This window comes from Ruegeria sp. CG11, from assembly GCF_056537245.1.
In genome coordinates, this window is record NZ_JBQFRE010000001.1 from 1,126,566 (window position 1) to 1,218,567 (window position 92,002).

Below are 92,002 nucleotides of genomic sequence, written 5' to 3' on the forward strand. Positions count from 1 at the left end.
TGAAAGTCGTGACCGAGGATATGGCGTCATATGACAAGGTCTATCAACGCCTGATCGAAAAGGTCGAACTGGACAGCGTGACCTCGTATTTCGCGATGGAAGCGATCGCCGAAGGGCGACCGCTACCGATCTGAGTATCAGGCAAGCCCAAGCATCGTTTTCATGCCGCCGATGAAGGTGACGTCATCCAGGGCCTTGCGGTTGTCAAGAAACTCCACCGCATCGGCCCCGGCCCGATAGCGCAGCGTGTCCGTCCCGTCCGTAACCGCGCTCCAGATTACATTGGCCACAACGCTGGGCGGCGAGGTGCGTTCGGCCATTTCCTCGGACCCCCAGGTGCCGAACAGGGCCTGCACCACGGGCTGGTATTCGGTCATGCTTTCATCATTGACGAAATCGAAGGACCGCCCGCCGAAATCCGTGGCGATCAGGCCGGGCTCAACGATCTTGACCTTGATACCTGCGGCGGCGAGTTCGTAATGCAGCGACTCCGATATCCCTTCGACTGCGAATTTCGTGCCGTGATACAGCGCCCCGAGCGGGAATGTGATCTGTCCGCCGATGGACGAGATATTCACGATGCAGCCCGAGCCATTGGCACGCATATGCGGCAGAACGGCTTTGGTCACGGCCAGCAGACCGATCACGTTGGTGTCGAATTGCCGCCGGATACGGTCCATCGGGAAAGCCTCGAGCGGACCGTAAGCGCCGTAACCTGCGTTGTTCAGCAAAACATCAATCTGCCCGAACCGCGCGATCCCCTCGGCCACGGCTGCCGTGATCGAGGCCTCGTCAGTGACATCCAACCGCGCAACCAAGACATTCTCCAGCTGCGTCAGTTCAGTTTCTTTTTCGGGGCTACGCATGGTGGCAATGACGTTCCAGCCTTGCTTCTGAAACAGTTCCGCCGTGACTTTGCCGATGCCCGACGACGCGCCAGTGATGAGGATTGTCTGTACCATAGTCCATCTCCGCTATGAAAAGCCTGATAGTCAGATAGCCCCACGCGTTGCGGTTTGCCTGCCGGATTCTCCGCAAGTCCTGCCTAATTCTCTGAACCCTGGGATTTTCACTGGCACGGATACATCCCGTTCAATATGCTCAACGGGACCGTGAGGCCCGATATGATACACTTCGACCTGATTGCTGAAATCTGCGAAACGGTGCGTGGCGAACCAGAGGATGCAGCCTATTACCCGACTGCCTTAGAAAGTTTCGGCCTGCTGCACGACATAAAAACCAAATCCATCGAGGCGCAGGTCTATGAACCCATTGCCTGCCTAGTTCTACAAGGAAAGAAAGAAACGCGTATCGGCGACCGGCTGGTTCACTTCGGGGCGGGCGATTGTTTGATCGTTAGCCATTCGATCCCGGTTCTGGCCGCAGTTACCGAAGCCAGCCGCCAGAAGCCTTATGTCGGCCTCGTCTTCTCGCTCGATTTGTCCATCCTGAGGGGCCTTTATGACGAGGCAGGATCTGCCACACCAAGCATAGAGGCGGCCCATAGCTTGACAGCATCCAAAGCCTCACCCGATCTGGTCGACGCCATGACACGTCTGTTTCGCGCCAGCCAGACCCCGACAGACGCGCAGGTTCTGGCACCGATGATCAGCCGCGAGATCCACTATCGGCTGCTGCAGGCCGATCACGGTGGAATGCTACGCCAGATGTTATGGCGCGATAGCACCGCCAGCCGGATCGCGCGGGTGATTGATGTCATCCGGGCGGATTTCCGAACCCCTTTGCCCGTGTCCGACCTTGCGCGGACCGCTGGCATGAGCGTTTCGGCCTTTCACGCACATTTCAAATCAGTGACCGCCAAGTCGCCGCTGCAATACCAGAAAGACCTCAGATTGCTGGAAGCACGCCGGCTTTTGTCCCATGGCACGCTCAGCGTGTCGCAGGCGGCCTTTGACGTGGGATATGAAAGCCCGACCCAGTTCAGCCGGGAGTATTCGCGCAAATTCGGGGTGTCCCCGCGGCAGGATATTGGGACGCAAAGCGCAGCCTGAACAAAAAAAGGCCGCGCAAATTGCGCGGCCTCGGAAAACTGTGTGTCGGCGAAGATTAGTTCTTCGCGTAGAATTCGACGACCAGGTTCGGTTCCATCATGACCGGGTAAGGCACATCGCTTAGGCCCGGTGCGCGCACGAAGGTCGCGGTCATTTTCGAGTGGTCGGCGTCGATGTAGTCAGGAACATCACGCTCGGCCAGAGCAACAGCTTCCAGAACAACAGCCAGTTGCTTGGACTTGTCACGTACTTCGATCACGTCGCCTTCTTTGACGCGGTAGGACGGGATGTTGACCCGCTTGCCATTCACTTTGACGTGGCCGTGGTTCACGAACTGACGTGCAGCAAACACGGTCGGTACGAACTTGGCGCGGTAAACAACGGCGTCCAGGCGGCGCTCCAGCAGACCGATCAGGTTTTCACCGGTGTCGCCTTTGACACGCTCGGCTTCGGCGTAGATGCGGCGGAACTGCTTCTCGGTCAGGTCGCCGTAGTAGCCTTTCAGCTTCTGCTTGGCGCGCAGCTGCAGACCGAAGTCCGACAGTTTGCCCTTGCGGCGCTGACCGTGCTGGCCGGGGCCATATTCACGACGGTTGATCGGGGATTTCGGACGACCCCAGATGTTTTCGCCCATCCGGCGGTCGATTTTGTACTTGGCAGACGTGCGTTTGGTCACGGCTGATCTCCTTCGTTTAGGTCGAGGCCCTGCGGGCCACTATGAAGGGCGTTGTCCTCTTGAGGTTTCCCCCATGACAGGCATCCCCTTGCGGGGGCCACCAACACCAATGAAGCCGCGCTTATATCCGCGAAAACGGCAGAGTCAACACGCCCCACCATGCGGAAACAGGTTTTCCGCTAAAAATACTGAGAATTACTCGGCCCTACGCCCAGCAGCAGCCGCAACCCGGAGGTCGGACCCGCTCATATCCTGCTTTGGTCGAGCCGGGAACGCCACAACCGTGCTTGCCATTCCTGACGTGCGGCTTTGGAGCCCGCCTTCTGTGATCTCGCTGATCCAGAATTCCTGATCCCGCTCGGGGCAGTCGCCTTCGAAAACCAGCATCGGAACCGACTCCCCGGCTACGGGGAACAAGGTTGCTGTGAAGGTTTGCGCGCCGTTGGTCAAAACAAGCAGTCCACTTGCTTCTTCCGACAGGTCCTCGACTAGAGCGCAGTGATCAAGAGTTGCAGCCGCGCTGCCCAAGGCATGTCCGGTCCACTCAACCGCGTGGGCGGCTGTTTCAACCAGGTATCGCGCCTGTCCGCGCCATGACCATGCTGCTCCGACAGATAGAAAGGACAAAGGCGCCGCCTCAAGTCCATCGATTTCTGTCTGACTCCAAAATACTGCCGTTCGACCGTTTTTTCCGGCTCTCATTGTACCCGCCTGCACCTTCAACATTTCACTACCGACTAGGCACCTCTTATCAACGCAAAATAAGGCGGAAAAGAGACGTTAACGCAACATTAACGAAATTTTTACCAAGGCGAATCGGTCGTTGACCGTGGCACCAAAGACACGTGCCAAACCGGATTGATCGAGTGTGATTGCGACTGGTAGCCGCAACAGCACTAACCTCAAGACGCTTCGCTGTTAGACGGCATTATCGCATTGCTTCTCAAGCTATCCTCAAACAAATCGCCAGCTCATCTAAATAGGCCAGTTGGCCTGTAGCAAAGAATGATTGAGGGGATCACAATTGGAAAGCGCCCGATCCGTAAACCGGGCGCCTGCAAGCCGTTGAAAAAGCAAGGGGTCACGAGCTTTGGACGTTACAGCCCCATTAGATGGAGGCCGCGCTCAGCCGAGCAACTTCGCGTCACCTTGCACTTCATTGGAAGTTTACGCCCCCGGGGTCAGCCACATTTGGAATGCCCGCAACTACGGCAAGTCATGCAGCCTTCGATCATTACCATGTCGAACTGTCCGCAGGACGGGCACGCCTTGCCGCGGGGGGCATCCATGTTGACCACCTGCGCCTGCGGGTCAGATTTCAGCCCCATCCCTTCCCCTTCAAGGAAACCGATATTGATCAAGTGTTGCTCGATCACCCCACCGATCGCGGCCAGGATCGAGGGGATGTACTTGCCCTGCACCCAGGCACCACCCCGCGGATCGAATACGGCCTTCAGCTCTTCGACCACGAACGACACGTCGCCACCCCGGCGGAACACGGCCGAGATCATCCGGGTCAGGGCCAGCGTCCAGGCGTAGTGTTCCATGTTCTTCGAGTTGATGAACACCTCGAACGGACGGCGGCGCCCACCGATCACGATATCGTTGATGGTCAGGTAAATCGCGTGCTCGCTGTCGGGCCATTTTAGCTTGTAGGTCGAGCCTTCCAGCGATTGCGGCCGGTCCAGAGGTTCGGACATATAGACGACCTCGCCCCCATCCACCTCATGCGGCGCAGCCGCGCTTTCACCCGGGGCGGTGTCTGCGCTCTCGGATACAGTCAGAACCGATCCCGTCACGTCGTTGGGGCGATAGGTCGTGCAGCCTTTGCAGCCCTGATCCCAGGCCTGCATGTAGACATCCTTGAACGCGTCAAAGCTGATATCTTCAGGGCAGTTGATCGTCTTGGAAATCGAACTGTCGATCCACTTCTGCGCCGCCGCCTGCATCTTGACATGATCGGACGGGCTCAGCGTCTGCGCATTCACGAAATAGTCCGGCAATTCCTTATCACCGAACTTGTCGCGCCACATCTGCACGGCGTAGTCGACGACCTCTTCCTCGGTGCGCGAGCCATCCTTTTGCAGCACTTTCCGCGTATAGGCATACGCAAAGACCGGCTCGATCCCCGACGACACGTTGCCCGCGTACAAGGAAATCGTCCCGGTCGGCGCGATCGAGGTCAGCAACGCGTTGCGGATGCCATGTTCGCGGATCGCGTCGCGCACGTCCTCGTCCATCTGCAGCATCGTGCCGCTGGCCAGATATTTCTCGGCGTCGAACAGGGGGAACGCCCCTTTCTCCTTCGCCAAGTCCACCGACGCCAGATACGCGGCGCGGGCGATCGCGTGCAACCAGCGCTCGGTCTGACGCGCCGCCTTGTCGGACCCATAGCGCAGACCCAGCATCAGCAGCGCATCGGCCAGTCCGGTCACACCCAGCCCGATGCGGCGCTTGGCCTGTGCCTCGGCCGCTTGTTCCGGCAGCGGGAATTTCGACGCGTCGACCACGTTGTCCATCATCCGAACGGCGGTGGCGACCAGTTCCTGCAGCGCGGCCTCGTCCAGATGCGCTGCGTCCTCGAACGGCTCGGCCACGAGGCGAGCCAAGTTGATCGAGCCCAACAGACAGGCGCCATAAGGCGGCAGGGGTTGCTCACCGCAGGGGTTCGTTGCCGCGATGGTCTCGACATAGCTCAGGTTGTTGGCCTGATTGATCCGGTCAATGAAGATCACGCCCGGCTCGGCATAGTCAAAGGTGGCCTGCATGATCTTGTTCCACAGATCACGCGCCTGAACGGTGTGATAAACCTTGTCGCCGAACACCAGCTCCCATGGACCGTCGGCTTTAACGGCCTCCATGAACGGATCCGTCACCAGCACCGACATGTTGAACATGCGCAGGCGGGCCGGATCGGACTTAGCGGTGATGAACTGTTCGATATCCGGATGGTCACAGCGCATGGTCGCCATCATCGCCCCACGGCGCGAACCTGCGGACATGATCGTCCGGCACATCGCGTCCCACACATCCATGAACGACAGCGGCCCCGAAGCGTCTGCAGCCACCCCATGCACATCAGCACCACGCGGACGGATGGTCGAGAAATCGTAACCGATCCCCCCACCCTGCTGCATGGTCAAAGCGGCTTCTTTCAGCATATCGAAGATACCGCCCATACTGTCGGGCACGGTGCCCATGACGAAACAGTTGAACAGGGTCACCTGGCGTGCGGTGCCTGCGCCTGCGGTGATACGGCCAGCGGGCAGGTATTTGAAATCTTCCAGCGCCTCAAAGAACTTTTCTTCCCAATGGGCCGGGTCTTTCTCCACCCGCGCCAGATCGCGGGCGATGCGTCGCCAGCTGTCCTCGACCGTTTGGTCGATCGGCGTGCCATCCGCCTGTTTGAAACGGTATTTCATGTCCCAGATCTGCTCGGCGATGGGGGCGGCAAAGCGGCTCATTGGTGATTCCCTGTGTTGAAAGAGGTATCCAGACTACCCCAACTCACGCCTCAACCACAACACCTTGATAGCAGCGAAGACCAAGCTACAATATAAAGACGGACCTCGGGACGACTCTGTGGGAAAGCTGTGGATAAGTACGTAAACCTCATAAAACTCTCGGTCGGATCAGAGAGCGTCGACTCGCTGATCGCGTGGCAGGACAGCCGTAGGCCGCTGTATGAGGACGGCTGCCCGCGCCACGTCACCCGCATGTGGCCCAAACGCGAGGCCGAGATTCTGAACGGCGGATCAATTTATTGGGTCATCAAGGGCGTGATCCAGTGCCGCCAACACATCCTGCGGCTAGATGAGGTGCGCGGAGAAGACGGCATCCGCCGCTGCGCCATCGTGCTGGACCCCGAGGTGCACCGCACCCAGAACGCCCTAAAACGTCCCTTCCAGGGCTGGCGTTATCTGAAACCCGAGGACACGCCTGCCGACCTGCCCAAAGGGCGCGAACAGGACGACGCCCTGCCCGACGACCTCAACCGCGCGCTGGCGGAAATCGGGGTGCTTTAACTCAGGCGATCCAGTAAATCAGACAAAATCGTTTTGTCTGCTGCGTCGTACTTCGCCACACGGCTCCGCCATAGTGTCGCCTGCGATTGCAGGATCAACCCGTCTGGCAGAATTTTCAGGTGGTTTGCCCTCAGGGTTTCTCCGGTCGACGTGATATCGGCAATCACCTCAGCCGTTTCATTCATCACCGTGCCCTCTGTCGCGCCCTGACTGTCGACCAGAGCGTAGTCGGCCACGCCCGCGTCGGTCAGGAACTCACGCACGAGGCGGTGATATTTGGTGGCAATCCGCAACCGATGTCCGTGGGTCTTACGGAAAGCAGCCGCCGCCGCATCCAGATCGTCCAGCGTATCCACGTCGACCCAGCAAGCCGGGGTGGCGATAATCAGGTCTGCCTTACCGAAACCAAGCTGCGAGACCTCTTCCACCTGCTGTTCCCAGCGTGGCAGTTTCTCCTGCACGAGGTCGATCCCGGTGACACCCAAATGGATACGCCCGGCGGCCAGTTCGCGCGGGATTTCACCGGCAGACAGCAGGATCAGCGATACGCCGTCAATACCTTCGACCTTACCCGCGTATTCCCGGTCCGATCCACTGCGCGACAGGGTGATGCCGCGCTTTTCGAACCACCCGAAGGTCTTTTCCATCAACCGGCCCTTCGAGGGCACGCCCAGTTTCAGGCTCATTGCGCGTCCTCCTCAACCATCAACATCAGGTCCGGCCGCAGTACCCCGCCCACGGCGGGGATTTCCGCACCATTGCCCAATTGCCGGGTCAGCGCGTCATAGCGGCCACCCGTCGCAATCGGAGGCAGATCGGGCCGTCCCTCAGCGTAGAAACCGAACACGAACCCGTCGTAATATTCCATCGAAGTGCGGCCATAGGCAGCCTCGAAATCCAACCGCTCAACATCAACACCACGCGCCTGCAGGGAGGCCACCCGTGCTTCGAGGCGATCCAGAGCCGGGGCTATCTGCGGCAGGTCGACGGCCACATCCCGTAACTGTTCCAGCGCGAAGGGCATGGTTTCGCGGACATTCAGCAGCGTTTCCAGCCCGACCAGTTCACTGTCCGAAATCGGCGGTGTGTCGCGATCTTCGCGCAGAGCCTCGATCCGGGCCTCGATCTCGGAGGCACGTCGCTTGCCGATCATGGGGGCATCCACGTTAAGCGGGTTTTTGGCATTCAGCAGTTCGTCACGCCCCTCGGGGCCCGGTTTACGCCCAGCAAAACGCTCCAGCAAAACTCGGAACCGGCGCGGACGCCACAGATGGCGCATCAGCGCCGCCTTGCGGCGGTCCGTCGTCCGCAGCCCCTTTACAGCAGCTATGAGGATACCGATATCCCCAGTCGCTGCACGCAACGGCAAGCCGCGCAGTTGCAAGGCGAACAGAGAAAAAACCTCCGCATCGGCTCCGGAGGGATCTTCGCGGTCAAAGACCTCATAGCCGACCTGGATATATTCATTGAGCCGGTCCGGGTCTTGTTCCTGACGCCGAAAGACCTCGCCCGAATAGGTGTAGCGCGCGGGCTCAGCACCGTCGCTCATGTGCATCTGTACAACGGGCAGAGTGAAATCCGGGCGCAGCATCTGCTCGCCTCGCAACGCGTCCGAGGTCACGTAGGCACGGGCGCGAATATCCTCGCCATAAAGGTCCAGCAACATATCCGCTGGCTGCAGCAGCGGGGTATCCACCACCTGAGCACCTGCGGCCTCGAACCGGACGCGCATCATCGCGGCGCGGGCCTGTATCTGGGAACGGTTGGGCATGGCTTAGTCCTGACTGTCCAGAATTTCGCGTACCTTGGCGACCAGATCGCCGCGCGGCACTTCGAACTGGCTGGGGCGTTCTTTCCATTCCTCCAAGGTCGCGCTTTCGGCAATCTTGGCGCCAAGGATCAGATCCTTGATCTGGACGATCCCATTCGCCTTTTCATCACCGCCTTCGATGACTGCAATCGGAGAGTTCCGCTTGTCCGCGTATTTCAATTGATTGCCAAAGTTCTTGGGATTACCTAGATAAACCTCGGCCCGGATACCGGCATTGCGCAGTTCGGCTACCATCGCCTGATAATCAGCCATGCGGTCGCGATCCATGACGGTGACAACCACGGGACCCGTGGCCTGCGCAGCGATCCGGCCCTTTTCGCGCAGGGCCGCCAGCAGACGGTCAACACCGATAGAGACGCCGGTCGCAGGTACTTCCTGCCCGGTGAAGCGTTTGACCAGATCGTCGTAACGACCACCGCCCGAAACCGAGCCAAACTGCCGCTTGCGGCCCTTCTCGTCAAAAATCTCGAAGGTCAGTTCGGCCTCATACACCGGTCCGGTGTAGTAGCCCAGGCCGCGCACGACCGAGGGGTCAATCTCGATCCGGTCCGCGCCGTACCCGCCTGCATCCAGCAGTGCGCCGATCTGTTCCAACTCGGCGATACCGTCCGCACCGATCTTGCTATCGCCGACAGCAGCGCGCAGGTTCGCCAGCGTCCCGGCCGTATCCGCAGCCTTGGAGGTCAGGAAGGCAATCACCGGCTCTGCCTGATCGTCGCTGAGACCAACGCCATCGATGAACGCGCCGGACGCATCCAGACGGCCCTTGGTCAGCAGCTCGCGCACACCGGCCTCACCCACCTTGTCGAACTTGTCTATGGTGCGCAGGACGTTGTCGCGGGCGGCGGCGTCTTCGCCAAGGCCCATCGCCTCAAGCACGCCATTCAGAACCTTGCGGTTATTGACCCGCACCAGATAGTCGCCGCGCGGAATGCCGACGGTCTCCAGCGTATCAGACAGCATGGCGCAAATCTCGGCGTCCGCGGCCATCGAGGCCGTGCCAACCGTATCCGCATCGCACTGATAGAATTGACGATAGCGCCCCGGCCCCGGCTTTTCGTTGCGCCAGACCGGACCCATCGCATAACGGCGATAAGGCGTCGGCAGATCGTTGCGGTGCTGCGCGTAGACACGCGCCAAAGGCGCGGTCAGGTCATAGCGCAGGGCCATCCAGTCGCCCTTGTCGTTTTCGTCGACTTCCTGCCAAGCAAACACGCCCTCGTTCGGACGGTCCACATCAGGCAGGAACTTACCCAGCGCCTCGACGGTTTCGACCGCACTGCTCTCTAACGCATCAAACCCGTAGCGATGATAGACGTCCGCAATAGTCCGCAGCATCTCGGTGCGCTGCGAGACTTCCTGGCCGAAATAGTCGCGGAACCCTTTGGGCGTAATTGCCTTGGGGCGGGGCTGTTTCTTGGGCTTGGCCATGTGAGGCGTCCTTGGGATTTTCATGTTCCGCGCGCGGTCTATCCCATGGCCCGCATCGGGGCAAGGCGGGGTTTCTCTGGCCACGGCGTCACAGGGTCGCTATGACCATCGCAGGAACAGGAGCCACCCATGCAGCATCTGGAAGAACAGATCGCCCATCTGACCCGCACCGTCGAAGAGCTGAACGCGGTCGTCACCCGCCAGCAAGACGAAATCGACCGCCTGACACGCCGCGTCGAGATGCTGTTGCAGCGCGAGGCTGAACGGGCGCAGGAAGGATCAGGCGGGGTCGTCTTCGGAGACGAGCGCCCGCCGCATTATTGAGGTTTGGCCGATGGCGAACGACGCGAGCGTTGAGCCCTGTGTGTGGATTTCAACGACGGTCAACAATATCAACGATGTGCAAGCTGCAAGTCGCAGAGAGTTTGGTGACGCGTGGCGGGCGCTACACTCACCAGAGGAAGTTGAGTGGTCGAAGAGAATGGTTGATGAATCTTCTCTTGGCTGGAAGCGTGGGGAGATCCTGACCAAAGAGCAGGTCGGCGACCTTTGGCATTTCAACACACATCCCGAATATACTCCCCCTCCGTTTATCAGTGGAGGTGGCTACCCCTTGGTTTCGATAACTGCGAAAGCTGTTCTTGAACGGTTCGAACTGGGAGAAACTGAGTTTCACCCGCTCACACTGATGGACTCAGAAGAAACGCGGTTAACGACACCCGAGCCGTACTACCTTCTGAATGTCGGCAACAAACGGTCGATGGGTAACTACGAGACGCTTGGGCCGGAGGGTGGGCCAGCGAGTGCGCCTCTGAACTGCCGAGGCGGCGGCATTCGATATCTTCCGAGAAGTGGCAAGGAAGACCGCCTCTTAATAATCCCCGAAGCCCTCAACGGCCCGGATATTTGGCTGGACCCGAAAGTCCCCTCGCTGCTGTTCCTGTCCGACCGTCTCGTCACCGGCCTCAAAGCCGCCGGGATGGACAAAGGCTGGGGGCTAGTCCGCTGCGCGGTGGGCACGCTGTAGCGTCCCCAAGCAGCAAACCGATCAGAACCCGAGCGTCGTTTTCACCGCGTTGTCGACCACGCCACCCAATAGAGCATCCTTGTCTGCGGCGCAGCCTTCGGACAGCGCGGCTATGAAGGTTTCACGCAGTTGGGCCTTTTCCTCATCAGTGGTCGCGTGATCCTCGATATTGATCTGACGATTGTAGAGCGACAGGGCCGTCATCTTTTCAACAACGGCAACGACAAAGGCTTCGTCGCCATCCGCCTCTTCAGCAATCGAGGCGCAGGTGTAGTGCATCACCGGCAAGGCGTCCTGAACCATCTGTTCAGCCGCTTCATCAGCCATCGCAACGCAGGGGGCCGCCAGGACCGCGGCGCAAACGGACAATCTGAGTTTAAAATACCGCATCGCCATCACTTCCAGTTATGTCCAATAATGGCGCCAGCCACGCCCCCGATCGCAGCACCCTTACCGTCACCGATCAGCGCACCGACACCGGCCCCGATCAAAGCGCCCTCGATCGTTTGCTTTTTCTTCTTGTCATCCTTGTCATCCGCCAAACCGGCCGATGCCGAGACCATAGCCAGCGACGCCGCAGCCGCAAAGGTCAGAGTTCTTAATCCAATAGTAGAAATTGCCATACCGGTGCCCTCCCGTGACACGCCCCAAATGAGGCAATGATCCCAGCCTAGCCGCGCAAAAACGTTGTGGCAACAAATGGCTGGCTCAGATTTCCTCGACGTCGGTGACGCCGTCCAGCGACTTGATCGCGCCCTTAATCTGCGGATTGATCGGGAAGTCCTGCCCCAAATCCATCTCGACATCGCCGGGCAGGCCCGGGTCCATCAGAAAGATATGGATCGGTCCTTTTGATGCCCGCTTGGCTGCACTGGCCGCATCCTCAAGCACTTTGGCGACGGTCGCCAGTACCGCTGGCTGGTCCACGAAAATCCGCAGCCCGGTCGCGCCAGCCTCGGCCACAACGGTATCCACCGGCCCGACCGAGCGGCCCAGCAGTTTCAGTTGATCCGATTCCATGGTTGCCTCGGCGGTTAGCACCACCTGCGCACCGGTTTCCAGAAACTCGCGCGATTTCTCCAACGTTTCCGAGAACAGAGTGACCTCGTAGGCCCCTGTCGGGTCCGAAAGCTGGGCAAAGGCGAACCGGTTGCCGCGTGCGGATTTCCGTTCCTGCCGCCCGGCTACGACGCCCGCCATCTTGGCGATGAACGGACCCGAACGCGCCTTTTCGGTCACTTCGTCCAGTGTCAGCACCTGCTTGCGTTTCAGCGCGGGCATATAGTCGTCCAGCGGGTGGCCGGACAAGTAAAAGCCGATGGCCTTGAACTCTTCACTCAGACGTTCGGCAGGCAGCCAGTCCGGCGTGGGCGACAGGCGCGGTTCGGGCAGGTCGTCCCCCGCCTCACCAAACAGCGATACCTGGTTCGAGTTCTTCTGATCGTGGATCGCTGCCGAATACTGCACCAACGGATCGAGGCTTTCGAAGACGCGGCGGCGGTTCTTGTCGAGTTGATCGAACGCCCCAGCCCGGGCCAGCATTTCCATCGGGCGCTTGCCGACCTTCTTCAGGTCGACCCGGCGGGCAAAGTCGAACAGGTTGACGAACGGTTTGTCGCCGCGCCCCTCGACCACAAGGTTCATCGCCTCGACACCGACGTTTTTCAATGCGCCCAGCGCATAGACCAGATGGCCTTCGACCACGTCAAACGTCGCCAGAGAGCGGTTCACGCAGGGCGGCACATAGGGCAACTCCAGCCCCTTGCGGACCTCTTCAAAATAAACGGCCAGCTTGTCGGTCAAATGGATATCGCAGTTCATGACCCCCGCCATGAACTCGACCGGGTGGTTCGCCTTCAGCCAGCCGGTCTGATAGCTGACCACTGCATAGGCAGCCGCGTGGGATTTGTTGAAGCCGTAGTTGGCGAACTTCTCCAGCAGGTCGAAAACCTCGCTGGCCTTCTTGGCATCCACGCCATTCTCACCCGCGCCCTTTTCGAATTTCGGACGCTCGGCATCCATCGCCTCTTTGATCTTCTTACCCATCGCGCGGCGCAACAGGTCAGCGCCGCCGAGGCTGTATCCAGCCATGACCTGTGCGATCTGCATCACCTGTTCCTGGTAAACGATGATACCCTGCGTTTCCTCGAGGATATGATCGATCAGCGGGTGAACCGAGGTGATCTCGCGCTGGCCGTTCTTGACCTCACAATAGGTCGGGATATTTTCCATCGGCCCCGGACGGTACAGTGCCACAAGGGCCACGATATCCTCGATACAAGTCGGCTTCATGCGCTTGAGCGCATCCATCATGCCCGAGGATTCCACCTGGAACACCGCAACCGTTTTGGCCGCAGAATAGAGCTTGTATGTCGCCTCATCATCCAGCGGGATGGCGTTGATCTGGTTCTCGGCCCCCTCAGCAGGTTCATAAAGTTCGGTACCATCGGCTGCCACATGCAGAGGCCGACCGGACTTGAAGATGATGTCCATCGCGTTCTGGATCACGGTCAGGGTTTTCAGACCCAGAAAGTCGAACTTCACCAGCCCGGCCTGTTCCACCCATTTCATATTGAACTGGGTTGCAGGCATATCCGATCGCGGATCCTGATAGAGCGGCACCAGCGCGTCCAAAGGACGATCCCCGATCACCACCCCCGCCGCGTGGGTCGAGGCGTTTCGCAGCAGCCCTTCGACCTGTTGGCCGTAGGTGAGAAGACGGTCGACGACCTCTTCATTGCGCGCCTCTTCGCGCAGGCGCGGTTCGTCTTTCAACGCCTTTTCGATCGAAACCGGTTTGACCCCTTCGACCGGGATCATCTTGGACAGGCGATCCACCTGCCCGTAGGGCATTTGCAGCACCCGCCCGATATCGCGCACGGCGGCCTTTGACAGCAAAGCACCGAAGGTGATGATCTGCCCCACCTTGTCGCGTCCGTATTTCTGCTGCACGTAGCGGATCACCTCTTCACGGCGATCCATGCAGAAGTCGATGTCGAAGTCGGGCATCGAAACCCGTTCCGGGTTCAGGAACCGTTCGAACAGCAAGGAATAGCGCAGCGGATCAAGGTCGGTGATCGTCAGCGCATAGGCCACCAGAGATCCCGCACCCGAGCCCCGGCCCGGCCCAACCGGTATATCGTGATCCTTGGCCCATTGGATAAAGTCAGCAACGATCAGGAAGTAGCCGGGAAAACCCATCCCCTCGATAATCCCCAACTCGAATTCCAGCCGCTCCTGATATTCCTCGGGCGTCACCGCATGGGGGATCACGGCCAGACGTTTCTGCAAACCTTCGTTCGCGATACGACGCAGTTCGGCGACCTCGTCATCCGCAAATTTCGGCAGGATCGGATCGCGGCGATAGGCCATGAAGGCGCAGCGTTTGGCGATCTCGACGGTATTCTCTATCGCCTCAGGCAGATCGGCGAACAGGGTCACCATTTCCTGCTGCGATTTAAAATAGTGCTGCGCGGTCAGGCGACGGCGGCCCTCCTGCTGGTCAACATAAGCACCCTCAGCGATACAGATCAGCGCGTCATGCGCCTCGTACATGTCCGTCGTCGGGAAATAGACGTCGTTCGTAGCAACCAATGGTAGGTTTTTGGCATAGGCCATCTCGACATGACCACGCTCGGTCAGACGTTCGGCCTCGGGTTGACCGTCTTCACCCGGATGGCGCTGAAGTTCGATGTAAAGGCGATCCGGGAACATCCCCGCCAGCCGATCCACCAGCGCCTCAGCCGCCGGGCGCTGCCCTTGCTGCAGCAGCATTCCAACCGGCCCATCCGGCCCGCCCGTCAAACAGATCAAACCGTCCGAACGATCCGCAAGTTCCTCCACCGTGACCTGCGGCAGTTGCCCGCCCTTGTCCACATAGAGGCACGAGCTCAGCTTCATCAGGTTCTCATAGCCCACCTCGGACTGCGCAAGCAGCACCAGCGGTGCGGGCGCTTTGGGTTTCTCGCCGGGTTGTGCCTGCAGATAGGTCAGGTCCACCTGACAGCCCATGATCGGCTGTACTCCGGCCCCGCTGGCGGTGACAGAGAATTCCAAAGCCGAGAACATCGAATTGGTGTCTGTCACCGCAACCGCGGGCATCTCCATCTTCTCGCAGAGAGCGGGCAGCTTTTTCAGCCGCACGGCGCCTTCCAGCAGGGAATATTCGGTGTGAACGCGGAGGTGAATGAATCGAGGAGTACTGCTCATACCGCCTACGCTATCCCAGCCAGAGGCCCGGCAAAAGCGGGAACCGACGCTTTGGAATGCCTAAAAAATCAGCTGGGATTATTCGGCTTTTTCAGAAGGTGCTTCGGGATTGACCGGACGCCGTCTGCAAAAAGCGCTTTATTTACAAGCGACTGCCTTTTACACAAACGCGACATTCACACGCTGTGCCGGTCTAATGGTGCATAATATAGGCAGTTTTTCTTGCCAGAGAACCTGCCCTGTTTCTAACATCTAATGGCAAGCTATCCGCCCGCCACTCTTTCTACGTCGCATCGAAGGAGGGCACCAAAGGGCGCAACCGGGTAAGGCGACGGGTTTCTCGAATGAATATCACGTTTCTTCTGAACGGAGAGACCGTGGAGCTGGCAGATGTCGATCCGACAGCGACCCTGCTGGATTGGCTGCGCGAGGATCGCGGCCTGACAGGCACCAAGGAAGGCTGCAACGAAGGCGATTGCGGGGCCTGCACCGTCATGGTGACGGATGAGGGCGGCGCCAAAGCGCTGAACTCGTGCATCCTGTTTCTGCCGCAACTGCATGGCAAGGCTGTCCGAACTGTCGAAGGGGCCAGCGGCCCGAATGGCGAGGCCCATCCGGTGCAGCAGGCCATGGTCGATCTGCATGGGTCGCAATGCGGCTTCTGCACGCCCGGTTTTGTGATGTCGATGGTCGCCAGCCATGCGAACGGCGCGACGGACCACGACAACCAGCTTGCCGGCAACCTGTGCCGCTGCACCGGATACGCGCCGATCATTCGCGCCGCGAAAGCTGCGGAAGAACACCCGGTGCCAGTTTGGGTCAAAGACAAGCCGGTCGCTGTGAAGGCATCGCCGATGGTGCCCGGCTCGTCCGACGAGTTGGCGGCCGTGTACGTCGATAACCCAAATGCCACGCTGGTCGCCGGCGCAACCGATGTGGGTCTTTGGGTCACTAAGCAGCTGCGCGATCTGGACCCGGTGATCTTCCTCAACCGCTGCGAGGATCTGAAACAGATCACCATAACCAAGGACGAAGTCCGTTTCAGTGCCATGGTCGATATGAACCGCATGGGCGAGGCGCTGGCCGATCTGCACCCTTCCTACGCCGAGATGATCCGCCGTTATGCCAGTGTTCAGGTCCGCCACGCGGCCACCGTGGGCGGCAACATCGCCAATGGCTCCCCTATCGGAGATAACCCGCCCGCCCTGATCGCGTTGGACGCCACCCTGCATCTGCGCAAGGGTGACGCACGCCGGTCTCTGCCTTTGGAGGAGTTCTTCCTGGACTATGGCAAGCAAGACCGCGCACCGGGTGAGTTCGTCGAAGCCGTCAGTTTCCCCCGTCAAGCGGATCGCTTGAAAGCCTACAAACTCAGCAAACGGTTCGATCAGGATATCTCGGCCGTGTGCGGATGTTTCAATATTACCGTTTCGGACGGCACCGTCTCACGGGCGCGCATCGCGTTCGGCGGCATGGCCGGCATCCCGAAACGGGCAACCCATGTCGAGGCCGCACTGATCGGCAAACCTTGGACGCGCGCAACCATTGACGCCGCGCTGCCCGCCTTTGCCGACGACTATTCACCACTCACGGACATGCGCGCCTCGGCCACCTATCGTCTGGAAACCGCCAAGGCGATGCTTGAGCGGTATTACCTTGAGGATCAGGGCGAAGTGACCAATGTGCTGGAGGTGTCGGCATGAGCGTGACCAAGCCCCTGCCCCACGACGCAGCGCCTCTGCATGTGTCCGGTTCGGCGCGATATGTGGATGATATCCCGACGCCCAAGGGCTCTTTGCAATTGGCCTTTGGCCTCAGCCCGATTGCCAAAGGCAAGATCACCGCGATGGACCTGTCGGCCGTGAAGGCCGCTGAGGGCGTAGTGATGGTGATGACGGCGGACGACCTGCCTTTCGCTAATGACGTCTCGCCCTCGATCCATGATGAGCCACTGCTGTCGGACGGCACCGTTCATTATATCGGTCAGCCAGTGTTTCTGGTCGTCGCCACCAGCCATCTGGCCGCCCGCAAGGCCGCCCGTCTGGGCAAAATCGACTATGCCGAAGAAACACCCATTCTGACCGTTGAAGAGGCGCTGGCTGCCGATAGCCGGTTCGAGGACGGCCCCCGCATCTATGCCAAGGGTGACGCGGACGCGGCTATCGCCAGCGCGACCCATGTGATCGAAGGGTCCTTCGAACTTGGTGGGCAGGAACACTTCTATCTGGAAGGTCAGGCCGCCCTCGCCGTGCCGAATGAAGGCGCGGACATGCTGGTGCACAGCTCGACCCAGCACCCGACCGAGATTCAGCACAAGGTGGCCGACGCTTTGGGCGTTCCGATGCACGCGGTCCGGGTTGAGACCCGCCGTATGGGTGGCGGCTTTGGCGGCAAGGAAAGTCAGGGGAACGCTCTGGCCGTGGCATGTGCAGTGGCCGCGCGGGCAACCGGCAAAGCCTGCAAGATGCGCTATGACCGGGACGATGACATGATCATCACCGGCAAGCGCCACGCGTTCCGCATCTCGTACAAGGCCGGGTTTGATGAGCATGGCCATATTCAGGGCGTCTCGTTCCTGCACCACGCCATCTGCGGTTGGGCGCAGGACCTGTCCCTACCCGTAGCCGACCGCGCAATGCTGCATTCGGACAACGCCTATCTGCTGCCCAATGCGCGGATCGAAAGTCACCGGCTGAAGACAAACACCCAATCCGCCACCGCCTATCGTGGGTTCGGAGGCCCGCAGGGTATGGTCGGGATCGAACGGGTGATGGATCACGCCGCGCATGAGCTGGGGCTGGACCCGGTCGAACTGCGCCGACGCAACTACTATGAGCCCGCGCATAAAGTGGCCGATCAGCCGCTGCACGAGATACCGCTGGGCCATCCCGACCCGCACGAAGACCTCACCAGCCGGGGTGCGGTGGAAACCGGGGGCGCCCCGGTTCGACCTCTGCCCGCAGGCGGCAACACCACGCCCTACGGCATGGAGGTCAGCGATTTCGAGCTGCACGGCATGACCGAAGCGCTGCTGAAATCCAGCGACTATGCTGCACGCAAGGCTGCCATTGAGAAATGGAACTCCGAAAACAGCGTGATCAAGAAGGGCATCGCCTTTTCTCCGGTCAAGTTCGGGATTTCCTTCACGCTGACCCACCTCAACCAGGCGGGTGCGCTGGTGCATGTGTATCAGGACGGATCGGTCCACTTGAACCACGGTGGCACCGAGATGGGGCAAGGCCTGTTCCAGAAGGTTGCGCAAGTCGCAGCGTCGCGCTTTGGCATTCCGTTGGAGATGGTGAAGATCACCGCAACGGATACAGCGAAGGTGCCGAATACTTCGGCCACAGCGGCATCCTCTGGCAGTGACCTGAACGGAATGGCCGTGAAAGCGGCCTGCGACACGATCCGCGACCGGATGGCCGAGTATCTGGCCGAGCGGCATCAGGCCGATCCATCGACAGTCACTTTCTCTGACGGCCAGGTTTCGGTTGGCGAGGAACGCTACACCTTCGCCGAAGCCGCCGCGCTGGCCTATCAGGGACGCATAAGCCTGTCGGCAACCGGCTTCTATAAAACGCCAAAAATTGAATGGGACCGGATCGCAGGACGTGGACGTCCGTTCTTCTACTTCGCCTACGGTGCTTCGATCACCGAGGTTGCCGTGGACACTCTGACCGGCGAAAACCGCATCCTGCGTACCGATATCCTGCATGACGCAGGCGCCTCACTGAACCCGGCGCTGGACATCGGACAAGTCGAAGGCGGTTACGTGCAAGGCGCTGGCTGGCTGACGACCGAGGAACTGGTCTGGGACGGCAAGGGCAACCTGCGCACCCACGCGCCTTCGACGTATAAAATCCCGGCCTGTTCGGACCGGCCCGACATCTTCAACGTCGCGCTGTGGGATGGCGAAAACCGCGAGGACACGATCTATCGCTCGAAGGCTGTGGGTGAGCCGCCATTCATGCTGGGTATCTCAGCCTGGTTGGCGCTGTCGAATGCGGTGGCCGCCTGTGGCGACAGCTATCCGGCACTGGATGCACCCGCCACAGCCGAGGAAATCTGGCACGGCGTCCAAAGGGTAAAAGGAGGAACCTGATGGGATTTGATCGAGAGGCTTTGAGGGAGGCGGTCAAAACCCACGGGAAAGTCATCCGGGTGGTCATCGCTGCGATCAAGGGGTCATCCCCGCGCGAGGTCGGTGCTGCAATGCTGGTTTGGGAGGACGGGCAAAGCGGTACAATCGGGGGCGGCACGCTGGAGTTTCTGGCGGCTGAGGCCGCGCGGACGCAGACGATGCCTGCCCGCCTGACACATCACGCGCTTGGCCCGGATATGGGCCAGTGCTGCGGCGGCGCGGTATCATTGCTGAGTGAGGTCTATGACCGAGCGTCCGAAGACGCGCTGGACGATATCGTGATCGCACGGTCTCCGTCGGGCGGCGACATGCCCCTGTCGGTCAAACGTCTGCTGGCGGCCGCGCGCGGACAGGGCGTCGCGCCCGAACCGCAACTGATCGACGGCTGGATGGTTGAGCCGGTACACAAACCCACCCGCAATTTGTGGATCTGGGGCGCAGGTCATGTGGGCCGCGCGTTGGTAGACGTTCTGTCCCCCCTGCCCGACATCGCGATCACCTGGGTCGACACCGGGCCCGAGCGCTTTCCGGCCTCGGTTCCATCAGGTGTCACCGCAGTTCCAGCCGCAAAACCGGCCGAACTGGTGCGCCATGCACCACCCAACGCCGAGCATCTTGTGCTAACTTATTCACACAATCTGGATTTAGAGCTGTGCAACCGGCTGCTTTCGCACGATTTCCGCTTTGCTGGCCTGATCGGCTCGGCTACGAAATGGGCGCGATTCCGGTCTCGGCTGGCGGCCCTTGGGCATTCGCCCGAACGGATCAGCCGGATCTCCTGTCCAATCGGTGACCCCGGCTTGGGCAAACACCCGCAAATGATCGCCGTTGGCGTCGCCGCGCAGCTCTTGCGCCCGGCCCGACAGAACGAGTTGAAGAAGGACCTGAGCGCGTGACCACTCCACTTTTAAGCTTGCAAGGGCTGACCAAAGCCTATCCCGGCGTAGTGGCCAATGATCAGGTGTCTTTCGACATCGGAGAAGGCGAAGTTCACGCCCTGCTGGGCGAAAACGGCGCGGGGAAATCCACGCTGGTCAAGATGATCTACGGTCTGGTGAAGCCCGACAGCGGCACCATGCTGCTGCGCGGCCAACCCTTTGCACCGCCCGAACCTCGCGCTGCGCGGGCCGACGGGATTGCGATGGTGTTTCAGCATTTCTCGCTGTTCGACGCGCTGAACGTGGCCGAGAACATCGCACTGGGGATGGAGAACCCACCTCCAATGGGCGATCTGGCCTCGCGTATCCGCGAAGTGTCCGAGACCTACGGCCTGCCGCTGGACCCCTTCCGCACCGTCGGCGACTTGTCCGCAGGTGAGCGTCAACGGGTCGAGATCATTCGCTGTCTGCTGCAGGACCCCAAGCTTTTGATCATGGATGAGCCGACCTCGGTTCTGACCCCGCAAGAGGTCGAAATCCTATTCGAAACGCTGAACAAATTGCGCTCCGAGGGCACCTCGATCCTCTATATCTCGCACAAGCTGGAGGAAATCCGGACCCTGTGCGACCACGCCACGATCCTGCGCCTGGGCAAAAATGTGGGTGAATGTGTTCCGTCCGAAACCTCGGCTCGCGACATGGCCGAGATGATGGTGGGCTCGACGCTACAAACACCAGAGCGTTCGGGTCGTGACTTCGGTGAGGTCGCGCTCGATGTCAGTGGGTTGTCGGTGCCGTCGCCGTCGGAATTCGGCACGGCATTGCGCAACGTCCACATGACGGTCCGCAAGGGCGAGGTTCTGGGCATCGGTGGCGTCGCCGGGAACGGGCAAGACGAATTGTTGGGCGTGCTGTCAGGCGAAATCCTGACAACTGCCGATGCGATCAAATTCAACGGTCAGAAGATCGGCAAACTTGGCCCAACCGCTCGGCGGAAGCTGGGCGTGCTGACTGCGCCCGAGGAACGGCTGGGTCATGCGGCGGCCCCGGATATGAGCCTGACCGAAAACGCCCTGCTGACCGGATCGGTTCGTGAAGGTCTGGAAAGCAACGGTTTCCTCAAATGGGCCGAGACCAAAAGCTTTGCCGAAAAGATCATCAGCGCCTTCGACGTACGCACGCCGGGGCCGGAGAACGCAGCGCGCTCGCTGTCGGGCGGCAACCTGCAGAAATTCGTGATCGGTCGCGAAGTCCTGCAGAACCCGGACATTCTGGTGGTGAACCAACCGACATGGGGTGTGGATGCGGCGGCGGCAGCCTCGATCCGGCAGGCCATTTTGGATCTGGCGGCCAAAGGTACGGCGGTCATCTGCATCAGCCAGGACTTGGACGAATTGATGGAAATCTCGGACAGCTTCGCGGCCCTGAACGAAGGCCGCCTGAGCGCCCCGCGCCCGACCACAGGCCTGACGGTCGATGAAATCGGTCTGATGATGGGTGGCGCGCATGGCATGGAGGTGGCCCATGTCTGACACAACACAAGAAATGAAAACGGGGGTGTGAGCAGATGATAGTGTTGGAGAAACGGCCACAGCCGTCCAAGGCGTGGTCTTATGCCACCCCTCTGGTCGCGGTGCTGGCGACGATGGTGTTCGGCGGCATTCTGTTCGCCATTCTTGGCAAAAACCCGGTCGAGGCCATTGGAACCATTTTCTGGGAACCTCTGTTCGGAGAGTTCGCGTTTTATTACCGCCCGCAATTGCTGGTTAAAGGCGCGCCATTGGTGTTGATCGCCATCGGCCTGTCGTTAGGCTTTCGGGCTGGTATCTGGAATATCGGGGCTGAGGGTCAGTACATCATGGGCGCCATTTTCGGCGCGGGGGCAGGTCTCGCCTTCTATCCGCTGGACGCGTTCTACATCTTTCCAATCATGGTGATCGCAGGGGCGTTCGGCGGCTGGCTATGGGCGATGATCCCGGCGTTCCTCAAGGTTCGCTTTGGCACCAACGAGATCCTCGTCTCGCTGATGCTGGTCTATGTGGCCGAGCAGATGCTGGCCTCGGTCTCGCTGGGTCTGCTGAAGAACCCTGAGGGGTTCGGCTTTCCCGGCTCACGAAATCTGCAATCCTATGACAGCGCGCATAATGCCGAACTGATTGCCGGATCCGGTATGCACTGGGGCGTGGTGACAGCGCTGATCGCGGTGATCTTTGCCTATGTCCTGCTGAACAGACACATGCTGGGCTTCCACATCCGCCTGACCGGTGAAGCGCCTCGGGCGGCCAAGTTCGCAGGTGTGAACCCTGCGCGTCTGATCCTGTTCTGTCTGGGTCTGTCCGGCGCTCTTGCGGGCCTCGCAGGGATGTTCGAAGTCTCCGGCCCTTCGGGCGTGGTCAGCATCGACTTTAACGTCGGCTACGGCTTTACCGCGATCATCGTGGCCTTTCTGGGCCGCCTGCATCCGGTGGGTATCCTGCTGGCCGGTGGCCTGATGGCGCTGACCTATATCGGCGGTGAAATCGCGCAGTCCCAGCTGGGTCTGCCCGCCGCGGCCATTCAGGTGTTCCAGGGAATGCTGCTGTTTTTCCTGCTGGCATTCGACCTTCTGACAAACTATCGCATCCGTGCGGCCCGTAGCGAGGTGGCGTAACCATGGACCTTGGTGAAATTAATCCCGTACTTCTGGTCGCCTCGCTTATGGTGGCCGCAACCCCCCTGCTGTTGGCCGCGATCGGAGAGTTGGTCGTCGAAAAGGCAGGCGTTCTGAACCTCGGCGTTGAGGGTATGATGATCGTCGGCGCAATCAGCGGATTTGCGATCTCGGTTGAGACCGGCTCGCCCTGGCTGGGCTTTGTCGCGGCGGCCATTGGTGGCGCGGTGCTATCCCTGCTGTTCGTGCTGCTGACGCAGTTTGCACTGGCCAATCAGGTCGCCAGCGGCCTTGCCCTGACCCTGTTCGGGCTCGGTTTCAGCGCACTGATGGGGCAAAGCTATGTGGGCGTTAAACCACCTGACATGGGCGAAATACACATCCCCGTAATCAGCGATATTCCCGTGATCGGCCCAATCCTGTTCCAGCATGACCCAATCCTTTATGTCGGTATTGCTCTGACCGCCGCTGTTTGGGCAACACTGAAATACACCCGCGTCGGTCTGATCCTGCGCGCAGTGGGTGAAAACCACGATGCCGCGCACGCGCTTGGTTACAAGGTCATCAAGATCCGCATCATGGCGATCCTGTTCGGTGGAGCCTGCGCGGGCCTTGGTGGCGCTTACATCAGCCTGATCCGTGTCCCACAGTGGACCGAAGGCATGACCGCCGGTGTCGGATGGATTGCCCTGGCCTTGGTGGTGTTCGCCAGCTGGAAGCCATGGCGGGCCTTGCTGGGCGCCTATTTGTTCGGCGGAATCACCGTGTTGCAGCTTAATTTGCAGGCAGCGGGCGTTGCCATTCCTGTCGAGTATCTGGCAATGTCGCCCTATATCATCACGATCCTTGTGCTTGTGATCCTTTCGGCCGACAAGAGCAGCGCACCTGCCGCACTGGGCCGGACCTTCCATGCCTCGCACTAGGGGCCAACTGAACCAACTTGGGGAGTAACACATGAAAATCACTACACTTCTGACAAGCGCCGCCATGGCGCTTGGTCTGGCCACAAGCGCCATGGCCGAAGACAAAACCAAGGTCGGCTTCGTCTATGTCGGCCCGGTGGGTGACGGCGGCTGGACCTATGAACACAACAAGGGCCGTCTGGCCGTTGAAGAGCACTTTGGCGACAACGTCGAAACCGTATTCGTCGAATCCGTTCCGGAAGGCCCGGACGCAGAACGCGTGATGACCCAGATGGCGCTGGAAGGCGCAGACCTGATCTTCACCACCTCGTTCGGCTACATGGACCCGACCATCAACGTCGCCAAGAAATTCCCGAACGTGAAATTCGAGCACGCGACCGGCTATAAAACCGCCGACAACGTCTCGGTCTATTCGGCCCGCTTCTACGAAGGCCGTGCCGTTCAGGGTCACATCGCGGGCAAGATGACCAAATCGAACACCATCGGTTATATCGGCTCCTACCCGATCCCCGAAGTGATCCGCGGCATCAACTCGGCCTATATCCATGCCAAGAAGGTGAACCCGGATGTCGAGTTCAAGATCGTCTGGGCCTACACCTGGTTCGATCCGGCGAAAGAAGCGGACGCCGCCACCGTTCTGATCGAACAGGGCGCAGACGTGATCCTGCAGCACACCGACTCGACCGCGCCGCAGGCGGCCGCACAAGAGGCGGGCAACGTCGTTACCTTCGGTCAGGCTTCGGACATGAGCGAATACGCTCCGTTCCCGCGCGTGTCGTCGATCATCGACAACTGGGCGCCCTACTACATCGCGCGCACCCAGGCCGTCATGGATGGTTCGTGGGCAACCGTGAACACCTGGGACGGCATCAAGGAAGGCATGGTAGAGATCGGCGAGATTTCCGACGCGGTTCCGGCTGACGTCAAGGAAGAGGCACTGGCACTCAAAGCTGCTATGGCTGCCGGTGAATACCACCCCTTCACCGGCCCGCTGAAAAAGCAGGACGGCAGCGACTGGCTGGCCGAGGGCGAAACCGCCGATGACGGTACGCTGGCTGGCATGAACTTCTATGTCGAAGGGCTGGAAGGCGAAATTCCGCAGTAAGACCTGCTCCGGAAATCATCAGAGAGGCCCGCATGTCTTTGCGGGCCTTTTTTGTTCTCGTTTGAACGTTGAATCTTGAGCCCTCGCTGCCATGAGAACAGGATGCTGCGTGTGCATTCGCGCAGTTCTGAGCCCTGAGCGGACATGAAAGCCGTTATGTGATAGGCTCTGTGCACGCACTGATAAAACGCGTCAGGTCACGATACGAAGGTCCCCATGTTCAAGCTTGCCAATCGGTCAGAAGAAGACGAGGTGCTCAGTGGGCTAACGTTGGGCTTCGCAGCTGATCCCTTCATGCGTTGGCTCTACCCAGAACCCGATGCCTTCCTGAAGCATTTTCCGCAGGTAATGAATTATTTCGGCGGCCGCGCTCTCGACCGTGGAGCCGCATATCGCAACGACGATTTCACTGCGGGTGCCTTATGGCTGCCGCCTGCTGTGCATCCAGACGAAGATAAGCTTCTGGCATGCTTTAAGGATACGGTCCCCTCGGAAAAACACGCTGCACTGTTTGCGACATTCGAACAGATGGACAGTTTTCATCCCTCAGAACCATGCTGGCATCTGGCATTCATCGCTGTCGACCCTTCCTGCCAGGGCAAAGGCTTGGGGACAGCTCTACTGAAGGCATCGCTCCAACAATGCGACGCCAACCGGAAGCCCGCATATCTGGAATCTACGAACCCGGCGAACCTATCGCTTTATCGGCGTTTCGGTTTCGAGCAGATTGGAGTAATTGAAACCGGTGAAGCACCGCCCTTGTTTCCAATGCTCCGGGCACCGGCTTGAACTGAATTGTGACGTCCGCAAAGTCCGCATAGCTGCCGTCAACGATAACCAGTGCTGCAACCGCGACGAACATCCACTGTGTTGTCAACCTTTCCAGCGACCCGACCGCATCGGCCAGCAAACAACCAAAACTACGGGCGTTTCGATACCCAGTTGCCGGCGGGTCAATTCATCAGCCGATTGACCCGCCGTAGTAACCAAGGCTTTGGGACGTTGAATTCAGTGCCCCGTCAAAACCAGCGTATTCACCGGCATCAGGATCAGGCGCAAGCGCAGGCCCGCCGCATGAACCACACCGATCGTGTCGATCACATGCAGGGCAGCGGATTGCCAAAAGCCCAGATCCTCGTGCTCCAGCCGTTCGTGATTGTCGGTGTACACATTGGCCAGACAATTGCTGCCCGGCGGGATGTCATCGGACATACCCTTATAGAGCGGCTCCATATACACCAGGATTGACCCCGGATTGGTATTGACCTGCACATCCCGCAGCTCATCCGTTGGGCGGATTTGCCCGGAGGGGATCACATCCTGAACCTCGACCACGACCATCGGGATTACGGTGAAGGGCTTGGTCATGCAACCCAACTCGCCGATCATGCCAGGCTTGATCACCTGCGCCGACATTTGGTTGAACGCGGCCTGAAACCGGTTATGGCCCGAACTTGACGGAACCAGTATGCCGGCCGGACGCAATAGCGGGCTGACATAGTCGCCTACCTGAAGGCCGAATTGTTCAACCCGGCCCGTTACGCCAGCGCTAATCACAGTCTTGTCCAGCTCGGTCAATGCCGCATCCAGCTGCGCATTGGCGCTGACCAGTTGCGCGGGGATCAACTCCTCGATCTGTTGAACGACAGCGGCACGCTGCGCCTCTGCAGCCCTCAGTTGCGCCTCTCGTTCTGCCACCAGGTTTTCCAGCCGATCAATCTCGGCCAGTCTTACAGCGCTGGACCCTTCGTCGCGCAGTGTGGTGTTGCGCTCCAAATCCTCAAGCGACTGATCCAGCGAGGCGCGAGCCCCAGCAATACCGGCTTCGGCTTCGGCCAGATCGGTTTCCGCCACTTTCAACGAGGCCTGAACCTGCGCGATCTGAGCATGGGCGGCCTCGACCATGGCGGTCTGGGTGAAATCCTCGATCCGAAAGATCGGCTGGCCTGCCACGACCTGCTGGTTGTTGGAGACATACACCTCGGACACGCGACCACCCAGCTGCGGCAGGATCGTCACCGTACGGAAATACGATGCGGCCGTCTTGCTGGCCGGGTGGAAATAAAACAGCGTGGTGATTACCGTCAGCGCCAGAATGGCACAGGTGGTCAGGCCCCAGCGCAGTTCGTACCACATGGTGAACAGGGTGATCTCGTGGCCGATCCGCTTACCCTGAACAAACCGGCGGAAAAGATAGTCGGGCAGCACCGTTATCAGCGCGCACATCAATGTCTCAAGCATATCTTACTGCTCCTGCTGCGCGGCGGGTTCGATCGGCTGGGCCGGGGCGGACTCGGGCGGTTCCTGTTTGCCCAAAGATCGGATCGCGTCGGCAATGGCCCTCAGCGGGGCAGCGACATCGGGGAACTGGAACCCGGCCACCAAAATGGCGGCAACCCAGAAAAGACCGTTATGGGTAAACAGCGCCAACAGGGCCAGAATGCCGACCAACTGAAACTGCGGGTGATTGGATTCATGCGCGATCTTTTCGGGGATCGAATGCAGGGTGAAATATCCCACGCCGATCAGAATGATGACGACAACGGTAAAAACGAACATGAACGTTAAAAGAAAATCACTGCCGTCCGCCTGGGTCACGTAGGATGGAATATGTCCCGTGGCCATCGGGTGTAAATCTGCGGTACTCACCCTGCCCTCCTGTTTCTGTTTGATCCTTGTTTGGATGGGTTGATGCATAAATTCAAGCCTGCTTAATGTTTGCAGGCGTTTACGTCCCTAGCACACAGTAGGTGACCGGAAGGGTGAAAATGATTGATTTTCTGATTGTCGGCGGCGGTATCGCGGGGCTCAGCACTGGGGCGCGGCTGTCGCAGCACGGGAAGGTCACCGTGCTCGAAGCCGAGGATGCGATAGGCTATCACGCCTCGGGCCGCTCGGCCGCGTTGTTCGAAGAAAGCTATGGCCCGCCGTCAGTTGTGGCGCTAAACAAGGCCAGCGCCGAATTCATGCACACCGAAAACGGTGGGTATCTGACGCCACGTGGATTGATGCTGGTGGGGCGCAAGGGTCAGGGTGGCGCGTTCGAACGGGACGTGGCAGATCTGAACCTGCAGATCATCTCCACGGACGACGCGCAGGCCCGCGTGCCGATCCTGAACCCCGAGACGCTGGGTTTTGCCGCGATCAGCAATGCAGCGTTTGACATCGACACGGACAGGTTGCTGCAGGATTTTGCCCGTGTCATCCGCGGCAATGGTGGCGAGGTTCTGACCAAGGCCAAGGTTACCGCCATCCGCAAGAACCCTCATTGGATTGTCGAGGCCGGAGGCCTCTACAAAGCCCGCACTCTGATCAATGCAGCAGGCGCCTGGGTGGACGAGGTCGCCGCAATGGCCGGGATGGCCCCGATTGGGATTGTTCCGAAACGCAGGTCGATGGCGCGCCTGCCTGCGCCGGGCGGGCATGACGTTCGGGGATGGCCCATGATGCTGGGCGTGGGTGAGACGTGGTATGCCAAGCCTGATGCGGGCAAGCTGCTGGTCTCTCCGTCCGAGGCCGAGCCGGTGTCACCGCATGATGCTTATGCTGACGATATGGTACTGGCCGAAGGTCTGGCCCGGTACGAAGAGATGGTCACCGAACCGGTCACGCGGGTGGAAACAAACTGGGCGGGGTTGCGCAGTTTTGCGCCCGATGGAACCCTTGTACTGGGGCCGGACCCGGCTGATCCGACATTCATCTGGGCCGCAGGTCAGGGCGGGTATGGGTTCCAGTCCTCTCCCGCCGCGTCGCAACTGGTGGCAGACCTCGTGATCGGTGCGACGCCGGAACTGGACGCAGAAACGATTGCGGCCCTCAGCCCGGAAAGGTTGCGCTGATGACCAAACGATCCCTGCCTTCCAATGCCAGCGTCGCCACCGAAGGACAGGACGGACGACTGGTTGCACCCGCGGCGACCCGCAACGCCGAGGCGCTGTGTGAACTGCTGTTGCAATGGGCCCCAACGACCGGTCAGGCGCTTGAGATTGCAAGCGGTACCGGCCAACATGTCCGCGCCTTTGCGCAATGCTTTCCCGACCTGCATTGGCAACCGACTGAGGTGGAACCCGACCGGCGCGCCAGCATCGACGCTTATGCCGCCGACCTGCACAACGTCGCCGACGCCGTCGCGCTGGACGCGACGGCGCAAGGCTGGCATAAGGCATTCACCGGCCAGAACCTGATCATCCTGATCAATCTGGTGCATCTGATCAGCTGGGCGGAAACACAGGTGCTGATTGCCGAAGCCGCGCAGGCGCTGGCCCCTGGGGGAAGGTTCATCCTCTACGGGCCATTCAAGCGCTCGGGCCAGCTGACGAGCGACGGCGACAAAAGGTTCCATGACGCGCTGGTCCAGCAGGATGCCGAAATCGGCTACGAGAACGACGAAGATATCGCCGCCTGGATGGCCGTCCAGAACCTGACCGTCCTTAAGATTGTCGAGATGCCCGCCAACAATCTGGCATTCGTCGTGGAAAATTCCGGCACCTGATCAAAATCAAGGCTAGGCTGAGCGCTCTACAACATATTCCATTTATCTAATGTTAGATGGAATAATGACATGAGCTGGCAGAACAAGATCAAAGACACGCGCAATGGTCTGCGCAACCTCAACGGTGCGATACCCGACGCCGCCCGCGCATTCGGAGCGCTGAGCGCTGCGGTCAAACAGGGTGGAACGCTGGACTACAAGACCAAGGAGTTCATCGCCTTGGGCATGTCCATCGCGATCCGGTGCGAACCCTGCATCACGCTTCATACCGAAGCGCTGGTCAAGGCGGGCGCAACGCGAGAGGAGTTTTCCGATGTGCTGGCAATGGCCGTACAGATGGGCGGCGGCCCGTCGATGATGTATGCCGCCAAGGCGTTGGAATGCTACGATGAACTGAGTGCCTGATCCCGAAAGCAAAAGACCCCGGGCTTATCCGGGGCCTTTGTTTGTTTAGCCGTCCTTTCGGATGGTCTCGTTCTTCGGATCGTAGGGGCTGTCGCAGGTGACGACCGCATCCCACAACTTGTCCTGAATTTTGACCTGCAGCTTGGTGCCTTCGAGCGCCAGCTCGGGCTTCACGTAGCCCATGCCGATGGATTTCTCGAACGCCACCGAGTAGCCGCCCGAGGTCAGACGACCCACGCGCTCACCTTCCGGTGTATACAGCGCCTCGCGGCCCCACGGGTCGGCATCGTCCGGTCCGTCGATCAGCAGAGTGCAGCATTTGACGCGCACGCCGGTCTCTTCCAGCTTGGCCTTACCGTAGAAGTCTTTCGACAGGTCGACAAAACGCGGCAGGTCGGCTTCCAGCGGGGTCGCGTCGCGGCCCAGTTCGGTGCCGAACGCGCGATAGGATTTCTCCTGACGCAGCCAGTTCTGGGCACGTGCTCCGACAAGCTTCATACCGTGCTTCTCACCGGCTTTTTCCAGCAGGTCGAACAGGTAGTTCTGCATCTCGATCGGGTGGTGCAGTTCCCAGCCCAGCTCACCGGTATAGGCCACGCGGATCGCGTTGACCGGGCACATACCCAGTTCGATCTGACGGGCCGACAGCCACGGGAAGCGCTTGTTGGACAGCGCGGTTTCCGGATCGGCGTCGTTGATGACCTCTTTCAGAACGTCACGCGACTTGGGTCCGGCGATGGCAAAGACGCCCCACTGGGTGGTCACGTCCTGGATCTCGATGTAGCCGAACTCCTCCATCTTGTCCTCGGCCGCCTTACGCAGGTAGTCGGCGTCGTACTCGGTCCAGGCACCAGCAGAGACGATGTAGTAGTTGTTCTCGCCATTGCGGACGATGGTGTATTCGGTGCGAGTGGTGCCATTCGATGTCAGCGCGTAGGTCAGGTTGATACGACCGACCTTGGGCAGCTTGTTGCAGGTGAACCAATCCAGGAACTGGGTTGCACCGGGGCCTTTGACGACATGCTTGGTGAAGGCCGAGGCGTCGATCAGGCCAACGCCTTCGCGGATCGCTTTGGCTTCTTCGACGGCGTACTGCCACCAGTTACCACGGCGGAAGGAACGGCTTTCCTCGTCGAAGTTCTCAGGCGCATCGGTCGGGCCAAAGTAGTTGGGGCGTTCCCAACCGTTAACCCAACCAAACTGTGCGCCGCGCGCTTTCTGACGGTCATAAGCCGGAACGGTCCGCAGCGGACGACAAGCTGCGCGCTCTTCATCCGGGTGGTGCAGGATGTAGACGTGCTCATAGCACTCTTCGTTCTTGCGCGCCGCGAACTCGGTGGTCATCCAGTTGCTGCTGTAGCGTTTGGGGTCCAGCGAGGCCATGTCGATCTCGGCTTCGCCATCGACCATCATCTGGGCCAGATAGTAACCGGTGCCGCCAGCAGCAGTGATACCGAAGCTGAAACCTTCGGCCAGCCACATGTTGCGCAGGCCCGGAGCCGGACCAACCAGCGGGTTGCCGTCGGGGGTATAGCAGATCGGGCCGTTGAAATCGTCTTTCAGGCCGGATTCGGCGCAGGACGGCACACGCTCTGCCATCGCCATGTATTGATCGGCAATCCGGTCCAGATCCAGCGGGAACAGGTCCGCGCGGAAGCTGTCCGGCACGCCGTGTTCGAACTGCGCGGGCGCGCCGTGTTCGTAAATACCCAAAATCCAGCCGCCACGCTCTTCACGTGCATAAGATTCGTTGTCAGCGTCACGCACAACGGGGTGCTCGGGGTTGCCCGCTTCACGCCATTTGACCAGCTCGGGGTCTTTGTCCATGACGATAAAGGTGTGCTCAACCGGGATCGCGGGCATTTTGATGCCCAGCATCTTGGCGGTGCGCTGCGCATGGTTGCCCGATGCGGTCACGACATGCTCGGCGGTGATAACCACCTGCTCATCTGACGGAACGAGGTTGCCGCCTTTTTCGACCATCTTGGTGCAGGTGACTTCCCAGTGTGTGCCGTTCCAGTGGAAGGCATCGGCCTGCATCTTGCGGACGATGTCTACGCCACGCTGGCGGGCACCCTTGGCCATCGCCTGGGTCACGTCGGCAGGGTTAATGTAGCCGTCCTCGGTGTGGTAGATCGCACCCTTCAGGTCCGAAGTTTCGATCAGCGGCCAGCGTTCCTTGATCTGCTCAGGCGTCAGCCATTCATAGGCCACGTCACAGGTCTCGGCTGTGGACGCATACAGCATGTATTCGTCCATACGCTCTTGCGTCTGCGCCATGCGCAGGTTGCCGACCACGGCGAAACCCGCGTTCAGGCCGGTCTCTTCCTCAAGCGTCTTGTAGAAGTCGACCGAGTATTTGTGGATGTGGGTTGTCGCATAGGACATGTTGAACAGCGGCAACAGGCCCGCTGCGTGCCAGGTGGACCCGGACGTCAGCTCGTCCCGTTCGATCAACATCACATCGTCCCAGCCCGCTTTGGCCAGGTGATAGGCAATCGAGGTCCCGACGGCGCCGCCGCCAACGACCAGTGCTTTGACTTGGGTTTTCATAACCGGACGTCTCTCCTTGGAATCTGTTGGAACCATATGGCGCAATAGATACCATCGGCGCGACATTCATCCGACCAGTGAGAGAAGGAAAACGACCCCGCTGCCGCTGATGACCACCGGATTCGTCGTTTTTTGCCCCTATTGCCCGGCGACCGAACACCGCTTGATGCTGCCGACCTTGGCACAACCGCTACCCACCCCGCCTTTGTGCACGCGCACCGGCTGATTGTTTGTTGCAGGTTTTGCAGCGGCTGGCTTGGGTTCCGACGCATCAAAAGCCGGCAGCTTGTCTTTCAGCCGATCAAAAAAGCCCGGCGCGTCTTGTTCGGGGGCGCTATCATTTGCTGCGGCATCCAGTTCGATCGCATCATTCACGAGCGCGGTGTCCGTTTCAGCCCCGTACTCCAACGCCGCACGACGTATATCCGAGTCCAGCAGCAACTTCTGCGCCCGGCCATACCCGATTTGCAGGACGTCCTGATTTTCGAAGACCTCTCCGCCGGTGATGTCCATCAGGCCTTCGCTGTTGAACCCCGACGCTGTCATCGTGTTCACCATTACTGCGGCGAAATCCAGATTCTTCAGCTTTTCGTTGGTTGTCTTTTCCTGAACCATCTTCATTTTGGAATACAGACGGTCCATTTTCTCGGCGACCTCCGGCTGTCTGGCCAGTGTCACCGATATCCCCTGCCCGACAACAGGAGAAGGATAAGTCAGCAAAGCGTTGAGGGCCGCATAGTCTACCGCGCCCAAAAGCTCCCGGATCGAGGCGTCGCTGGCATTGGTGTGCAATCGGAGCACAACCTCTTCATCGATCCCGATCCGCCCAGTGATCTTACGGTATGCGAGCGCCTCGGTCGGAGATGTCGTGTCCTGGGTAACCTCAATGAAAGCGACACCATCGATAACGGCGAACCCTTTCTTGATCACGGCATGATCCATGAAATTCTGCTGACGGGACAGAGCAATTCCGGCCAGCGTATTGCGCGCCGATTCCGGTTTCAGGCTGATATCAAGCCAGGCGATTTCCTCACCTTGTCCATAGACTGCACCCGTCTTGCTGAGCTTGCGCAGAATGCCGTCTTTGCCACTGTTGCGCAGGCTCATCAGTTCCGCCGTGTTCGAAATGGAACTGACCAGAGGCGTCATGTCATATTTTGAGATCGCAGTCGCAACAGCTTCGTTATCAGCATCCGTCAATTCGAACCGAGACCATCTTTTGGTGGAAGCGGGAAGATAGGGTTTTGCGCCCGCTTTCCACAGCTTCTCGCGTTCCCGCTCGGCGGCTTTGGCGTCACGCTCGACCTGCTGCTTCGCAAAGCGATGCTTGATCGTGTCCACATAGCCATTGGCGGATAAGGTGCCTTCGTGTTTTTTGTCCTGTTGATAATAGTCCAGACCGATGATGACCAAGACTATGATCATCACGAACCCCAAAACCCGCAAACCGTCCATCTGAATATCCGAAATCAATCACTGCTCGTTTTCGCGAAAGATAGAACCAAAATAGGGCGGTCTTATGGCTGAGGCGCCGGAAATTCGGCGTGAACCACAGCTATGCGAGCGGCAGAATTTTACCCGGATTCATGATGTTATCCGGGTCCAACGCCATCTTTATCGCACTCATATAGCTGACTGCTGGCCCCAGTTCCTTGACCAGATAGGGCCGCTTGCCCTGTCCGATTCCATGTTCACCGGTACAGGTCCCCTCCATCGAGATCGCCAGATCGTTCAGCCAGCCGACAAAGCCATCGGCCTTGGCGACCTCATCCGCGTTTTCCATATCGATCAGCAGCAGAGTGTGAAAGTTCCCGTCTCCCACATGCCCGACAATCGGAGCCAACAGGCCAAGATTCTGCGCCTTTTGTTGCGCGGCCGCAACGCACTCCGCCAAACGCGAGATGGGAACACAGACATCGGTGGAAATGCCACGCGCACCGGGACGCAGTTGCAGGCTGGCCCAGTACATGTCGTGCCGCGCCTGCCACAGCTTGTTACGCTCTTCCGTGGTCGAAGTGGCGGCGAAATCCGCGCCACCGAACTCTTCGGCGATCTGACCGAATGTCTCGGCCTGCTCGACCGCACCGGCCTCAGATCCGTGAAATTCCAGCAGCAACAGCGGCGTTTCTGGCAGGTCCAGACCGGAATAGGCGTTAGCGGCTTTGACCGACAGTTCATCCAACAGTTCGATCCGCGCCATGGGAACGCCATACTGGATCGTCATCATCACCGCCTGACAGGCGGCATCGACCGTTGGAAAGGAACAGCGGGCTGAAGTGATCGCCTCGGGGATGCCCTGCAGGCGCAGGGTGAGTTCTGTAATGATACCCAGCGTGCCCTCGGCACCGATCAGCAGGCGGGTCAGGTCGTACCCGGCCGAGGATTTCTTGGCCCGGTGCCCGGTGCGGATGATCTGCCCGTCCGGCATCACCGCTTCCAGACTGAGGATATTGTCCTTCATCGTGCCATAGCGCACTGCATTGGTGCCCGAGGCCCGCGTCGCCGCCATTCCACCCAGCGAGGCATTGGCACCGGGGTCGATGGGAAAGAACAGGCCTTGATCGCGCAGATGGGTGTTCAGGTCCTCGCGCGTGACACCGGGCTGAACGACGCAATCCAGATCACCCGCATGAACCGCCAGCACTTTGTTCATCTGGGTCAGGTCCACCGAGATACCACCGGCCGGAGCGTTCACATGCCCCTCCAGCGAGGTGCCGGTTCCGAAAGGGATCACCGGCACCTTGTGCAGGGCGCAGGTCTTGACGATCTCGGACACCTCTGCGGTCGAATGCGGAAAAACCACCGCGTCCGGAGACTGGTTTTCGATCCATGTGGTCGTGTGGCCGTGCTGTTCGCGGATCGCCTGACCGGTCTGCAGACGATCGCCGAACTTCTGCTTCAGAATGCCGACAGCTGTCTCAATCCCGGCGTCGTTTCGGGGCAACGTTACTGCCTGCACCATGAAGAACCTCTCTTATTCGCCCAGCGCGATGCCTTCGCGGCGCGGGTCTGCGCCACCGACCAGAACATCGCCAATCTCAATCGCGTGCAGGCCCGATGTCAGGTCACGCGGGTTGACCTCGAACCCCAGCTCGATCAGCGCATCAGCATAACCTTCAGCGGCTGTGCCCTGTTCCACATCATAGGTGCCAAAGCGGTTGACCAGATGCGGCAGCGTCAGCGCCTGCTGCACATCCATATCCCAATCGGCCCAGGCAATAATCGACTTGGCCACGTAGCCGATGATTCGGCTACCACCGGGCGAGCCAATCGCGAGCACCGGCGCACCATCCTGCATCACAATCGTGGGGCTCATGGACGAGCGCGGGCGCTTGCCCGGCTCCAACCGGTTGGCAATCGGCACTCCGTCGCTGTGGGTCTTGAACGAGAAATCGGTCAGTTCGTTGTTCAGCAAGAAGCCGTTGGTCATCAGCCGCGAACCGAACCCGTTCTCGATAGTGGTGGTCATCGACAGCACGTTGCCATACTGATCGACAATCGAGATATGCGAGGTTGAGGGCAATTCCAGCGAGACATCATCCGCCCAGTTCGACGCGTGGTCGAATTCGGGGTTGCCGGGCGCGACTTCGGTCAACGCCCCCTCGCCGCCCAGCAGTTGCCCGCGCTCGGACAGGTAGTCAGGATGAACCAGGCCCTGTGTGGGCATCGGGACAAAATCGTGATCGGCCATGTAGCGGCCGCGATCCGCAAAGGCCAACCGCGCGGCATCGCCGATCAGACGCCATGTATGCACGTCCTCAGGCCCCATCGTCGCCAGATCATACCCTTCGAGCATTCCCAGTATCTGACCAACCGTCAGCGCCCCGGACGAGGGCGGACCCATGCCGCAAACCTCATAGGCGCGATAGGTGGCACAGACCGGCTCGCGTTCGATCACCTGATACAGCGCCAGATCGACGCCGGACAGAACACCGGGATTACCGGGAGCGTTACGGACGGTGCTGATGATACCGGCCGCAATCTCACCACCATAGAACCCGGCAGAGCCTTCTTTGGCCAGAACCCGCAGCGTTTCCGCGTAATCCGGGTTCATCAGCCGCTGACCCTGCTGCAATGGCTCTCCGCCCGGCAGGAAATACTCAGCGGTCACGGGGAACCGCGACAGACGTTCCGCATCAGCTTCGACCAATGTGGACAAGCGTGGCGAAACAAGGAAGCCCTCATCGGCCAATGTGATGCCATCCTCAAACAGGCTGGGCCACGGGCTGCGGCCCCAGCGCCGGTGCGCCTCAGCCAGCAAAGCAGGTGTGCCGGGTGTGCCGACGGACAAACCGCCGACCACAGCATCGTAGAATTGCAGCGGCTCGCCATTTTCATCGTGGAATAGGCGGTGGTTCGCCTCAAGCGGGGCCGTCTCGCGCCCGTCCAGCGTGGTCAGCTTACCGGTTGCAGCATCGTACCAGACCAGAAATGCGCCGCCGCCAAGGCCCGAGGATTGCGGCTCAACCAGCCCCAACACAACCTGCACGGCGACCATTGCATCAGCCGCGGACCCTCCGGCCCGCAGCACCTTGGCCCCAGCCTCGACCGCCAAAGGATTCGCGGCGGCAACCATCCAGTTCTGCGAAGTTACCGGCTGGCCGGCCATCTTGGCCTCAAGCGCGGCGATGACCTCTTCAGTCAGCCCCTGCACCTGCCCGTCCGAGGCCCCCTCGGGTGCTACCGCATCCGCAGTCTCCTGCGCGAACGCTGCGCCACCCAGCATCAACGCCGTCAAAAACAATCCCGAAATCAGATTTCGTTTCATTGTGTCCTCCTGAAAATTCGTTTGTCGTCCCTGCGGCGCAAACGGGTCACAACATGGATGGCACCACCTGATCCGGCGGGCGGTGTCCGTCTTCGAAGGTCTTGATATTGATGATGACCTTCTCGCCCATCTCGATCCGCCCTTCCAATGTGGCCGACCCCATATGAGGCAACAGGACGACGTTCGGCAATTGCCGCAGGCGAGGGTTCACATGCGTACCATGCTCGTACACATCCAGCCCCGCCCCGGCGATCTCACCTCCGCGAATCTGACGGGTAAGCGCGTTTTCATCGATCACCTCGCCCCGCGACGTGTTCACGATCACGGCCGAAGGCTTCAACAGCTTCAGCCGCCGCGCATTCATCAGGTGAAAGGTCGACGGCGTAGACGGGCAGTGAATCGAGATTACGTCCATCCGCGCCACCATCTGGTCGAGGCTTTCCCAATAGGTCGCCTCAAGCTCCTGTTCGATCTCGGGGCGCAACCGGCGACGGTTGTGATAATGCACCTGCATCCCGAAAGCCGAGGCGCGGCGGGCCACGGCCTGGCCGATCCGCCCCATACCCAGAATGCCAAGGCGGCGTCCGCCGATCCGGCCACCCAGCAACGCGGTCGGGGCCCAGCCCTCCCAGTCGCCTTTTTGCATGACCGATAGCCCCTCGGGGATTCGGCGGGTGACCGAGAGGATCAGCGCCATGGTCATGTCCGCGGTATCATCGGTCAGCACGCCCGGCGTGTTCGAAACAAGAATGCCCCGCTGCCGGGCCGTGGCCACATCGATATTGTCGACCCCGGCCCCGTAATTGGCAATCAGGCGCAGCTTGTCACCCGCCTGCCCCAGCAACCCGCCATCAATGGCATCCGTCACCGTGGGCACAAGGACATCCGCGCTTTGCACCGCTGCGACCAATTCTTCACGCGTCATGGGCGTGTCATCGTCGCGCAACTGCACATCGAACAACTCGCTCAGCCTGGTTTCCACCGCCTCGGGCAACCGTCGCGTAACGACAACACTCAGACGTTCTCTTGGCACCTTCGCCCTCCCATCGCTTTGCAATCACTCGCGCGCCATGGCATCGTGGCGCAGGATAAGGCGGGGCACAAGAACCCCAACGCATTGAGACGACCTTTTTTCGAAACCCGATCAACAGGTACAAGAGCAGACAGTCAGTGAGTGGTTTTCTACCAGTAAAACGCCGCCTTCTGGTGGTCACTTCCGCATTTCTGGTCACGCTGGGGACTCTGACCGCCAGCGCAGAGGACAAGCGTGGCCCCGTCACCAACCTGCCCCTGCCGCGATATGTTTCGATGAAAGCCGCCGAGGGCAACGTACGCCGCGGTCCGTCGCTGACCCATCGAATCGACTGGGTGTTCAAACGGCGCGGAATGCCGCTGCAAATCACGGCTGAATACGGCAACTGGCGCCGGGTTCAGGACCGCGACGGAGCCGGTGGTTGGGTCCACTATGCCCTGCTGTCCGGTGCGCGCACGGTGCTGATCGAATCTGAACTGCTGTCCGTCTATACCAGCCCCGACCCCAATTCTCAGGTCAGTGCAAAATTCGAATCTGGCGTGGTAGCCCGCCTGGGCAGTTGCAGCCTGGACTGGTGCCACATCTCGGCCGGTGGTTACCGTGGATGGGCGCAGAAATCGAACCTCTGGGGTGTTGATCCCGCCGAGGTTCGCGAATAGCAGGACGTTCCTGCCGCCCCGCCTGAACAATATGATTGTTACGCACTCTCGGCAGTGCGCGTGCCCATTTCCTTGTCCAGCAACAGCAGGTTCCAGCGATCGCCGTTGGCCGCTTTGGTCTGGTCGAGGATTTTGCTAAACAGGTCTTCTTCCTCGTTCTGTTCGGCAAGAAACCAGTTCAGCATGTTCTGAGTGCTGTATTCCTTGACCTCATGGGCCAGCTCGAACAGCGCATTGATCTGACCGGTCACCGTTACTTCGTTCGCCAGCGCGTATTCCAAAGCCTCAACCGGTGAGGCATAGTCCGTCTTGGGTTTGGAAATCCCGTCAATTTCGATTCTCCCACCACGCTGGGCCACAAAGTCGAAAATGCGCATGGCGTGCGTGCCCTCTTCGGCCGAGTGACCACGAAACCACTGCGCGAATCCGGGCAGGTCCTCGGATTCGAAATACGCGGCCATGGCAAGGTATGTATAGGATGCGTGAAGTTCATTGTTGATCTGACGATTCAACGCTTCTGCGACATTCGGGTTCAACTTCATCTTCATCTCCTGTTTCAAGGGCAGTGCCGGGGTCAATAATACAGCTAAGTTTCCCTGATATCTGACGCAACCGCTGGCCTTGAATTTTTCGAATATTTTTCAGCACATTAACCGGATATCCTGCAAGTGAAAGTCACTTTCAATACCGGATGGTTTGCGCGCGCCCACGCAATCCGCCACCAGATCCTTGGTAGCCGCAAAGAACAAGCGGTTGACGCTTCGACTTACCCTGCCAAGACCTTACCCAGTTGTGGTCATTCGCGCCAACGATACGTTAAATCGTACAGTTGACCGGCGGGCGTAAATTCGGAGCTTCGAGCCACCAGGAACTCGGTCCAAATTATTTTTACTCCAAGCTGAAGTTTTTCGCTCAAAGCCTCTTGAACCCTCCGAACAACAATCGTAGATAGCCGCTCACCGTTGGGGTGTAGCCAAGTGGTAAGGCAGCGGTTTTTGGTACCGTGTATCGTAGGTTCGAATCCTACCACCCCAGCCATGAATTTCCCAAAATCCAATGAAATCAAAGGGCGGAACCTGCCCCTGACACGCCGTGTGTCACAGTCCTCAGAAACTGTGACACAGAGTGTAACACATGCCATGCGAGCTATGGGCGCCTGATCGGCCCAACCAAGGGCGGTAAGAACACAAAGCTGCATGCCATCTGTGATAGCCATGGCCGACCGCTGAACTTGTTTGTGACCGCCGGGCAGGTCAGTGATTACATCGGCGCGCGCGCCACTGAGCAGCTTGCCAAGAATCGACTGGTTGCTTGGGGATCGTGGCTACGACGCCGACTGGTTCCGAGATGCGTTAAAAGACAAAAGTATGCGCGCCTGCATCCCAGGTCGAAAGCAACAAAAGACAACCGTGAAGTACGACACACGCCGAAACAAACGGCGTAACCGGATTGAGATCATGTTCGGCAGGCTCAGCGGCGTGTCGCAACCCGATATGACCGATGCCCCAAGGTCTTCCCGTCCGCAATCGCACCCGCTTCTCTCATCATCTATTGGCTATGAGTCCTGAGCCTAAGCACCTCGGCATTGCGGATTGGAGCGAAGACTTTTACGCGTTGAGAAAGAAAATGAGCAGCGCGCTCGAGGGCGCCGGTATACCTGAAAACCGTCGCCAAGCAATTGCTGGCCATGCAGGGGGCGCCACAATCGACCGCTCTTACACTCGGCGAAATGTGTCGACGCTGAAGTCCGAGCTGGACAAGTTTGATCTCAAGGCTACGGTCGATTTTTCGGAGCCCCTTGCCCGACCAGCAGGCGTGCATCGTTTCGCGGATAGTCCTCAAGAAACATTGCGCACGTCTGGTCGTGGTTGCCGCGCAAAAACGTCCAGTTTTTGCCGTCGGACTGCCCCTTCACAGAAGGTCCAGAACCTCGCGACTATGGGCGCCACGATCGGTGTAGTCACCGGTAAAGACGATTTGGGCATCGGACCCGCCATCGTTTTCAATGCGTGCCAGCGCGTCTTCCAACGTGTGCAACTGACCGCGGATACCGCCGGTGGCATAGATAGGTTCTGGCATTTTTCAGGCGCTCTTACTCGGACCAATCGATGCGAAACTCTTCGCGAAAGGCAAAGCGCACCAGATGGGCTTCGATCACGTCTTTCCAGCGCGCCAAATCCCCGCGCGGACCGGTCGAGGCGGTAATTGTCAGGCTGCCGTCATTCGCTTCAAGGGTCACACTGTCGCCATCCGGGAAGGCCACACTGCCTTTCGTTTCGTCAAAGAAAACCTCGGCCTTGTGCGACCAGTGTTTGCAAAGTTGCTGCAAGTATTTACTGGCCGCAGCGGTTTCCGCAACGCCCGAGGCGGTCTGATCCGGCAGCAAACTTAGCCCGGCTTTGGCAGCGTTACGCATCGCTGTTGCAAACAATGTGACGTCGATATTGGTGGCCACAAAGCTGGCCCCGATATCCAGGCATTTGCGCTGCATCTCTGGATCAAGGGTCAGGATACCCGCCGCCTTGCCCGCCGCCACGATGCGGGTCAGCGCGTCCAGCACGGCCGCGACCACGTCGGGGTGACCGGCATTGCCGATGTGGCCCATATCGGCAGCCAGATCGGATGGGCCGATAAACACCCCATCCACATCGGTCGCCAGAATATCGTCCAGCGCCGCCAAACCCTTTTGATTTTCCACCTGCACCAGCAGACAAATCTGTTCATCCGCCGTTTTCAGATAATCCGGAATCGCCGCAAAACGCGAAGCCCGGGCCAGCGCCGAGCCCACGCCCCGCACGCCATGAGGTGGGTATTGCACCGCCCGCATCAGTTCACGCGCCTGATCGCCGCTTTCAACCATGGGCACCAGAAGGTTCTGCACCCCTGCGTCCAGATACTGCTTGATCATCCAGGTCTCGCCAATCGGCAGGCGCGCAACCGGAGTGCTGCCCGACCCTTCGATCACCTGCACCTGTTCAAGGATCGAGCGCAGATCGTTCGGCGCGTGCTCACCGTCGACCAGCAGCCAGTCGAACTGCGCAGTTGCTGCGATCTCAGCCGTATAGGCGTTGGCCATCCCTATCCAGCACCCGATCTGCGGTTGTCCGGCCTTGAGAGCGGCTTTGAACGTATTCTTCGGTGCAGGCATGTGCGGCGCTCCTTTCAGGCGAAATTGATATCGACCGAGCCGAACGACCCGAAATCGGCATGGATCTCTGTTCCCGATGGGCACTCGACCGGGCGGATAAAGCTGCCGGACAGGATGATCTGACCGGGTTCAATGCTTTGGCCGTATTGCGCCATTCGACGGGCCAGCCAGACAACGCTTTCGACCGGATCGTTCAGCACACCCGCACCCAGACCGGTTTCCTCGATCTCGCCATTGCGGAAGGTCAAAGCACCGACCCAGCGCAGGTCAAAGGTGTCGACCGCGTGCCGGTCTGCCCCTAGCACGATGCCCGCATTAGCCGCATTGTCGCTGATCGTGTCGAACACCGTGCGCGCTTTTCCGGACACGGGGTCAACCCGCTGAATACGGGTGTCGAGGACTTCGATTGAGGGCGTGACGTAGTCCGTGGCGGCAATGATATCGTCGCGGGTGACGTTTTCGCCGCCAACCGCAGATTTCATCACAAAGGCAATCTCGGCTTCGATCCGCGGCTGGATAAAGCGGCCCGCCGGAACCGTTCCACCATTTTCAAAGGCCATGTCATCAAACAGGATGCCGCTGTCTGGGATGTCGATGTTCAGCGCGTATTGCATGGCTTTCGAGGTCAGTCCGATCTTCCAGCCGATCACCTTGCGCCCCTCGGCCAGTTTCTGGCGATAGATGGCGTTTTGCACCTCATAGGCGTCGTCCATCCCCATCTCGGGATGGCGCAGCGTCAGCAGACCAATCTGCTCACGCGTACGTTCTGCCTGCAGCAGATCAGCGGCGGCGCGTGTATGATCCTCGGGGGTCATGGCTGTTCGTCCTCAACCGTGTTGCGTAACGTGCCGATGCCTTCGACCGAGACCTCAACCACGTCACCGGGCGCCAGATATTTCGGGGGATCAAACCGCGCCCCTGCCCCGGTCGGCGTTCCGGTGACGATGATATCGCCCGGCTGCAGGGTCATGAAGGTCGAGATATACTCGATCTCGCGCCGGATCGGGAACATCATGCGGTTAAGAGTATCGTCCTGACGCAGCTCGCCATTCACATGGGTCTGAATGCGGGCGTCATCCAGTTGCGCCGCGTCCGTAAAGGGCACAAGCCACGGACCGATGGCACCCGAGTTGTCCCAGTTCTTGCCCTGGGTGACGTTGAACTTGGCGTGGCGCACCCAGTCGCGGATCGTGCCTTCGTTGCACAGGGTCAGGGCCGCGATGTGGTCATAGGCGTTCTCTTGCGATATCCGGCGCCCAGCCTTGCCGATGACAATGGCCACTTCACCTTCGTAATCCAGCGTATGGTTTTCCGGTGGGCGGATCAGCGGGCGGTCATGACCGGTGAAACCGCTGGCAAAACGCGGGAACAGCGACATGTATTTCGGCTGCGCGCTGCCATCCTTGTATTCCGCGTTGCGGTCAGGAAAGTTCACCCCGACACACAGGATGCGACGCGCATCCGGCATCACCATCTCGTAGGTAAAGTCGGTATGGGTCACCGCTTTGCCCTCTGCGGCTTTGACCAGATCGTCAAACGCCCCGGCGGCAATCACCTCGAAAAGGGTGCCGTAGTAGGGAAATTCGCTATTCAGCGCGATGGCGCCGGCATCCGTGATTGCGCCAAAAAAGGTTTCTCCGTTGGCAGAGTAAGTCGCAAAGCGCATCAGGCCTCCTCGGCGGCGTCGATGCCACCCATGCAGATGTATTTGAGTTCCATGAAATCATCGAGCCCATGACGGGACCCTTCGCGCCCCAGACCCGACATCTTAACGCCACCAAATGGAGCTTCGGCGGTCGAGATCAGGCCGGTGTTGACGCCAACCATGCCATATTCAAGCCCCTCGGACACACGCCAGACGCGGGCCATATCCCGGGAATAGAAATACGAGGCAAGCCCGAACTCGGTATCATTGGCAGCAGCTACGACTTCGCGTTCGGTATCGAACTTGAACAAGGGCGCAACAGGGCCAAAGGTCTCCTCGGTCGCCACCGCCATGTCCGAGGTCACGCCGGTCAGGATGGTGGGTTCAAAGAAAGTGCCACCAAGCTCGTGGAGCTTGCCGCCCAGCGCCACCTTGGCCCCTTTCGAGGTCGCATCTTCAACATGTTCGGCCACCTTGTCGACGGCGGCCTGATCGATCAGCGGGCCAAAGATGATGCCTTCGTCAAACCCGTTGCCGGTCGGCAGGGTCGCGACCTTGGCCGCCAGTTTCTCCGCGAAGGCATCATAGACTCCCGCCTGTACATAGATTCGGTTTGCGCAAACGCAGGTCTGGCCATTGTTGCGGAACTTGGCGATCACGGCCCCTTCGACGGCGGCATCCAGGTCGGCATCGTCGAACACGATGAACGGCGCGTTGCCGCCCAGCTCCAGCCCCAGTTTCTTGATCGTCGGGGCACATTGCGCATAAAGCATCGCGCCGATCTCGGTCGACCCGGTGAAAGTCAGTTTCTGCACGATCGGGCTCGACGTCATCTCGCCGCCAATAGCGCGCGCCGAACCGGTGAGGACCGAAAACAGACCTGCAGGCAGCCCCGCACGTTCAGCCAGAACCGCCAGCGCAATGGCCGAGAATGGAGTTTGGCTTGCGGGTTTCAGCACCATCGAACAGCCCGCAGCAAAGGCCGGACCGGCCTTGCGGGTGATCATGGCATTGGGAAAATTCCAAGGCGTAATCGCGGCCACAACACCGATGGGCTGTTTGACCGTGATGATCCGCTTGTCCGGCGCATGACCGGGCGTGACATCACCGTAAGCACGGCGCGCCTCTTCGGCGAACCACTCTATGAAACTGGCGCCATAAGCGATCTCACCTTTGGCCTCGGCCAGTGGCTTTCCCTGTTCGGCGGTCAGGATTGCACCCAGATCATCCTGATTTTCCATCATCAGATCATACCAGCGACGCAGAATCTGGCTGCGCTCTTTCGCGGTGCGTTTGGCCCAATCTTTCTGGGCACGCTGCGCATCTGCAATCGCCTCCGCCGTTTCCGCAGCACCCAGATTGGGCACTCGGCCGATCAGTTCACCCGTGGCCGGGTTGGTTACGTCAATCGCGCTTTCAGCCTCGGTGGCATCCACCCATCTGGACCCGACCCGAGCCATTTCGGCAAGCAGGCTGGGATCTTTGAGACGCAGTTCAGTCATTCGAATTTTCCTGTGTTTCCGGCCTTAGACCGAGAAGCTGATATTGACCTGACCCGTTCCGGAGCTTCCAAAATACGGGGTGTAGATATCGATCTTGCCCTTGTAGCTGCCCCATCCAAGGGCGCCGAACAGCAAGGCGGTATCGTTCATGGCACATTCGCCGGCGCATTTCTTGGCGTAGTCGGGCAGAAGTTCGAGGAACTCTTCAAAACGGCCCTGCTCCCACAGATCCAGCACGCGCATGTCCATCTGTCGGTTGAACTCTCCGTTCACCGAGTCCAGACCATCGACCGAGCGTTCATTGGGCGTGAAGTCATGGCTCAGCGACCCCGAGGCCAGAATCGAGACGTTCCGTTCCGAGCGCGTGACGGCTTCGGCAATCGCCTCACCCCAAACCCGGTTTTCGGCAATCGACGAGAACTGATTGACTGCCACGGGCAGAACCCGCGCATTCACGCCGTCATTGATAAAGTGCATCGGCAGCAAGGTGCCGTATTCCATGCCCATATCGGGGTGCGAATGCCCCAAGGCCCGCTCACCACGCTCGCGCAGAACATCAAGGATGGTTTCCCCCAGTTCATGATCGCCGCGATAGTCGAACTCCATATCCGCCAGCATGTGCGGCAGTTCGTGGCTGATGAAACGGCCCTTGTGGTGCTCTTTCGTGTTCAGGTGAAAACCCTGATTGGTGATCCAATGCGTGTCGAAGATGACGAAGGTGTCGACCTTGCGGTCGATCGCATCCTGACGCAGGCGCGCATAGCCATCGATGGCAGGTTGACGGATGCCTTTGTATTTCGGCATCGTGTGGGACATCCAGATACTTGGCACATGCGTGATCTTCGCGGCCTGTACAATCTTTCCCATGATCGTCTCCTCTCCATAAATGCGATGCGCGCCTGTCAGCCTGTTCAGGTGACCGGGAAGATCACATTGGTTTGCCCGGTTCCGGAGGACGGGAAATACTCGGTGACAACCTCGCATTTTGCATCATACGTGTCCCATCCCAGCGCACCGTAAAGCATGGCAGTATCGTGCATCGACCCTTCGCCGCAGCAGAAATGGGCATATTCACCCAGCATTTTCAGGAATGTGGCGTGATCTCCGGCCTGCCACATATCCAGAACATGCAGATCCACCTGGCGGTTGAATTCCGAACTGATGGTGAATGTACCATTGTTTGCGGCATAATCCTTGTTCGGCCAGATCTTGTGGCTCAGCGATCCGGACGCGACCAGCAGAACCTTGCTGTCGCTGGCCTCGACCGCCTCGCGGATGGCCTCGCCAACAAGGCGGCTTTCATCGTGGCTGTGAACGGTGCACCAGGCGGCAATCGAGACCACCTTGAAATCCGCCTCGCGGCTCATGAAACGCATCGGAACAAGAGTGCCGTATTCCAGCTCTAGGCTGTCCACCTGGTGGCTGAGCGTGTGCACGCCCTTTTTCGTAGCGATATCGGCAATGGCATCCCCAAGCGCCGGATCACCGTCATATGCGTAAGGCAGGTCCTTGATGAATTGCGGGAACTCGTTGGAGGTGAACAGGCCCTCGAAATGCTTGTTCGCGTTGATGTGGAAACCCGCGTTCACAACCCAATGCGTATCGCAGATCACCACGGTATCGGCACCCAGCTCCTTTGCGCGCCGCGCAATCTCCCGGTGGCCATCAATCGCGGCTTGACGCGCGCCTTTGACCGGACCTTCCTGCTCGGACATCAGCATGGTCGGCACATGGGTCATTTTAGCTGCGAGAACGATTTCTCCCATTTTCTCCTCCTGAATGTTGAAGTGCGCGCGTTTCCAGGTTCTGTCTGGGCAGGCCGTTATAGCTTGCCCAGTTGCATGATCTTGTGCTGACCGGTGGCAAAGCCGATATGCTTTTGCTCCATGTAGAACTCGAACGACCAGTCGCCGCCGTCGCGCCCGATGCCGGATGCCTTGACGCCGCCAAAGGGCGTAGGCAGGTGGCGGACGTTTTCCGAGTTTACCCAGATCATTCCGGCCTCAAGCTTGTCGGTAAAGCGCAGTGCCCGCGTCAGGTCGTTGGTCCAGACATAGCCGGTCAGACCGTAGGGCGTATCATTGGCCATCTGCAGCGCCTCCTCCTCGGTCGAGAATGGGATCGAGGTCAGGACTGGGCCAAAAATCTCCTCGCGCGCGATGCGCATCTGGTTGGTGGCGTTGGTGAACAGCGTCGGACGGATAAAGTACCCTTCGTCGCCCAACTTCACCCCGCCGGCAGCGACGGTCGCGCCGTCCTCTTTGGCGATGCCGAAATAGCTGGTGACCTTGTTGTAGTGCTCCTCCGTCACCAGCGGGCCGATTTCGGTTGCCGGATCCAGAGGGTGGCCAACCTTGATGTTGTTCACACGTTCAATCAGCTTGGCTTCGAACGCGTCCTTGATGCTGTCCTGCACCAGCAGGCGCGAGGAAGACGTGCAACGCTCGCCATTGATCGAGTAGATCATGAAGATCACGGCATCCAATGCGCGGTCCAGATCGGCATCGTCGAACACGATAACCGGGTTCTTGCCGCCGAGCTCCAGATGCATCCGCTTCAAAGTGTCCGCACCCTGTTTGGTGATGATACTGCCTGTGCGGCTTTCACCAACAAAGGCGATGGCCTTGATTAGAGGGTGCTCGGTCAACGCCTTACCCGCGTCGGGGCCAAAGCCGTTCACGGTGTTCAGCACACCCTTTGGCAGACCGGCATCTTCGGCGATTTCGACCAGCAAGCGGGCTGACAGTGGCGAATCCTCTGCGGGTTTGTGAACCACGGTGCAGCCTGCAGCCAGAGCGGGCGCAATTTTCCAGGTCGACAGCATGAAGGGCGTGTTCCACGGGGTGATCACGCCCACGGGACCAATCGGCACGCGGGTGGTGACATTCATCAGGGTCGGCGATTTCAGATGCTGACCGTCCCGCGCCTGCACCACCTGATCTGCGAAGTAACGAAAATTCTCTGCGCCACGCAGGGCCGCCTTGGACATGAAGCGCAGGGTCTGGCCGGTGTCCCAGCATTCGCACAGCGCGATTTCCTCGGCGCGCGCCTCGATGGCGTCTGCCACGTTCAGCAGAATGCGGCGGCGCTCGGTGGCGGGCATGTCGCGCCATTCGGCGAAGGCCGCATGGGCCGCTTTCGCGGCGGTATCGATGTCATCCGCCGTGCCGTGGGCAACATCGCAGATCACGGACTTGTCGACCGGCGAGGTGGATTGAAACACCCCTGCGGCCCCGGCAACGTCTTCACCCGCAATGCGGTTCTTGATGCCTGTTTCTTTGAACCGCGCCAAAAAGCCCGCGAGTTTTTCGATGTTTGTGTCCAATGCGCTCATGGTTCAGGTCTCCTGCGTGGTCGCGCCAAGGTGATCGCGGATTGTGCCGGTCTTGGGCGAAAGCTTGGGGTCGATGTCGCGCATCTCAAGCGAGAGTGCGATGGAATGGTGTAGGAAGGCGGGGGCCAGATACGTTCTGACCGCTTCGAAAATGCGCTGCGTGGCGTCTTGCTTAACGTCGTCGGACCGACCGGCGCGCAGACGGATCGAGATATCGATGAAGCCATGCGCCGGATTGCCGTCTGCAATGGCATAGTGATTTACCCGAACGGCACGGACGCGAATGCCCGGCATCGGGAAGGTATCGATCTCGGCAGCCGTGGCCCGAATGCACTCGCACAGGCCACCCATGTCGACCTTGTCCTCCAGGTTCCCGGAATATTCGACGTGAAAATGTGGCATGTGCCCTCCCTTATTGCTTAACATGTTTACTATTTTGCAATCACACTGTCAAGAACTTGCCTTGTTAATCTTTGCAATTTCGGAAATGGCGCTTTAGAAGGCCGCATGACAACCCAAAGCCACACAAAAAGAACTTCCCGATCTCTTCCGATTGCACTGTTGCGCGCACGGGAAACCGTCATGGCACCAATCCGGGATATGCTGCATGACATTCAGCTAACTGAACAAAAGTGGCGCATCCTGAGGGTTCTGGACGAGTTGGGCGAGATTGAACAAAGCGCCATCGCCCACGAGGCCTGCCTGCTGCTGCCCAGCCTCACCCGCATTCTGCGCACGATGGAGGCCGAGGGCCAGATCACCCGTCGCCAGGACAACGAAGACAAGCGCCGCACTATGGTTCGCATCACCGATGCGGGCCGCGCGGTTCTGGAAGACAACCTTGCCACGTCTTTGGCGATTTCCAGCAATATCGAGGCACAGATGGGCCGCGAGAAGCTGGACCAACTGCTGGACTTGCTTGAAGAGCTGCAGGCCGTCAAAGTCTGACCCCACCCGTGGCGGGCGAGGTCAGGTGAGTGGTGGTTAAAGAGTCGCCAGACCGGTATTCAGCGCCGACAGGATCTTGGCCACATCCTCGGAGGTGATGATCAGCGGCGGTGACAGGATGATGTTGTTGCCGGACACGCGCACCATCACACCGTCTTCATAGGCAGCTTTCTGAACCTGAAGCGGCAGGTGTTTGGCGACAGGCGCCTTGGTCGCTCGATCCGAGACCAGTTCCAGCGCGCACATCAGCCCCTCGCCACCGCGCACATCCCCGATGACATCGTATTTCTCGGCCAGCTTTTGCAATCCGGCAAACAGTTCCTCCCCGCGCGCGGCGGCGTTTTCCCAAACACGCAGGCGCTTGATCTCGGACAGCGCGGCCAGGGCTGCTGCGGCACCAACCGGGTGGCCGGAATAGGTATAGCCTTGATCGACCGACGCCTTACCTGTTGTGTCACTTTCGAACACCTCTGCAACGCCGCCCGAGATCATCGCCGCGCCAAACGGGAAATAGCCGTTGGTGATGGCCTTGGCCGTGGTCATGATGTCGGGCTGCACGCCCCAATGCCGCGCGCCGCTTTCGCTGCCGGTACGACCAAAGGCGGTGATGATCTCATCCGAGATCAGAAGAATACCGTGTTTCGAGCACACGTCGCGCACCATCGGCATGAAGCTTTTGTGCGGTGGGATCACGCCACCCGCCCCAAGAACCGGCTCCATGATAAAGGCAGCAACTGTGTTCGCCCCCTGAAACGCAATCTCGGCCTCAAGCGCTTTGACGCAGAGTTGCGCCAGGCGTTCCGGATCGGTTTCGTCAAACGGGTTGCGATAAGTCCACGGGGCGGGCACATGGAAACAGCCCGGCATCATCGGCTCGTAGGCCGCGCGGAACTTCTGGTTGCCGTTGACCGAGGCGGCCGCGAAATGGGTGCCATGATAGCCCTGCTTTAGGCTGATGAACTTGGTACGCCCGGCCTCGCCGCGCACCTTGTGGTATTGCCGCGCCAGTTTCAGCGCGATCTCGACTGAATCCGAGCCACCCGAGGTAAAGAACGCACGGGTCAGGCCGTCAGGCTCAAAGAACTGAGCCAGCTCATACGACAGCTCGATCACCTTGTCGTTGCTGGTGCCACGGAAGGTCGAATAATAGGGCAGCGCGTTCAGCTGATCGGCAATGGCCTGCTTTACCGGCTCGCAGGAATAACCCAGATTGACGTTCCAAAGCCCCCCGACGGCATCCAGCGCTTTGTGACCATCGACATCGATAATACTGACACCCTCACCGCCATTCAGAATGGTCGGCGGGTTCTTCTGACTATCGGCGGGGTGCGCCATCGGGTGCCAGAAGTAACGAGCGTTGTTTTCTTTCAGAAAGTTCGAGTCTTTCATGTCTCGGGTCTCCGGGGTTTGTGTCCACCCGTTCAAGGGTGGAATTCGGTTGGAAATGTATCGGGTAGCTGACCGCCAAAACTTGCGGTCAGGTCAGTCGAAAGAGCGTGCAGGGCGGTTAGGATTTCGGGTAGCCGTTCGTCGTCGGCACGGCCTTCGGGAACGGCAATCGCAATGGTTCCCAGCGCCACCTGATCAATGCCGAATATGGGGGCCGCATAGCCAAAAACGCCATTTTCATAGCTTCCACTGCTGTTCGCCCAACCGGCTCGGCTGATCGTCGCGACCCGCTCTTTGATTTTGGCCGGATCGGTCAGCGTGGCGTCCGTGTATCGCACTTGCTCTTCCTGCCCGAGACGCTCCAGCAAGAAGGATGGTCCAAAGCTAAGCATACAAAGACCTGATGCGGTCGCATTGATCGGAAGAATCTCGCTAGGGTCGAGGCTGACCCGCACGCTGTGGCGGTTCGTTTCGACCACCAGCGCGGTTTGAAGCGAATCCTTTTCAAGCAGCGAAAGATGCAGGCTTTCGCCAACGTCCTGCATCGCGACCTGCATTCTCTGGCGGGCACTCTCGATGCCGGGACGGGCGATCTGGCGCAACGCCGCCAGACGCAGCGCGGCGGGCCCAACCGCGTAGGACTTGGTCATGGGGTTCTGTTCGATCAGCCCGTATTCTTCAAGCGCCCGAAGGTGGCGCAGCGCGGTGGCTTTGTTCAATCCGGACAACCGCGCAAACTGACTCAGCCCAATCTCCGGCCGAGCGTTCGAAAAGTAGTTTAGCATTTTCAAGGCGTTCAGGGCGGTACCCATATGATTCACATCCTCCCATTAAGGTAATACTTGACAGAACAAGCTTAACAAAGCAACATTATTCTTGTTAACGCGGATCAAATATTGAACCACTAACGGGAGGTGTCAATGAAGAAAGTTCTAACAGCCGCAGCGTTTGTTGCTTCCGCAACCGCCGCACTGGCCGAGTATCCAGAGAAGCCGGTTTCCTTTGTCGTTCCGTGGCCTCCGGGCGATCTGGAAGACGTTCTGACACGGATCATCGCGGACGAGTTTCAAGAGATGTACGGCGTTCCTGCCGCGGTCGTGAACAAGCCCGGCGGTGGCGGCGGCCCGTTCCCCGGCGCTGTCGAAGTGGCAACCGCCCCAGCGGATGGGTATACCATCGGGTCCTTCGTGACGGACGTTCCCATCGGCGGTCCCCAGATCGGCATTCCCGAACTGTCCCCCAACCCGTTCGAGCCGATCGGCATTTTCATGACCTATCCGTTCGTGATTGCATCAGGCAAAGACGCGGCATTCACCAACTGGGAAGAACTGGTCGCCTATGGCAAGGAAAACGACGTGGCGCTGGGTCACTTCGGCTCGTTCCTGCCGCCCACTCAGGTAACATTTGCCGCCGCCATCAGCTCGGGCTTTGATTTTGCCAGCGAGGCTGCATTTGATGCGCTGGACTGCAACACGCTGGCCTCCGGCGATGTCGATGTGATCAACACCACGTTGCAACTGATCCTGCCCTGCCTGGACGACGTCAACGTTCTGGCAAGCATCGGCAACGAGCGCATTAGCCTGACGCCAGACACTCCAACGGTCAGCGAACTGCACCCCGATCTGAATGTGGCGCTTTGGAACGGTCTGTTCGTCCACAAGGACACCCCGGCAGAAGTACGCGAAAAAATCGCCGCCGCAGCACAAAAGGCGCTGCAGACCGAGAAGGCTCAGAACCTGATCGGTGAGACAGGCGTTCTGATCTACTGGCTGGATGCCGACGCATCAAACGCCCAGATCGCAAGCGACAGCGAAACGATTGGCGCCATCCAGGCCCTCGTGGGCGAATAAACCAACCACAAGGTCGCGCGGGCGTTTTCCGCGCGACTTTTTCAGCGGTCAGGGAGGGGACCATGATAGCCAAAACGCTGCAAGACATGTTCAAACGATACCGCCGCCCCGGCGATGTTGTTTTTGCTTTTGCCTTTCTGGCTTTTGCTGTTTTCCTACTGACCCAACTGGGTGAGCAGACCCAGGTCGTCAAACGAACCAAGTGGTTTGCGCAACCCGGCTTCTGGCCGATGGTCTCGCTTTGGGCCATGGCCATCTTTGCCTTTCTGCACTGGCTCAGCTCGGCCATTTCAGACCGTATTCCGGGGCGCTGGCCCGAGGTGGCGTTTTGGCTGCGGTCCTTTGAATACGTCGCCTATTTTCTGGTCTATGTCGCGATTGTCCCCCTTTTGGGATACCTGCCATCCACCGTTCTGTTCGCGGTTTTTCTTGCAATCCGCACCGGGTTCCGGAGTGCCGGGGCCATTGGCCTTGCGGCAGCGTTCGGTGTTGCGGTGACGGTCATCTTCCGCGCCTTTCTGCAGGTCAAAATCCCCGCAGGTGCCATCTATGAATACCTGCCGGAAACCGTACGCGCCTTTGCGCTGACTTATCTCTGAGGGTCGCTATGGAAACGTTTCTGTCCGGACTTTCTATTCTGACGCAATGGCAGGTGATCGTCGCCCTTCTGATCGGCTCGATCGGTGGGGTCATCATCGGCGCACTGCCCGGCGTCGGCGCGGCGGTGGCGATTGCCATCCTTTTGCCCGCTACATTCGCATTTGAGCCCATTGTCGGCCTGACACTGCTGCTGGGCATCTATGGCTCGTCCATGTATGGCGGCGCCATTCCCGCCATTCTGATCAACACGCCGGGCACCGCGGTGAACGCGCTAACCACCTATGACGGCTATCCGATGACCAAACGCGGACAGGGGCATCGCGCGTTGTCACTGGCTTATTCCGCGTCGTTCTTTGGTGGTGTCTTTGCCATCATCTGCCTAATGATCCTGTCTCCGGTTCTGGCGCTAATCGCACCACATTTCGGCAGCCGAGAGATTTTCCTGGCCGCCCTTCTGGGGATCATTCTGGTAATCCTCGCCCACCGCGGACAGATTTTTGCCGCCGGTATGCTGGCTGCCTTCGGGATTTTCCTGAACACCGTCGGGCTTGAGCCTGTCAAATACACCCGTCGCTTTACCTTTGACCAAAGCTGGCTGGCTTCGGGGGTCGACCTGATCGTGGTCGTGCTGGGCCTGTTTGCCATCAGCCAGGCGCTGCTGTTGTTGCTGGAACAGAACCACGCTCCGGGCGAGGCGCATGTCAGCGGCAATATCTTTGCCGGCCTCAAAGAGCTTCTGGGTATCAAACGGGTCGCCACCGTGTCCTCCAGCATCGGCGTGTTCATGGGTATGGTGCCGGGCACGGGTGAGTTCACCTCGCAATTCCTGTCCTACACCTATGCGCAGAAAACCTCGAAAAAACCCGACAAATTCGGAGATGGCTCACCCGAGGGGCTGGTGGCGTCTGAGGCCGCCAACAACGCCGTTCCCGGCGCTGCCATGATCCCGCTGCTGGCGCTGGGTATTCCGGGCGAGGCGCTGACCGCAATGATGCTGTCGGTGTTCTATGTGCACAACGTCATCCCCGGTCCGCAGCTGTTCGAAAACCAGATGGACTTTGTGATGGCGCTTTATATGGCGCTGGTCCTGCTGAACGTCATTGTTCTGGTGTTCCTGCTGTTCTCGACCAACCTGCTGCTCAAGATCATCCAGATCCCGACCCGGTTTTTGGGCATCATGATCCTGATCCTGGCTTTTGTTGGCGTCTATAGCTTGCGCAACTCGATCACCGACTGCGCCATTGCAGCCGGGTTTGGTGTGTTCGGCCTGATCCTCAAACGGCTGGACCTGCCGATTGTGCCAATCATCCTGGGCATGGTTCTGGGCGGCATCATGGAGGTCAAGCTCCGCAGCGCCATGGCGCGGGTCAAATCCCCGCTCGATTTCGTCGACCGCCCGATTGCGGCGATCCTGACGGCGCTGATCGTGCTGATCCTGCTGCTGCATTTTCGCACGCTGTACTACGAGTTCCGCAACAAGCTGAAACCCGAGCCGACCGCGCAACCGGTCGATTCCGATCACCCCAATCAGCAAGGGTAACCCTGCCATGAACCAATCCGATATTGACGCCCTGCGATCTCAGGTTCTGTCCACTCGTTCGCACTTCATCGGGGGACGCTGGGTCGCTGCCTCGGAAGGCGGTCACAGGGATGTGCTGTCGCCGGTTGATGGCGCAGTTCTGACCCAGATTGCCGAAGGTACCCCGGCGGATATGGAGGCAGCGATTGTCGCCGCAAGAGCAGCGTTCGAAGATGGCCGCTGGTCGCGCCGCTCCCCGGCCGAGCGCAAGAAAGTGCTGATGAAACTGTCCGACCTGATCGAAAAGCACGCTCTGGAACTGGCGGTTCTGGGTGTGCGTGACAATGGCACCGAGATTACCATGGCCATGAAGGCCGAACCGATGTCGGCGGCTGGCACGTTCCGCTATTACGCCGAGGCGATCGACAAGGTCTATGGCCAGATCGCCCCCACGGCGGAAAGCGTTTTGGGCCTGATCCACCACGCACCGGTCGGCGTGGTCGGAGCGATTGTGCCATGGAACATGCCGCTGATGATCGGCAGCTGGAAACTGGCCCCGGCGCTGGCCACCGGCAATTCGGTGGTGTTGAAACCTGCCGAAAGCGCCTCCCTTTCACTGCTGAAATTGGCCGAACTGGCAGCCGAGGCTGGATTGCCCGACGGGGCGCTGAACGTCGTCACCGGCTCGGGCCGGGTGGTAGGCGAAACGCTGGCGCTGTCGATGGATGTGGACATCATGGTGTTCACCGGCTCGGGCGCGACAGGTCGGCGGCTGCTGGAGTATTCGGCACGCTCAAACATGAAACGTTGCTATCTGGAACTGGGCGGCAAATCTCCCAACATCGTCTTCAACGACGCCCCGGACCTGAGCGAGGCCGCCAAAGTGTCTGCAGGCGGCATCTTCCGCAACGCGGGCCAGATTTGCATCGCCGGGTCGCGCCTGCTTGTGCAAGAGGACATCCACGACGATTTCGTCGCCGAACTGGTCAAACATGCCGAGGCGATGCGGGTCGGCAACCCGCTGGATCTGGACACGCAAATCGGCGCTGTTCATTCGCTGCCCGAACTGGACTCCAATCTAGAATTCGTCGCCAAGGCCGAGGCAGAGGGCGCCGAGCGCCGTACCGGTGGCGGGCGCATCCTTGAGGAAACCGGCGGCTATTATATGGCGCCGACGGTGATGACCGGAGTGAAACCCACCGACAACCTATTCCAGAATGAGGTGTTTGGCCCGGTCCTCGCCGTGACGCCCTTCAAGGACGAGGACGAGGCGATCCGGCTGGCCAATGACTCGGTTTACGGCCTGTCCTCGGGCGTGTGGACTTCGAACCTGAGCCGCGCGCACCGCATGATCGCAGGTATCCGCGCAGGCGTCGTGCACGTGAATACCTATGGCGGGTCTGACATGACCGTACCGCTGGGTGGGATGCGCCAGTCGGGCAACGGGCATGATAAGTCTCTGCACGCGCTCGAGAAATATCTCGACCTGAAAACCGCCTGGATAAAACTCTGACCAAAGGCCACCCGAATGACGCTTTCCGCGAAATCCGCCGAACTTGTTGAACGCCGGGCCAAATTGCTGGGCCCGAATGTCTCGACCTTTTATGATGAGCCGCTTCATCTAGTGAAGGGCGAAGGTGTCTGGCTGTGGGATGCGGACGGGCGCAAGTATCTGGATTGCTACAACAACGTCCCGCATGTCGGTCACTGCAACCCGCGCGTGGTCGACGCGATCTGCCGTCAGGCGTCGACGCTCAACACCCATACCCGCTATCTGCATAACGGCATTCTGGACTATGTCGAAAAGCTGACCGGCACGATGGATGCCTCGCTGGACACCGCCATCCTGACCTGCACCGGGTCCGAGGCCAATGACATCGCCCTGCGCATGGCCGAGGGCATGACCGGCAAACGCGGTATCATCGCCACGGATGCGACCTATCACGGCAACACCTCACTGGTCAGCCAGCTGAGCAAATCGAACGTGCCGACGGTTGGCTTTGGTCTGGGTCAGTATTTTCGGTTTGTCGAGGCGCCCGACAGCTATCGCAATCCGGATCCTGACGGCCGCAAGTTCGCCGATGCCGTGGCCGAACAGATTGCCGAGCATGAAAAGTCCGGCATCGGCTTTGCCGCTTTGGTGGTCTGCCCCTATTTCCTCAACGAAGGCTTCCCCGACCATCCCGACGGTTGGCTGAAACCCGTGGCCGAGGTGGTACGTAGGGCCGGTGGCCTGCTGATCTGTGATGAGGTGCAATCCAGCTTTGGCCGGACCGGCACCCATATGTGGGCGCATCAGAAAATGGGTGTGGTGCCGGACGTCATGACCATGGGCAAACCGATGGCCAATGGCCATCCGGTGGGCGGTGTGGTGACGCGCAGCGAGGTTCTGGCCACTTTCCGCAAGGGCTATCGGTACTTCAACACATTTGGCGGCAACCCGGTCTCTTGTGCCGCAGCTATGGCGGTGCTGGAAGAGATCGAGGACAAAAACCTTGTTGCCAACGCCAAAACGGTCGGCGATCACGCCCGCGCACGTATGGTGGCGTTGCAGCAGAAATACGAGTTCATCGGCGACGTGCGCGGCTCGGGCCTGATCTTCGGGGCCGAGATGGTGCTGGATCGTCAAACGAAGGAACCGGCCAGCGCATTCACCGATCGGGTGATCAACGCGATGCGGCACAAGGGGATCATCCATTCGAAACTTGGCCGTCACAAGAATACGCTGAAAATCCGACCGCCCATGCCGTTCTCGAAAGAGAATGCCGATCTGCTGTTTGACACGCTGGACGAGGTTTTGGCCGAAACCCCGCTGACCCTATGACCCCGATTGTTAAGCACGCCCTGACTCTTTGGGGCATGGACGGCGCCGAATGGTCGCTGATCGCGGCCCGCGAAAACCATGTCTACCGGGTTCAGACCGGCACGAAGAGATTTGCCCTGCGCCTGCACCGTCAGAGTTTGCATTCGGATGCCGCCCTGCGGTCCGAGTTGCAATGGATTGCCGAGCTTGGTAACAAGGGCGTCGGCGTCCCTACCCCCGTACCGGCCACGGATGGCGGCTATCTGCATCTGCTGGACGGCGTTCAGGTCGATATGCTGGACTGGCTGCCCGGTCGCCTTCTGGGCTCGACCGGAACCGGGATAGACCATGACGACCGCACCGGGATATTCCGTGCCCTCGGGCGTGAGATGGCAAAGCTGCACGAGACCAGCGATGCATGGGTCCGGCCTGATGATTTTACGCGCTGGTCCTGGGACCGCGCCGGGCTTCTGGGCAACGCGCCTCTGTGGGATCGGTTTTGGGAAAACCCCACCCTTTCGGATGAGGATCGCACCCTGTTAACCGCATTCCGCGAGACAGCGAACACACATTTGCGACGGATTGAAGATCAGTTGGACTACGGCCTGATCCACGCCGATCTGGTGCGCGAAAACGTGATGGTCCGGGGCGACAAACTCTGGCTGATTGATTTCGACGATGCCGGGTTCGGGTTCCGCCTGTTCGACATCGCCACAACGCTGCTGAAAAACCTGCACGAGCCAGACTATGGCGCTCTGCGAGAAGCCCTGCTGGCGGGATACCGCACAGAACGGACGCTCAACACCGAAAATCTCGATCTGTTCATGGCTCTGCGCGCGGTGACGTATGTGGGCTGGATTTCGTCCCGGATGGGCGAAGATGGATCAGAGGCACGCAATATGCGGTTCAAAGACACCGCCCGAGAGCTGCTGACACGCTACCTCGGATAAATCGCACGGACAGGAGGAAACCATGACCAACAAAACGATCCTGCTGATTGGGACATACGACACCAAAGACCCCGAGATGCGGTTCATCGAGGATGTCGTGCGGGCACAGGGCGCGGATGTACTGACAATGGACGTATCCGTTCTGGGCGATCCGGAGACGCCGACCGATATCTCGAAACACGTCGTCGCCGCCGCCGAAGGCATGACCATCGACGAGGTGATCGCGCTGGGGGATGAGAACAAGGCGTTCCGTGTCATGTCCGCCGGGGCCGCTAAGACAGTGGCAAAGGCCTATGCCGACCGCCGGTTCGATGGGATGCTGGCCACGGGCGGCACCATGGGCACCGACCTTGCGCTGGATTGCGCACAGGCACTGCCAATGGGCGTGCCAAAATACATCGTCTCAACCGTCAGCTTTTCACCGTTGATTCCGCCACATCGGTTGGCCCCGGACATCCAGATGATCCTGTGGGCCGGGGGGCTGTATGGTATGAACTCAATCTGCCGGTCTTCGTTGGCGCAAGCCGCGGGGGCCGTGGTCGGCGCTGCCAAAGCCGCCATCGCGCCGGATCGTAGCAAACCGCTGATTGGCATGACCAGCCTTGGCTCGTCCTGCCTGCGCTACATGAAAACCCTCAAACCTGCACTGGAAGAGCGCGGCTTTGAGGTCGCGGTGTTTCACTCGACAGGAATGGGGGGCATGGCGTTCGAGAAACTGGCCGCCGAGGGCGCCTTTGCCTGCGTGATGGATTTCTGCATGCAGGAATTCGGAAACATGCTGGCAGGCTCCGTTGTCTCCAGCGGAGAGGATCGTGTGACCAACGCTGGGCGCGCTGGCACGCCGCAAATGGTTGCACCGGGCGCGCTTGACCTATTGGACTTTGCGGGCTGGCAAGAGATACCCGACCAATATGCAGACCGCCCCTTTCACGAGCATAACCGCCTGATCAAAAGCTCGGTCTTCAACGGCGAGGAACGCCGGGCCTGGATGCGAGAACTGGCAAACCGGCTGGAAGCAGCAACCGGGCCGGTCCATTTCTTCCTGCCGATGCAAGGCGTGGAAGCATGGGACAAAGAAGGCGGAGAAGCCCATGACCCCAAAGCGCTTGCTGACATGGTTGACGAGGCCCGCAAGGTCCTACCGGGTCGAGTGCCGATGACCGAACTGGACGCCCACATCAACGACGCCGCATTTTGCGACACCGTTTTGGCCCAGTTTGACGAGTGGGTCGAGAACGGAGTTATCAGCAGAACCTAACGGACGTTCATGCAGGTGTTAGTCGGGGTCCAGCGCTCCTTCTCCTGACCCGATAGGGGTTGCGGAGCACCGAAAGGCGCCCCGCCCTTCGCGGTGACGACAAATACGATTTCCTGCATCTGACCTATTCCATCAGGTGCCTCGGAACGTCACATCTGGATGCGTCAGCAAATTCAGTCCCGTTCATAGTTCAAGGGACGCGAATCGACCGGCCAGGCATTATTCCGACCCGCACCAGAAATCCGAGCGAAACATGCAGCAGGGCTTGCCGTCAATTTCCGCTCAATCTTCGCCACAAAGACTTTTGCACCCTAAGCCTGCCCATTGGAGGGACTTGGAAGCCATTGTTAACAAAGGGATGTACGCCCCCCGGTTCATCGGGGTTCGGATTTTCGTTGACTTTTGTTTCAAATGAAACGACTTTGTTGCAAACGCAACAATATGCTTAAATTCGGTGAAATTGACCGAACCCAGGCAGCATCGCACCTTTGGAGGATACACATGGCCAAGGCATTCGCGTCCCAGGGGGACATGTCGGAAAAGAAGATCTCGTTCACCGAGGTCGGCGAGGGCCTGTATGCCTTCACCGCCGAAGGCGATCCGAATTCAGGCGTGATCATCGGCGATGATAGCGTGATGATCGTCGAGGCGCAGGCCACACCGCGCTTGGCCAACAAGGTGATCGAGTGTGTGCGTTCGGTCACGGACAAACCCATCACCCATGTGGCGCTGACCCACTATCACGCCGTCCGCGTGCTGGGGGCCAGTGCTTTCGGCGCGCAGCAGATCCTCATGTCCGACATGGCGCGTTCGATGGTCGTGGAACGCGGCAAGGAAGATTGGGACAGCGAATTTCAACGCTTCCCCCGCCTGTTCGAAGGGCATGAGAGCATTCCCGGCCTGACCTGGCCCACCACCACCTTCAGCGACACGATGACCGTTTACCTTGGCAATCGCCGGGTCGATCTGATGCATCTGGGCCGGGCCCATACTGCGGGCGATATCGTCATCCACGTGCCGGATCAGAACGTCATGTTCACCGGCGACATCGTCGAATACCACTCGGCCTGCTATTGCGGAGATGGGCATTTCAACGATTGGGGCGATACGCTGGACCAAATCAAGTGGTTCGACGTCGACGCGATTGCGCCGGGTCGTGGCGACGCGTTGGTCGGCAAGGACATGGTCAATGCCGCCATCGAAAACACCCGTGATTTCGTCGAAAGCACCTACCGACCGGCGGCGAAGGTCGCGGCCCGTGGAGGGTCGTTGAAAGAGGCCTGGGACGCCGTTCGTGCCGAATGCGATCCGAAATTCGCTGAATACGCGATCTACGAACACTGCCTGCCATTCAACGTCGCCCGCGCCTATGACGAGGCCCGCGGCATCGACACGCCCCGCATCTGGACCGCCCAACGCGATCTGGAAATGTGGGAGGCCCTGCAGGGCTAAGGCAACCAGCCCGGCCGTTTTGGCCGGGCGTCCAAGCGAAACGAAACGCGCGCAGCCAGAGGACCAAACCGATGTTCGATGACAGATACACGCTTGCCTACAAGCGTTACCCCTACAAGAAGTCGACCGATCAAGACGCCGCAGCACCGGTCCGCCATCCCGTCGTGGTAATGGGCGGAGGGCCGATCGGCGTGGCGACCGCACTTGATCTTGGGCGTCAAGGCATTCCAACACTTGTGCTGGATGACCACGAAGGCGTCGGCATGGGGTCCCGCGCGATCTGTTTCGCCAAACGCTGCCTTGAGGTTGCGGGCCGCTATGGCTGCGGCAAACCGATGGTCGACAAAGGGGTAGTCTGGAACCTCGGAAAGGTCTTTCACAAGGACGACCAGGTTTTCGAATTCAACCTGCTGCCCGAAGAAGGCCACGAATACCCCGCCTTCATCAACATGCAGCAGCCCTATTACGAAAGCTACCAGCTCGACCGTTTTGAGGAACTGCAGGCGCAGGGCGCACCGATTGAAATCCGCGGCAAGAACCGCGTGGACGCGGTCGAAGTCCACAACGATCACGTCACCCTATCGATCATGACGCCGGATGGCCCCTATACGCTTGAGGCGGATTGGCTGATCGGGTGCGACGGGGCCTCGTCACCTCTGCGCACGATGCTGGATCTGGATTTCACCGGCAAAGTGTTTCAGGACAGTTTCCTAATTGCCGACATCAAGATGAAGAACGACAGCTTTCCGACCGAACGCTGGTTCTGGTTCGAACCGACCCACGGATCGGGCGCGTCCACCCTGCTGCACAAGCAGCCCGACGATGTCTGGCGCGTGGATTTCCAGATCGGCTGGGACGTCGACCGCACCGAAGAGATGAAAGAGGAAAATATCCGCCGCCGTCTCGACGCGTTCCTGGGCGACGGTGTCGAATATGATATGGTCTGGTCCTCGATCTATACCTTCCAGTGCAAGCGCATGGACAGCTTCCGCCAGGGTCGCGTGTTCTTTGCCGGGGACGCGGCGCATCAGGTGTCACCCTTTGGCGCGCGCGGCGCCAACTCGGGTATGCAGGATGTCGACAACCTCGGCTGGAAACTGGGCATGGTGATGCGCGGTGAAGCCCCTGAAACCCTGCTTGATACATATGACATCGAGCGAATCCACGGCGCGGATGAGAACATTCTGAACTCAACCCGCTCGACCGATTTCATCACCCCGAAATCTGAGACCAGCCGCCTTCTGCGCGACGCCGTACTGTCCCTTTCCGAAAAGTACGAATTTGCGCGCCCCATGGTGAACTCCGGTCGCCTGTCGGTGCCCTGCACCTATGACGGCTCGCCGCTCAACTCGGCAGATGCTCTGGATGGCCCCGAACGGTCACGCCCCGGCTCGGTATGCCCGGACGCACCGCTGGGCGACGATTTCCTGCTGTCAAAACTGGGCGACAAATTCATCCTGCTGACCATCGATGCCGATGCCCCCGACATGATCGAGGAAGACGGCGTTCAGGTCACGCGCTTGGCCCTTTCGGTCAAGGATGACAAAACCGGCGCTCTGAAAAAGCGGTATCTCGGCGATGCCGACAGCGCGGTATACCTAATCCGCCCGGATCAGCACGTAGCCGCCCGCCGCCCCGGCTTTGACGAAAATGCAATCCGCGCCTCGATCCGGCGCGCAGTCGGCAAGGAGTAAGCCCCATGACTGACTTGATCTTGACCCCCAACATCGATGGCGTCGATGATTTCTATGCTGAACTTCTGGCCGCCCATGACGGGCTGGAAAAAGACCAAAGCGACGCACTAAGTGCCCGGCTGATCCTGATCCTGGCCAATCACATCGGCGATCGCTCGGTTCTGACCGAGGCGATCAAAGCCGCCGAAATCTAACACTTCATAGGGAGGAGACTATGAAAATGAGCCTGATAACCCGTACCCTCGCCTGCGTTGGCGCAACAACCATCGCCCTGTCGCTTGCAACGAGCGCAATGGCCGAAACCACCCTGGCCCTGTCCAGCTGGCTGCCACCGCGCCACCCGATCGTGGCCGGCGCGATCAAGCCCTGGGCCAAACAGGTTGAAGAGGTCACGGATGGTCGCGTGACCGTTCGTGTTCTGGCCAAACCGCTGGGACCGCCGCCGGCGCATTATGACATGGCCGCTGACGGTATTGCCGACATTACCTATGGCCTGCATTCCTTTACCACGGATGACCGTTTCACACGGTCACGCATCGGCCAGTTCTCTTTCATCGGCGATGACGCCGTTGCTGGTTCCAAGGCGTTCTGGAATGTTTACGCCGGTCCGCTGGAAGCGCAGAAAGAACATCAGGGCACCAAGCTTCTGGGACTGTTCGTGCATGGCCCGGGCATGTTGCACAACAACGTCCGCAAGATCGAAACAACAGATGACTTTGCTGGCCTGAAGATCCGCGTTCCCGGTGGTTACATCTCCGATCTGATGTCGGGCATGGGCTCCACAACGCTCTTCATGTCCTCGGGTGAGGTCTATGAGAAACTGTCGCGCGGCGTGATTGACGGGGTGACCTTCCCCTATGACGCCCTTGCCGCCTTCAAACTGACCGAAGACGTCAAATACACGATGAAAGTGCCCGGCGGTCTCTATAACACCACTTGGTTCATGGTCATGAACGAGGACAAGTGGAACGAGATTTCCCCTGAGGACCAAGCCGCGATCGAAGCGATCTCGGGCGAGGCTTTTGCCGCGCTGGTGGGTGAAGCCTGGGTCGGTGCCGACGAAAAAGGCAGCGCAGCGGCTGAAAAGGCCGGGATCGAAGTCTATGACGCGCCAGCCGCTGTGGTTGATGCGATCAAGTCTCAGGCCGCAAACGCCGAAACATCGTGGTCCGAAGCGATCTCGGCGGATGGCTATGACGGGGCAGCAGCCCTGCAAGAACTGCGCAAGCAGTCTGGCGTGGACTTCTGATCCATGGAGCGGCTTCGCCATCGTTTCCCCGACCAGCCCCCGGAAGAGGGGCTGGATATCGGGCTGCTGCTTGACAGGTCGCTTGGTGTCGGCGCCGCTCTGATCCTGTTCTGCCTTATCCTCATTACGTGTGTGGATGTGATCGGGCGTTACTTTTTGAATGCGCCGCTGGCCGGCGCGTTCGAGCTTACTGAAATTCTGCTTGCAGCACTGGTTTTCCTGGCCCTGCCTCTGACGACAGAGCGGCGCGAACATATCGAAGTCGACTTGCTCAACATGGCCCTCGGCAAATATGCCCAGCGCTTTCTTACGGCCTTTGCCGGGCTGTTTTCGGCGGCCCTTTTGGCCACTTTCGCCTGGCGGCTGTTTACCCATGCGGCCAAGGCAGCCCATGACGGCGCGGTCAGTAACGCACTGGAAATTCCGTTGGCCCCTTTTGGCTATCTGGCGGGTGTATCCTGCATGGTCTCGGCCTTCATCGCCTTTCTGCGCGGCCTGCAACCGCCGAAAGTGCGTGACACCAATCAAACCCCTCCGGAGGCTCTGCCATGATTGAATCGTTGATCGGTTTTGCCGTCCTTCTGGGGCTGATCCTGTTGCGGGTGCCGATCGCCTTTGCCATGGCGGCAGTTGGCGGGTTCGGCTTTGCCTATATGCGTGGCTGGGAGCCGGCCTGGGCGATGACCGGCCAGGTGGCGTTCGACACTGCGCTGTCCTACAGCCTGTCGGTTATTCCTCTCTTTATTTTCATGGGCAACGTGCTTGCCGGGTCCGGAGTGGCGCATGGCCTGTTTGCAGGCGCTGATCGGCTGTTCGGCAAGCTTCGCGGCGGCCTCGCCATGGCATCGGTCTTTTCTTGTGGGGGGTTCTCCGCCGTTTGCGGGTCCTCGCTGGCGACGGCGGCAACTATGTCCAAGGTCGCGATGCCCTCGATGCGCAAGTTTGGCTATGACGACAGGCTGGCCACCGGGTCGATCGCGGCGGGCGGCACGCTGGGTATCCTGATCCCGCCTTCGGTGATCCTGATCATCTATGGGCTTCTTACTGAAACCAACATTGCCAAGCTGTTCATCGCCGGGATCATCCCGGGCATCATCGGTGTGGTGCTTTATCTGGGCGCGGTCATGGTCGCGGTGCGTGTGAACCCCGCGCTGGCGCCCGAGGAAGAAAACACCGAACCGATGAGCCGCACCGATCTGGTTGGCGTCTTCTGTGTACTGGGCCTGTTCCTGTTCATCATGACCGGAATCTATGGCGGGTTCTTCACGCCCACCGAAGCCGCAGGCATGGGCGCAGGTGCATCGGTGCTGATCGCTGTGGCCTTGCGGTCCATGACCTGGAGCGGGTTTTTCGCCGCGACTATGGACTCCATCCGCGCCACGGCAATGATCTTCGCCGTCATCATCGGGGCCGAGCTGTTCACCAACTTCATCAACTTCGCCGGCTTGCCCGATGCGCTGTCCAGCTTTGTGATCGACAACGAAATGCCGGTCTGGGCCGTGATCGTGTTCATCATTCTGGTCTACATGGTGCTTGGCTGCGTGCTGGAAAGCCTGTCGATGATCCTGCTGACGGTGCCGGTTTTCTATCCGCTGATGTTCGAGCTGGAGTTTGCCAACGAACTGCTGCTTGATCCCGAAAATGCGCTGATCTGGTTCGCCATCGTCGTTGTTGTCGCAACCGAGATCAGCCTGATCACCCCCCCGGTCGGCATGAATGTCTTCGTACTGAAAGGCGTTCTTCAGGACGTGTCGCTGGCGACCATCTTCAAGGGCGTACTGCCCTTCTGGATCGCTGACATCCTGCGGCTGGCCCTGCTCATCCTCATTCCCTCACTGTCACTCTGGCTTGTGGGGCTGATGTGAACCACCCAGACCTAACCCTTTCGGAAAGGAAGACACGATGAAAATCGAGAAAATTCACCACGTCGCCTATCGCTGCAAAGATGCCAAGGAGACCGTCGAGTGGTACGGCAAGATGCTGAACATGGATTTCATTCTGGCCATTGCCGAGGACCACGTGCCGTCAACCCACGAGCCTGATCCCTACATGCATCTGTTTTTGGATGCGGGTGACGGCAACGTTCTGGCGTTCTTCGAACTGCCCACCAAGCCCGAGATGGGCCGCGACCCGAATACGCCGATCTGGGTGCAGCACATCGCCTTCAAGGTCAAAGACCGTGCAACCCTGATCGAGTTCAAGGAGCATCTGGAAGCCAACGGCGTCGAGGTCCTTGGGGTCACCGACCATTCGATCTTCCACTCGATCTATTTCTTCGATCCCTCGGGCCACCGGATTGAACTGGCCTGCCCCGATCCAGAGGAAGAAGCGATGCTGGCGCGGATGGACGAGGTGAAATGGCTGATGCTCGAAGATTGGTCAAAAACCAAGAAAGCGCCAAAACACGCGGATTGGCTGCACGCCAAAGAGCTTAACAAAACCACCTGATGCACGGCCCCGCGCCGGGTGTCTGATCCGGCGCGGGACCTGATTGCTGACGGGTTTTGGCAACACGCTAAGAAATGCTGGAAGAGGTCATGAAACTCTATTCCTATTGGCGTTCGACGACCTCTTACCGGGTCCGAATTGCCCTGAATCTCAAAGGTCTCAGCTATGAAACCTCTCCGGTCAATCTGGTTGCCGGAGAGCAGCGTGCCCCCGATTACGCCGCCCTCAACCCCGGCAAGGGGGTTCCGACCCTTGTCCTTGGGGACGGCACCGTTCTGACCCAGTCGCTTGCGATCATCGAATATTTGGACGCCACCGTGCCGGAGCCGCCGCTGCTGCCGACAGACCCACTGATGCGTGCCCGCGTTCAGGCCGCCGTACAGACCATTGCGATGGACATCCACCCGGTGAACAACCTCAAGGTCATGACCTACCTCAAGGCCCATATGGGGCTTACTGCCGACGGCCAGCTTGACTGGTTCCGCCATTGGATGACCGAAGGGTTTGCCGCCTATCAGGCCATGCTGCCAAAGGGCACAGCGTTCAGCTTCGGGGAAACCCCCGACCTCGCCGATATCTGCCTTGTTGCCCAACTATACAATGCGCATCGCTGGGGCGTTGATATGTCCCCCTTCCCCCGCCTTCTCGAGATTGAGGAACGCGCCCTGTCCCTTGCCGCGTTCAATGACGCGCGCCCCGAAAACCAGCCCGACGCGGCTTAAAGGTGAAATCATGACGAAACTGCTTCCCTCGTGGGTCGAAAGCGCAAACTCTGCCGCGACCGACTTCCCGCTCAACAACCTGCCCTACGGCGTTTTCAGAACCGAAGCGGGCACGCTGCACTGTGGCGTTGCCATTGGGGACATGATCCTCGATCTCACGCGGATGGAAGCGGACGGCAAAGTTGATCTGCCTGAGACGGCCGTGTTTGCGAACGGATCGTGGAATGGCTTCATGGCGCTTGGCGCCGGGGTTTGGGAAAAGTTCCGCGCCATGCTGACCGAGGCACTGGCCGCTGGCTCGGCCCGTCAGGACGAACTGACCCCCTATTTGGTGCCGATGGCCTCGGTCACGATGGCAATGCCGTTCGACGTCTCCGAGTACACAGATTTCTACGCGGGCCGCAATCATGCGTTCAATGTCGGCACCATGTTCCGTGGCCCTGAAAATGCCCTGCCCCCGAATTGGCTGCATATCCCGATTGGCTATAACGGTCGGGCGTCCTCGGTCGTGGTCAGCGGCACCGATGTGCGCCGCCCGTGGGGACAGCTGAAGGGCCCCGATATGGAGGCGCCGATCTTTGCGCCGTCCCGGCGGTTTGATCTGGAACTTGAGATGGGCGCGATTGTCGGTCAGCCCTCGAACGACCCCGTATCGGTTCAGCAGGCCGATGACATGATCTTTGGCTATGTCCTGTTGAACGATTGGTCCGCGCGCGACATTCAGGCGTGGGAATACCAGCCGCTCGGCCCGTTTCAGGCCAAGGCCACAGCAACCTCGATCAGCCCATGGATCGTAACAAAAGCGGCACTGGAGCCCTTCCGCATCTCGACTCCCGAGCGTGAGAAGGAGTTGCTACCTTATCTACAAGAGCCCGGCCCGATGCTTTATGATATCGCGCTTGAGGTCGGTCTGGCTCCGAATGGTGCAGCAGAGACGGTTATCGCGCGCACCAACTACAACGAGATGTATTATTCGGCGGCCCAGCAACTGGCACATCACACGACCAGCGGCTGCCCAATGCGCGTGGGTGATCTGCTTGGATCGGGTACGATTTCCGGCCCGGAAAAGGAAAACCGCGGAAGCCTGTTGGAGCTTAGCTGGGGCGGCAAAGAACCTCTGACGCTGGACAGCGGCGAGGCGCGCAGCTTTCTTGAAGACGGTGATACGCTGACCCTGCGTGGCGCGGCCCATGGCGACGGGTACCGTATCGGGTTTGGCCCCTGCACGGGCACGCTGCTTGCGGCCAACGATCGTTAGTGACTGGAACGGGCAGAGGTCACTTCGGTCTCTGCCCTCTTTGTCAGTCGGTTTTGGCGACCTTCATCAGCGCCGTTATGCCCCGCTCCAGCGCCTCGCGATCCTCGGGGGTCAGCGCGTCAAGCATACGATTTGCCCGTTCCCGCACCTTCGGCTCTAAAACTTGGAACTCACGCAGTCCTTCGGGCGTGCAGCGATACACACGAATTCGACGATCCGTGTCTGAGATCTCGCGCACGATCAGCCCCTTTTCATCAAGCCGCTTTGCGGCCCGGCTGACCTGCACTTTGTCCAGCGTTGTGCGGCGCGCAAGGTCGAGGGAGGTGACACTTTCCGCGTTCGCCAGCAGAAACAATAAACGCCATTCCTCTCGCGAAAGGCCAAGTTCACGCTCGTAGACGTCCGTCAGATTTCGTGAGAAAGCTTCGGACGCCACGGCCAATCGATAGGGAAAAAAAGAATCGAGTTGCATATTAGGTGTAGAGTAAATCAACATCGTTGCATCTGCAACGATGTTGATTATTCACAGTTCGCACTCAATATGAAGCTCGGATCCCTTCGCTATGTGAAGCCGACGCTGTTGTTATGTCACGTATTTTTGGAACGATCAGAGCTGGCGGCGCACCGGGCGCATTTAATCCGTTATCTCTGTAAAAACCCCAATGTCGTGGGCCTTCCAGCGCTGGTGTGCTTTTGATCGGGGAGGAGAGGTGTCGAAATCGACACCCCCTATTTCGCTCCTCCGTCGCTTATCGGATCTGCACCGTGGCGGAGAAAAGATACTCGGCCAGCGCATTCTCTACCACCGAAACGGCAGAGCGGGTCTGTTCCGGCAGAGTCACGGACACGCGCCTTCCTCGGGCACCGCCGTCGGTGGCGGTGATTTCTGCACCCGGAATTATGTGCACCAGAAAGATCAGCTCGGTAACGGCAGGCTTGGCAGCCTCGACGCGAAGCTTCGGTTTGTAGATCTTGCCCACGGTGGTCAGCGGAGCTTTGTCCACTATAACTACCTGTCTGGGCCAAGCAGTACACCCGCGTAGGCGTCGGATTTGCCGACAGCCGCCGCAACGGCGAAGGCGGGGTGATCAGTCATCAAGTTCTCGATCATGGCGGGGTCGATATTGTGGCCACTGCGGATGATCAGATCCTTGAACCGACCGGCAATAAAGATCCGGCCATCGGCATCCTGTTTCCCCAGATCGCCCGAGCGCGCCTTGCTAAAGATCAGAAGGTCCATCGGCTGTTTTTGGATCGCCTCGGCAAAGTCCACGACCCCTTTCAACCGGCGGTGGTCCCGGAGGCGCGATGCGCAAAAGGATCAGACCGAGGACCTGATCACGGATTCCAGCGCCCATTCCCGGATATCCAGCTGTGGATGCGGCCCGAGGGTCACCAGGACGTTGACCTCGGATGCCTACAGCAGAATGTTGATCGGCACCGCATAACCCGCCGTCACGGCCACCCAGTGGATCACGTAAGTTTCGATCAGCAAGAGCAGCGTATTGGCCACACCCGGTGCAAGCCAGCCTGCCGTTTCCACCAGAGTCGTCTCCTGCAGTTTTCTTGCCAGCCCTTAAGACCGCCATTTCACATCGGCAACGAACCTGCGCCGTCTGTCCGGCGTACGCTACGCCATTGGGTTTTTAACCAATACCCAAGCTGTTACGGCAACCGGCACGGTTGAGATCAAGTTGGCCGAACGTATTCACAACCTCAAACTAGATCGGCGCCGTATCAGGGGTCGCTTGGTCCACGTGAACTGTGCCGACTTATTCAGCGGCAATATCTTGCGGGCCGCCTGTAAGCTCTGACACCTGCGCAGCAATGTTCGGATCGGAACTGTTGGCCAATAGCCAGCCTTGAATTTGGGCCGGGCTGAGCTTCCGGGCTCCCAACTGCCGCTCGAAAATTGTGCCTAGGTCACTTTCACGCGGAAAGAAGCGATCGAACAGGCGACGCGCCGTTGCCGCGCTTACCAGTCCGAGTTCGGTATGAACATCGGCACGGCCGGGCCGGATCAGAGCCGGGTCCAGCTTTTCCTTGTGATTTGTCGTCATGATCAGCGCCCGTCCCTCCTGGGCTGCGACACCGTCGATGGCGTTGAGCAGGCCCGAGAAGCTGACGCCTGATCGTTTTTCCCCACCCTCGCGTTGCGTAAACACGGCATCCACATCTTCGATAGCGATCAGGGACCCTGCCGGCGCACATGTCATCGCTTCGCGCAGATCATCGTCGGTCAGGGTGGCACGACCAATATCCAGCGTTGCGATATCCAGCGACAGCTCTGACGCCAGCGCGCGAATAAGGCTGGACTTGCCCGTGCCCGGCGGACCATGGAACAGATAGCCCCTCCGCCACGGAACACCGCGCGCTGCGTACCAGTCGCTCGCACCATAGAACCATCGCATGTCGTCCAGCACTGACTGGATGCGGTTGTCGTCCACCAGCACGGTATCGATGGATCGTCGCGGGACATCGCCGACATGATCCCAGTAGTCTCCTTTCAAAATGTGCAGGCCGGGGCCGATCCGGTCCTTGCTCAGAGCGATCCGCCGCCCCTCTAATATCCAATCGAGCATGGTCCGCACCGACCCGAACAGGACGGTGACGTTCAGCACCTCCATTGGCCGTTGGTTGTGCGACGCGCCCACTTTTGCCTTTTCGTTGATGCCACGTTCCAACCGGCAGAGATGCCCGCGCCAGAAAAACCAATGACGCCCCGGCGCAGGCGCATAGCCCTTGGTGCCGCTGGCCCATCTGCTGTCCGTCATACGCACATGCCGGGAATGGGCCAATATGTTGTTGTGCTCCATCCATAGGCAGAAATGGCGATAGGCCGCGCTCCGGTTGTCCAAAGTCAGGCTGACCCAGATGCGCCTGACCACCACTTGATAGAGCGCGATAAGAGCGACACGCAGAAAAGCCACCACCACGCCGAACGCCCCAAGCGCCAAACCACCCGCGAAGAAATCGCTGGCCAGCGCGTTGGTCAGGAATTGATCGACCATTTCCATCTAGCCCCCCTGTTCTTCGCAAAAGTTCTGCCCCCTGAAGCACCGCACCGGATTGCCACGCTCCAAGGCGTGGTGCAGTTGGTTCCGGGCGGCCCGCTGCGCAACTTCATCCGCTGCAATCCGGGCGGCCAGCAACTGCCGCAGGCGCGCCAAAGCCAGGGACTTGTTGCGATGCTGCGAGCGTTCCTCGCGCGCAACTGCCGCAAGCCCGGTCGGCCCGTGCACCGCACGTACTGCGCTGTCCGTCGTGTTCTGGTGCTGCCCGCCGGGCCCACCTGCCCGGAAGGTCTCAAACGTAACGTCCCGCTCATGAAACCGATCCGGTGCCAGCGCGGGCGCGGTAAGGTCAAACACTCCGACAAACCAGTTGGCGCGTTTGTGCTGCGGGCGCAGATTGCTTTTCACCCGCCACCGGATTGTGCCGCGCCACCGGCTGGCGAAGGTCGCGGCATCCGCACCGCCAAGCAACACAACAGCCGATTTGAACCCGTGTTTCGTGGGCGATCCGCTTGCATCGAAATCCACGGCGAGAAGCTCGGCCTCGTGGCGCATCGTATTCAGCACGCCCGCAACGGCCTGTTGGCACTCAGCCGGGCCGCTGCCACTGGTGATCAAGAGGGTAAGGTGTCCAGCCGCAGTCATGACCACCTCCGCTCGCGTGTTTTCTTGAACGTCAAAAGCGGATGGAACTCTGCCACACAATGCGCAGCGCCCGTGCGTTCCAGATCCTCGGCGACGGCCTTGGCCGATTTATAGGCCAAAGGTGCCTCCTCGATCAGAAGATCGCGGTCCTCACACAGGATGCGCCCCCCATAGGGCGTGCGCTGCATGGCTTCGATATCGGACCGTTTTGCACGCACACGACCATGCATCGAGGACCGGTCATACCGCCGCCCTGCACCGTGGGCGAGGCTGTTCAGCGCATCACCATGATCCACAGAAGACATCAGATAGCTGGGGCTTGCCCGCGACCCGGCCAGAGGCACAAACCCTGCCCCTGCGACAGCGGCGCCCTTGCGGTGCAACCAGCCGTCCTTGCGCTGTTCGAGCAGGTTATGCGGCGCATCCACCAGCACGGTCAGATCGGCCCGCAGCGCCTCGGACGCGCGCTCAGCAATAATCCGGCGATTGAGGCTGGCCCAGCGGACCGCCCTGTCGTGATCCCGCACATACGCCCGCGCCTCTGCGCTATCAGGGGTCATGCCTGAGAAGGCATCCTGCGGCAAAGCGTTGAGAACGGCAGAGCCGAACCCGCGCGACCCGGAATGCACCAGCAGAAAATGCCGTGACTTATCGAGGTCGGCACTTCCGTCGGTGTCAGCCAAGGTCTGCACTTCGCAAAAGTGATTACCGCCACCCACCGTGCCCAGAGAAGCGGCAAACTGATCCGGGGACAGGTCGATTTCCTCAAGACGCCCGCGATGGTCCCGGGAAGCAGGCTCTCCCAGAACCCGCATCCGCCGCAGCACCTTTTCCAGCTTCAGCTTGCGCAGAGGCAAATCCAGCTGAAACAGCGACATGCCGCAGCCGATATCGTTACCGATCAGTTGAGGGAAAATCCGATCCGCCAGAACGGCACACCCGACCGGCCCGTGCTTACCGGGGTGCAGGTCGGGAAACGCCGCGATTTTCCGCACCCCTGCCCGGCCGGCGATCTCTTCAAGTTGTTGCTCGGCCCGTCCGTCGATCCAGGCCGCAGATGTATAGAATTTCGTGATGATGCCACCGCCGGACACAGCAGGTGCGCAACCATCCAAGACAGAATTGCCCATGAGATAGTACCCAAAATACGTATAAAGACACGTCGGCCAAGCGCCGACGAACTTGATCAAAACTGATCTGATTTCAGCTTAGGTATTGATCGGCCCCGAAAGGGCAAAATGACGAATAAGCATGTGTGTCCCTTTCCTGGTTGGCGTTACGATCTGGGTCCAATGGACCGGATGGAGGTTGTCGTTTACTGAACCGCGCCGATTCCATCAAAGTGTTTTGAAGACAGTCAGCAGTCCCTGTTACCGAATCGCAACAGCATTGTGCCCGAACGGCCACTCAAACCACTATCGTAACGCGGTGCGCTTACCGCGCCTCAATCGGTTCCAGTTTTTCGCTAAATGGTCGATGACTTCATCCGGTCTGTTTCGGTTCTGCTGAAAAAGCTGTTCTGGGCCGACCTCGAGATAGGCGTTCTCAATCCATGTGTTGTAGCCCCGGAAGAGCCGCAAGTCCGTCATCGGTTCCGCCGTGTAGCATTTACGACGCCCCAGACGAAATCCCAGCCCGTCCCCAGATCGATAACCGACCTGACCCATCCCGATTAGCAACAGCCACACTGGCCAACATCCATGATCGAAATGTTCATGCCCTCGCGATGTTCGATGAAAGTCTGACACAAGCGCACACGCTCACCCCGAAAAACGATCCGGGCTGAAGGCCTGTATGTCGGTCTGGGACTGTCGGTTTGCAATCTCATCCGCCACCAACCGGGCCGTTGTCGCGCCCAGCGTCAAACCCAATTGCCCGTGGCCCGTTGCGAAAGTGACATTCGCCAGCCGTCCGCTGCGACCAATGATCGGCCGGGTATCAGGTGTCAGTGGCCGTCGTCCGAACCGGCGTTCGGCGTTGCCCGTCTGCAACCCTGGCAGAACCCGCCGTGCCTTTTCCACCAATATGTCTGCGCGGTTCCAGTTAGGACGCGCGTTGACACCCGCGAATTCAATTGTCCCGGCGACGGCTAGCGCACCATCATAAGGCGTGATGCCGAACCCGCCCTTCGCATAGAACACGGTATGGGACAGATCGACTCCGCAGTCCTTCAAGGCGGTGGAATAGCCGATGACACCTTCGATCCGCAGTGGAACACCCAATTCCGCAGCCAACTCGCGGGACCGTGTACCTGCGGCCAAGACAAATTCGTCAGCAGCAATAGTACGACCATCTTGCAGCTTTACGGCCGTTACCTGACGGCCGTTCCGGTCAAAGCCGATTGCGCTGCCGGAGATGACCGTTCCCCCACGATACAAGTAGGCTTCGTGCAGCGCCTCAACCAGTCGCTTCGGTTCGGTCACGAAACTCCAGTCGCGCAGCAGGGCAGCGTATTTGAAATCCGGCGCGATGGCCGGGTCGATGTCATGTGCGTCGCCGCCGCTGACCTCTTCGATCGAGCACCCCAGCTCGCGCGCCAGATCAAAGGCCGCGGCCATGTTGGCGCGATCGTCATCCCCGTCAAACAGCTTGATGACAGGGCGTTCTACCAACAGTTCCGGGCGCCCGATATCAGCCAATTGCGCCTTGAAATCCGCAGTTGCCAGAAAGGTCAGCCGCGCCAAATCGGCCGCAATGGCCCGCATTTTCGAGGGGCGCGCATTGGCGACAAATCGGGCGAACCACGGCGTCAATCGCAGGGCCGAGCTTGGGCGCAATGTCAAAGGCGCTTTGGGATGCATCAACAGGCCGGGCACTTTCATCAGCATTCCGGGCTGAGACAGCGGAACGATTTCGCCCACGGCGATGCATCCGCACGAGGCCCAACTGGCCCCCTCACCCACCGGACCCGGTTCAATGACGGTGACATCGAACCCCTCGGCCTGCAAAGCCAACGCGCAGGAAATACCTACGACGCCACCGCCGATCACCACCAATTCAGGCATGTCCTGCGACCTTTCCTACAGCGACTGCAACTGTGCCAGCAGGTCCGGCGCAACTGAAACTCCGTTCGCTTCGGTCACTGCGCGGTTTTTCAGCCGCCCATCACCGGGCACGCGCGCGGCTCCGTTGCCCTCGATCTCGGCGCAGATGCGGGTGATGTAATCGTTGAACGCCGGGTTGCCGAACCGGCTTGGGTCAATAGCGATAAGGGTTGCCCCGCCTTTGATGTTGAGGGCCTCAAAGGACTCGCGTTCCTGATTGTCGACCGACAAGGTGCCGCCTGCCAGCGCCGCACCCAGCACCTCGATCAGGAAGGCAATGGCAGCGCCCTTGTGTTCGCCAAAGGGCAACAGGCTGCGGGTTTCCAGAATGGCGTTCGGATCGGTGCTGGGCTGGCCATCGGTATCCAGCCCCCCGGCGCGCGGTAGGTCATGGCCCTCGGCCGCGGCCATCTTGATATCCATCAGAGCCACCATCGAGGATGCCTGATCCCAGACAATCGGCTCGCCCCCCGGACGCGGGCACGCAAAGGACATCGGGTTTGTGCCAAAGACCGGGCGCACCCCACCCTGTGGCACGACCATGGACAAAGAGTTCACGACCCCCAACGCCACAAGCCCCGCCTCAGCCAGCGGCCCGGTGTCAAAGCGCAGCGCGCCCAGATGGTGGCAATTGGCGCATGTAAAGGCCGCAATCCCGTTCTCGCGCGCCATCTCAATCAGCTCTGCCCGTGCCGCCAATGCGGCTACCTGATAGAACCCGTTGTCGCCATCGCCACGTAACACACCGGGCGCTATTCGCCGGATTGACGGCGCAGCCTTCGGGTTAGCGTAACCCGATGACAGATATTGCGCATATACCGGCAGCAAGCGCAGCCCATGGCTGCGGGGGCCATCGCGTTCGGACATCCGTACAAGATCTGCTATGACTTCACTGCTATGTGCATCAAGGCCTGCGGACACAAGGACAGATTTGGCCAATGCCTTCACCTCTTCGAGTGAGAGCGTTTTCGTCGGGGCGTCAGTCATATTCCTCATCCTGTCCTTGTGTCTGGCTGGCGGGCGCTTGCACGCCCGTGTTTTCAGTTACGAGTTCTGATATTCCAGCTTCTTCTTGGCAACAAATTCGTCAAGTGCCCCGCGCTGATCATCCGGCATCGGCGGCTTGACGTAATTGTCCAACATGCGTTGCGCCTCTTCGTTGCCGACGGTTTCGGCGGTCTTCGACCCCTCTGCTTCCCACTGTTCGAAACTGTCATTGTTCTGCAGCGGGTTCATGTGCAGCGGGTTTTCCCGGGTATGGTCTGTTCCAAGGAAGTGTCCGCCGGGGCCGATCTCGGCAATGTCATCCAGAATTGCGTCCAGGTTTTCCTCCTCAAGACCGCTGAAGAACCGGTGGAAGTTCTCAAGCTGCCGTGTGTCCTGCACCCATTTCGAGTAGCTGACCCCAAGTGCGCCTTCCAGAAAACCGGCCGAATGCACGATGTAGTTGGCCCCACCCAGCAGCACCGGCCACATGGTGTTGGCCGTATCAAACGCCGCCTGCATGTCCGGGGACTTCGCGCCGGTCCACATCGTGCAGGTCCGCCACGGGACGCCATAGAACCGCGCCATCTGGCCCACCAACAGGTTCATCAGCCCCGGCTCGGGTGAGCCCATCATCGGCGCACCGGTCTTCATCGACACACCCATGATCGCCACGCCCAGAACCATCGGCGCGCCACGCCGGATGATCTGGCTATAGGCCATGCCCGCAAGCGATTCGGCGATCAGCAGCGCCACACCGCCCTGCGGGCTGGCCGGCGTTGAGGCCCCCGCCAGAACGAATGGCGACAGCAGGCAAGGCTGGTTGGCGCTGGCATATACCCGCAGGCTTTCCAGCATGGTTTCGTCCCACACCAGCGGCGTGTTGCAGTTCAGCAGCGCGGCCATCACCACGTTGTTGTCCACAAACTCTTCACCGAACACGATGCGGGTCATCTCAACCGAGTCGCGTGCAGCCTGTTCCGACAGCACCGACCCCTTGATCGGCTTGTCCGTCAGCGTCAACGCCGCGTGGACAAGCTCAAGATGGCGCTGTGGCACGGGCACGTCTTGCGGTTCGACCGGCAGGACGCCCGGAACCATCATCGACTGGCTCATCTGGCTGAGCTTGAAGAAGTTGTGCGCATCTTCCAGCATCGACGGACGGCGCACGCCATCAAGCCCATAGACAAACGGGGCGCCGTAAGCGTTCGCGAAAACGGAGTTCCGGTTACCTACACGTAATGAACGGTCCGGATTGCGTGCCGCATAGCCCCATTCCGACGGAACTGCCGAGATCAGGTCCATCAGCATGTCCCGGCCAATACGGACCCGCTCTCCCTGAACATCGGCGCCGTATTTCTTCCAGTCAGCCAGGGCCACAGGGTCACGGAATTCGATACCGGTGGTTTCCAGGATCGTCATGGCCGCGTTGTGGATCTTCTCGACCCCTTCGGGGCCAAGCAGATCAATCGGTCCGATTTTGCGGTTCAGGGTCGGCAGGTACACCGGTGGCGGATTGGTGCGGGCCTGCACCCGCGCTGCGCGGCCACCCCGGCCAGAACGTGCTCTTGCTTGTGTCATTGCATCCCCTCCGGATCAGGCGCGGGCGCGGGCGCTGGTTGGGTCAACGGCGCAGACATCGATCACCTCGGCGTCACGCATTTCATTGTGCACCAGAACCTGCATTTTTGTGCCAGGTGCGGTCATGTCCTGCGGCACCAACGCCATCGCGATGTCGTGGTTGCAGTAATACGAGAACCCGCCCGAAGTGACGCGACCGATCAGATTGCCATCGGTATAAACGCCCTCGTCGAACATCACCGAGGTATCGCAGAACGGCAGTTTCAGCGTGACCAGAACATTATACCCGCCCGCCTCTTTCTGAGCCAGAAGCGCCCCCTTGCCGATGAAGTCGCGTTCGCAAACCTGACCGCCGACTTTTTCGGTCATGGCCACAAAGCGGCCCAGATCGGCCTCGTACGGGGTCATGTCCTTGCATATTTCGCGATTGATGGCGCGATAGGATTTTTCAAGCCGCATGGATTCGAGCGCCTCAAGCCCGAACGGCTTCACGCCCGCTTTCAGCAACTGATCCACGATGTGGCGGTTATAGCCAACCGGGTGGTGCAGTTCCCAGCCCAGCTCACCGGTATAGGATACGCGCAGAAGGTGCACACCTTTTGCATAGCCCACTTCACCCATCTGGGCAGAAAGCCACGGGAAGGCCTCGTTCGACAGATCGTTGTCCGTCAGCTTCGACAGGATTTCGCGAGAGTTCGGACCGGCCAGCGCGATCACGCCCAGCTGTTCCGAGATATCCTCCATGATGACAGAGCCGTCCTTGGGCAGCAGGCGCTGCAACTGATCCCAGTTATAAGCGCGCCAGTTCGGGGTCGAGATCAGATAGAAGTCATCTTCGGCATAGCGCACGATGGTGTATTCCGCGTCCATGCCACCCTTGTCGTTCAACATCAGCGACAGGGTCATACGGCCCACCTTGGGCAATTTGTTCGCCATCAGATCGTCCAGCCATTTGGCAGCGCCCGGTCCGCGCACCGTGAACTTGGTCATCGGCGACATTTCAATGAAGCCAGCCTCTTCCCGGGTGCGGCGCACTTCTTCCTGCACCAGCTCCATGTGGTCGGTGCGGCGGAAGCTGTGCTCGGGAATGGCCTCTTCCGGAGACTTGGCGAACCAGCGGGGGAATTCGTAGCCGTTGAAACTGGTCCAGACCGCGCCTTGTGCGGTCAGCAGGTCATAAGATCCCATGGTTTTCATCGGGCGTGCATTCGGGAAATCCTCGCCGGGGACATGCGCGTCCATATGGGTACCCCAGGTTTCGCGCACCTTGTCCATGGTCCAGCGCTTGGAGGCGTAGTCCGAGAAGCGGCGTGGATCAAGTTCCGACATGTCCATGCCCGGATCGCCATTGACGATCCACTTGGCCAGACGGTTGCCCACGGTGCCGCCCCACAGGATGCCGCCCGGCATACCTTCGGCCAACCACAGGTTCTCATGCCCCGGTGCGGGACCGGCCAGCGGCAGCTCGTCCGGGGTCATCTGGAACGGGCCGCGGGTGTTTGCCTTGATGCCGACTTCACCCAGTGTCGGGACGCGTTCGATGGCGCGCTCCCACTGGGTTTCCACTGCGTCGAAATCTTCGGGCAGCAGGTCGGCGCCAAATTCCGGCGGCACGCGGTCTTCGGCAAACAGTTTGAGGTCTTTAGTAAACTCGTAGGGGCCGAACTGGATGCCGCCCACGTCTTCACGCAGATAGGCACCGTAATCCTCGTCGCGCAGGATCGGGAATTCTTTCAGGCCCTGCGCGCGACGCTCTTTCAGCAGCGGCACGGTTTCGGTGGTCCAGTATTGGTGCACGATCGGGATACAGGGCAGGTCCAGCCCCACCCGGCGTGCGTTCTCGCGGGCATAGTTGCCGGTGGCAAAGATCAGGTGTTCACAGGTGATCTCGCCCTGATTGGTGGTCACCTTCCAGTGGCCATTGTCCAGCTTTTCGTAAGATTGCGCTTCGGTATTCTGATAGACCTTCGCGCCCGCATCCCGCGCCAGCTTGGCCAGCGCCATGGTGATGTCGGCCGGGTTCACATAGCCGTCTTCGGTGTGCAGGATACCGCCACGAATATCGGGGCTTTGATTCAGCAACGGATGAATTTCGGCGATCTCTTCCGGCGTTACCAGCTTGCAGGGCACGCCTGCGGCTTCGGCGATCGAAATGTAGGACTGAAACTCATCCCAGCGCTTCTCGGTATTGGCGACGCGCAACTGGCCCACTTTACGCAGCCCAACCGAGGCACCCATCTTTTCCTCAACCTCGGAATAGATGCGGATGGTTTCCATTGTCATCTTCGACACATTGTGCGACCGCACAAAGGTCACCAGCAGACCCGCTGCGTGCCAGGTCGATCCCGAGGTCAGCGTCGTACGCTCCAGCATGACCGCGTCCGAACACCCATGTTCGGTCAGGCCATAAAGGATCGATGCCCCAACGCACCCGCCACCGACAACCACAACTTTTGCATGCGACTTCATTCAATCGACTCCCTAACTTGCGCCGAAAACCGGCAGAAACCCGGACCTTCTGACACGTCGTTGAAGCCGGGTTCGTCCGGGAATGCAGGCAAGCACGTCACCATGTACGCCCCTGCTGCCTGAGACAGGCACCTCCCCGAATGCTGAGGGCTAGCATTGCGGTCGGTTGACCAATAAGCAATTGCAAAAAAATTCACTTTGAATTACTTCAGCTAAACCAAGAACGACATGTTCATGGATAAAACAACGGAAATCAGCCACTACAGGTCAGAGAACCTTGCCCAAAGGCCCATATGAACTTCCCCCATTTGGTTCATTGATCAGCTTCGAGGCTGCGGCGCGCCATGTTAGCTTCAAAACGGCTGCAGCAGAACTGAACGTGACCCCTGCGGCAATCAGCCACCAGGTCAAATCGCTGGAGCAAGAGCTGAACTGCTCGTTGTTTCGTCGTCACCATCGCGGGGTTGAGTTGACCGAAAGCGGGGCCTACCTGTTGGTCGCTCTGCAGCGCGGGTTAGAAGGTATCAGTGAGGCCTTGCAGCAGCTGCGGTCACAATATGACAGATCCGGCGTGACGATTCGGTCCAGCACGGCCGTCAGCTCGCTTTGGCTGACGCCCCGACTGGCGCAATTCTGGAAAAGCTACGGGCATATATCGGTGACGCAAGTGGTCACGGATCTGGGGTTCGACACATCGAAATGCGATCTCAGCATCTTCTATGGCGACGCCTCGCAAGAGAAGGCGAACCACCATGTCCTGTTTCGTGACCGCATCATGGCCCTCGGCAGCCCACGGTTTCTTGAACAAAACGGCATCACTGGAATTCAGGACCTTGCGCGTGTTCCTTTGATTCATCTTGATGCGCCGGGAACGGGGTGGACGGATTGGCGCGAGTGGACCAACCAGCTGGGATATGACGGGCCTTTGAATTCAGCGCATCGTGTCAACAATTACACCATTGCCCTTCAGGCCGCACAAGACGACATGGGGGCCGTGCTGGGATGGGAGGGGCTGACATCCGATCTTGTCGCATCCGGGAAGCTGGTCAGCCTGCTGCCGCAGGCAATCTCCTCACCGCTGGACTTTTACGTCGCGCTTCACAACACTGCATCTGATCGCGCCAATCTTGTGTATCAATGGCTGGCGGAAACCACCTGAATTTTCTTGCTTTATTGGTGGCTTAAAGCATTTTTAACAGACCCTTCTGCGACTTCTGCAGTATTTCAGTGCTCAATTGATTCCAGACGATTACTTTGATTGCCAGCCTGGCATCACGTCGCCACCGCCATGAAACACGTCGGTTTTGGTGAAGCCCGAGGTAGAGCGATCACTCTACCACTTTTTCATGATCGACATGAAAAACCAAATTGCCGCCCGTCTGCATGGTCAGTTCGAGGAAATGGGGTTTGCCGGACCCGGTGTCGAGGCTCTGCGCGCGGGCGCGGATGTTTCGCTGAGAACCCTTTACAAGTATTTTCCCAGCCGCGAGGCGATGGTGGTCGGCGCGCTGCAGCACCGAGACCGCGCCTATGCAGACTGGATCGGCGAAGGTCCCGAGGACGGCGCGGCGCGTGTTGTCCATGTTCTTCAACGGCTGTCCGACTGGCTGTTCGGGATATCGAATTGCGGTTGCCTGTTTCGCAATGCCTTGTCCGCTTACCCCGACAGTGCCCCGATACGCGCAGCGGTCGAAGCACATAAGTCCGAAGTGCGGGCACAGTTTCGCCGTCGGCTTCTTGATGTCGCTCCGGAATGCGATGCGGACACGTTGGTCGACCAGATGTTTGTTCTGCACGAAGGCCTGACCGAAGCCGCCCGCCTGATCGGTCCGGAACGGGCCAGCCGCCAGACACTCGAGACCGCAGCCCTGATCCTGGCTGCGGCAGGCATTGAATAACCCCTTCAAACCAACAGAAAGCCCCGACATGAAACTGAAGGAAATCCACATCTACTCCCATGACCTGCCGGTCAAAAATGGCCCTTATACGATGGCCAGCGGCGCGGTTTGGGCACTGGGCACCACCCTTGTCAAACTGGTGTCGGACACCGGTCATGTCGGCTGGGGCGAGACCTGCCCGGTCGGCCCAACCTATGCCGAGGCCCATGCGAATGGCGCGCGTGCTGCGCTGCAGGTGATGGCCGAAGGGCTGATCGGCGCCGAGGCAACACCGGGCACATTGCGCCGCAAGATGGACACTCTGCTGACCGGTCACAACTATGCCAAGGCCGCGCTGGATATCGCTGCCTATGACCTTTTCGGCAAGTCTCTGGGCGTCAATGTCGCAGACCTGTTGGGGGGCGCAGTGACCAACCGAGTGCCGTCGTACTACGCCACCGGCGTCGGCACGCCGGATGACATTGCAAAACTGGCCAAAGAGAAGCTGGACGAAGGCTATCCGCGCTTGCAAGTCAAGGTCGGCGGTCGCCCTGTCGAGATCGATATCGAGGTGATCACCAAGGTCTGGGAGGTCGTCAAAGGCTCTGGTATGCGTCTGGCGGTGGATGGCAACCGCGGCTGGACAACCCGCGACGCCCTGCGCGTCAGCCGGGAATTGCCGCATGTGCCCTTCATCATGGAGCAGCCCTGCAACACCGTGCAGGATCTGGAAAAGATCCGCCCGCAGGTCAGCCACGGCATCTACATGGATGAAAACAGCGTCGATCTGAACACGGTTATTTCGGCGGCCGGCACCGGTCTGGTGGATGGATTTGGTATGAAGGTCACGCGCATTGGCGGCCTGACCCATATGCGCGCCTTCCGCGACATCTGCGAGGCGCGCAACCTGCCGCACACCTGCGACGATAGCTGGGGCGGCGACATCATCGCCGCCGCCTGCACCCAGATCGGCGCAACCGTCAAACCCGAACTGTGCGAAGGCGTCTGGCTGGCCGCGCCCTATATCGAAGGCAACTACGACGCCGAAAACGGCATCCAGATTGTGGGTGGCCATATCGAACGTCCAACCGGGCCGGGTCTGGGTGTGACCCCTGATGAGGCGCTCTTTGGCGCGCCCGTTACGTCTTTCGGAGGCTGAGATGATCCCCGAAACAATGAAAGCCGTCCTGCTGACAGGCCATGGCGGCATCGACAAACTGGACTATCGCGCCGACGTGCCTACGCCGCAGCTGGGGCCGGGCGAAGTGCTGATCCGCGTCGCCGCAGCGGGTGTGAACAACACCGATATCAACACGCGCATCGGGTGGTATTCCAAGGCCGTTACGGCTGATACCGAAACCGGCGGGGCCGAAGGGTTCGATACGGTTGACGACGATGACGCAAGCTGGTCGGGCGTACCGCTGACCTTTCCGCGCATCCAGGGCGCCGATGTTTGCGGCCATGTCGTAGCTGTTGGCGAGGGCGTGGACCTCGCCCGCATCGGCGAGCGAGTGATCGTGCGCAACATGCTGCGGACCTATGTGGATTACCGCCCCTATGAATGCTGGACCATCGGCAGCGAATGCGACGGCGGGTTCGCCCAATACTGCAAGGCCCCCGCGCAAGAGACCCACGCCGTTGCCTGTGACTGGTCCGATGCCGAACTGGCCGCGATCCCCTGCGCCTATTCCACTGCCGAAGGCATGTTGCACCGCGCAAATGTCGGGGCCGAAACGGTTCTGATCACCGGCGCCTCGGGCGGCGTCGGCTCGGCTGCCGTGCAATTGGCCAAGCGGCGCGGTGCCACCGTCATCGCGCTGTGCTCCCCCTCCAAGGTCGAGGCTGTCCGGGCACTGGGTGCTAACCGTATTCTGGACCGCGATGCCGACCTGGTTGCCGAACTGGGCGCAGGGTCGATTGACGTGGTGGTTGATCTGGTGGCCGGTCCGCAATGGCCCAGCCTGCTGGACGTGCTGCGCCGGGGTGGCCGCTTTGCCACTGCAGGAGCCATCGCCGGACCGATCTGCGAGATCGACGTGCGCACGCTCTACCTGAAAGACCTGACACTGTACGGCTGCACGTTCCAGGAAGACATCGTATTCGAAAGCCTCGTGAAATACATCGAGGCCGGTGAAATCCGTCCTGTCGTAGCCAAGACCTACCCGCTGTCCGACATCGCCACCGCGCAAGAAGACTTTCTGGCCAAGAAACACACCGGCCAACTTGTGCTGATCCCGCCGCAGGAGTGATCGATGAAGATCAGGAAAATCGACCTTTTCGAGCTGCACCTGCCCTATTCCGGCGGCAGCTACGAGTTGTCGGGCGGTCGGATCTATACCGGATTCGACAGTGTCATGGTCTGCCTGACCGCCGATGACGGTACCGAAGGCTGGGGCGAAACCACTCCCTTCGGCCCCAATTACATCGCCGCCCACGCCCGTGGCGCGCGGGCCGGGATCGAAGAGATTGCTCCGCATCTGATCGGTCGCGATCCGCGCGATGTGGATCGGATCAACGACGCGATGGACGAGGCGCTTTTGGGGCACAACCACGCCAAGAACGCCATCGATCTGGCCTGTTGGGACATGTTCGGAAAATCCGTAGATCTGCCGGTCTACAAACTGTTGGGTGGCAGCACGGGAAACCGGCTTCCGACGATCAGTTCGATCTATGCGGGCACCCCGGAAGACATGCGCGCGCGTGTCGCCGAGCACCGCAAGATGGGCTACATGGGCCATTCCGTGAAAGTCGGGGCACTGGACAGCGAAGGCGGCCCGCAACTGGACGCCGAGCGTATCGCAGCCTCGCTGGCGGATCGTCAGCCGGGCGAATACTTCATCGTCGATGCCAATGGCGGGCTGATCCCCGAGACCGCCTTGCGGATGCTCCGCGCGCTGCCGGACGGGTTGGATTTCGTGCTCGAGGCCCCCTGCGCCACCTGGCGCGCAACCCTTTCATTGCGCCAGCGCTGCGATGTGCCGATCATCCTTGATGAGCTGGCGCAGGAAGATGGTGACATCTCGAAACTGGTGGCACTGGACGTGGCGGACGGGATCGGGCTGAAGATATCGAAGGCGGGCGGCCTGACCCACGCACGCCGCCATCGTGATATCTGTCGGGCCGCCGGTCTGACGATCAGCGTACAGGATACTATCGGCTCCACCCTGTCAGCCGCTTCAATCTTTCACATGGGGGCCACCGTGCCCGAGCGCCTGTTGCGCTGCGTGCTGGACCCGCGGGATATGGTGACGGTTCAAACTGGCAGCTTCGACGCGCCGATCAAGGACGGCGGCGTTGTGCCGCCCGATGCGCCCGGCCTCGGCGTCACCGTCAATCGCGACCTTTTGGGCGACCGGATCGCGACCTGGGAAGCATAACGGGGTCCGGGGCAGTGTATGCCCCGGATTGTCCCTTTCCTCGGATTACTCCAACGACACCCAAAGAACTTGCGCGTCCTCCTTGCTGGTCGACACGCATCCATGCCCCATGCTGCTGTCGTAATAGAGTGAATCCCCCGCCTTCATCGGCAGCGGGCGGTAGTGCTCCGAGATAAAGATCAGCTCACCGCTCAGCACATACATGAACTCTTCGCCCGAGTGGCGGACCCACGGGTCGAACTCGGAAATGTCGCGCGCCCGGATCGTCGCCACATAGGGCAGCATCCGCTTGCTGGTCAGATCCGAACACAGCAGCTCGTGCAGATAGGTAGCGGTTTCGCGAAACTCGCCCTGCCCCTTTGGCGTATAATCCCGTCGACCGGTGATACCCGTCTGACCTGATTGAAGAAACAGCTGCGGTGGTTTCAGATCCAGCGCCTGGGTCAGGCGTCGCACGATCTCGAAACTGGGTTTTGTCTGGTTGTTTTCGATCTTGGACAAAGTGGAACGGCCGATTCCCGCCGCGCGTCCGGCCTCTTCCAGCGTCCAACCTTTTTCCCGCCGCGCATCTCGAATCGAGCGCCCCAAAGCGGCACCTTCGTCCAGTTCCTCAGGTGTTGAGGCTTCGTTCCTTTGGTCTTCGCCCATGAAAATCTCCCTATTCTACCGCAGGTTACACGCTCCCCTATTCGCACGCAACTTTACGAATACGAGATTTTTGTTGATTTGCGGGAACTAATTCCACTATAGGAAACAAATTCTCGAACCAGGGATTCGAAGAAGAGGAGGAGACTATGTTCAAGACGTCGCTGGCCGAGGCCGACCCGAAAATCGCTGCATCGATTGCGCGTGAAGGCACACGTCAGGCCGAACAGATCGAGCTGATCGCATCCGAAAACATCGTCTCTCAGGCCGTGATCGACGCCCAGGGCTCGGTGCTGACCAACAAATACGCCGAAGGATATCCCGGCCGCCGCTACTATGGCGGGTGCGAATATGTGGATGAGGTCGAAGTCGAAGCGATCGAGCGGCTGAAACAGCTGTTCGGCTGTGAATACGCCAACGTGCAGCCGCATTCGGGCGCGCAGGCAAACGGCGCGGTAAAGCTGGCGCTGCTCAGCCCCGGCGACACGATCCTTGGCATGTCACTGGATGCTGGCGGTCACCTGACCCACGGCGCAAAGCCCGCGCAATCCGGCAAATGGTTCCGCCCGGTGCAGTACGGTCTGACCGAGGCCGGTCTGATCGACTATGATCAGGTTGAGGCGCTGGCCAAAGCCGAAAAGCCCAAGCTGATCATCGCAGGTGCGTCAGCCTATTCGCAAAAAATCGATTTTGCCCGGTTCCGCGCCATTGCTGATGAGGTTGGCGCCTGGCTGCTGGCCGACATGGCCCATATCGCCGGGCTGGTTGCCACCGGCCTGCACCCCTCGCCCATCGGTCACGCGCATGTGGTGACCTCGACCACCCACAAAACCCTGCGCGGCCCGCGCGGCGGCATCATCCTGACCAATGACGAGGCCCTGGCCAAAAAGATCAATTCGGCCGTGTTCCCCGGCCTGCAAGGTGGCCCGCTGATGCACGTGATCGCAGGCAAGGCTGTGGCCTTTGGCGAGGCGTTGAAGCCCGAGTTCAAAGACTACATGCAGCGCGTGGTCGACAGCGCGGCGGCTCTGGCCAATGTCATGATGGCGCGCGGTTGTGACATCGTATCCGGCGGAACCGAGAACCACTTGATGCTGGTCGACCTTCGCCCCATCGGCGTGACCGGCAAGGACGCCGAGGCGGCGCTGGAGCGGGCCGGCTTCACCTGCAACAAGAACAGCGTACCCGGCGACCCGGAAAAACCCACCATCACCAGCGGCATCCGTCTGGGCACCGCCGCCGGGTGCAGCCGCGGCTTTGGCCCCGAGGAGTTCAAGCAGATCGGTCACCTGATCGGTGACGTTCTGGACGCGCTGGCGCAGTCGCCCAATGGCGATGAGACCGTCGAAAAAGCGACTCGCGAAAAAGTCCGCGCCCTGTGCGCAAGCCACCCGATCTACTGAAAGACCAAGAAATGACCTACGACCTTATTGTCATTGGCGGCGGCCCGGGCGGCTATGTTGCTGCCATCCGCGCGGCACAGCTGGGGCTGAAAGTGGCCTGCGTCGAAGGACGCGGGGCACTGGGTGGAACCTGCCTGAATGTGGGGTGCATTCCCTCCAAAGCGTTGCTGACCTCCTCGGCCAAATATGCCGAACTTGCACATCTCTCCTCCCATGGCATTGCGGTCGAGGGGGCCAGCATCGATGTACCCACGATGATGGGCCGTAAGGACAAGATCGTCGGTGAACTGACCAAGGGCATCGCGTTCCTGTTCAAGAAAAACGGCGTTGATCTGATTGAAGGCTGGGCAAGTATCCCGGCCGCCGGTCAGGTCAAGGTGGGCGATGAAACTCATGAAGCCAAGAACATCCTGATCGCCACCGGCTCGGAACCCACCTCTCTGCCAGGCATCGAGATTGACGAACAAGACGTCCTGAGCTCAACCGGTGCAATTGCGTTGGAGAGCGTGCCGGAGCATCTGGTCGTAATCGGTGCAGGCGTGATCGGACTTGAGTTGGGTCAGGTTTGGGCCCGTTTGGGCGCAAAGGTTACCGTGGTCGAGTATCTGGACCGTGTTCTGCCTGGAATTGATGGTGAGATCGCCAAGCTGGCACAACGCGCCCTATCCAAGCGCGGATTGAAATTCCAACTCGGGCGCGCACTGAAATCGGTCAACAAGACCGATGCCGGTCTGGAACTGATTGTTGATCGTGTCGGCAAAGACAAGGAAGAAGTGATCGAGGCAGACAAGGTTCTGATCGCCGTTGGTCGCCGCCCTGTCACTCGTGGGCTGGGATTGGAAGAACTGGGCGTAGCAGTAAACCCGCGCGGCTTTATCGAGGTGGACGGGTCGTTCCAGACCTCGGTTCCCGGCATTTATGCGATTGGCGACTGCGTGCCCGGCCCGATGCTGGCGCACAAGGCCGAAGAAGACGGCGTGGCCTGCGTTGAAACTCTGGCAGGCCAAGCCGGTCATGTAGATTACAATACCGTTCCGGGTGTTGTTTACACCGATCCCGAGGTCGCCTCGGTCGGTCTGACCGAAGAAGCGCTGAAAGAAGCAGGCACCGAATACTCGGTTGGCAAGTTCGCCTTCATGGCCAACTCGCGCGCCCGATCGACTGGCGAAACCGACGGCGCGGTCAAGGTACTTGCTGATACTAATGGCAAAATTCTGGGTGCGCATATCTGTGGTGCACATGGCGGCGATTTGATTGCAGAGCTGGTTCTCGCTATGACTAATGGTGCAACTGTCGCCGAGGTCGCTTCCACCTGTCACGCACACCCGGCCATGGGCGAGGCGGTCAAAGAGGCCTGCCTAGATGCCATGGGCCGAGCTATTCACGCCTGAACCGGAGTAGCCAGATGACCATCCAGCTTCGCCCCCGCCACCCTGAAAAGGCCAAGAAAGCCGACAGTGTCATCCCGCGCAAACCCAAGTGGATTCGCCGCAAAAAGATCGAAAGCGCGGAGTATTACGAAACCCGCCGCCTGATGCGTGACCATGATCTGGCGACGGTATGCGAAGAGGCCGCCTGCCCCAATATCGGCGAATGCTGGTCCAAGCGTCACGCCACGATGATGATCATGGGCGAGGTCTGCACGCGCGGCTGTTCCTTCTGCAACGTGGCGACCGGGCGACCAGACGCGCTGGACGCGTTCGAACCCGGCCGAGTTGCAGCGGCGGTCAAGAAGCTGGGCCTGCGCCACGTGGTGATCACCTCGGTCGACCGCGATGATCTGGCCGACGGTGGGGCCGAGCATATCGCCCAGACCATCCGCGCCGTACGCCATCAGAACCCCGGCACCACGGTCGAAGTTCTGACCCCCGACTTTCTGGGCAAGGGCGACGCGGCAGACGTAGTCTTCGAGGCCGCCCCGGACGTGTTCAACCACAACCTTGAAACCGTCCCGCATCTGTATCCGACAGTCCGCCCCGGCGCGCGCTATTACACTTCGTTGCGGCTACTGGACGATGCCAAACGCGCCAACCCCGAGATTTTCACCAAATCCGGCCTGATGGTCGGGCTTGGCGAATGCATAAACGACGTGCGGCAGGTGATGGATGATTTGCGCGCCGCGAATGTCGATTTCCTGACCGTCGGTCAGTACCTGCAGCCAACCCCCAAACACCACCCGATTGACCGATTCTGGTCACCGGAAGAGTTCGCCCAACTGGAGCAAATCGCACGCTCCAAAGGCTTTCTGCACGTGTCGGCCACACCGCTGACCCGTTCCTCGTTCCACGCGGACGAAGACTTTGCCGCCCTCAAGCAGGCCCGCCAACGGGCCATTGCCGGGGCATAACCAAACGCAAATGGGAGGGATACCATGGAAGCGTTAAATTCAATCGTAGGGGCCATTAATGGCGTCGTGTGGGGGCCGCTGATGCTGGTTCTCATTCTGGGCGTCGGCTTCTTCCTGCAGGTCGGGCTGAAATTCATGCCGATCCTGCGCATTGGCACAGGCTTCAGCCTGCTGTTCAAAGGCCGTGAAGGTCAGGGTGAAGGGCAAATCAGCCCGTTCAACGCGCTGATGACCTCGCTGTCGGCGACCATCGGTACGGGTAACATCGCCGGTGTGGCCACTGCTGTCTTCCTGGGCGGTCCGGGCGCTTTGTTCTGGATGTGGATGACCGCCCTGGTGGGCATGGCCACCAAATATGCCGAAGCTGTCTGCGCGGTGAAATACCGTGAAAAGGACGAGCTGGGCAACTTCGTCGGCGGCCCGATGTACTACATCAAGAACGGCCTCGGCGCGAAATGGGCCTGGCTGGGCGTCGCCTTCGCCCTGTTCGGCGGCATTGCGGCCTTCGGCATCGGCAACGGTGTTCAGGCCAACGGTGTGGCGCAGGTTCTGGAATCAAACTTCGGCGTGAACACCTCGGTCACCGGTGTAGTACTGATGGTGTTGACCGCAGCCGTGATCCTGGGTGGCATCACCCGTATCGGTGCGGTTGCCGGTAAGCTGGTTCCATTCATGGCCATCGCCTACATCATCGCGGGTCTGCTGGTCCTGATCATCAACATTGGCAACATCGGCCATGCACTGTCGCTGGTCTTTACCCATGCGTTCACCCCGTCTGCGGCCGAAGGTGGTTTCGCGGGTGCAGCCGTCTGGGCCGCTATCCGTTTCGGTGTGGCACGCGGCGTGTTTTCGAACGAAGCCGGTCTGGGTTCGGCACCGATTGCGCACGCAGCGGCTGAGACCAAAGGCCCGGTCAATCAGGGCCTGATCGCGATGCTGGGTACGTTCATCGATACCATTATCGTCTGCTCGATCACCGGTCTGGCGATCATCGCTTCGGGTGCGTGGACCTCGGGTGAATCCGGTGCGGCGCTGACCTCGCTGGCCTTCGCAACCTCGCTTCCGGGCGGCGGTCACCTGATCGCAATCGCGCTGTCGATCTTTGCCTTCACCACCATCCTCGGCTGGTCGTTCTACGGCGAGAAATGCGTCGAGTTCCTGCTGGGCGTCAAATCGCTGATGCCGTACCGCATCCTGTGGATCATTGCGATCTATTTCGGTGCGACAGCGGATCTGGGCTTTATCTGGCTGCTGGCGGACACGCTGAACGCCATGATGGCCATCCCGAACCTGATCGCCCTGGCACTGCTGAGCCCGATCGTCTTCAAACTGACGAAAGAGTTCTTCGCCTCGGGCGGCAAATCCGAAGAGCCCGGCGGCTCGCCTGCCGAATAACTTCGGAACGAACAACGGGGGGCCATCCCGGCCCCCCGCCTTTGAAACAGAATTCCATATCTCGAGGAGAGACGTGATGGCCACGAAAATCCTGCTGCCCATTGATCACACCGACGACCGCTCGTGGAAAAATGCCCTGCCAGTCGCATTGGAACAGGCGAAATTCTACGGAGCCGAACTGCACGCGGTTGCCGTCATCCCCGAGATCATCCAGCTGCCGAACCTGCCCGCCAACTATGGCGCCGGTGCCAAAGAGCACGTACGCAATGCTGTTCAGGCCGTTCTGGATCATGGCAATGCCTCCGACGTGGCAATCCACATCGAAGAAGGCAGCGTCTACCGCGAAATCCTGAAGCTCGCCTACAAAGACGGCTTCGATCTGATCGTCATGGCCTCGACCAAAGGCGATTTCCCGAATTATGAGATTGGCCCGAACCTGGCTCGTGTCGTGCGCAACGCGCATTGCACCGTGACCGTTGTTCGCGACCAATCCCGCTGATCGAAAGGTTTCTAAGATGACCGATATTAAGCGCACACCATTGCACTCATTGCATGTTGAGTTGGGCGGTAAGATGGTTGATTTTGCTGGTTGGGAGATGCCTGTTCAGTACCCGATGGGGATCATGGGAGAGCA

At 59.7% G+C, this 92,002-nt stretch carries 85 protein-coding genes, 1 tRNA gene and 2 pseudogenes (1 of these 88 running past the window's edge); 47 read left to right on the forward strand and 41 right to left on the reverse strand.

What is annotated here, in order from left to right; translation table 11 throughout:
- Positions 1–134, forward strand: partial view of an Lrp/AsnC family transcriptional regulator gene (locus ACR0KW_RS05635; protein ID WP_480804106.1) — the end only. It extends 328 nt beyond the left edge of the window; only the last 134 of its 462 coding nucleotides appear in the window; its start codon lies off the left edge, out of view; it ends in the stop codon at positions 132–134.
- Between the two features lie 3 nt (positions 135–137).
- On the opposite strand, the gene ACR0KW_RS05640 is transcribed toward ACR0KW_RS05635, so the two are convergent.
- Complete coding sequence (locus ACR0KW_RS05640) at positions 138–962, reverse strand: SDR family oxidoreductase (RefSeq protein ID WP_480804107.1); 825 nt, start codon at positions 960–962, stop codon at positions 138–140.
- Positions 963–1,124: 162 nt separating this feature from the next.
- Between ACR0KW_RS05640 and ACR0KW_RS05645 the strand changes: the two genes are divergently transcribed.
- Positions 1,125–2,012 carry an AraC family transcriptional regulator gene (locus ACR0KW_RS05645; RefSeq protein WP_480804108.1) on the forward strand — a complete coding sequence of 296 codons (888 nt, stop codon included), beginning with the start codon at positions 1,125–1,127 and terminating at the stop codon, positions 2,010–2,012.
- A 55-nt stretch (positions 2,013–2,067) separates the two neighbouring features.
- On the opposite strand, the gene rpsD is transcribed toward ACR0KW_RS05645, so the two are convergent.
- The 3 genes from rpsD to ACR0KW_RS05660 all read right to left on the reverse strand — a co-directional run bounded on the left by rpsD (position 2,068) and on the right by ACR0KW_RS05660 (position 6,152).
- Positions 2,068–2,688, reverse strand: a complete 621-nt coding sequence (gene rpsD / locus ACR0KW_RS05650) for a 30S ribosomal protein S4 (protein WP_170325974.1) — start codon at positions 2,686–2,688, stop codon at positions 2,068–2,070.
- A gap of 195 nt (positions 2,689–2,883) precedes the next feature.
- Positions 2,884–3,315 carry a hypothetical protein gene (locus ACR0KW_RS05655; protein ID WP_480804109.1) on the reverse strand — a complete coding sequence of 144 codons (432 nt, stop codon included), beginning with the start codon at positions 3,313–3,315 and terminating at the stop codon, positions 2,884–2,886.
- 554 nt (positions 3,316–3,869) lie between these two features.
- Positions 3,870–6,152, reverse strand: coding sequence for an adenosylcobalamin-dependent ribonucleoside-diphosphate reductase (locus ACR0KW_RS05660; RefSeq protein WP_480804110.1), 2,283 nt, complete (start codon positions 6,150–6,152; stop codon positions 3,870–3,872).
- A 129-nt stretch (positions 6,153–6,281) separates the two neighbouring features.
- On the opposite strand from ACR0KW_RS05660, the gene ACR0KW_RS05665 reads away from it, so the two are divergent.
- Positions 6,282–6,713 (forward strand): DUF1489 family protein, encoded by a 432-nt coding sequence (locus ACR0KW_RS05665; protein ID WP_480804111.1) that lies wholly within the window; start codon positions 6,282–6,284, stop codon positions 6,711–6,713.
- On the opposite strand, the gene hisG is transcribed toward ACR0KW_RS05665, so the two are convergent.
- From hisG to hisS, 3 genes are read right to left on the reverse strand one after another with little or no spacing between them, the layout of a single operon-like run.
- Complete coding sequence (gene hisG / locus ACR0KW_RS05670; protein WP_480804112.1) at positions 6,710–7,399, reverse strand: ATP phosphoribosyltransferase; 690 nt, start codon at positions 7,397–7,399, stop codon at positions 6,710–6,712. The genes ACR0KW_RS05665 and hisG overlap by 4 nt on opposite strands.
- The gene (locus tag ACR0KW_RS05675; RefSeq protein WP_480804113.1) at positions 7,396–8,484 is read right to left on the reverse strand and encodes an ATP phosphoribosyltransferase regulatory subunit; all 1,089 of its coding nucleotides are present in this window, start codon (positions 8,482–8,484) and stop codon (positions 7,396–7,398) included. The genes hisG and ACR0KW_RS05675 overlap by 4 nt, the downstream gene beginning before the upstream one ends.
- A 3-nt stretch (positions 8,485–8,487) precedes the next feature.
- Entirely contained in the window at positions 8,488–9,975 is a 1,488-nt protein-coding gene (hisS, locus tag ACR0KW_RS05680; RefSeq protein WP_480804114.1) for a histidine--tRNA ligase, read from the reverse strand.
- 129 nt (positions 9,976–10,104) lie between these two features.
- Between hisS and ACR0KW_RS05685 the strand changes: the two genes are divergently transcribed.
- Both ACR0KW_RS05685 and ACR0KW_RS05690 read left to right on the forward strand, forming a co-directional pair.
- Positions 10,105–10,299, forward strand: a complete 195-nt coding sequence (locus ACR0KW_RS05685; protein ID WP_480804115.1) for a SlyX family protein — start codon at positions 10,105–10,107, stop codon at positions 10,297–10,299.
- A 10-nt stretch (positions 10,300–10,309) separates the two neighbouring features.
- Positions 10,310–11,002, forward strand: a complete 693-nt coding sequence (locus ACR0KW_RS05690) for a hypothetical protein (RefSeq protein WP_480804116.1) — start codon at positions 10,310–10,312, stop codon at positions 11,000–11,002.
- A 21-nt stretch (positions 11,003–11,023) separates the two neighbouring features.
- Here ACR0KW_RS05690 and ACR0KW_RS05695 read toward each other — a convergent pair whose 3' ends face one another.
- The 3 genes from ACR0KW_RS05695 to dnaE form a co-directional block, all read right to left on the reverse strand.
- The gene (locus ACR0KW_RS05695; protein ID WP_480804117.1) at positions 11,024–11,392 is read right to left on the reverse strand and encodes a hypothetical protein; all 369 of its coding nucleotides are present in this window, start codon (positions 11,390–11,392) and stop codon (positions 11,024–11,026) included.
- Between the two features lie 5 nt (positions 11,393–11,397).
- Positions 11,398–11,625, reverse strand: a complete 228-nt coding sequence (locus tag ACR0KW_RS05700) for a YMGG-like glycine zipper-containing protein (protein ID WP_480804118.1) — start codon at positions 11,623–11,625, stop codon at positions 11,398–11,400.
- Between the two features lie 85 nt (positions 11,626–11,710).
- Positions 11,711–15,211, reverse strand: coding sequence for a DNA polymerase III subunit alpha (dnaE, locus tag ACR0KW_RS05705; protein WP_480804119.1), 3,501 nt, complete (start codon positions 15,209–15,211; stop codon positions 11,711–11,713).
- Between the two features lie 344 nt (positions 15,212–15,555).
- Between dnaE and xdhA the strand changes: the two genes are divergently transcribed.
- The 8 genes from xdhA (at position 15,556) to ACR0KW_RS05745 (ending at position 25,697) form a co-directional block, all read left to right on the forward strand.
- The gene (xdhA, locus tag ACR0KW_RS05710) at positions 15,556–16,914 is read left to right on the forward strand and encodes a xanthine dehydrogenase small subunit (RefSeq protein WP_480804120.1); all 1,359 of its coding nucleotides are present in this window, start codon (positions 15,556–15,558) and stop codon (positions 16,912–16,914) included.
- On the forward strand, positions 16,911–19,313 hold the full coding sequence (xdhB, locus tag ACR0KW_RS05715) for a xanthine dehydrogenase molybdopterin binding subunit (protein ID WP_480804121.1): 2,403 nt from the start codon (positions 16,911–16,913) through the stop codon (positions 19,311–19,313). The genes xdhA and xdhB overlap by 4 nt, the downstream gene beginning before the upstream one ends.
- Positions 19,313–20,248 (forward strand): xanthine dehydrogenase accessory protein XdhC, encoded by a 936-nt coding sequence (xdhC, locus tag ACR0KW_RS05720; protein WP_480804122.1) that lies wholly within the window; start codon positions 19,313–19,315, stop codon positions 20,246–20,248. Before xdhB ends, xdhC begins: the two co-directional genes overlap by 1 nt.
- Complete coding sequence (locus ACR0KW_RS05725) at positions 20,245–21,762, forward strand: ABC transporter ATP-binding protein (protein WP_480804123.1); 1,518 nt, start codon at positions 20,245–20,247, stop codon at positions 21,760–21,762. Before xdhC ends, ACR0KW_RS05725 begins: the two co-directional genes overlap by 4 nt.
- Before the next feature lie 35 nt (positions 21,763–21,797).
- Positions 21,798–22,880, forward strand: coding sequence for an ABC transporter permease (locus tag ACR0KW_RS05730; protein ID WP_170332149.1), 1,083 nt, complete (start codon positions 21,798–21,800; stop codon positions 22,878–22,880).
- 2 nt (positions 22,881–22,882) lie between these two features.
- Complete coding sequence (locus ACR0KW_RS05735; RefSeq protein ID WP_170325991.1) at positions 22,883–23,803, forward strand: ABC transporter permease; 921 nt, start codon at positions 22,883–22,885, stop codon at positions 23,801–23,803.
- A gap of 31 nt (positions 23,804–23,834) precedes the next feature.
- On the forward strand, positions 23,835–24,908 hold the full coding sequence (locus ACR0KW_RS05740) for a BMP family ABC transporter substrate-binding protein (protein ID WP_480804124.1): 1,074 nt from the start codon (positions 23,835–23,837) through the stop codon (positions 24,906–24,908).
- Positions 24,909–25,124: 216 nt separating this feature from the next.
- Positions 25,125–25,697: a GNAT family N-acetyltransferase gene (locus tag ACR0KW_RS05745; RefSeq protein WP_480804125.1), complete on the forward strand. Its 573-nt coding sequence runs from the start codon at positions 25,125–25,127 to the stop codon at positions 25,695–25,697.
- Positions 25,698–25,916: 219 nt separating this feature from the next.
- Here the strand turns inward: ACR0KW_RS05745 and ACR0KW_RS05750 are convergent, their stop codons facing one another.
- Complete coding sequence (locus tag ACR0KW_RS05750; RefSeq protein WP_480804126.1) at positions 25,917–27,149, reverse strand: HlyD family secretion protein; 1,233 nt, start codon at positions 27,147–27,149, stop codon at positions 25,917–25,919.
- Between the two features lie 3 nt (positions 27,150–27,152).
- Positions 27,153–27,557, reverse strand: a complete 405-nt coding sequence (locus ACR0KW_RS05755) for a hypothetical protein (RefSeq protein WP_480804127.1) — start codon at positions 27,555–27,557, stop codon at positions 27,153–27,155.
- A gap of 119 nt (positions 27,558–27,676) precedes the next feature.
- Here ACR0KW_RS05755 and ACR0KW_RS05760 point away from each other — a divergent pair, with 119 nt between their 5' ends.
- The 3 genes from ACR0KW_RS05760 to ACR0KW_RS05770 all read left to right on the forward strand — a co-directional run bounded on the left by ACR0KW_RS05760 (position 27,677) and on the right by ACR0KW_RS05770 (position 29,805).
- A complete protein-coding gene (locus tag ACR0KW_RS05760; protein ID WP_480804128.1) occupies positions 27,677–28,747 on the forward strand; it encodes an NAD(P)/FAD-dependent oxidoreductase in 1,071 nt (356 codons plus the stop codon).
- Positions 28,747–29,400, forward strand: coding sequence for a DUF938 domain-containing protein (locus tag ACR0KW_RS05765; RefSeq protein ID WP_480804129.1), 654 nt, complete (start codon positions 28,747–28,749; stop codon positions 29,398–29,400). Before ACR0KW_RS05760 ends, ACR0KW_RS05765 begins: the two co-directional genes overlap by 1 nt.
- Positions 29,401–29,469: 69 nt before the next feature.
- Positions 29,470–29,805 carry a carboxymuconolactone decarboxylase family protein gene (locus tag ACR0KW_RS05770; protein WP_480804130.1) on the forward strand — a complete coding sequence of 112 codons (336 nt, stop codon included), beginning with the start codon at positions 29,470–29,472 and terminating at the stop codon, positions 29,803–29,805.
- Between the two features lie 45 nt (positions 29,806–29,850).
- Here the strand turns inward: ACR0KW_RS05770 and ACR0KW_RS05775 are convergent, their stop codons facing one another.
- From ACR0KW_RS05775 to ACR0KW_RS05795, 5 genes are all read right to left on the reverse strand, one after another.
- Entirely contained in the window at positions 29,851–32,358 is a 2,508-nt protein-coding gene (locus tag ACR0KW_RS05775) for a GcvT family protein (RefSeq protein ID WP_480804131.1), read from the reverse strand.
- A 138-nt stretch (positions 32,359–32,496) separates the two neighbouring features.
- Positions 32,497–33,813, reverse strand: a complete 1,317-nt coding sequence (locus tag ACR0KW_RS05780; protein WP_480804132.1) for a hypothetical protein — start codon at positions 33,811–33,813, stop codon at positions 32,497–32,499.
- A 100-nt stretch (positions 33,814–33,913) separates the two neighbouring features.
- A complete protein-coding gene (locus ACR0KW_RS05785) occupies positions 33,914–35,320 on the reverse strand; it encodes an FAD-binding oxidoreductase (protein WP_480804133.1) in 1,407 nt (468 codons plus the stop codon).
- Between the two features lie 12 nt (positions 35,321–35,332).
- On the reverse strand, positions 35,333–37,126 hold the full coding sequence (gene ggt, locus ACR0KW_RS05790; RefSeq protein WP_480804134.1) for a gamma-glutamyltransferase: 1,794 nt from the start codon (positions 37,124–37,126) through the stop codon (positions 35,333–35,335).
- 46 nt (positions 37,127–37,172) lie between these two features.
- Positions 37,173–38,159 carry a 2-hydroxyacid dehydrogenase gene (locus ACR0KW_RS05795; RefSeq protein ID WP_480804135.1) on the reverse strand — a complete coding sequence of 329 codons (987 nt, stop codon included), beginning with the start codon at positions 38,157–38,159 and terminating at the stop codon, positions 37,173–37,175.
- A 137-nt stretch (positions 38,160–38,296) separates the two neighbouring features.
- Between ACR0KW_RS05795 and ACR0KW_RS05800 the strand changes: the two genes are divergently transcribed.
- A complete protein-coding gene (locus ACR0KW_RS05800) occupies positions 38,297–38,818 on the forward strand; it encodes an SH3 domain-containing protein (protein ID WP_480804136.1) in 522 nt (173 codons plus the stop codon).
- Positions 38,819–38,856: 38 nt separating this feature from the next.
- Here the strand turns inward: ACR0KW_RS05800 and ACR0KW_RS05805 are convergent, their stop codons facing one another.
- Positions 38,857–39,360, reverse strand: coding sequence for a ferritin (locus ACR0KW_RS05805; RefSeq protein ID WP_170326003.1), 504 nt, complete (start codon positions 39,358–39,360; stop codon positions 38,857–38,859).
- Positions 39,361–39,781: 421 nt separating this feature from the next.
- Between ACR0KW_RS05805 and ACR0KW_RS05810 the strand changes: the two genes are divergently transcribed.
- Both ACR0KW_RS05810 and ACR0KW_RS05815 read left to right on the forward strand, forming a co-directional pair.
- Positions 39,782–39,856 (forward strand) — tRNA-Gln (locus tag ACR0KW_RS05810).
- Positions 39,857–39,968: 112 nt separating this feature from the next.
- A pseudogene (locus tag ACR0KW_RS05815) lies at positions 39,969–40,379 on the forward strand (IS5 family transposase); the annotation flags it as partial.
- A 350-nt stretch (positions 40,380–40,729) separates the two neighbouring features.
- Here ACR0KW_RS05815 and ACR0KW_RS05820 read toward each other — a convergent pair.
- The 9 genes from ACR0KW_RS05820 to ACR0KW_RS05860 are packed head-to-tail and all read right to left on the reverse strand — an operon-like array spanning position 40,730 to position 48,849.
- The gene (locus tag ACR0KW_RS05820; RefSeq protein ID WP_480804137.1) at positions 40,730–40,897 is read right to left on the reverse strand and encodes a metallophosphoesterase; all 168 of its coding nucleotides are present in this window, start codon (positions 40,895–40,897) and stop codon (positions 40,730–40,732) included.
- 13 nt (positions 40,898–40,910) lie between these two features.
- A complete protein-coding gene (locus tag ACR0KW_RS05825; protein WP_480804138.1) occupies positions 40,911–41,966 on the reverse strand; it encodes an aldolase/citrate lyase family protein in 1,056 nt (351 codons plus the stop codon).
- A 14-nt stretch (positions 41,967–41,980) separates the two neighbouring features.
- Positions 41,981–42,781, reverse strand: coding sequence for a 2-oxo-hept-4-ene-1,7-dioate hydratase (gene hpaH, locus ACR0KW_RS05830; protein ID WP_480804139.1), 801 nt, complete (start codon positions 42,779–42,781; stop codon positions 41,981–41,983).
- On the reverse strand, positions 42,778–43,632 hold the full coding sequence (locus tag ACR0KW_RS05835) for a fumarylacetoacetate hydrolase family protein (protein ID WP_480804140.1): 855 nt from the start codon (positions 43,630–43,632) through the stop codon (positions 42,778–42,780). Before ACR0KW_RS05835 ends, hpaH begins: the two co-directional genes overlap by 4 nt.
- Complete coding sequence (locus tag ACR0KW_RS05840; protein ID WP_480804141.1) at positions 43,632–45,113, reverse strand: NAD-dependent succinate-semialdehyde dehydrogenase; 1,482 nt, start codon at positions 45,111–45,113, stop codon at positions 43,632–43,634. The genes ACR0KW_RS05835 and ACR0KW_RS05840 overlap by 1 nt, the downstream gene beginning before the upstream one ends.
- Positions 45,114–45,137: 24 nt before the next feature.
- Positions 45,138–45,980 carry a 3,4-dihydroxyphenylacetate 2,3-dioxygenase gene (hpaD, locus tag ACR0KW_RS05845; protein WP_480804142.1) on the reverse strand — a complete coding sequence of 281 codons (843 nt, stop codon included), beginning with the start codon at positions 45,978–45,980 and terminating at the stop codon, positions 45,138–45,140.
- Between the two features lie 44 nt (positions 45,981–46,024).
- Positions 46,025–46,879 carry a 3,4-dihydroxyphenylacetate 2,3-dioxygenase gene (hpaD, locus tag ACR0KW_RS05850; protein ID WP_480804143.1) on the reverse strand — a complete coding sequence of 285 codons (855 nt, stop codon included), beginning with the start codon at positions 46,877–46,879 and terminating at the stop codon, positions 46,025–46,027.
- A gap of 56 nt (positions 46,880–46,935) precedes the next feature.
- Complete coding sequence (hpaE, locus tag ACR0KW_RS05855; RefSeq protein WP_480804144.1) at positions 46,936–48,447, reverse strand: 5-carboxymethyl-2-hydroxymuconate semialdehyde dehydrogenase; 1,512 nt, start codon at positions 48,445–48,447, stop codon at positions 46,936–46,938.
- 3 nt (positions 48,448–48,450) lie between these two features.
- Positions 48,451–48,849 carry a 5-carboxymethyl-2-hydroxymuconate Delta-isomerase gene (locus ACR0KW_RS05860; RefSeq protein ID WP_480804145.1) on the reverse strand — a complete coding sequence of 133 codons (399 nt, stop codon included), beginning with the start codon at positions 48,847–48,849 and terminating at the stop codon, positions 48,451–48,453.
- A 105-nt stretch (positions 48,850–48,954) separates the two neighbouring features.
- Between ACR0KW_RS05860 and hpaR the strand changes: the two genes are divergently transcribed.
- Positions 48,955–49,395, forward strand: a complete 441-nt coding sequence (hpaR, locus tag ACR0KW_RS05865) for a homoprotocatechuate degradation operon regulator HpaR (RefSeq protein ID WP_170328672.1) — start codon at positions 48,955–48,957, stop codon at positions 49,393–49,395.
- Between the two features lie 36 nt (positions 49,396–49,431).
- Here hpaR and ACR0KW_RS05870 read toward each other — a convergent pair whose 3' ends face one another.
- Entirely contained in the window at positions 49,432–50,784 is a 1,353-nt protein-coding gene (locus tag ACR0KW_RS05870; RefSeq protein WP_480804146.1) for an aminotransferase class III-fold pyridoxal phosphate-dependent enzyme, read from the reverse strand.
- A 32-nt stretch (positions 50,785–50,816) separates the two neighbouring features.
- A complete protein-coding gene (locus ACR0KW_RS05875; protein WP_170328674.1) occupies positions 50,817–51,596 on the reverse strand; it encodes an IclR family transcriptional regulator in 780 nt (259 codons plus the stop codon).
- A 108-nt stretch (positions 51,597–51,704) separates the two neighbouring features.
- On the opposite strand from ACR0KW_RS05875, the gene ACR0KW_RS05880 reads away from it, so the two are divergent.
- The 16 genes from ACR0KW_RS05880 (at position 51,705) to fahA (ending at position 68,587) form a co-directional block, all read left to right on the forward strand.
- Positions 51,705–52,634 (forward strand): tripartite tricarboxylate transporter substrate binding protein, encoded by a 930-nt coding sequence (locus ACR0KW_RS05880; RefSeq protein ID WP_170328675.1) that lies wholly within the window; start codon positions 51,705–51,707, stop codon positions 52,632–52,634.
- 62 nt (positions 52,635–52,696) lie between these two features.
- On the forward strand, positions 52,697–53,233 hold the full coding sequence (locus ACR0KW_RS05885; RefSeq protein WP_480804147.1) for a tripartite tricarboxylate transporter TctB family protein: 537 nt from the start codon (positions 52,697–52,699) through the stop codon (positions 53,231–53,233).
- Between the two features lie 8 nt (positions 53,234–53,241).
- Entirely contained in the window at positions 53,242–54,774 is a 1,533-nt protein-coding gene (locus ACR0KW_RS05890) for a tripartite tricarboxylate transporter permease (RefSeq protein ID WP_480804148.1), read from the forward strand.
- 7 nt (positions 54,775–54,781) lie between these two features.
- The gene (locus tag ACR0KW_RS05895) at positions 54,782–56,266 is read left to right on the forward strand and encodes an aldehyde dehydrogenase (protein WP_480804149.1); all 1,485 of its coding nucleotides are present in this window, start codon (positions 54,782–54,784) and stop codon (positions 56,264–56,266) included.
- A 15-nt stretch (positions 56,267–56,281) separates the two neighbouring features.
- Positions 56,282–57,577: an aspartate aminotransferase family protein gene (locus ACR0KW_RS05900; RefSeq protein ID WP_480804150.1), complete on the forward strand. Its 1,296-nt coding sequence runs from the start codon at positions 56,282–56,284 to the stop codon at positions 57,575–57,577.
- The gene (locus tag ACR0KW_RS05905) at positions 57,574–58,506 is read left to right on the forward strand and encodes a phosphotransferase enzyme family protein (protein ID WP_480804151.1); all 933 of its coding nucleotides are present in this window, start codon (positions 57,574–57,576) and stop codon (positions 58,504–58,506) included. The genes ACR0KW_RS05900 and ACR0KW_RS05905 overlap by 4 nt, the downstream gene beginning before the upstream one ends.
- A 22-nt stretch (positions 58,507–58,528) precedes the next feature.
- A complete protein-coding gene (locus tag ACR0KW_RS05910; RefSeq protein ID WP_480804152.1) occupies positions 58,529–59,764 on the forward strand; it encodes a Tm-1-like ATP-binding domain-containing protein in 1,236 nt (411 codons plus the stop codon).
- Positions 59,765–60,265: 501 nt separating this feature from the next.
- Positions 60,266–61,216: an MBL fold metallo-hydrolase gene (locus ACR0KW_RS05915; protein ID WP_480804153.1), complete on the forward strand. Its 951-nt coding sequence runs from the start codon at positions 60,266–60,268 to the stop codon at positions 61,214–61,216.
- Positions 61,217–61,287: 71 nt separating this feature from the next.
- Positions 61,288–62,910: an FAD-dependent oxidoreductase gene (locus tag ACR0KW_RS05920; protein ID WP_480804154.1), complete on the forward strand. Its 1,623-nt coding sequence runs from the start codon at positions 61,288–61,290 to the stop codon at positions 62,908–62,910.
- Positions 62,911–62,915: 5 nt separating this feature from the next.
- Positions 62,916–63,104 (forward strand): DUF2783 domain-containing protein, encoded by a 189-nt coding sequence (locus tag ACR0KW_RS05925; protein ID WP_480804155.1) that lies wholly within the window; start codon positions 62,916–62,918, stop codon positions 63,102–63,104.
- 26 nt (positions 63,105–63,130) lie between these two features.
- Positions 63,131–64,159: a TRAP transporter substrate-binding protein gene (locus ACR0KW_RS05930; RefSeq protein WP_480804156.1), complete on the forward strand. Its 1,029-nt coding sequence runs from the start codon at positions 63,131–63,133 to the stop codon at positions 64,157–64,159.
- A 3-nt stretch (positions 64,160–64,162) separates the two neighbouring features.
- Positions 64,163–64,711 (forward strand): TRAP transporter small permease, encoded by a 549-nt coding sequence (locus tag ACR0KW_RS05935; RefSeq protein WP_480804157.1) that lies wholly within the window; start codon positions 64,163–64,165, stop codon positions 64,709–64,711.
- The gene (locus ACR0KW_RS05940; RefSeq protein ID WP_170328686.1) at positions 64,708–66,024 is read left to right on the forward strand and encodes a TRAP transporter large permease; all 1,317 of its coding nucleotides are present in this window, start codon (positions 64,708–64,710) and stop codon (positions 66,022–66,024) included. Before ACR0KW_RS05935 ends, ACR0KW_RS05940 begins: the two co-directional genes overlap by 4 nt.
- Before the next feature lie 37 nt (positions 66,025–66,061).
- Positions 66,062–66,607 (forward strand): VOC family protein, encoded by a 546-nt coding sequence (locus ACR0KW_RS05945; protein ID WP_170328687.1) that lies wholly within the window; start codon positions 66,062–66,064, stop codon positions 66,605–66,607.
- Positions 66,608–66,696: 89 nt separating this feature from the next.
- Positions 66,697–67,329 carry a maleylacetoacetate isomerase gene (gene maiA / locus ACR0KW_RS05950; protein ID WP_480804158.1) on the forward strand — a complete coding sequence of 211 codons (633 nt, stop codon included), beginning with the start codon at positions 66,697–66,699 and terminating at the stop codon, positions 67,327–67,329.
- A 10-nt stretch (positions 67,330–67,339) separates the two neighbouring features.
- Complete coding sequence (gene fahA, locus ACR0KW_RS05955; protein ID WP_480804159.1) at positions 67,340–68,587, forward strand: fumarylacetoacetase; 1,248 nt, start codon at positions 67,340–67,342, stop codon at positions 68,585–68,587.
- Positions 68,588–68,630: 43 nt separating this feature from the next.
- On the opposite strand, the gene ACR0KW_RS05960 is transcribed toward fahA, so the two are convergent.
- The 11 genes from ACR0KW_RS05960 to ACR0KW_RS06010 form a co-directional block, all read right to left on the reverse strand.
- Entirely contained in the window at positions 68,631–69,083 is a 453-nt protein-coding gene (locus ACR0KW_RS05960; RefSeq protein ID WP_480804160.1) for a MarR family winged helix-turn-helix transcriptional regulator, read from the reverse strand.
- 253 nt (positions 69,084–69,336) lie between these two features.
- Entirely contained in the window at positions 69,337–69,591 is a 255-nt protein-coding gene (locus ACR0KW_RS05965; RefSeq protein WP_480804161.1) for a hypothetical protein, read from the reverse strand.
- Between the two features lie 5 nt (positions 69,592–69,596).
- Positions 69,597–69,872, reverse strand: coding sequence for a hypothetical protein (locus ACR0KW_RS05970; RefSeq protein WP_480804162.1), 276 nt, complete (start codon positions 69,870–69,872; stop codon positions 69,597–69,599).
- Positions 69,873–70,004: 132 nt separating this feature from the next.
- Complete coding sequence (locus ACR0KW_RS05975) at positions 70,005–70,130, reverse strand: hypothetical protein (protein WP_480804163.1); 126 nt, start codon at positions 70,128–70,130, stop codon at positions 70,005–70,007.
- 229 nt (positions 70,131–70,359) lie between these two features.
- Positions 70,360–71,604, reverse strand: a complete 1,245-nt coding sequence (locus ACR0KW_RS05980; RefSeq protein WP_480804164.1) for an AAA family ATPase — start codon at positions 71,602–71,604, stop codon at positions 70,360–70,362.
- Positions 71,605–72,246: a peptide chain release factor H gene (prfH, locus tag ACR0KW_RS05985; protein ID WP_480804165.1), complete on the reverse strand. Its 642-nt coding sequence runs from the start codon at positions 72,244–72,246 to the stop codon at positions 71,605–71,607.
- The gene (locus tag ACR0KW_RS05990; protein ID WP_480804166.1) at positions 72,243–73,376 is read right to left on the reverse strand and encodes an RNA ligase RtcB family protein; all 1,134 of its coding nucleotides are present in this window, start codon (positions 73,374–73,376) and stop codon (positions 72,243–72,245) included. The genes prfH and ACR0KW_RS05990 overlap by 4 nt, the downstream gene beginning before the upstream one ends.
- Before the next feature lie 630 nt (positions 73,377–74,006).
- Complete coding sequence (locus ACR0KW_RS05995) at positions 74,007–75,251, reverse strand: NAD(P)/FAD-dependent oxidoreductase (RefSeq protein WP_480804167.1); 1,245 nt, start codon at positions 75,249–75,251, stop codon at positions 74,007–74,009.
- Between the two features lie 15 nt (positions 75,252–75,266).
- Complete coding sequence (locus ACR0KW_RS06000; protein ID WP_480804168.1) at positions 75,267–76,277, reverse strand: Ldh family oxidoreductase; 1,011 nt, start codon at positions 76,275–76,277, stop codon at positions 75,267–75,269.
- A gap of 57 nt (positions 76,278–76,334) precedes the next feature.
- Positions 76,335–77,855 (reverse strand): trimethylamine methyltransferase family protein, encoded by a 1,521-nt coding sequence (locus ACR0KW_RS06005; RefSeq protein ID WP_480804169.1) that lies wholly within the window; start codon positions 77,853–77,855, stop codon positions 76,335–76,337.
- 15 nt (positions 77,856–77,870) lie between these two features.
- On the reverse strand, positions 77,871–80,324 hold the full coding sequence (locus tag ACR0KW_RS06010) for a GcvT family protein (protein ID WP_480804170.1): 2,454 nt from the start codon (positions 80,322–80,324) through the stop codon (positions 77,871–77,873).
- A gap of 277 nt (positions 80,325–80,601) precedes the next feature.
- Between ACR0KW_RS06010 and ACR0KW_RS06015 the strand changes: the two genes are divergently transcribed.
- From ACR0KW_RS06015 to ACR0KW_RS06035, 5 genes are all read left to right on the forward strand, one after another.
- A complete protein-coding gene (locus ACR0KW_RS06015; protein WP_480804171.1) occupies positions 80,602–81,483 on the forward strand; it encodes a LysR substrate-binding domain-containing protein in 882 nt (293 codons plus the stop codon).
- Positions 81,484–81,679: 196 nt separating this feature from the next.
- Positions 81,680–82,222: a TetR/AcrR family transcriptional regulator gene (locus tag ACR0KW_RS06020; RefSeq protein WP_480804172.1), complete on the forward strand. Its 543-nt coding sequence runs from the start codon at positions 81,680–81,682 to the stop codon at positions 82,220–82,222.
- 28 nt (positions 82,223–82,250) lie between these two features.
- Entirely contained in the window at positions 82,251–83,360 is a 1,110-nt protein-coding gene (locus tag ACR0KW_RS06025) for a mandelate racemase/muconate lactonizing enzyme family protein (protein ID WP_480804173.1), read from the forward strand.
- Position 83,361: 1 nt separating this feature from the next.
- A complete protein-coding gene (locus tag ACR0KW_RS06030; RefSeq protein WP_480804174.1) occupies positions 83,362–84,450 on the forward strand; it encodes an alcohol dehydrogenase family protein in 1,089 nt (362 codons plus the stop codon).
- A gap of 3 nt (positions 84,451–84,453) precedes the next feature.
- Entirely contained in the window at positions 84,454–85,578 is a 1,125-nt protein-coding gene (locus ACR0KW_RS06035) for a mandelate racemase/muconate lactonizing enzyme family protein (RefSeq protein WP_480804175.1), read from the forward strand.
- 45 nt (positions 85,579–85,623) lie between these two features.
- On the opposite strand, the gene ACR0KW_RS06040 is transcribed toward ACR0KW_RS06035, so the two are convergent.
- Positions 85,624–86,226 carry a helix-turn-helix domain-containing protein gene (locus tag ACR0KW_RS06040; protein ID WP_480804176.1) on the reverse strand — a complete coding sequence of 201 codons (603 nt, stop codon included), beginning with the start codon at positions 86,224–86,226 and terminating at the stop codon, positions 85,624–85,626.
- A gap of 146 nt (positions 86,227–86,372) precedes the next feature.
- On the opposite strand from ACR0KW_RS06040, the gene glyA reads away from it, so the two are divergent.
- From glyA to gcvT, 6 genes and pseudogenes are all read left to right on the forward strand, one after another.
- Complete coding sequence (gene glyA, locus ACR0KW_RS06045) at positions 86,373–87,626, forward strand: serine hydroxymethyltransferase (protein ID WP_480804177.1); 1,254 nt, start codon at positions 86,373–86,375, stop codon at positions 87,624–87,626.
- Between the two features lie 11 nt (positions 87,627–87,637).
- On the forward strand, positions 87,638–89,017 hold the full coding sequence (gene lpdA, locus ACR0KW_RS06050; RefSeq protein ID WP_480804178.1) for a dihydrolipoyl dehydrogenase: 1,380 nt from the start codon (positions 87,638–87,640) through the stop codon (positions 89,015–89,017).
- A 14-nt stretch (positions 89,018–89,031) separates the two neighbouring features.
- On the forward strand, positions 89,032–89,973 hold the full coding sequence (gene lipA / locus ACR0KW_RS06055) for a lipoyl synthase (protein ID WP_480804179.1): 942 nt from the start codon (positions 89,032–89,034) through the stop codon (positions 89,971–89,973).
- Between the two features lie 24 nt (positions 89,974–89,997).
- Positions 89,998–91,368: an alanine/glycine:cation symporter family protein gene (locus ACR0KW_RS06060; RefSeq protein ID WP_170328708.1), complete on the forward strand. Its 1,371-nt coding sequence runs from the start codon at positions 89,998–90,000 to the stop codon at positions 91,366–91,368.
- Positions 91,369–91,444: 76 nt separating this feature from the next.
- Positions 91,445–91,867, forward strand: coding sequence for a universal stress protein (locus ACR0KW_RS06065; RefSeq protein WP_480804180.1), 423 nt, complete (start codon positions 91,445–91,447; stop codon positions 91,865–91,867).
- A gap of 16 nt (positions 91,868–91,883) precedes the next feature.
- Positions 91,884–92,002 (forward strand): annotated as a pseudogene (gene gcvT, locus ACR0KW_RS06070) (glycine cleavage system aminomethyltransferase GcvT); the annotation flags it as partial.

Coding starts and splice junctions, on each gene's coding strand:
- ACR0KW_RS05935 (WP_480804157.1), top strand. CDS start 64,163: ATGGAGCGGCTTCGCCATCGTTTCCCCGACCAGCCCCCGGAAGAGGGG.
- ACR0KW_RS06000 (WP_480804168.1), bottom strand. CDS start 76,277: ATGACTGACGCCCCGACGAAAACGCTCTCACTCGAAGAGGTGAAGGCA.
- hisS (WP_480804114.1), bottom strand. CDS start 9,975: ATGGCCAAGCCCAAGAAACAGCCCCGCCCCAAGGCAATTACGCCCAAA.
- ACR0KW_RS05775 (WP_480804131.1), bottom strand. CDS start 32,358: ATGAAAACCCAAGTCAAAGCACTGGTCGTTGGCGGCGGCGCCGTCGGG.
- ACR0KW_RS06030 (WP_480804174.1), top strand. CDS start 83,362: ATGATCCCCGAAACAATGAAAGCCGTCCTGCTGACAGGCCATGGCGGC.
- ACR0KW_RS05745 (WP_480804125.1), top strand. CDS start 25,125: ATGTTCAAGCTTGCCAATCGGTCAGAAGAAGACGAGGTGCTCAGTGGG.
- ACR0KW_RS05805 (WP_170326003.1), bottom strand. CDS start 39,360: ATGAAGTTGAACCCGAATGTCGCAGAAGCGTTGAATCGTCAGATCAAC.
- ACR0KW_RS05925 (WP_480804155.1), top strand. CDS start 62,916: ATGACTGACTTGATCTTGACCCCCAACATCGATGGCGTCGATGATTTC.
- ACR0KW_RS05690 (WP_480804116.1), top strand. CDS start 10,310: ATGGCGAACGACGCGAGCGTTGAGCCCTGTGTGTGGATTTCAACGACG.
- hpaD (WP_480804142.1), bottom strand. CDS start 45,980: ATGGGAAAGATTGTACAGGCCGCGAAGATCACGCATGTGCCAAGTATC.
- ACR0KW_RS05895 (WP_480804149.1), top strand. CDS start 54,782: ATGAACCAATCCGATATTGACGCCCTGCGATCTCAGGTTCTGTCCACT.
- ACR0KW_RS05765 (WP_480804129.1), top strand. CDS start 28,747: ATGACCAAACGATCCCTGCCTTCCAATGCCAGCGTCGCCACCGAAGGA.
- ACR0KW_RS05940 (WP_170328686.1), top strand. CDS start 64,708: ATGATTGAATCGTTGATCGGTTTTGCCGTCCTTCTGGGGCTGATCCTG.
- ACR0KW_RS05875 (WP_170328674.1), bottom strand. CDS start 51,596: ATGGGTACCGCCCTGAACGCCTTGAAAATGCTAAACTACTTTTCGAAC.
- dnaE (WP_480804119.1), bottom strand. CDS start 15,211: ATGAGCAGTACTCCTCGATTCATTCACCTCCGCGTTCACACCGAATAT.
- ACR0KW_RS06020 (WP_480804172.1), top strand. CDS start 81,680: ATGAAAAACCAAATTGCCGCCCGTCTGCATGGTCAGTTCGAGGAAATG.
- ACR0KW_RS05760 (WP_480804128.1), top strand. CDS start 27,677: ATGATTGATTTTCTGATTGTCGGCGGCGGTATCGCGGGGCTCAGCACT.
- glyA (WP_480804177.1), top strand. CDS start 86,373: ATGTTCAAGACGTCGCTGGCCGAGGCCGACCCGAAAATCGCTGCATCG.
- ACR0KW_RS05990 (WP_480804166.1), bottom strand. CDS start 73,376: ATGGGCAATTCTGTCTTGGATGGTTGCGCACCTGCTGTGTCCGGCGGT.
- ACR0KW_RS05660 (WP_480804110.1), bottom strand. CDS start 6,152: ATGAGCCGCTTTGCCGCCCCCATCGCCGAGCAGATCTGGGACATGAAA.
- ACR0KW_RS05915 (WP_480804153.1), top strand. CDS start 60,266: ATGGCCAAGGCATTCGCGTCCCAGGGGGACATGTCGGAAAAGAAGATC.
- ACR0KW_RS05700 (WP_480804118.1), bottom strand. CDS start 11,625: ATGGCAATTTCTACTATTGGATTAAGAACTCTGACCTTTGCGGCTGCG.
- ACR0KW_RS05960 (WP_480804160.1), bottom strand. CDS start 69,083: ATGTTGATTTACTCTACACCTAATATGCAACTCGATTCTTTTTTTCCC.
- lpdA (WP_480804178.1), top strand. CDS start 87,638: ATGACCTACGACCTTATTGTCATTGGCGGCGGCCCGGGCGGCTATGTT.
- prfH (WP_480804165.1), bottom strand. CDS start 72,246: ATGACTGCGGCTGGACACCTTACCCTCTTGATCACCAGTGGCAGCGGC.
- ACR0KW_RS05675 (WP_480804113.1), bottom strand. CDS start 8,484: ATGCCCAACCGTTCCCAGATACAGGCCCGCGCCGCGATGATGCGCGTC.
- ACR0KW_RS05995 (WP_480804167.1), bottom strand. CDS start 75,251: ATGCCTGAATTGGTGGTGATCGGCGGTGGCGTCGTAGGTATTTCCTGC.
- ACR0KW_RS05900 (WP_480804150.1), top strand. CDS start 56,282: ATGACGCTTTCCGCGAAATCCGCCGAACTTGTTGAACGCCGGGCCAAA.
- ACR0KW_RS05870 (WP_480804146.1), bottom strand. CDS start 50,784: ATGAAAGACTCGAACTTTCTGAAAGAAAACAACGCTCGTTACTTCTGG.
- ACR0KW_RS06025 (WP_480804173.1), top strand. CDS start 82,251: ATGAAACTGAAGGAAATCCACATCTACTCCCATGACCTGCCGGTCAAA.
- ACR0KW_RS05645 (WP_480804108.1), top strand. CDS start 1,125: ATGATACACTTCGACCTGATTGCTGAAATCTGCGAAACGGTGCGTGGC.
- ACR0KW_RS05945 (WP_170328687.1), top strand. CDS start 66,062: ATGAAAATCGAGAAAATTCACCACGTCGCCTATCGCTGCAAAGATGCC.
- ACR0KW_RS06060 (WP_170328708.1), top strand. CDS start 89,998: ATGGAAGCGTTAAATTCAATCGTAGGGGCCATTAATGGCGTCGTGTGG.
- hisG (WP_480804112.1), bottom strand. CDS start 7,399: ATGAGCCTGAAACTGGGCGTGCCCTCGAAGGGCCGGTTGATGGAAAAG.
- ACR0KW_RS05780 (WP_480804132.1), bottom strand. CDS start 33,813: ATGGACGGTTTGCGGGTTTTGGGGTTCGTGATGATCATAGTCTTGGTC.
- ACR0KW_RS05885 (WP_480804147.1), top strand. CDS start 52,697: ATGATAGCCAAAACGCTGCAAGACATGTTCAAACGATACCGCCGCCCC.
- ACR0KW_RS05740 (WP_480804124.1), top strand. CDS start 23,835: ATGAAAATCACTACACTTCTGACAAGCGCCGCCATGGCGCTTGGTCTG.
- ACR0KW_RS05835 (WP_480804140.1), bottom strand. CDS start 43,632: ATGCGCTTTGCGACTTACTCTGCCAACGGAGAAACCTTTTTTGGCGCA.
- hpaR (WP_170328672.1), top strand. CDS start 48,955: ATGACAACCCAAAGCCACACAAAAAGAACTTCCCGATCTCTTCCGATT.
- ACR0KW_RS05910 (WP_480804152.1), top strand. CDS start 58,529: ATGACCAACAAAACGATCCTGCTGATTGGGACATACGACACCAAAGAC.
- ggt (WP_480804134.1), bottom strand. CDS start 37,126: ATGAAACGAAATCTGATTTCGGGATTGTTTTTGACGGCGTTGATGCTG.
- hpaH (WP_480804139.1), bottom strand. CDS start 42,781: ATGACCCCCGAGGATCATACACGCGCCGCCGCTGATCTGCTGCAGGCA.
- ACR0KW_RS05640 (WP_480804107.1), bottom strand. CDS start 962: ATGGTACAGACAATCCTCATCACTGGCGCGTCGTCGGGCATCGGCAAA.
- ACR0KW_RS05905 (WP_480804151.1), top strand. CDS start 57,574: ATGACCCCGATTGTTAAGCACGCCCTGACTCTTTGGGGCATGGACGGC.
- ACR0KW_RS05685 (WP_480804115.1), top strand. CDS start 10,105: ATGCAGCATCTGGAAGAACAGATCGCCCATCTGACCCGCACCGTCGAA.
- hpaE (WP_480804144.1), bottom strand. CDS start 48,447: ATGAGCGCATTGGACACAAACATCGAAAAACTCGCGGGCTTTTTGGCG.
- xdhA (WP_480804120.1), top strand. CDS start 15,556: ATGAATATCACGTTTCTTCTGAACGGAGAGACCGTGGAGCTGGCAGAT.
- ACR0KW_RS06065 (WP_480804180.1), top strand. CDS start 91,445: ATGGCCACGAAAATCCTGCTGCCCATTGATCACACCGACGACCGCTCG.
- ACR0KW_RS05890 (WP_480804148.1), top strand. CDS start 53,242: ATGGAAACGTTTCTGTCCGGACTTTCTATTCTGACGCAATGGCAGGTG.
- lipA (WP_480804179.1), top strand. CDS start 89,032: ATGACCATCCAGCTTCGCCCCCGCCACCCTGAAAAGGCCAAGAAAGCC.
- ACR0KW_RS05825 (WP_480804138.1), bottom strand. CDS start 41,966: ATGCCTGCACCGAAGAATACGTTCAAAGCCGCTCTCAAGGCCGGACAA.
- ACR0KW_RS06035 (WP_480804175.1), top strand. CDS start 84,454: ATGAAGATCAGGAAAATCGACCTTTTCGAGCTGCACCTGCCCTATTCC.
- ACR0KW_RS05920 (WP_480804154.1), top strand. CDS start 61,288: ATGTTCGATGACAGATACACGCTTGCCTACAAGCGTTACCCCTACAAG.
- xdhB (WP_480804121.1), top strand. CDS start 16,911: ATGAGCGTGACCAAGCCCCTGCCCCACGACGCAGCGCCTCTGCATGTG.
- ACR0KW_RS05880 (WP_170328675.1), top strand. CDS start 51,705: ATGAAGAAAGTTCTAACAGCCGCAGCGTTTGTTGCTTCCGCAACCGCC.
- ACR0KW_RS05820 (WP_480804137.1), bottom strand. CDS start 40,897: ATGCCAGAACCTATCTATGCCACCGGCGGTATCCGCGGTCAGTTGCAC.
- ACR0KW_RS05860 (WP_480804145.1), bottom strand. CDS start 48,849: ATGCCACATTTTCACGTCGAATATTCCGGGAACCTGGAGGACAAGGTC.
- ACR0KW_RS05785 (WP_480804133.1), bottom strand. CDS start 35,320: ATGGTGCAGGCAGTAACGTTGCCCCGAAACGACGCCGGGATTGAGACA.
- ACR0KW_RS05770 (WP_480804130.1), top strand. CDS start 29,470: ATGAGCTGGCAGAACAAGATCAAAGACACGCGCAATGGTCTGCGCAAC.
- ACR0KW_RS06040 (WP_480804176.1), bottom strand. CDS start 86,226: ATGGGCGAAGACCAAAGGAACGAAGCCTCAACACCTGAGGAACTGGAC.
- ACR0KW_RS06005 (WP_480804169.1), bottom strand. CDS start 77,855: ATGACACAAGCAAGAGCACGTTCTGGCCGGGGTGGCCGCGCAGCGCGG.
- ACR0KW_RS05735 (WP_170325991.1), top strand. CDS start 22,883: ATGGACCTTGGTGAAATTAATCCCGTACTTCTGGTCGCCTCGCTTATG.
- ACR0KW_RS06010 (WP_480804170.1), bottom strand. CDS start 80,324: ATGAAGTCGCATGCAAAAGTTGTGGTTGTCGGTGGCGGGTGCGTTGGG.
- ACR0KW_RS05750 (WP_480804126.1), bottom strand. CDS start 27,149: ATGCTTGAGACATTGATGTGCGCGCTGATAACGGTGCTGCCCGACTAT.
- hpaD (WP_480804143.1), bottom strand. CDS start 46,879: ATGGGAGAAATCGTTCTCGCAGCTAAAATGACCCATGTGCCGACCATG.
- maiA (WP_480804158.1), top strand. CDS start 66,697: ATGAAACTCTATTCCTATTGGCGTTCGACGACCTCTTACCGGGTCCGA.
- fahA (WP_480804159.1), top strand. CDS start 67,340: ATGACGAAACTGCTTCCCTCGTGGGTCGAAAGCGCAAACTCTGCCGCG.
- ACR0KW_RS05840 (WP_480804141.1), bottom strand. CDS start 45,113: ATGACTGAACTGCGTCTCAAAGATCCCAGCCTGCTTGCCGAAATGGCT.
- ACR0KW_RS05930 (WP_480804156.1), top strand. CDS start 63,131: ATGAGCCTGATAACCCGTACCCTCGCCTGCGTTGGCGCAACAACCATC.
- xdhC (WP_480804122.1), top strand. CDS start 19,313: ATGGGATTTGATCGAGAGGCTTTGAGGGAGGCGGTCAAAACCCACGGG.
- ACR0KW_RS05980 (WP_480804164.1), bottom strand. CDS start 71,604: ATGGAAATGGTCGATCAATTCCTGACCAACGCGCTGGCCAGCGATTTC.
- ACR0KW_RS05695 (WP_480804117.1), bottom strand. CDS start 11,392: ATGCGGTATTTTAAACTCAGATTGTCCGTTTGCGCCGCGGTCCTGGCG.
- ACR0KW_RS05730 (WP_170332149.1), top strand. CDS start 21,798: ATGATAGTGTTGGAGAAACGGCCACAGCCGTCCAAGGCGTGGTCTTAT.